Source organism: Halorubrum sp. ASP1 (genome assembly GCF_005435135.1).
GTDB lineage: Archaea > Halobacteriota > Halobacteria > Halobacteriales > Haloferacaceae > Halorubrum > Halorubrum tropicale.
In genome coordinates this window covers 57,672-173,014 of the sequence record NZ_SGUA01000008.1, presented here as the reverse complement: position 1 = coordinate 173,014, position 115,343 = coordinate 57,672, and the positions used below count along the sequence as shown (strand labels likewise).

Annotated in this window: 103 protein-coding genes and 2 pseudogenes (2 of these 105 cut by a window edge); 62 read left to right on the top strand and 43 right to left on the bottom strand. The window is 58.6% G+C overall.

Features of this window, described 5'->3' with window-relative positions:
* Nucleotides 1–532: the 5' portion of a TMEM165/GDT1 family protein gene (locus EXE48_RS13195; RefSeq protein WP_094530882.1), read on the bottom strand. It extends 209 nt beyond the left edge of the window; 532 of the gene's 741 nt are visible here — the first part of the coding sequence; it begins with the start codon at nt 530–532; its stop codon lies off the left edge, out of view.
* Nucleotides 529–1,233: a metal-dependent transcriptional regulator gene (locus tag EXE48_RS13190; RefSeq protein ID WP_094530880.1), complete on the bottom strand. Its 705-nt coding sequence runs from the start codon at nt 1,231–1,233 to the stop codon at nt 529–531. Before EXE48_RS13190 ends, EXE48_RS13195 begins: the two co-directional genes overlap by 4 nt.
* Before the next feature lie 291 nt (nt 1,234–1,524).
* Between EXE48_RS13190 and EXE48_RS13185 the strand changes: the two genes are divergently transcribed.
* Nucleotides 1,525–2,727 carry a hypothetical protein gene (locus EXE48_RS13185; RefSeq protein ID WP_094530878.1) on the top strand — a complete coding sequence of 401 codons (1,203 nt, stop codon included), beginning with the start codon at nt 1,525–1,527 and terminating at the stop codon, nt 2,725–2,727.
* Between the two features lie 146 nt (nt 2,728–2,873).
* On the opposite strand, the gene EXE48_RS13180 is transcribed toward EXE48_RS13185, so the two are convergent.
* From EXE48_RS13180 to EXE48_RS13170, 3 genes are all read right to left on the bottom strand, one after another.
* Nucleotides 2,874–3,059, bottom strand: a complete 186-nt coding sequence (locus EXE48_RS13180; RefSeq protein ID WP_137711751.1) for a DUF7333 family protein — start codon at nt 3,057–3,059, stop codon at nt 2,874–2,876.
* Nucleotides 3,060–3,223: 164 nt separating this feature from the next.
* Complete coding sequence (locus tag EXE48_RS13175; RefSeq protein WP_137711750.1) at nt 3,224–5,722, bottom strand: heavy metal translocating P-type ATPase; 2,499 nt, start codon at nt 5,720–5,722, stop codon at nt 3,224–3,226.
* Nucleotides 5,723–6,275: 553 nt separating this feature from the next.
* Nucleotides 6,276–6,620 carry a winged helix-turn-helix transcriptional regulator gene (locus tag EXE48_RS13170; RefSeq protein ID WP_094530872.1) on the bottom strand — a complete coding sequence of 115 codons (345 nt, stop codon included), beginning with the start codon at nt 6,618–6,620 and terminating at the stop codon, nt 6,276–6,278.
* A 78-nt stretch (nt 6,621–6,698) separates the two neighbouring features.
* Here EXE48_RS13170 and merA point away from each other — a divergent pair, with 78 nt between their 5' ends.
* On the top strand, nt 6,699–8,153 hold the full coding sequence (gene merA, locus EXE48_RS13165) for a mercury(II) reductase (protein WP_137711749.1): 1,455 nt from the start codon (nt 6,699–6,701) through the stop codon (nt 8,151–8,153).
* A 3-nt stretch (nt 8,154–8,156) separates the two neighbouring features.
* Here the strand turns inward: merA and EXE48_RS13160 are convergent, their stop codons facing one another.
* A complete protein-coding gene (locus tag EXE48_RS13160) occupies nt 8,157–8,711 on the bottom strand; it encodes an ArsR/SmtB family transcription factor (protein ID WP_137711748.1) in 555 nt (184 codons plus the stop codon).
* Nucleotides 8,712–8,842: 131 nt separating this feature from the next.
* Between EXE48_RS13160 and EXE48_RS13155 the strand changes: the two genes are divergently transcribed.
* Complete coding sequence (locus EXE48_RS13155) at nt 8,843–11,119, top strand: heavy metal translocating P-type ATPase (protein WP_137711747.1); 2,277 nt, start codon at nt 8,843–8,845, stop codon at nt 11,117–11,119.
* Here EXE48_RS13155 and EXE48_RS13150 read toward each other — a convergent pair.
* The gene (locus EXE48_RS13150; RefSeq protein WP_137711746.1) at nt 11,116–11,322 is read right to left on the bottom strand and encodes a heavy-metal-associated domain-containing protein; all 207 of its coding nucleotides are present in this window, start codon (nt 11,320–11,322) and stop codon (nt 11,116–11,118) included. The two genes, EXE48_RS13155 and EXE48_RS13150, sit on opposite strands and share 4 nt — an antisense overlap.
* Nucleotides 11,323–11,454: 132 nt before the next feature.
* Between EXE48_RS13150 and EXE48_RS13145 the strand changes: the two genes are divergently transcribed.
* The 5 genes from EXE48_RS13145 to EXE48_RS13125 all read left to right on the top strand — a co-directional run bounded on the left by EXE48_RS13145 (nt 11,455) and on the right by EXE48_RS13125 (nt 15,152).
* A complete protein-coding gene (locus EXE48_RS13145) occupies nt 11,455–11,676 on the top strand; it encodes a DUF8129 domain-containing protein (RefSeq protein WP_137711745.1) in 222 nt (73 codons plus the stop codon).
* Between the two features lie 105 nt (nt 11,677–11,781).
* Nucleotides 11,782–12,783: a DUF6610 family protein gene (locus EXE48_RS13140; RefSeq protein ID WP_137711744.1), complete on the top strand. Its 1,002-nt coding sequence runs from the start codon at nt 11,782–11,784 to the stop codon at nt 12,781–12,783.
* A gap of 72 nt (nt 12,784–12,855) precedes the next feature.
* Nucleotides 12,856–13,203: a DUF8013 domain-containing protein gene (locus tag EXE48_RS13135; RefSeq protein ID WP_137711743.1), complete on the top strand. Its 348-nt coding sequence runs from the start codon at nt 12,856–12,858 to the stop codon at nt 13,201–13,203.
* A gap of 86 nt (nt 13,204–13,289) precedes the next feature.
* Nucleotides 13,290–14,237, top strand: coding sequence for an ArdC-like ssDNA-binding domain-containing protein (locus EXE48_RS13130; protein WP_137711742.1), 948 nt, complete (start codon nt 13,290–13,292; stop codon nt 14,235–14,237).
* A gap of 90 nt (nt 14,238–14,327) precedes the next feature.
* On the top strand, nt 14,328–15,152 hold the full coding sequence (locus EXE48_RS13125; protein ID WP_137711781.1) for a hypothetical protein: 825 nt from the start codon (nt 14,328–14,330) through the stop codon (nt 15,150–15,152).
* A 53-nt stretch (nt 15,153–15,205) separates the two neighbouring features.
* On the opposite strand, the gene EXE48_RS13120 is transcribed toward EXE48_RS13125, so the two are convergent.
* The 4 genes from EXE48_RS13120 to EXE48_RS13105 all read right to left on the bottom strand — a co-directional run bounded on the left by EXE48_RS13120 (nt 15,206) and on the right by EXE48_RS13105 (nt 18,646).
* Complete coding sequence (locus EXE48_RS13120) at nt 15,206–15,964, bottom strand: MBL fold metallo-hydrolase (RefSeq protein ID WP_137711741.1); 759 nt, start codon at nt 15,962–15,964, stop codon at nt 15,206–15,208.
* Nucleotides 15,965–16,039: 75 nt separating this feature from the next.
* Nucleotides 16,040–16,807 carry a helix-turn-helix domain-containing protein gene (locus tag EXE48_RS13115; protein ID WP_137711740.1) on the bottom strand — a complete coding sequence of 256 codons (768 nt, stop codon included), beginning with the start codon at nt 16,805–16,807 and terminating at the stop codon, nt 16,040–16,042.
* A gap of 112 nt (nt 16,808–16,919) precedes the next feature.
* A complete protein-coding gene (locus EXE48_RS13110) occupies nt 16,920–17,723 on the bottom strand; it encodes a DUF6036 family nucleotidyltransferase (RefSeq protein ID WP_137711739.1) in 804 nt (267 codons plus the stop codon).
* On the bottom strand, nt 17,720–18,646 hold the full coding sequence (locus EXE48_RS13105; RefSeq protein ID WP_137711738.1) for a helix-turn-helix transcriptional regulator: 927 nt from the start codon (nt 18,644–18,646) through the stop codon (nt 17,720–17,722). The genes EXE48_RS13110 and EXE48_RS13105 overlap by 4 nt, the downstream gene beginning before the upstream one ends.
* A 138-nt stretch (nt 18,647–18,784) precedes the next feature.
* Between EXE48_RS13105 and EXE48_RS13100 the strand changes: the two genes are divergently transcribed.
* Nucleotides 18,785–19,108: a DUF6788 family protein gene (locus EXE48_RS13100; RefSeq protein ID WP_121598787.1), complete on the top strand. Its 324-nt coding sequence runs from the start codon at nt 18,785–18,787 to the stop codon at nt 19,106–19,108.
* A gap of 560 nt (nt 19,109–19,668) precedes the next feature.
* Here EXE48_RS13100 and EXE48_RS13095 read toward each other — a convergent pair.
* The 4 genes from EXE48_RS13095 to EXE48_RS13080 all read right to left on the bottom strand — a co-directional run bounded on the left by EXE48_RS13095 (nt 19,669) and on the right by EXE48_RS13080 (nt 24,427).
* The gene (locus tag EXE48_RS13095; protein ID WP_137711737.1) at nt 19,669–20,937 is read right to left on the bottom strand and encodes an orc1/cdc6 family replication initiation protein; all 1,269 of its coding nucleotides are present in this window, start codon (nt 20,935–20,937) and stop codon (nt 19,669–19,671) included.
* A 174-nt stretch (nt 20,938–21,111) separates the two neighbouring features.
* On the bottom strand, nt 21,112–23,277 hold the full coding sequence (locus EXE48_RS13090; RefSeq protein WP_199236390.1) for a type B DNA-directed DNA polymerase: 2,166 nt from the start codon (nt 23,275–23,277) through the stop codon (nt 21,112–21,114).
* Between the two features lie 2 nt (nt 23,278–23,279).
* A complete protein-coding gene (locus tag EXE48_RS13085) occupies nt 23,280–23,585 on the bottom strand; it encodes a DUF8156 family protein (RefSeq protein ID WP_137711735.1) in 306 nt (101 codons plus the stop codon).
* A gap of 2 nt (nt 23,586–23,587) precedes the next feature.
* Nucleotides 23,588–24,427 carry a hypothetical protein gene (locus EXE48_RS13080; protein ID WP_137711780.1) on the bottom strand — a complete coding sequence of 280 codons (840 nt, stop codon included), beginning with the start codon at nt 24,425–24,427 and terminating at the stop codon, nt 23,588–23,590.
* Between the two features lie 377 nt (nt 24,428–24,804).
* Here EXE48_RS13080 and EXE48_RS18790 point away from each other — a divergent pair, with 377 nt between their 5' ends.
* A complete protein-coding gene (locus EXE48_RS18790; protein WP_199236389.1) occupies nt 24,805–25,395 on the top strand; it encodes a hypothetical protein in 591 nt (196 codons plus the stop codon).
* A 66-nt stretch (nt 25,396–25,461) separates the two neighbouring features.
* Nucleotides 25,462–26,148 carry an SOS response-associated peptidase gene (locus EXE48_RS13070; protein ID WP_137711734.1) on the top strand — a complete coding sequence of 229 codons (687 nt, stop codon included), beginning with the start codon at nt 25,462–25,464 and terminating at the stop codon, nt 26,146–26,148.
* A gap of 18 nt (nt 26,149–26,166) precedes the next feature.
* Here the strand turns inward: EXE48_RS13070 and EXE48_RS13065 are convergent, their stop codons facing one another.
* The 11 genes from EXE48_RS13065 to EXE48_RS13020 all read right to left on the bottom strand — a co-directional run bounded on the left by EXE48_RS13065 (nt 26,167) and on the right by EXE48_RS13020 (nt 39,663).
* Entirely contained in the window at nt 26,167–27,195 is a 1,029-nt protein-coding gene (locus tag EXE48_RS13065; RefSeq protein ID WP_137711733.1) for a Cdc6/Cdc18 family protein, read from the bottom strand.
* A gap of 545 nt (nt 27,196–27,740) precedes the next feature.
* The gene (locus EXE48_RS13060) at nt 27,741–28,982 is read right to left on the bottom strand and encodes an ATP-binding protein (RefSeq protein ID WP_137711732.1); all 1,242 of its coding nucleotides are present in this window, start codon (nt 28,980–28,982) and stop codon (nt 27,741–27,743) included.
* Entirely contained in the window at nt 28,979–32,824 is a 3,846-nt protein-coding gene (locus EXE48_RS13055) for a hypothetical protein (RefSeq protein WP_137711731.1), read from the bottom strand. The genes EXE48_RS13060 and EXE48_RS13055 overlap by 4 nt, the downstream gene beginning before the upstream one ends.
* A complete protein-coding gene (locus EXE48_RS13050) occupies nt 32,821–33,141 on the bottom strand; it encodes a hypothetical protein (protein ID WP_135830608.1) in 321 nt (106 codons plus the stop codon). The genes EXE48_RS13055 and EXE48_RS13050 overlap by 4 nt, the downstream gene beginning before the upstream one ends.
* Nucleotides 33,142–33,143: 2 nt before the next feature.
* Entirely contained in the window at nt 33,144–33,896 is a 753-nt protein-coding gene (locus EXE48_RS13045; RefSeq protein ID WP_135830609.1) for a hypothetical protein, read from the bottom strand.
* A gap of 9 nt (nt 33,897–33,905) precedes the next feature.
* Nucleotides 33,906–36,671 carry an alkaline phosphatase family protein gene (locus EXE48_RS13040; protein WP_137711730.1) on the bottom strand — a complete coding sequence of 922 codons (2,766 nt, stop codon included), beginning with the start codon at nt 36,669–36,671 and terminating at the stop codon, nt 33,906–33,908.
* 28 nt (nt 36,672–36,699) lie between these two features.
* Nucleotides 36,700–36,957 (bottom strand): HalOD1 output domain-containing protein, encoded by a 258-nt coding sequence (locus EXE48_RS19365; RefSeq protein ID WP_394348057.1) that lies wholly within the window; start codon nt 36,955–36,957, stop codon nt 36,700–36,702.
* A 21-nt stretch (nt 36,958–36,978) separates the two neighbouring features.
* Nucleotides 36,979–37,467 carry a hypothetical protein gene (locus tag EXE48_RS13035; protein ID WP_135830611.1) on the bottom strand — a complete coding sequence of 163 codons (489 nt, stop codon included), beginning with the start codon at nt 37,465–37,467 and terminating at the stop codon, nt 36,979–36,981.
* Nucleotides 37,468–37,689: 222 nt separating this feature from the next.
* On the bottom strand, nt 37,690–38,400 hold the full coding sequence (gene queC / locus EXE48_RS13030) for a 7-cyano-7-deazaguanine synthase QueC (RefSeq protein ID WP_135830612.1): 711 nt from the start codon (nt 38,398–38,400) through the stop codon (nt 37,690–37,692).
* An 8-nt stretch (nt 38,401–38,408) separates the two neighbouring features.
* Entirely contained in the window at nt 38,409–39,191 is a 783-nt protein-coding gene (locus tag EXE48_RS13025; protein ID WP_137711779.1) for a 7-carboxy-7-deazaguanine synthase QueE, read from the bottom strand.
* Nucleotides 39,192–39,195: 4 nt separating this feature from the next.
* On the bottom strand, nt 39,196–39,663 hold the full coding sequence (locus EXE48_RS13020) for a 6-pyruvoyl trahydropterin synthase family protein (RefSeq protein WP_135830613.1): 468 nt from the start codon (nt 39,661–39,663) through the stop codon (nt 39,196–39,198).
* 145 nt (nt 39,664–39,808) lie between these two features.
* Between EXE48_RS13020 and EXE48_RS13015 the strand changes: the two genes are divergently transcribed.
* The 5 genes from EXE48_RS13015 to EXE48_RS12995 all read left to right on the top strand — a co-directional run bounded on the left by EXE48_RS13015 (nt 39,809) and on the right by EXE48_RS12995 (nt 45,555).
* Entirely contained in the window at nt 39,809–41,722 is a 1,914-nt protein-coding gene (locus tag EXE48_RS13015) for a tRNA-guanine transglycosylase (RefSeq protein WP_158295130.1), read from the top strand.
* Between the two features lie 104 nt (nt 41,723–41,826).
* Entirely contained in the window at nt 41,827–42,288 is a 462-nt protein-coding gene (locus tag EXE48_RS13010) for a DUF6884 domain-containing protein (protein ID WP_342764971.1), read from the top strand.
* 4 nt (nt 42,289–42,292) lie between these two features.
* Entirely contained in the window at nt 42,293–43,540 is a 1,248-nt protein-coding gene (locus EXE48_RS13005) for a tRNA-guanine transglycosylase (protein WP_137711728.1), read from the top strand.
* Nucleotides 43,533–45,065, top strand: a complete 1,533-nt coding sequence (locus EXE48_RS13000; RefSeq protein ID WP_135830616.1) for an ATP-binding protein — start codon at nt 43,533–43,535, stop codon at nt 45,063–45,065. Before EXE48_RS13005 ends, EXE48_RS13000 begins: the two co-directional genes overlap by 8 nt.
* Nucleotides 45,066–45,243: 178 nt before the next feature.
* Nucleotides 45,244–45,555, top strand: a complete 312-nt coding sequence (locus tag EXE48_RS12995) for a hypothetical protein (protein WP_135830617.1) — start codon at nt 45,244–45,246, stop codon at nt 45,553–45,555.
* Between the two features lie 10 nt (nt 45,556–45,565).
* Here the strand turns inward: EXE48_RS12995 and EXE48_RS12990 are convergent, their stop codons facing one another.
* Complete coding sequence (locus tag EXE48_RS12990) at nt 45,566–46,204, bottom strand: helix-turn-helix domain-containing protein (protein ID WP_137711727.1); 639 nt, start codon at nt 46,202–46,204, stop codon at nt 45,566–45,568.
* A 408-nt stretch (nt 46,205–46,612) separates the two neighbouring features.
* On the opposite strand from EXE48_RS12990, the gene EXE48_RS12985 reads away from it, so the two are divergent.
* Together EXE48_RS12985 and EXE48_RS12980 are read left to right on the top strand one after the other, a co-directional pair.
* On the top strand, nt 46,613–47,431 hold the full coding sequence (locus EXE48_RS12985) for a ParA family protein (RefSeq protein ID WP_137711726.1): 819 nt from the start codon (nt 46,613–46,615) through the stop codon (nt 47,429–47,431).
* Nucleotides 47,428–47,835, top strand: a complete 408-nt coding sequence (locus EXE48_RS12980; RefSeq protein WP_094533710.1) for a DUF8160 family protein — start codon at nt 47,428–47,430, stop codon at nt 47,833–47,835. The genes EXE48_RS12985 and EXE48_RS12980 overlap by 4 nt, the downstream gene beginning before the upstream one ends.
* Before the next feature lie 88 nt (nt 47,836–47,923).
* Here the strand turns inward: EXE48_RS12980 and EXE48_RS12975 are convergent, their stop codons facing one another.
* A complete protein-coding gene (locus EXE48_RS12975; RefSeq protein ID WP_137711725.1) occupies nt 47,924–51,829 on the bottom strand; it encodes a PAS domain-containing protein in 3,906 nt (1,301 codons plus the stop codon).
* Between the two features lie 109 nt (nt 51,830–51,938).
* On the opposite strand from EXE48_RS12975, the gene EXE48_RS12970 reads away from it, so the two are divergent.
* The 7 genes from EXE48_RS12970 (at nt 51,939) to EXE48_RS12940 (ending at nt 61,414) form a co-directional block, all read left to right on the top strand.
* A complete protein-coding gene (locus EXE48_RS12970; RefSeq protein WP_137711724.1) occupies nt 51,939–52,352 on the top strand; it encodes a response regulator transcription factor in 414 nt (137 codons plus the stop codon).
* 53 nt (nt 52,353–52,405) lie between these two features.
* A complete protein-coding gene (locus tag EXE48_RS12965) occupies nt 52,406–53,572 on the top strand; it encodes a poly-gamma-glutamate biosynthesis protein PgsC/CapC (RefSeq protein WP_137711723.1) in 1,167 nt (388 codons plus the stop codon).
* A complete protein-coding gene (locus tag EXE48_RS12960) occupies nt 53,569–55,209 on the top strand; it encodes a Mur ligase family protein (protein WP_241991997.1) in 1,641 nt (546 codons plus the stop codon). The genes EXE48_RS12965 and EXE48_RS12960 overlap by 4 nt, the downstream gene beginning before the upstream one ends.
* 79 nt (nt 55,210–55,288) lie before the next feature.
* Nucleotides 55,289–56,965 (top strand): transposase, encoded by a 1,677-nt coding sequence (locus tag EXE48_RS12955; protein ID WP_394348055.1) that lies wholly within the window; start codon nt 55,289–55,291, stop codon nt 56,963–56,965.
* A 451-nt stretch (nt 56,966–57,416) separates the two neighbouring features.
* Nucleotides 57,417–58,643 (top strand): site-specific integrase, encoded by a 1,227-nt coding sequence (locus EXE48_RS12950; protein WP_137711722.1) that lies wholly within the window; start codon nt 57,417–57,419, stop codon nt 58,641–58,643.
* 68 nt (nt 58,644–58,711) lie between these two features.
* Nucleotides 58,712–59,140, top strand: a complete 429-nt coding sequence (locus EXE48_RS12945) for a universal stress protein (RefSeq protein ID WP_137711721.1) — start codon at nt 58,712–58,714, stop codon at nt 59,138–59,140.
* 93 nt (nt 59,141–59,233) lie between these two features.
* On the top strand, nt 59,234–61,414 hold the full coding sequence (locus EXE48_RS12940; RefSeq protein ID WP_137711775.1) for a heavy metal translocating P-type ATPase: 2,181 nt from the start codon (nt 59,234–59,236) through the stop codon (nt 61,412–61,414).
* Between the two features lie 28 nt (nt 61,415–61,442).
* Here EXE48_RS12940 and EXE48_RS12935 read toward each other — a convergent pair whose 3' ends face one another.
* From EXE48_RS12935 to EXE48_RS12925, 3 genes are all read right to left on the bottom strand, one after another.
* Nucleotides 61,443–61,664 (bottom strand): hypothetical protein, encoded by a 222-nt coding sequence (locus EXE48_RS12935; RefSeq protein WP_137711720.1) that lies wholly within the window; start codon nt 61,662–61,664, stop codon nt 61,443–61,445.
* A gap of 126 nt (nt 61,665–61,790) precedes the next feature.
* Nucleotides 61,791–62,432, bottom strand: coding sequence for a hypothetical protein (locus tag EXE48_RS12930; protein ID WP_137711719.1), 642 nt, complete (start codon nt 62,430–62,432; stop codon nt 61,791–61,793).
* Nucleotides 62,433–62,455: 23 nt separating this feature from the next.
* The gene (locus tag EXE48_RS12925) at nt 62,456–62,827 is read right to left on the bottom strand and encodes an SHOCT domain-containing protein (protein ID WP_137711718.1); all 372 of its coding nucleotides are present in this window, start codon (nt 62,825–62,827) and stop codon (nt 62,456–62,458) included.
* 181 nt (nt 62,828–63,008) lie between these two features.
* Here EXE48_RS12925 and EXE48_RS12920 point away from each other — a divergent pair, with 181 nt between their 5' ends.
* From EXE48_RS12920 to EXE48_RS12875, 10 genes are all read left to right on the top strand, one after another.
* Nucleotides 63,009–64,403 (top strand): permease, encoded by a 1,395-nt coding sequence (locus EXE48_RS12920; protein ID WP_137711717.1) that lies wholly within the window; start codon nt 63,009–63,011, stop codon nt 64,401–64,403.
* A gap of 131 nt (nt 64,404–64,534) precedes the next feature.
* Nucleotides 64,535–65,128 (top strand): helix-turn-helix transcriptional regulator, encoded by a 594-nt coding sequence (locus EXE48_RS12915; protein WP_115803979.1) that lies wholly within the window; start codon nt 64,535–64,537, stop codon nt 65,126–65,128.
* Between the two features lie 123 nt (nt 65,129–65,251).
* On the top strand, nt 65,252–66,667 hold the full coding sequence (locus EXE48_RS12910; RefSeq protein ID WP_115803913.1) for a multicopper oxidase family protein: 1,416 nt from the start codon (nt 65,252–65,254) through the stop codon (nt 66,665–66,667).
* A gap of 229 nt (nt 66,668–66,896) precedes the next feature.
* A complete protein-coding gene (locus tag EXE48_RS12905; protein WP_115803914.1) occupies nt 66,897–67,193 on the top strand; it encodes a hypothetical protein in 297 nt (98 codons plus the stop codon).
* A gap of 58 nt (nt 67,194–67,251) precedes the next feature.
* The gene (locus EXE48_RS12900; protein WP_094529615.1) at nt 67,252–67,608 is read left to right on the top strand and encodes an SHOCT domain-containing protein; all 357 of its coding nucleotides are present in this window, start codon (nt 67,252–67,254) and stop codon (nt 67,606–67,608) included.
* A 95-nt stretch (nt 67,609–67,703) separates the two neighbouring features.
* Nucleotides 67,704–68,120, top strand: a complete 417-nt coding sequence (locus EXE48_RS12895; RefSeq protein WP_115803915.1) for a DUF302 domain-containing protein — start codon at nt 67,704–67,706, stop codon at nt 68,118–68,120.
* Nucleotides 68,121–68,126: 6 nt separating this feature from the next.
* Nucleotides 68,127–68,480 (top strand): SHOCT domain-containing protein, encoded by a 354-nt coding sequence (locus EXE48_RS12890; RefSeq protein ID WP_092565384.1) that lies wholly within the window; start codon nt 68,127–68,129, stop codon nt 68,478–68,480.
* A gap of 140 nt (nt 68,481–68,620) precedes the next feature.
* A complete protein-coding gene (locus tag EXE48_RS12885) occupies nt 68,621–69,016 on the top strand; it encodes a hypothetical protein (protein ID WP_092565386.1) in 396 nt (131 codons plus the stop codon).
* Nucleotides 69,017–69,162: 146 nt separating this feature from the next.
* On the top strand, nt 69,163–69,360 hold the full coding sequence (locus EXE48_RS12880; RefSeq protein ID WP_092565388.1) for a heavy-metal-associated domain-containing protein: 198 nt from the start codon (nt 69,163–69,165) through the stop codon (nt 69,358–69,360).
* 147 nt (nt 69,361–69,507) lie between these two features.
* Nucleotides 69,508–71,670 carry a heavy metal translocating P-type ATPase gene (locus tag EXE48_RS12875; RefSeq protein WP_137711716.1) on the top strand — a complete coding sequence of 721 codons (2,163 nt, stop codon included), beginning with the start codon at nt 69,508–69,510 and terminating at the stop codon, nt 71,668–71,670.
* 320 nt (nt 71,671–71,990) lie between these two features.
* Here EXE48_RS12875 and EXE48_RS12870 read toward each other — a convergent pair whose 3' ends face one another.
* Nucleotides 71,991–72,878 (bottom strand): DUF8172 family protein, encoded by an 888-nt coding sequence (locus EXE48_RS12870; RefSeq protein WP_137711715.1) that lies wholly within the window; start codon nt 72,876–72,878, stop codon nt 71,991–71,993.
* Between the two features lie 52 nt (nt 72,879–72,930).
* Nucleotides 72,931–73,227, bottom strand: a complete 297-nt coding sequence (locus EXE48_RS12865) for a PadR family transcriptional regulator (RefSeq protein WP_137711714.1) — start codon at nt 73,225–73,227, stop codon at nt 72,931–72,933.
* A gap of 134 nt (nt 73,228–73,361) precedes the next feature.
* On the opposite strand from EXE48_RS12865, the gene EXE48_RS12860 reads away from it, so the two are divergent.
* The 16 genes from EXE48_RS12860 to EXE48_RS12785 all read left to right on the top strand — a co-directional run bounded on the left by EXE48_RS12860 (nt 73,362) and on the right by EXE48_RS12785 (nt 91,014).
* Nucleotides 73,362–73,529 (top strand): DNA-binding protein, encoded by a 168-nt coding sequence (locus tag EXE48_RS12860; protein WP_004048632.1) that lies wholly within the window; start codon nt 73,362–73,364, stop codon nt 73,527–73,529.
* A gap of 74 nt (nt 73,530–73,603) precedes the next feature.
* Complete coding sequence (xseA, locus tag EXE48_RS12855) at nt 73,604–74,656, top strand: exodeoxyribonuclease VII large subunit (RefSeq protein WP_137711713.1); 1,053 nt, start codon at nt 73,604–73,606, stop codon at nt 74,654–74,656.
* A 2-nt stretch (nt 74,657–74,658) separates the two neighbouring features.
* On the top strand, nt 74,659–74,841 hold the full coding sequence (gene xseB, locus EXE48_RS12850; protein ID WP_137711712.1) for an exodeoxyribonuclease VII small subunit: 183 nt from the start codon (nt 74,659–74,661) through the stop codon (nt 74,839–74,841).
* Between the two features lie 207 nt (nt 74,842–75,048).
* The gene (locus EXE48_RS12845; RefSeq protein WP_137711711.1) at nt 75,049–75,327 is read left to right on the top strand and encodes a hypothetical protein; all 279 of its coding nucleotides are present in this window, start codon (nt 75,049–75,051) and stop codon (nt 75,325–75,327) included.
* A gap of 6 nt (nt 75,328–75,333) precedes the next feature.
* Nucleotides 75,334–75,753: a DUF7985 family protein gene (locus EXE48_RS12840; RefSeq protein WP_008364408.1), complete on the top strand. Its 420-nt coding sequence runs from the start codon at nt 75,334–75,336 to the stop codon at nt 75,751–75,753.
* A 27-nt stretch (nt 75,754–75,780) separates the two neighbouring features.
* The gene (locus EXE48_RS12835; protein WP_199236387.1) at nt 75,781–77,514 is read left to right on the top strand and encodes a DUF8186 domain-containing protein; all 1,734 of its coding nucleotides are present in this window, start codon (nt 75,781–75,783) and stop codon (nt 77,512–77,514) included.
* On the top strand, nt 77,511–78,368 hold the full coding sequence (locus EXE48_RS12830; protein ID WP_193365823.1) for a hypothetical protein: 858 nt from the start codon (nt 77,511–77,513) through the stop codon (nt 78,366–78,368). The genes EXE48_RS12835 and EXE48_RS12830 overlap by 4 nt, the downstream gene beginning before the upstream one ends.
* A gap of 2 nt (nt 78,369–78,370) precedes the next feature.
* Nucleotides 78,371–79,432 carry a TrbL/VirB6 family protein gene (locus EXE48_RS12825; protein ID WP_008364412.1) on the top strand — a complete coding sequence of 354 codons (1,062 nt, stop codon included), beginning with the start codon at nt 78,371–78,373 and terminating at the stop codon, nt 79,430–79,432.
* 6 nt (nt 79,433–79,438) lie between these two features.
* A complete protein-coding gene (locus EXE48_RS12820; RefSeq protein ID WP_137711710.1) occupies nt 79,439–80,560 on the top strand; it encodes a TraC-like domain-containing protein in 1,122 nt (373 codons plus the stop codon).
* Nucleotides 80,544–82,778, top strand: a complete 2,235-nt coding sequence (locus EXE48_RS12815; protein ID WP_199236386.1) for a VirB4 family type IV secretion system protein — start codon at nt 80,544–80,546, stop codon at nt 82,776–82,778. The genes EXE48_RS12820 and EXE48_RS12815 overlap by 17 nt, the downstream gene beginning before the upstream one ends.
* A complete protein-coding gene (locus EXE48_RS12810; protein WP_137711708.1) occupies nt 82,771–86,595 on the top strand; it encodes an ATP-binding protein in 3,825 nt (1,274 codons plus the stop codon). Before EXE48_RS12815 ends, EXE48_RS12810 begins: the two co-directional genes overlap by 8 nt.
* A complete protein-coding gene (locus EXE48_RS12805) occupies nt 86,592–87,476 on the top strand; it encodes a bifunctional DNA primase/polymerase (RefSeq protein WP_137711707.1) in 885 nt (294 codons plus the stop codon). Before EXE48_RS12810 ends, EXE48_RS12805 begins: the two co-directional genes overlap by 4 nt.
* Nucleotides 87,473–88,999: a primase-associated protein gene (locus EXE48_RS12800; RefSeq protein WP_137711706.1), complete on the top strand. Its 1,527-nt coding sequence runs from the start codon at nt 87,473–87,475 to the stop codon at nt 88,997–88,999. Before EXE48_RS12805 ends, EXE48_RS12800 begins: the two co-directional genes overlap by 4 nt.
* 541 nt (nt 89,000–89,540) lie before the next feature.
* Nucleotides 89,541–89,981: a DUF8030 family protein gene (locus tag EXE48_RS12795; protein WP_137711705.1), complete on the top strand. Its 441-nt coding sequence runs from the start codon at nt 89,541–89,543 to the stop codon at nt 89,979–89,981.
* Between the two features lie 182 nt (nt 89,982–90,163).
* A complete protein-coding gene (locus EXE48_RS12790; RefSeq protein ID WP_137711704.1) occupies nt 90,164–90,709 on the top strand; it encodes a hypothetical protein in 546 nt (181 codons plus the stop codon).
* 71 nt (nt 90,710–90,780) lie between these two features.
* Complete coding sequence (locus EXE48_RS12785) at nt 90,781–91,014, top strand: DUF8069 family protein (RefSeq protein ID WP_137711703.1); 234 nt, start codon at nt 90,781–90,783, stop codon at nt 91,012–91,014.
* Nucleotides 91,015–91,779: 765 nt separating this feature from the next.
* On the opposite strand, the gene EXE48_RS12780 is transcribed toward EXE48_RS12785, so the two are convergent.
* The 3 genes from EXE48_RS12780 to EXE48_RS12770 are packed head-to-tail and all read right to left on the bottom strand — an operon-like array spanning nt 91,780 to nt 97,500.
* Nucleotides 91,780–92,226 (bottom strand): hypothetical protein, encoded by a 447-nt coding sequence (locus EXE48_RS12780; protein WP_137711702.1) that lies wholly within the window; start codon nt 92,224–92,226, stop codon nt 91,780–91,782.
* Nucleotides 92,220–96,617 carry a DEAD/DEAH box helicase gene (locus EXE48_RS12775; RefSeq protein ID WP_137711701.1) on the bottom strand — a complete coding sequence of 1,466 codons (4,398 nt, stop codon included), beginning with the start codon at nt 96,615–96,617 and terminating at the stop codon, nt 92,220–92,222. Before EXE48_RS12775 ends, EXE48_RS12780 begins: the two co-directional genes overlap by 7 nt.
* Nucleotides 96,618–96,666: 49 nt before the next feature.
* On the bottom strand, nt 96,667–97,500 hold the full coding sequence (locus EXE48_RS12770) for a hypothetical protein (RefSeq protein ID WP_137711700.1): 834 nt from the start codon (nt 97,498–97,500) through the stop codon (nt 96,667–96,669).
* Nucleotides 97,501–97,760: 260 nt separating this feature from the next.
* On the opposite strand from EXE48_RS12770, the pseudogene EXE48_RS19080 reads away from it, so the two are divergent.
* The 3 genes and pseudogenes from EXE48_RS19080 to EXE48_RS12745 all read left to right on the top strand — a co-directional run.
* A pseudogene (locus EXE48_RS19080) lies at nt 97,761–97,963 on the top strand (MarR family transcriptional regulator); the annotation flags it as partial.
* Nucleotides 97,960–98,301 (top strand): annotated as a pseudogene (locus EXE48_RS12760) (PemK-like protein). The pseudogenes EXE48_RS19080 and EXE48_RS12760, both read left to right, overlap by 4 nt.
* A gap of 712 nt (nt 98,302–99,013) precedes the next feature.
* Nucleotides 99,014–99,880: a DNA-binding protein gene (locus EXE48_RS12745; RefSeq protein ID WP_137711699.1), complete on the top strand. Its 867-nt coding sequence runs from the start codon at nt 99,014–99,016 to the stop codon at nt 99,878–99,880.
* Nucleotides 99,881–100,061: 181 nt separating this feature from the next.
* Here EXE48_RS12745 and EXE48_RS12740 read toward each other — a convergent pair whose 3' ends face one another.
* The 5 genes from EXE48_RS12740 to EXE48_RS12720 form a co-directional block, all read right to left on the bottom strand.
* The gene (locus EXE48_RS12740; RefSeq protein ID WP_137711698.1) at nt 100,062–100,385 is read right to left on the bottom strand and encodes a hypothetical protein; all 324 of its coding nucleotides are present in this window, start codon (nt 100,383–100,385) and stop codon (nt 100,062–100,064) included.
* A gap of 57 nt (nt 100,386–100,442) precedes the next feature.
* On the bottom strand, nt 100,443–101,081 hold the full coding sequence (locus EXE48_RS12735; RefSeq protein ID WP_241991994.1) for a hypothetical protein: 639 nt from the start codon (nt 101,079–101,081) through the stop codon (nt 100,443–100,445).
* 84 nt (nt 101,082–101,165) lie between these two features.
* Nucleotides 101,166–102,869, bottom strand: coding sequence for a hypothetical protein (locus EXE48_RS12730; protein ID WP_137711697.1), 1,704 nt, complete (start codon nt 102,867–102,869; stop codon nt 101,166–101,168).
* 132 nt (nt 102,870–103,001) lie between these two features.
* Nucleotides 103,002–103,820, bottom strand: a complete 819-nt coding sequence (locus EXE48_RS12725; RefSeq protein ID WP_137711696.1) for a hypothetical protein — start codon at nt 103,818–103,820, stop codon at nt 103,002–103,004.
* Between the two features lie 102 nt (nt 103,821–103,922).
* Nucleotides 103,923–104,372 (bottom strand): hypothetical protein, encoded by a 450-nt coding sequence (locus tag EXE48_RS12720; protein ID WP_137711695.1) that lies wholly within the window; start codon nt 104,370–104,372, stop codon nt 103,923–103,925.
* 197 nt (nt 104,373–104,569) lie between these two features.
* Between EXE48_RS12720 and EXE48_RS12715 the strand changes: the two genes are divergently transcribed.
* The 4 genes from EXE48_RS12715 (at nt 104,570) to EXE48_RS12700 (ending at nt 108,223) form a co-directional block, all read left to right on the top strand.
* On the top strand, nt 104,570–105,496 hold the full coding sequence (locus tag EXE48_RS12715; RefSeq protein WP_137711772.1) for a transcription initiation factor IIB: 927 nt from the start codon (nt 104,570–104,572) through the stop codon (nt 105,494–105,496).
* Nucleotides 105,497–105,590: 94 nt separating this feature from the next.
* Nucleotides 105,591–106,472: a biosurfactant protein 1 gene (locus tag EXE48_RS12710; RefSeq protein WP_137711771.1), complete on the top strand. Its 882-nt coding sequence runs from the start codon at nt 105,591–105,593 to the stop codon at nt 106,470–106,472.
* Between the two features lie 137 nt (nt 106,473–106,609).
* On the top strand, nt 106,610–106,798 hold the full coding sequence (locus EXE48_RS12705) for a DUF8012 family protein (protein ID WP_137711694.1): 189 nt from the start codon (nt 106,610–106,612) through the stop codon (nt 106,796–106,798).
* Between the two features lie 96 nt (nt 106,799–106,894).
* The gene (locus EXE48_RS12700) at nt 106,895–108,223 is read left to right on the top strand and encodes a hypothetical protein (RefSeq protein WP_137711693.1); all 1,329 of its coding nucleotides are present in this window, start codon (nt 106,895–106,897) and stop codon (nt 108,221–108,223) included.
* A gap of 251 nt (nt 108,224–108,474) precedes the next feature.
* Here the strand turns inward: EXE48_RS12700 and EXE48_RS12695 are convergent, their stop codons facing one another.
* Together EXE48_RS12695 and EXE48_RS12690 are read right to left on the bottom strand one after the other, a co-directional pair.
* Nucleotides 108,475–109,779: a GTPase gene (locus EXE48_RS12695; RefSeq protein WP_137711692.1), complete on the bottom strand. Its 1,305-nt coding sequence runs from the start codon at nt 109,777–109,779 to the stop codon at nt 108,475–108,477.
* Between the two features lie 80 nt (nt 109,780–109,859).
* Nucleotides 109,860–111,104 carry a GTPase family protein gene (locus EXE48_RS12690; protein WP_137711691.1) on the bottom strand — a complete coding sequence of 415 codons (1,245 nt, stop codon included), beginning with the start codon at nt 111,102–111,104 and terminating at the stop codon, nt 109,860–109,862.
* 170 nt (nt 111,105–111,274) lie between these two features.
* On the opposite strand from EXE48_RS12690, the gene EXE48_RS12685 reads away from it, so the two are divergent.
* The 4 genes from EXE48_RS12685 to EXE48_RS12670 form a co-directional block, all read left to right on the top strand.
* Nucleotides 111,275–111,937, top strand: coding sequence for a DUF6735 family protein (locus EXE48_RS12685; protein ID WP_137711690.1), 663 nt, complete (start codon nt 111,275–111,277; stop codon nt 111,935–111,937).
* Nucleotides 111,938–111,974: 37 nt separating this feature from the next.
* On the top strand, nt 111,975–112,259 hold the full coding sequence (locus EXE48_RS12680; protein WP_137711689.1) for a DUF7967 family protein: 285 nt from the start codon (nt 111,975–111,977) through the stop codon (nt 112,257–112,259).
* 61 nt (nt 112,260–112,320) lie between these two features.
* Entirely contained in the window at nt 112,321–113,067 is a 747-nt protein-coding gene (locus EXE48_RS12675) for a helix-turn-helix domain-containing protein (RefSeq protein WP_004048592.1), read from the top strand.
* A gap of 60 nt (nt 113,068–113,127) precedes the next feature.
* Nucleotides 113,128–115,343, top strand: the 5' portion of a protein-coding gene (locus EXE48_RS12670) for a heavy metal translocating P-type ATPase (protein WP_199236385.1). Its footprint extends 157 nt past the window's final position; the window shows 2,216 of its 2,373 coding nt (coding positions 1–2,216); its start codon is at nt 113,128–113,130; its stop codon lies beyond the right edge, outside the window.

The window sequence follows — 115,343 nt, the reverse complement described above, 5'->3', positions numbered from 1 at the left end:
CCGGGATGATGACCAACATTTCGCCTGCCCAGATGGCAGCACTAGCCCCGTACTGTGCCGCCAGCCCGATGGTGACAAGCTGGGTCTTATCGCCGAACTCCCCGGCAGCCATCATCGCGAAGATGGTGAGGAACTCGCCCAGTTGCCCGCCAATTGAGTAGCCGAACGCTTCGAACTCCGGGTTGATGTCCGTGATTCGTGTCCCGACGACGCCACCATCCGTTTGAGTGCCGCTCTCGACTGGGACGTTGTGCCCACCAGGGGCTGACCGGACGAGTAACACCGCGAACAGCAGGAAGAGCGCCGCCGTAATCCCGTCGAGGACGACGCCCGGGAGCGCCTGCTGGAGCGCCTGACCGAACAGGATCTCGAGGACGGTCCAGCCCGCGAACGCTGTCCCAGCCGCCGCGACGACCACCAGTGGTTTGAACCGGGTCGAGAGCCCGGCGATGATGAACTGGACCTTCTCGCCCGGCAGGACGGTGAGCTGCGCGATGGCCGCGATTACGACGATCTCCAGAAACGGCGTCATGCGTCACCCCGGTGGTCCACGCTCACCGAGTCGTCGACGTCGTTCAGGGAGGTCACGCGGATCGACGTCGCAACCTCTTCGGGAATGGCTTGCTCAGTGCCGTCGACATCCAGAGTAATCATGCCGAACGGGGCGACATCGACAATATGAACAGCTGTGCCCGGCGTGATCCCGACATCGGCCAAGTACGCAAGATCATCCTCGTTGCGATCGCTAACGCGAGTGATGACCACTCGATCGCCGACCTCACAGGCTGACAGGGGTGTCATGGGGTCCTGATTCGGTGGCTCTAGATCTTCACCTGGAATCGGATCGCCGTGGGGGTCTCGCCGGGGATTCTCGAGTGTCTCGGCGAGCCGCCGTTCGAACTCCTCGCTGATGTGGTGTTCGAGTCTGTCGGCTTCCTCGTGGACCTGCTCCCACGGGTAATCGAGGTGGTCGGCCAGATAGGTTTCGAGGAGCCGGTGATGCCGAAGTACTTCGACCGCAACAGTGCGGCCCTTGTCAGTGAGCTCGCACCCCTGGTACGGTTCGCGTGTGATCAGTTCCTGGTCTTCAAGACGGTCGAGCGTACTCGTGACCGTTGCTTGTGCCTTGTCAAGCCGGTCGGCAATGGCAGACGTCCCAACCGGTGGACCCGCTTCCTGCTGGAGATGGTAGATCGTTTTGAGGGTGTCTTCGATAACTGGACTCGGAGACATTTGGGTCATAATTTAGCCTACCCTAATTTAATACTTTGGCTGTACGCGAAAGTGCCAAATATACCAGATTTCTGAAAGGGAATAGTAGAACGTGTCCCATTACCCGCAGGTGAGATATATACACTGAGAGAAAGCTCTAAAAAATGGATTGAACAGGAAGCCTACAAACACATCCTCGTCGAGTTGGCACTTCCGAGGCGTAATCGAGAGGGCTGGCCCGGAGAGTAGGTAGCGGGGCTCGCGATGGGCACAAGAGACAGACTGTTGTGTACGGGTCACAAAACGACGATAATGGTACAGAGAGGTTATGAGAAGAACACAGACGGTGGCGAACCAAACTCTCGCAAGAGGTTGATCCGTCTGTTTGTCTTGGTTCCGGTCGGGATCGGCCTGCTTTCACTGGTCCCGACGGCTTCCGCTCACGGTGCCGCAGAGTCGTCAGCACTCTCACAATCGCACGGGTTGGCGATCGCTGGTATCGGTGCCCTCGGAGTTGGTGCGCTCGTCTTCCTCAAGCGAAGCAAGCGGATCTCGCCGAGAACCGCTCTGTACGGAATTGCGGTCGGCATCGGTGTTGCTATCGCCGGCGCGATCATCTTCGAAGGCCTGGCCCCGGATCCGACGTATCAGGCGGGATCGATGCCGTTCCCGCGGTCGTGGTATCAGCCGCTCGCGATCGGAACCGGCCTGTTGGTCGTGGTCGCGAGTTTCATCACTGGACTCGTGCGATGGACGACACGTCCCCGGTACATGGCTCTCGGCATGCTGCTCGGTGGCTGGATACTGTACCCGTATCTACTGCCCGGATTCAGCGGCTACACCAACCCGATCGGGTACGGGATCGTCCTCGCAACACCACTACTCGTCGGCTACATTCTCTGGAACGACGTTGGCACGGCACTGTCGACGATCCTTCGGGACCCGGTGGCGCGTCGGTTCGGATTCAGCGTCGGAGCCATGGTGAGCCTCTTCTTTATGGCGACGACGGGATACCTATCCTTCTTTAGTGAGGAGGGCGCTCCGCAAGAGACGACCGTGGCGGTCCTGAACGTACTGTATCAGATCGTGCGATGGCCCACCCTCGAGATCCTGCTCCCCGACGTTCCGTTTTTCATCGCGATCTCTCCCGGTGTAGTCATCGTGCTCGGACTTCTCGGCGTCCTCGTGGGGTTGAACGCGGCCGCCGTCGCTCACTCGTGGCGTCTCGATCAGCAGGCGGGAGCGACACAGAGCACGGCCGGGACGGCGACGGTCGTCGGTGCGTGTACGTGTGGGTGTTGTGGCCCCCTCGTCTCCCAAGTCGCTGTCATCGCGGCCGGCCCGACGATCGCGGCGCCGATATACTGGATCTTCGTCGATTCGGCGTCGCCGCTCAGTTCGATATTCCTGTTAGGGAGCATCGCACTGTTCACCGGAACGCTCGTGTATTCGATCGACTCCCCGACGCCCGTCCGGCAGGACGCGTCTGAGCTCAGTGCGGGAGTCACCGAGTAAACATCCCGGCCACGTCGATCCTCGGCTGCTGATCGTTCATCGAGACTTGTTGAAAACGAAGTATGGACAACCAGGGGTGGTAACCGAATGAGGACGCTTCAGACGGAGTGACACTGTGAGTTTGGGGGCGGTGCCGGACAGGGCCGCTACGGACTACCGCGGAATTCGCCGTGTTTCATCCCGAAGAAGTACGCGACCACCGAGAACGCGATCATCGAGGGGAGAACCATCATGAAGACGGTCGAAGGTGCCATCACGGCGGTTAGCGCGACCGTTGCGACGGCGACGATCACGGCGAGCGGAACCACCGAGCGCACGAAGTCGAGCTCCATGGTTGTAGTAGTGTCTAGACAAGAATAGTCCTTTAGAAACAGAAACGAGTCGGAGTCGGGTGACGACCGCACCGATTGGATCGACGACGTCCGAATAATAGATGGCCACTCTTCCACGTCAGTAGGGCGATTCGGATCCGAGGTCCGTCGGCGACCGTACCTCGCTACCCGAGGAGTTTCCGTCGAGTGTTTACGGCGAGCAACCCACCACTGGCAATGACCGCGGCCGCTGCCGTCAGCGGATTGAAGAACCCGACGGCCAACGCCGCGAGCGCGATACCGTTGTAGGAGAACGCGAGAAGATTGTTCTGTTTCACGCGACGGCGAGCCGCTCCCGCGAGGTCGAACGCGGTTTCGACGGAGCGGATGTCGTTATCGACAATCGCAATGTCGGCGGCGTCGGCGGCCAACGCCGTCCCGCCGCCCAGCGAGATGCCAAGATCGGCGGCGGCGAGCGCTGGGGCGTCGTTGGTGCCGTCACCGACCATCGCAACCTGCCCGTCGGATTTGAGTCGCCGGATCGTCACCGTCTTCCCCTCCGGCGGAACCGTCGCAAAGACGTGCGTCACGGCGTCGTGTCGCTTGAAGAAGTCCGTCGCCTCCTCGTCGTCGCCGGTCAGGACGACGACCTCCGTGCCTCGTTCCCCGAGCCGAGAGACGGTGTCGTCCCAGCCGTCCCGCGGCTCGTCGCCGACGACTATCAGCCCCTCTGCCGCCCCATCACGACCGATCACGACCGGCAACTGACCGAATCCCCGAGCGTCGGCGATCCGCGACCGGATGTCGTCGTCGACCGTCCACCCCTGTTCCGCGAACAGATCGAGGTTCCCAACGAGATACGACGTGTCGCCGATCACGCCTTCGATACCGGACCGGTGGTTCGTGAACTCCCGTATCTGACCGACGCCTTCCGTTCCGACCGCGTCGTCTGCCGAGTCCAACTGATCCTCCGTGTCGTCGCCCCCGTCCTTGTCGGCGAAGGCCGTCACAATTGCGTTCGCGGCGGGGTGTGACGCCCATTGTTCGAGTTCGGCGACGGCGTCGAGCAACTCGGGGGGCGCGTCCGCTTCGATCACCTCCATCTCTCCGGTCGTGAGCGTTCCCGTCTTATCGAAAACGACGATGTCGACGTCGCGGAGCCGTTCAAAGACCGTTTCGTCGAAGATGATGATCCCGCGCCGGAGCGCACTGGAGAGGCTCTTCGCGACCGACAACGGCGTCGCGAGTCCGAGCGCCCACGGCGAGCCGGCGAGGAGGACCAACAGCGCGAGCAGGGCAGCGTCGGGCGGGGCCATCCCGAATGCGAGCGCCCCGACGCTGCCGACCGTGACGGCGGCTCCGACGACGAGGAACACGGCGTACGACGCGAGTTGATCGGCGTGCCGCTGGACCCCATGCGTCGCGCTCTGTAAGTCCCAGACGGCGGTCGTTATCCGGTCGATACTACTCGTCACGTCCGGGCCGACGCGGACCAACGCAGCGCCGTCCGTGACGATCGACCCCCCGATCACGTCGTCGCCGGCGCGTTTCACCACCGGAAGCGACTCACCGGTCACGATCGCTTCGTCGACGGTACAGCTGTCTTCGACGAGTTCACCGTCGACCGGCACGCGTTCCCCCTGTCGAACGAGGACGACGTCACCCGCCTCGAGGTCCTCGACGCGAACGTCCTGAGTGGTTCCGTCTGAGTCGTACGTCCGCGCCTGCTCGACCTGCGATATCGTGAGCTCGGTGAGCCGGTCGAGTGCGCGCTGTTTGATCGACGACTCGTAGAACACCATCGCGGTGACCGCAGCCGTCACGACGATCGCGAGGTCGTAGAAGATATCATTCTGTCCGAGGATGACGGCGGCCGTACTGTACAAATACGCGCTCACCGCGGTGATCGCGACCAATAGGTCGGTGTTCGGCCGACGCATTTTCAGACTGATGTACGCACCCCGCAACACCGGAAGCCCGGTGAAGACGAGGATGATCCCGGTCATCACGAAGTAGAGTCGGAGGAACACGAACGCGCCCTGACTGTCCAGCCGGAACGCGCCCTCGAATATCGCGAGCGCTTGCCAGTCGAATATTGACGCGAGTTGCGCGGGATACAGAATCGCGACGTACGGGACCAACAGGAACGCGCCGAAAAGGAAGCCAACGGAGTACCGCATGCCCAGAAGTTGATCGTCTCGCCGCTTTCGAATGCCACCCATCTCCCGCGACCGGCGCGTCGTTCCGCCGGCTGTATCCGCCTCTGTCGAGGCGTCGTCACGGAGGTATGCTGTGTACCCGAGTGTACTCAACGCGTCACGCAGTGTCTCCTTCGAAACGGTAGCCGGATCGTGGTCGATTCGGATCGTCTCGGTAACATAACTTGCCTCGGCGGAGATGACTCCCGATTGGGTTTCGGCGAGCGACTCGAGATACGCTTCACACGTCGCGGAGTACATCCCGTCGATCCGGAGAAACGTCTGCGAACTGTCCGAATCGGGCAGCACATCCTCTTCCTGTATCCTCTCGCTCTCAGATGCGGCTTGGGTGTCGTCATGGGAACCGGTCGCTCCGAGTGTCGTGTACACGTCGTGACACCCGCTCGAACAGAACGCCTGCTCACCAGGAGCCTCAAAAGCGGATGACTGAATCGATCGACCACACAAGGAACACTTATCGCTCATTTTGCGACGGACGTGACCCGTTTCCCCAGTCGGATAGCACGCAGACTCAAGCGGACATCACAGTACATAGTTTATAAATATAGGAACAGTGGAATTGTAAAGAGACAGTTAGTCATAGTAACGTATGAATGTCGCGTTTATGTGGCTATCGCTATCTATCGAACAGAATATCGTCCGAAGGTCGATGTGAAATTTGTTAGTCACATCTATAATCAGACGGTGTATCCGGTAGTATCCGACCACCACCCTTCCTCAGGCTCGTCCTGTATGATTTGTTTATCGTATCACCCGCAGACATCGGTGGTTCGTATTCGTTGACGGATCGCCAACGTGGCTCGGCGGTTGCGCTCGGACAGGTAGACCTCTCTCGCAGGGGGCTGGGTTCCATGTCGACGACGGGTCGCAGGCGTCGCTGGCCGGCGAGCGGGCGCTCGCGAGCATCGAGCGCGTCAGCGACGATCTACAGGAGAAGGTCGACCAGTTCGAGGAACGTGAGGACGCGCTCCGTGAGCGGTTCCAGGACGCGATGAGCTGAACCGCGAATTGTCTTAGCTCAGCTGTTTTCAGTTGCCCACTCGAGTAACGGCTCCAGTCGCGTTCGAACCTCGTCGCCATCGTCGGTCAACGCATATTCGACACGCGGCGGGATTTCATTATACTGCGTCCGTGAGACGATCCCTGCCTCCTCAAATTCGTCGAGGCGTTTCGAGATTGTCGAGGTACTCGCCGTTGGGAGGTGCTCCTCGATCTCCGCGAACCGCAGTGAGTCGTGTGCGCCGATGATGCTGACGAGTTGCATCGCGTATTTCCGGCTCAACGTGTCGATAACTCCTGTGAGCGGACAGTAGCACGTCCCCTCGACATCGCACGCGGGCGCTGATGAAGTAGTATCTGCCATAGCTTCGTAGCCTCCAACCTACTCTATAGCTTTGGACTCTGGAGTATAAGAACTTCCCGTCGTAAAGTATAGACACAGATGGCCCAGACGTCCGACTATGGTCTCGTGATTCTCGGCGGTGGCGCCGCAGCCTTCGCCGCGATCACTGAAGCGAGCCGCCGAGATCTTTCAACGGCGATGGTGAACACCGGCCTTCCCATCGGCGGGACGTGCGTGAACGTCGGCTGTGTCCCGAGTAAGCATCTACTCGCCGTCGCCGAGAGCGGCGCTGCAGCGTCGGAGAATCCCTTCGACGCCGTTCGATACCCTGAGGAACCGACTGTCGACTGGGCCGACGCACTCAACGGCACCGACGAACTTGTCGACCGGTTCCGGCAGGAGAACTACGTCGATGTTGGCGAGCACTTCGAGACCGACATTTACGAGGGCTACGGCCAGCTGGTCGACGACACGACTATCGAGGTCGTCAACGGCGCCGACGAGGGCGCGCGCATCACTGGAGAGAAAGCGCTCGTCGCGACGGGCAGTTCACCGTGGGCGCCGCCCATTGACGGCCTCGACGACGTTGACTACTACACCAGCGAGACCATCCTCGAGGAGCGCGACCTCCCCGAGAGCATGGTGATGCTCGGTGGCGGGTACATCGCGCTGGAGTGGGGCCAGATCCTCCACCGCGTCGGCGTCGACGTGACGGTTCTCCAGCGCTCCGATCACGTGCTCTCAGATATGGAAGGTCAGCTTGGCCGGGAGATGCAACGAGCCTTCAACGAGGAAGGAATCGACGTCGTGACCAGTAACGACTTCCAGCAGGTTCAGGATGTGGCTACCGACAGTGGTGCTGACCCTGGTCAGAAGGGCGTCGCGGTGGAGACTGTCATCGAGGGCGAGGAGCAAGCGTTCACCGCCGAGGCGTTATTCGTCGCGACCGGCGTCCAGCCCAACAACGAGGACATCGGCTTGGAAGCAGTCGGCGTCGAGACCGAATCCGATGGGGCGATTCGCGTCGACGGGCATTTCCAGACGACCAATCCCGACATCTACGCGGCGGGCGACGTGATCGGCGAGCCCGAACTGGAGACGGTCGCCGCCAAGGAGGGCAATCACGCCGTCAAGAACGCCTTCGGGGACGAGGGCGTCAGCATCGACTACGACGCAGTGCCAGCAGTCGTGTTCACCAGCCCGGAAGTCGCCGCGGTCGGGACGACCGAACTGGAGTACATGGACGAGCACGGCACCTGTTCGTGCCGAACCGTCCAGATGGTGGATGTACCACGGGCGAAAGCCGTCAAGAACACGGATGGACTGGTCCAAGTCGTCAAACACCACGAAACCGACGAGATCGTCGGCGTCCACATGGTCGGGCCGCGTGCCGCCGACATGATCATGGAAGCCACGCTGGCTGTGAGGTTCGGCCTCACTGTCGACGACATCATCGACACCGTCCACCCGTTCCCGACGTTCTCCGAGGCGTTCAAACAAGCCTGTCAGGCGTTCCGCCGGGATACGTCCAAAATGAGCTGCTGTATCGAGTGAGCGTCAGTCCTCGGTCGAGAACACATCGTCGAGCGTGCCGCTCTCGCCTAATTCGATGAGGGCACGGTTCAGGAGTTCGCGAACGATGAACTCCTCGTAATGCTGGGTTTCGCAGTACTCGCAAGGCTTCATTTCGCGGGCAACCGCCTCAATCTCGGTCCCGTGGTCCGCATACAACGTCTCGATGAGGGCAGTCAATTCTTCGGATGCGGTAGACTGCGCCTGCGCGAGGTTATTGTCGGCACCATCCGGAAGATCGTAGGAGAAGACCCGCGTGTTCGACTTGTAGTACTTCCGCGTCCCACCGCCAGCCTCTTCCAGACGGGCGATTTCCACCATCCCCGCATCTTTCAGGACGTTCACGTGGTGACGCACCGTCGTCTCGGCCTTCTCCTCCCCGCGACGGTGTAACTCGTCGTGAATCTCCTCGATCGTCATTTCCTCGGTCGCAAGCATATCGAGGATCTTCGCCCGGACATCGTTTTCCAGTGCCTTCGCTTTCTCCGGGTCCGTCGTCACGACTTCTCGGATTGGCACGTCAGATTCGAGGAGCGCCATTCGTGTGAAGGGGTAAGCCGACGACAACAGTAAGAGTAACGCCACTCTCCCGACAGCAGTATTAGTATCTCGAAACCGCTATTACGTTCGTCGTAATGGTTATCCGCGTCGCACGATAACCAACAGGTACGATGGGAACGACACACGAACAATTCAACGTCGGGGGGATGTCCTGCTCGTTCTGTGCGGAGAGCATCAAGAAGGCCTACAGCCGGACAGACGGGGTCGAAGATGTCGACGTGAGTCTCGCCCACGAGGAAGTTCTCGTCGAATACGACGACGACCTGCTGAGTGAGGTCAAGGTGAAGGACACGCTTCGGGACCTCGGGTACACCATCCGCGACCCGGACAAAGCGAAGCGGTACGAGCAACAGCAGGCCGAACTCGCCGACGGCAAGCGCCGCCTCCTCATCGCCGGTGGCGCATCCATCGTTGTCGCTGCCCTGATGGGATGGATGATTGTCGTGATGGGGCGCTTCGAGTCAGCATCTCCCGCGATGGATCTAGTGAGCGTAGGACTGGCGCTCGGGACGATGTTCGGACCCGGCCGCTACATCAAAGAGAAAGCCTTCCAGAGCGTACGCCGGGGGATCTTCAACCAGCACGTCCTCCTGGAAGCGGGCGCGTTCGCCGGGCTCGTCGGTGGACTGCTTGGCCTGTTCGTGTTCCCGAGCTTCCCGACCGTCCACTTCTTCGCCGTCTCCGTGTTCATCACCACCTACCACATCCTCTCGGAGTACACCAGCCTTATCGTCCGCACTCGGGCCTCCCAAGCCGTCCAGAGCCTCCTCGATCTCCAACCCGACACAGCACGCCGCGTCAGTGATGACGGTGATGTCGAGGAAGTCCCGGTCAACGACCTCGACGTTGGCAATCGCGTCCGCGTCAAGCCCGGCGAAAACATTCCCGTCGACGGCACGGTCGTCAAAGGTGAATCGACGGTCGACGAGTCGGTCGCGACCGGCGAGTCCATCCCCGAGGAGAAGGCCGCTGGCGGCGAAGTGATTGGTGGCAGCGTCAACGAAACCGGGACGCTCCTCGTCGAGGTGACCGCCATCGGCGATGACGCGTTCCTCAACCAAGTTGCCCGCGAGATCGAGGAAGCGCGGGCGATGAAGCCCGGCATCATCCAGCTCACGGACCGCGTGCTCAAGTACTTCGTTCCTGCCGTGCTGACGATCGCTGCGCTCTCGTTCCTCTTCTGGGTGATCGCGCCGCTCGCGTGGGGCGGGGATCCGACCGTCCAGCGCGGGGCCTTCGCGGCGCTGGCCGTCCTCGTCCTCGGCTACCCGTGTGCGCTCGGGATGGCGACACCGCTGGCCCTGATTCGGGGCGGCGGGAAGGCCGCGAACCGTGGCATCCTGATGCGGTCGGGCGACGCCTTCCAGATCTTCCCCGACATCGACCACATCGTGTTGGACAAGACCGGCACCATCACCGTCGGCGAACCCGCCGTCAGTAAGGTCGTCGCGTTCGGTGCCGACGAGGTGGATGTACTCACGACTGCGGCCAGCGCGGAGGCGTTCTCCGAGCATCCCATCGCCGACGCCATCCTCGAGGCTGCCGACGAGCAGGGCGTCGAGTACGCGGATCCTGACACCTTCGACTCCGTGACCGGCAAGGGCGTCCGGGCAACCGTGGCCAGCGACGACGTGCTGGTCGGGAAACCGGGATGGCTTAGCGACGAGGGGATCGACCTGTCGAAGGGGGGCGACGACATCAAGCAGCTCCAGCACCGCGGCCTCACCGTCGCCGGCGTCGTCCGTAGCGGCGAACTGGTCGGCCTGATCGGCATCGGCGACGAGGTCAAAAGCGATGCCGTTTCGACCGTCCGGCGGATGAAAGACGTCGGAATCACGCCCCTGATAATCACCGGCGACAACGAGCGCACCGCGAACGCGGTCGCCGAGGAGGTCGGTATCGACCGCGTTATGGCTGATGTCCTGCCCGACGAGAAACGCGAAGAGATCGGTCGCCTGCAGGAAGCCGGCCACCGTGTGGCGATGGTCGGCGACGGCATCAACGACGCGCCGGCACTCACGCAGGCGGACATCGGCATCGCCATCGGCGCCGGTACCGACATTGCCATCGAATCGGCGGATATCGTCCTGATGGGCGACCGGCTCGGTGGCGTGATGGACGCCTACGAGATCGGGAACGAGAGCTACCGGAAGACCCGCCAGAACCTCGCGACGGCCTTCGCGTTCAACGGAATCGGTGTCGCCGCCGCGACGACGGGACTTGTTCATCCCGTGTTCGCGATGCTCGCGATGGTGCTCTCTGTCTCGGCGGTGCTGGCCAACAGCTTCGCTGGTCAGCTCCTCTCGGGCGATGGTGTCAACACCGAATTCTCCCTCGACGAACGGACGGACGGTGACGTCAGCGACGGCCGAGCGGCGGCCGATTAGGCCACGACGTCGTACCCGGCCTGTTCGATTGCCGCGTTCACCTCATCATCGGAGACCTCATCCTCGAGAACCACGTCGACCGTGTCAGCGTCGTGGTCGGCCTCGACCCGGTTCACACCATCGAGGTTTCGCAGGGCGGTCTCCACGTTCTGTTCGCACCCGTTGCACGACATCCCGGTGACTGAGATCGTCTTTCGCTCCATACGGAACTGTAAACACTCGCGGGGGATGACCATTACGGTAACTGTTGTATCGGTTTCAACCCTATTAGAGGACGGGCGTCATCGTCCGGAGAGTTGTTTGTGTCGACCCCAAAGGGGTGGAGGCTCTTTGAGATGGGAACCACTGACGACGAAGAGAGTAACGAATTCCCGCCTGAGAAACGCCTCGAAGCCCCCAATCATCGCCTGATCAAGGCCGGGATCGCGACGATTCCTGATCTGGAGACGCTCCGAGAGTGCGTCGCGTACGAGAACGCTCACCAGAATCGAACGCCGATCCTGAAGCGACTCGAGCGCAAGGCAGCTGAACTCCGGGAGACAGAGGACGAGGAGTAACTTCGTTAACCAACAGCACCTCGCCGGTTCCCAGTGTGTTGGTTAATCAGAGGTTTGTCAGCCCCCTTGAAGGGAGCGGGGTGCCGAGCCCGCGGGCTCGAATTCATGTCCATTCTCAAGAGCCACAGCAGTCCCACGGCCAGCCAAATTGCCGCCGCCCGTCAGGTAGAGTTCGTGGCCTTCCTTCATCGACTCCCGTTCACGCTCGACGCTTTCAGACTCGGGTATGTCCCTGGTTTCCGGGAGGACTGTGGGTATCAGGCAGACCAGTATCAGGACCTCACCCTCTCGGTCGGGATGTTGGACAACGACTTCCGGAACCCCGATCTCGAACGGTTCGTCGATCGCTTCTTCGAGTACGAGCCCCAGGTCGGTGTCATCGGTGACGTCTACGGTCCCGCCGACGTCGACGCCCACGTCACTGCTGCTCGTGAGATTCAGGGCAGCTTTCCCGATGCCGAGCTCATCATCGTCCCGAAATCCCAGGTAGTGATCGATGCGATTCCAGATGATATCGTCCTCGGCTATTCACGCGGGTACGCCGACCGCCTGGCCCACGAGTTCTCCGACCCAGCCGATTGGAGAGGGCGACGCGTCCACATCCTCGGCGGGAGTCCGCCCAAGCAGCTCAACGCCATTCGACAGCTGACCAGACCGACACTCACGGACGAGCCACCGGCCGACATCGTCGGCGTCGACTGGAACGGGCTGCATCGTGGCGCACAGTTCGGCGAGTTCTGGACGGCCGACGGCTGGGACGACAGCGGTCGCGACGCCGACCACGTCACCGTCCGAAAGACAGTGCGTCACAGCCTCGCCCGCGTCCGCGAGTTCTGGCAGCAACACGGGGTCTGGCCTGAATCGACACCAGAAGACGAGGGGCTCAACGTTGAGTACGAGGGTCCGAGTCCTGCCGATCTCGAGGACGCCGCCTGTACCGAGTGCGGGACGAACGTCTGGCGGACTCGGCGCGGCCCGTACGTCGCCGAATACGATACCGGCGCAATCTGTGGATACTGCAGTTACGAGTGCTACTTCAGCCACCGTCACCGGAACAACCTAGAAGAGATCGCCGGTGAGCAGAGCGTCTACCTCCCGCCGGCGTGACTTCGCGACCTGTTTTTCGTGCCCCCCAGAGAGGGCGAGGGCTCCTTCGAAAGCTCTCAGAGGTGACTTCCAGTGAGTCAACAACAGAGTCCCGACAATGTCTCGGTCGACGAGATCCCGGTCGACATCGACAACACGCAATCAGCGGAGGTCGATTCCGCCGATGTCCCCGACGAAATTGAGTCCATCACCCGTGGGCTCGCCGGTGAGCAGCCGCCGACGAATCCGCTGGTCGTGCTGAAAGCGGCCCGGTGGTGGTACATTCACGGCAAGGGCGGCACGGATCCCGCCTTCCAGTGGGCCATCGAGTGGGCCCGTCATCTTGCGACCGACACGCCCAGTGACGTCGAGCGATTCGACGAGTTCCTCGAGTACCTCGTCTCGGTTGGCTTTACGGACGAACGCCACGAGCTCCGCTGACCGACAGAGCGGTTTTTGAACGCCCCTGAGGGGTGCGGCGCGGTCTGAGCAGACGCAGTCGCCGTGAACTTGGTTCGGTGAACACAATGGCTACGACCAGTGATTCGTCGGTCTCCTTCGACCAGACCGACACGCGATCCGACGAGATGAACAGTACAATCGAACAGTGGATCGACGACCTCGTCGTCGGCGTCGACGACGCGCAGGCCAGCGAAGAGTTCCAGGAGTGGCTTGACGTCCAGAGTCGCTTCCACGACTACTCGTATCGGAACACACTCCTCATCAAGCGGCAGTGTCCCGAGGCGAGCCGGGTGGCGGGCTACCGGACGTGGCAGGAAGAGTTCGACCGCCACGTCACGGAAGGCGAGTCGGCCATCTGGATCTGGGCGCCGATCATCACCACGCAGTGCCCGGAGTGCGAGAACTCGCCGAGCTACCACGAGGACAGTGACTGTGAGTACGACGAGACGGCACCCGAGGAGTGGTCCGAGGGCCTGGTCGGGTTCAAGCCCGCGCCGGTGTTCGATGTCTCCCAGACCGAGGGCGAACCGCTTCCCGACCTCGACACGGAAGCGACCGGGGACGCCGGCGACCTCGTCGAACAGTTGACTGCCGTCGCTGATGAGCTCGGCGTGACGGTACGAATCGTTCCCGAAGAGGAGTGGACCCACGGCGAGTCGAAGGGCATCTGCGAACAGCTGAGTCTCGTCGACGTCCAGCCGCTCGTCGAGGTGCGTGATCGGGAGAACGAGGCCGACCTTGCGCGAACGCTGATTCACGAGTACGCGCACGCTCTGCTCCACTTCGACGTCGACGACGACACCGAGCGGTCGAAACGCGAAGTCGAGGCCGAAGCCGTCGCGTACGTCGTTGGGCGGTACTGCGGGCTCGACACGAGCGGATCGGCGTTCTACCTCGCTGCGTGGGAGTCGGACGATTCCGAGGTCGTTCGCGAGCGGCTCGGACGGATCAGTTCCACAGCAGAAGAGCTCATCGACGTGCTCGAAAGCGAATCCTCATCCCAATCTAGTTAACCAACAGAGTGATGGATTCCTTCCGCTCTGTTGGTTAAGTTTTTCTGCGCCCGCCGAGGGGCGGAGGCGCATTCAGACCTCCGTCGAATGATGACTGAACCCTATCTCACGACGGTCCTCGAGGAAGCCGAGCACGTTGCCGAGCAGCACGATCAGGTCGCCCGAACGACAGACAACCAAGCCCACGAATACCTCCGATACGCCGTTCTTCGGGTGCTCGAAGGCGAGGCGGACTACCTCCCAGCAGACTGGACGCCGATCGACGGCGTGACCGTCGGCTACGGGAGGGACGACGCGATGTACGACAGCTGGGGCTCCAGCGAAGACTGGTGGGAGACCGTCCCGCCGCAGGAGGCGTGTACCCGCTTCCGGGTGTTCTTCCCGGACGACCACCAGACAGTTCCCCGTGACATCGTCGACGTGATGGCTGCGCTGGGTGCCTGGCGCGTCTGGACTGGGTGCGCAGCCGCGTACGGCTCCTACGACCATCGCGAGCGCCGTGAAGTCCACTACCTGTGGCCGGAAGGCCATCCGGTGGAGGAAGTGCTCCACGAGCGGCTCAGGGGGCCTGCGGAAGCCGTCGCTCCCGACGGTGGCCGAACGTGCGACGTTCGCGACCGACTGGTCGTCGACGAGAACGCACAGTCGGAGGACGATCTCGAGCCCCGCAAGAAGCGTGCTGTCGCCGAAGCGATGGACGTCTCACTCCTCTCGAAAGGTGGCCGCTACGAGGTGCAGTCCGCGTCCGGCAACAGGTACGAAGTCGACGTCATCGACGAATCGTGTACCTGTCCCGACTGGCAGCAGCGTTCACCCGAAGGCGGCTGCAAGCACCTGCGTCGCGTCGATCACGAGATCAAACGGGGCCGCGTTCCGCGTCCGGATGGCCGACTCCGAGCTGAGCTAGCGAGGTAACCACCCGGAACCAGTGGTTACGACACGGGACAGTTGCAGATGGGCGTCCCACGTTATAGACTGAACCGCCCGCCGTCCTCGGGAACGTGTACATCCGCTGTCTCTGCCCGCAGTTCCTCGCGCGACAGCAAGCAATGGTTGATCGCCTCCATATGGACGACCACTATCTCGGCATCAGTGGCTTCGCGGACCGCGGTGACGTCCTCGACACCCATCGTTATGGGTTCGCCTTGATCGAACTGCGCTTCGCCGCCGTTGAGAACGACCAGATCGGGTTCGTACTGGTCGAGTGTCTCTTCGACCGGCTCGTACCAGATCGTGTCCCCGGCGACATACACTGTCTCGTCGGCCTCGAAGACGAAGCCCGAGACCGGGCCCATTCCCTCGGCGAGTTCGCCGTGCCCGTGCTGGCCCGGCGTCCGGTGGATAGTGATGCTTTCAAAGGAGGTTTCGTCGTCGACGGGGCGAACATCAGTAAAGCCCTCATCAGTGAAGGCGTCGGCCCCCTGGGGCTGACAGAACAGCGGCACGTCGGCATCGAGTTCCTCTCTGGCCGCCTCGTCCCAGTGGTCGGGGTGGCGGTGCGTAACGACCACAGCGTCGTAGGTGAGGTCAACGTCAGGCAGCGGAACAAGCGGATTCCGGTCCTGATTCGCCGTGGTGAGGAACTCCGGAACTGCCGGGTTGTCTGTCACCGTCGGATTCTCGCCCTGCGGTGTGAACATCGGATCCACGAGGAACGTCGTGTCACCGACGTCCAGGAGGACAGTCGCGTTTCGAATCAGCTGAACACTCGCACCAGTCGTTGCCATACCCGGGCCTACGAGAGCCGTCGGGGTGGGATTTACTTCGACATATTCCAACCGTCGAGGAGTTCGACGTGCTTTCTACTGGATGAACTCGATGTCCTCGGGATCGAGATCCACGTCGAGGTCGATGTCAAGCGAATCGGCGGCGAACTGTTGTGCCAGCCACGCCTCCGCTCGGTTGAGACGGTACTGGAACGTCGACCGTGACACACCGACGTCTTCGGCGATTTCCGCGACCGATTGCTGCCGTGGCTCTTCGTAGTACCCACGTTCGATTGCAGCCTCGAGTGCTGCCTTCTGTTCGGGCGTAAGCGTTTGCTGGACACGACCGTCTTCGAGCAAGCACGGCGGCGTGCCGAGTCGTTCAACAGTAAGCGACAGCCCCTCTCGGAGGTTCGCTCGGATGTCCTCGTGAATCCCTGATACTGTCCCGTCGATAAGCATCCGCCACCGGTATTGGTCGCCACGCCGTTCCGTGCGCATTATCAATCCCTCGCCGATGTGCTTCGCCGCGACCAAGGGAATCGACCGTGCACCATCACCTTCCCGGCGAAGCCAGTGAATCTTCCGTGATTCCGCATTCGACGAGAGGATTGTGTATTCGTATTCAGTCACGGGTGCCCCACACATTCCGGTTGGGCCCGGAGAATCAGCGACGCGTTCCAGTGCGTCCTCGACCTCGTCGAGGACAGCAGCGGGGCCGACGATCTTCTCAATACCCCACACCGCCTCGTTGGTCGCACTGATCTCCATCGACCGGGCATACAGATCCGGATTGTCGATGAAGAGATCCATCACCCCGTCAGCCCCCTTCTCGTATTCGACTGTGAAGACGAACTCCCGCATGATACCGGCCGTTCGGGCTTGCTGGATAAAACCTGCTTGACGCAACCCGTGAATCAACTGGTGACGACAGCCGCCATCAGGTGCCGTTTTAAGTAACGATATTGGGAGTAACCTACTCCACGGGACGGACTGTGTCGCCATCTCGTTGGACCCGGTCGAACGTTGAGAGATACGCGATCCGGTCCCGAACCTCCTCGTCATCCAGCTCCAGTTCCGCGGCCAGTTCGTCGACGGCCATCAGCTCGTCGAGTGCCTGGAGGACTTCGAGCCCCCGGTAGTACCTATTCGTGAGCTCCTGGACGCGGTCCTCGATCGGCGTGGTCACCCCGTACCGCTCCTCGAGTTCGACCAGGGCCTCGTTCGCGAACGTGGCGAACTGATCGTCCCCCAGGCGTTCGATCTGGGCTTCGAGTTCAGCCCGGACGACGTCGTAATCGAGGCCGGCCTGCACGAGCATATTCATGTCCTCGATGTCGTCGTCGCGGCCTGCGATCGCCTTGAACAGGAAGATATCCTCGTTGCTGACCAGCCGGACCGTCAGTCGATCCGTGTCGAGGAACGGCTCGCTGCGCTCTTGCATCCCGTCGGTGAGCACGAGCTTGTTCGCGACCTGTTGGTTGAAGATGTCGAGGCGACACCCATCGTCGTTCTCAACGCAGCTCGTCGCCCCCAGCGCCCGGTAATCTGGATCCAGCGATTGGACCTCCGCATACCCGAGGTCCATCAGGACGGCCCACAGCTGACCGTACGCGTCGCCATCTGGGACGACCAGGTCGATATCTTTCGTCGCCCCCTTGAGGTCGCGCAGCGACATCGCGCCACCACCGATCAGGTAGACCGTGAGCGGTTCAGATAGCCCGTCCCCGATTCGCTGGAATTCGTTCTCGATGTACTCGCGGCCGAATGTTGGTCTCATTGTGGTAGTGGCACCTCGTAGTCAGCCGCCAGCTCCTGGAACTCGTCCCACTCCGGGAGCCGGTCGTCGTCGACCTCGCCGTGCGTCTCGAGGTAGCGCAGCAAGGCGTCGATTTCGTCTTCGAGGCCATACTTCGCCCCCTGCTCTCGGAGATCCGCCTCGTCGACGTCGACGTGGCTGAGTAGAAGGAGACAGTACGAGCGGTGGCGGCTGCCGTCGTCGATTAACAGTGTGTGACAGCAGAGCTCCGCCGGCGAGACTGCGTCGAGGTCCTCGGAGTAGACGTAGTAGCGGTGGCCGGTGAGCAGGAACTGGAGGTCGAAGGCCGCGAACCGATTGAGGCCGGTTTCGTGGAACCCCTCTGCCTCGATCTCCGTCTCAGCCTGGGCGAGGAATTCGTCGTAGTCCTCCCAGAGAATCGTGCCCTTCGGGGTGACGGCTTCGAGGCGCTGGCGATGTAGATGATGTGCGAGTTCACGCGCGAACTCGTGGAGGCGGTCGAAGTCGGCGTTGAACTCGTAGTGGCCGTCGACGGTCCCGACGAGCCCACGGTCGCGAAACCGCTTGAGGACGCGGTTGACCGTGTTGCGGTAATTGCCGCTTCGGTCGGCGATCTCGGAGACGGTTCGCGGCTGGTCGAGGTAGTACAGCACCTCGAGTGCCTTGCCGGTCAGCAGCTCGGGGAACTCGATGTGGGAGTGCTGACGAACGAGGTCCTGATAGAGTTCGACGGCGCGAGCATCCGACGGGACGACTCGTTTTCGCCGGCCATCGCGTTCCGTGTAGACGAGCCCTTTCTCAACGAGGTCGGCGACGGCACGAGAGAGGTAGCTCTCGCTGTGGTCGAGTTTCGTCGCGAGTTCGGAGATCGTGTCGCCGCGGTCGACCGTGGCGAGGACCTCGAGTTCGATGCGCCGGAGCACGGTGTAACATAGTACGAAACTTATATATAAAGAAGTTTCGAGTAGTGTTACAGCCAACAATCGCGAGAACCGCCCCCATCGTCTTAACCAACAAAACTATGGGTTCATGGGCCGTGTTGGTTAACACGAGAGTAGCCGATGTCCTACGAACCCCCGACCCCACCGGCGAACCTCCCGACGGAGATCGTCAACACGCTCAATGAAGCCACACCGGAGCATCTTCGGGATGTTGCCAGCTACGCCGAGGCGTTGGCCGAACACAAAGAGCGGGAAGCCCGTCTCGAGGAGGAAGCGGACGACGCCGACGTCGAGGAGCGCCCCGATGACCTCCCAGACGACGTGCCGGCGAAGGCGACGATCACGATCAAGGAGATCAACGACAACCGCTACTACTACTGGCAGTGGCGGGAAGGCGATTCGGTGACGTCGAAGTACAAAGGGCCGGTGAATCCCGACGAGTAGACGAGATGGAACTGTAGCCTGATGTTCGTTTCAACGTGATTCGTAGCGTAGCAGATGACACCCCCCAGAGTGTGAATGGGATCGGTTTACCCGACACCCCTCGGTGTGAATGGGCTACCAACCGCCGATCTCTAACGAGACTTCACGCCGAGAGAAGACAGAGTAACACGCGGATAGATTACGCCTCGTTTACCCCCACACCCCTCAGTGTGAATGGTCCACCACCCAGGGTACCGCGATTAAGAAGGCATTAACAGCTGAAGTCCTCACGCCGTAGGGAAGGTTCTCGCCTCAGTGGCGAACCTTCGGCTTCGGCACAAGGCCTCGCCTTTCAGAATACGTCTATTCGGAGAACTGTTTAGACTGTAGTATAATAAAGATAACTACAGCTGCGGTGCGGTGCAGTAGCGGGTCGGGTCAGCTACCGTGACAGAACGTGTAAGCCGCTCTCCGTGCCGTACTAGGTTCTTCAGACGAACGAGCCTGCTTCCTCGACTCGCACTCTATCTCTACAACCGTCGTATCCTATGGGGGACCATTCACACCGAGGGGTGGGGGTGTCACCATCCCATCAACATCTGGAGTTCCGGCGTCGAGTTGATCAGTCCAGTTCGTGTACTCTCGACGTCTCCTTGGAGCGAATACGACCTGAACTTCCCCTGATCTCCGCCTTCCTTCTTTTTCGATTCGAGAACTCCTGTCGTCACGTGCTTGTTCAGAAGCTCAAGCGCACGATTGTACCCCTTGGGCTCTACTTCGACGTCCCGTGCTACTGTTTGGTAAACCTCGTGAATCTCTGACGTCCGGAACCATTCTTTTTCCGGGTTATTCCGGTCAAGACGCGTGAGAGCAAACAGGAGTAATTTCCCGGACAACGGAGTCCCTTTCACCATCTCCATAAAGAGTTCAACTTCGACGAGTTCGTCAGCTTCGAGAACGTGATTCGCGGTCACGATATCGTCGCCTTCTTCGTCGGCGATCTCACCCGCATTCCGGAACAATCGGACTGCCCGTCGAGCGTCACCGTGTTCTTCAGCTGCGAGTTCAGCTGTGGTTGGAATCACCTCGTCATCGAGGACACCGTCGTAAAATGCGTCCCGTCGATTTTCGAGGATTGCAATGAGCTGGTCTTCTTCGTACGGCGTGAACGTTCGGTGTTCTGGCTGGAGAGTCGATTGAACCCGTGACTCAATTTCTCCTTTGAATTCGATGTCGTTCGAAATCCCGATTGTAACGACTGGGAAGTCAACGTCGTCTTTTGATTGTGTCCGTGATAGCGTGTAGAGGACCTCGTTGACTTCTCCGTGCTTGTCGATTTCATCAATGATGACGACGAGGCCGCCAGAGAACTCCCTCTGAACAACGGGCCACAATTTCTGATCCCGATAATGCTCGGCTGAGAGGCCCTGATAGGGGACATCAAGTGGGTTCTCTGCTTTCGCGTTCACCTGCTCTGCAATCTTTCGGAAGGTGGAGGTATACGTAGAGATGGGGTCTGGGTTAATGTAGGCAGTAACGATGGGAGAATCCGTTCCTGCAGTTGCTGCTTCAAGCCGCTCGCAGACGTGTCTTGCAACTAGTGTCTTCCCCGTCCCGGTTTCTCCCCACTCCAGGACGTTATCCGGGACGCTGTTTGTCCGCATCTTTCGGAGATTCTTGGCCAAGAACGTGATATGGTCATCTCGTCCGACAATTCGATTGGCGTCAGGAACGTTATCGATCTCGAGCAACCACGGTTTCTCAAAAATATCCGATTCATCTTCGCTATCCCCCTCGTCGACATTTAGTATCTCGTCGACGGTTGTTTGCGTGGAATCGTTGTTTGGCATGACCGGACCAATTCGCCCCATTCACATATAGGTTGTCCACCCTCGGTGTGATTGATTTATCTCCATTCACACTCCGGGGGGTGTTCCAGAGAGCAGGACCCCCCAGAGTGTGAATGGGATCGACCTCGTCGCCCACTTGTGATTTTGCTCACCTCAGAAGAGATTTGAGACTACTCATCCGTTCCGGGCTGCTGTAAACTCCGTCAGCTCCACCTCCCGTGTCTCCGCGAGTCTCCGTCGAATATCTGTACAATCCCACCCCAGCGGCAACAGCACGCTCTCGACCGCTCTGACCAGCTGCGTCTCGTAGTACGAGGCGTCGTAGGTCTCGGTCTCCTCGTGGGCGAGGGCGACCCGGTCTCGCGAGGATTTCTCGTCGTCGACGACCACGTACTCGATATCCTGACCCGGGTGGACTGCCAGTTCCTGCTCGCGGGCTCGCTTCAAGGCGGCCACATTCTGGGTATTCTGTGAGTAGCCTTCCAGGGGCTTGGAGACACGATTCCGTTCGACGAGCCGCTCCACTGCAACGTTGCCCGCCTGCAGTTCGGCGATTGCGCGTTCGAGCCGTCCGAGCACCGCGTCCGGTGACCGCGTGGCATCGAGCTGGTCAAGACAGTCCCGCTGGACGTCCTCAATGAACGGTGGGGTCGAACGCTGCCGGGCTTCGATACCTCTGATCTTGAAGTCGTCGTCGCCGGCGACCTTTCCGAAGTACTTCGTCAGCGCGCCGGCATCGCTCTCGCGCTGCGAAACGAACGCCACCCAGTCGTACTGAGCTTCGTGTTCGAGCCGAATCTCGACGCGGTCCGTAATCTCCGTCGCAAGCGTCCCGAGGTCCTCGCGGTCCTCGTCGTCGACATCAGGGTCCGGCGTCACCCAGATGGAGTCGACGATGCCGTGGACGACCCGCCAGCCGCCAGCTTCCAGCCGCTGTTTCGCCGTCAGCAGGATCTCGCGAGCGAACGCGTTGATTGCTTCGTGGCACTCGATGCGGCCGAACTTCGCGTTGCTGAACCCCTGATAGCCGAAGCAGGCGACGAGGATCCACTTCAGCGCTCCCGACCGTCCCTCGAGTTCCGCCAGCCGGTCCTCGTCGGGGTCGTCTCGTTCCTTCTCGTGACGGATGGCCGCCTTGATCTCGTCGCGCGCGTCGATGATCGGCTGTAGCACGTCGACGAGGTAGCCCCGGTCGTCGCAGATCGAGTATCCGAGGCCGGGGACGTCGTCGCGGTCGCTGTGACAGTCACACCGGATAACGTCCGGCGAGACGTTCCGGGTACAGATGATGTTCGGGTACAACGAGGAGAAGTCGAGTTCGTGGACGTTCTCGTGGAGGCCGACCTCGGGCGCGAAGATGAAGCCGCCGCGGTCGGCATCGTGGAGCGTCCCCATCGGCTTGTAGAACTCGTGGCGCCAGGAGTTTCGTGGCACGAGAACGCCGCGGTCGTTGGCCTCACAGATTTGGATCGCCGTGAGCACGTTCCCGATTGACGCCCACGCGAGCTCCTGGACGGGTTTTTTCGAGCGCGATACGAGGTCGAGGACGCCGTCGAGGTTCGTCTCTCCGTAGAAGAACGTGTTCGACTCGTCGATAATCGCCCGGCCGGGCACGTTGTACCGCGCCGGCGAGTGGCCGACGCGGCCGTAGCTCGAGTACGTCGACCGGCTCGCGAGCTGCTGGTAGTCGACGTCCGGCCACCGGCTCAGCGAGAAGTCGTCGATGCCGGCATCCGTCGCCATCTCGTACAGGGTCGGGACGATCTCGCTGGTTGAGCAGACCAGGACGTCCGGATCGTGCGCTTCGAGTGCCCCTTGGACGGCGGTCAGGATATCCGTCGGCGAGCCGGTGACGGTGTCGCCGGCGACGGACAACTCCCCATAGACGTCGTTGCTCGTTTCGGTCACTGGAACGCTGAGCCGGAGGGTCGACAGCTCGCTCGCCGGCGTCGGATCGGCGCCGGTCTCCAGACAGTATCGGAACTCTCGCGAGAAGTCGACGTTGAAGCAGGCGAGATCCCCGACTGGATACTCCGACAACTGGCGTGCCTGCCGGGCGAGTGGGGTGACGCTGTCGATGTGGGCGACGTCGACCGCGAGAACAGTCTCCTCGTCTCGTCGAAAGCCGGGGCGTCGCGTAACCATCCCGGTCGCGACGACGTCCGGGTGCTGGTCGTACACCGACTGGAGTGTCGTGAGGTCGATGTCGGACGCTGGGTCGCGAGCGGCGACGTAGAAGCGTGGGGTGTAGTCATCGTGCTCGGTCGCGACGGCGCCGTCGGCGGTTGCCTCCCACTCCAGGACGCGGCCGTCGTCCAGAAAGTCGATACTGAACGGCATCGTCACGGGTTCGAGTCCGGTGGGGCACTCTCTTGATCATCGCGTGCTGCGACCGCGGCTTCGAGCTCTTCGAGGCGTTCCTCGTGGTCGTCGAGGCGGGCCTCCTGTTCGATATCGATGCTGAGCAGCGCCGGCAGCAGCGGATTTTGGTGGTTCAACAGCCCGCTCGCGTCGGCGTGCTCGCGGGCGTACTCGAACAGCCGGTCGAAGCGCGGCTGGTCGCGACGCCGCAGTGCTCGGCGGAACTCCGCCCACCGCTCTTCGATGGCCCGGAGCGCATCCCGGTACGTCGGGTTCGTCCGCCCCATCGCTACCGGCCTCCTGTACCGCTCGCCGTCCATGCATCGAGCAAGGGGTCTGCGGTGGCCGCCACCGTCTCACCGTCAGCTGTGACGCCTGTCCCGACACCCTCCGGGGTCGGCGTCGACGGCGTCGACGTTGTCGGTTCCACGCCGACCTGCGTGGCGCGTGCCGCGAGCAGCTGCCGCCAGTACGCGAACGTCGTCTGGTAGTACGCGCCGTCGTCGACGGGATAGACGAGCGTCTCGAAGTCTTTGCCGACGACCCGTGGCCCCATCCGAGTCTGCTCGCACTCTAGGTGGTGGTCGGCGACCGTCGCGACTGACTCGGTGAATTCGTTTCGTTCGTTTCGCGTAACGAGCACCGGGATGTCGTACCCCTCGGCGTAGGTCGATAACCGGGCGAGAGTTCGAGCCTGAAGGGTTCCCGCGTGGGTTTCGCCGAGGGTATCGTCGGCGCGGTACTGGGCGTCGACGGCCGGCGCGACGATGAGGGCGGGCGTATGGGGCGACGTGTCCTCGTCACGACTTGGTTCCCCTCGACCGGCCGCCCCGGCGTCAGTGGTAGACATCTGGATCGACTTGTTCACTGCCGTCGGGAGATCACAGACGGCGCCGTAGTGCTGGTAGGCGGTGAATCCGCGGGCGACGTGAATTCGGTTGAGCAACCGTTGACTGGGCGCGATCTGGGCAAGTGTCGTCGTCGTCGCGTGACCATTTGCGTCGACCCAGAAGGCGGGCCCGTCGTGCAGGAGGAGATGGTCGAGTACGAGCGACTGCAGGATCGGGACGCCGCGGCCTCCCTCGACGTCGAGCAGCGTGATGCCGTCGCCGAGTGACGGCAACAACATCTCGTCCGTAGTCGGATCGGCCTGGTCAGCAAGGGACCGATTGCGGTCAGCGCCCCGTGTCGGCTGGTCCACCGCCAATCGGTTCGACGTTGAGTGTTTTCCCATACTCGATTAGTTGTCTACGTTCCCGATAAGCCGCGGCGTGTCGCTTCCGCGTTTCAGGAAACTCGATGTGATCCCCTCCAATCCCGGTACAGTCCCGAGTAGTCTCCGTTTGGATCCTGTTTCCGAGAATAGTTCCTGAATCGATCGTACTTCGTGTTAACCAACACCCGGCCGTATTGACAGCGGTGTGTTGGTTAAACCTACCCAGCTGCAGTCTCGAGCCTGACTGCTCGGAATGTTAATGCTCAACGCCACGTTGGAAGAGGTGCTCTATGAGCTATCCACGAACCCACGTCGACCACCGAAACCCCGACCACCACGAGTCGATGCACCCAACTCGAAATATCGTGAACGCCCACGTTGTTGCCGGGGAATTCCTCACTTCGCGGTACCACGAGGCGCTTCAAACTGTTCTCCATCCCCTCGGCGAGTCTTTGGACACCAAAGACCAACATGCGCTCAACGACCTTGGCATCGTCCATGCTACTGGTTCCTTGAACGAGCTATCCCCGATCGTTCGCACATACGTCAAACTCGATGAGTATTGGACACGCACCCATCGTACTGCGCTCAACGAACTATTCGCTGATCGACGTGCTCACGTCCTGAGTTGCTGTACGCGGTTCCTTTCTGAGTTCCCTCGACACACTCTTGAAGCCGAATCCGGCCGTTCCGGAACTGCGCTGGATACTACCCTTGCTCCGCTTCTTGAGTGCGGATTTCTCTCACACACAGATGATGAGAAAACCCCATACTCTGTTGATGAACACCACGCGCTATATCGACCGACTGAACGGCTCTTCGACGCACTTCTTGACCAAGCAGCTGTTCTCTGTGAGCTACTGTCCCCGACCGAGCTCTAACAGCACGATTCAGAGCCGTTCACATTTCCAGATACGTTGAAGACTCTCCCGGTCGGACCCGGATGTATGTGTGGCCGAAACTCGCTCTTCATCAACCAAGCAGACCTCGAGGCCCGCTTCGATGCCGAGGTCGTCGCGGACGGCGGGTACACACCCCGATACAACATCGCACCTGGCGACGACCTCCACATCATCACGAACGAGGCTTCCGACGAGATCGACGCCTACCACTGGGGGCTGATTCCGTTCTGGGCGGACGAACCCGAAGAGGGCATCATTAACGCTCGATCCGAGACTGCCGACGAGAAACGCGTCTTCGAGCGGGCGTGGAAATCACGTCCCTGCCTCGTCCCCTCGTCAGGGTTCTACGAATGGAAATCGCCGAACGGCGGGTCGAAGCAGCCCTACCGGATTTACCGGGAGGACGACCCCGCATTCGCGATGGCCGGGCTCTGGGACGTCTGGGAGGGCGACGACGAGACGATCTCGTGCGTCACGATTCTCACGACGGAGCCGAACGACCTGATGAACTCAATCCACGACCGGATGCCGGTCGTCCTCCCGCAGGACGCGGAATCTGACTGGCTCGCCGCAGACCCGGACACCCGCAAGGAACTGTGCCAGCCGTACCCGAAGGACGATCTGGACGCCTACGAGATTTCGACGCGGGTCAACAACCCCGGCAACGACGATCCCCAGGTCATCGAGCCACTGGACCACGAGCAATCGGGCCTCGGCGAGTTCAGTTCCTGAAAGCTGATGGGGTCACCGTTACTGCATCGGTGACGCCGCCGCTGAATCGACGAGCGAGTACTCTCGGTCCCGACTCGTCCCTTCCGCCTCGAGGAGGTTGTACTGCTCCATTTTCGAGAGGTACGTGCGGATAGTCCGCTTCGTCCGCGGATCATCGACGTCCTCGGAATAGCGCTCGTGAATCTCGCTCGGCCCGACCGGGCCGTGCTCGCGAACGATGTCGTAGACGACGCGCTGGTGTGGCGTGAGCGAGTCGAGGCTCTTTTGCTTGATCTGGGCCCGAGCATCCTCGGCGGCGTCCAGGAGAATGTCGTCGGTGATGCGCTCGTGGTTCTCGCGATCGGCCTTGCCGGCGGCCGTTCGAAGGATGCCGATTGCGAGGCGGGCGTCGCCGGCGGCCGCGTCGGCGATCCGGTAGAGCTGGTCGTCGGTGATGACGTCCTCATCGAGTCCCCACTTCGCCCGCGCACTCAGGATGTCGTACAGCTGCTCGTCGTGGTACTTGTCCATCCGGACGTGCTCGCTGGAGCGCAGCCGGCTCACGAGGCGGTCGTCGACGCGGCTGAACAGCTCCTCTTCCTTGTTCGCGATGCAGATAATCGCGAACTGCGGGAGGCTGTGGAGGTCGTAAATGACGCTGGGGTCTTCGAGCTGGTCGACCTCATCGAGGATGACGACGGTTCGCGGGCCGTCATGCTGCTGGAGGCGATCAACGAGTTCGTCGTGGGGCGTCGACTGCCGGTGGATGTCGATGGTCGCGCCGAGGTCGTCGAGGATCTGGTAGAGGGTCCGAAATCGGGTGTAGTTACGCCAGCAGTTGACGTAGGTGGCCTCGACGTCGAGCACCTCCTCACGTAGGCGTTCGGTGACGAATTGCGAGATGCACGTCTTGCCGGCGCCGCTGGGTCCAGTGACGATGGCCGTGTCGGCGGGTTCACCGTTCGTAATGGGCTCGAGAACGCTGGAGAGGTGGTTGACCTCGGCATCGCGATGCTCAACTTCCCGAGGGACGAACCCGGCGCGGAGCACGCGAGCATCGCGGATCATTTAGTTTCTGTATAGCTGATTTGGGGTTGAGTATTAAAAGTATAACCGGGTGATTTCCGGAAAGCGGCTGATTGCTTCTCTTTATTTACTTGAACCACCTGCAGTAGTGCGTTTCTTCTATGAGAGTAGCTATTTCCGGAAAGCCACTTGTTCGATATAGAGCGTTCAATGCCACTCTCAAGACGACGAGTCGAATAATCCCAATCTGGATTCAATTTGTGTTAATGATGGCAACCACGATCGAACACCTCTGTGAATGGATCCCTCTGCTCCGTCTAGGATTCACAAACAAAGTCAATAGTACAGTGATAACTTCGACGACATTACAGACAATACCCAAAACTACGGTACTGGACTATACAGCTTCCAGACAGAAGTTTTTGACATCATTAAGACAGCAGCAGAATCTGAAAAAATATTTTAGACGGATTCGGACTTCGTTCACGCTATGAAAAAACTACCTCCTGACAGGATATCGTCGTGGCCATCCACCAAGTAATCTGGTTTTAGGTCCGTGATATCTAACAGACTACCGGAAGCCCAGATTATGTTTCCGGAAGGAATTCTTCGAGTTTGGCGGATTCGCCGGCGTGCCAGCTTTTCCGGGGGCGGACTTTGACCGGGACGATGGTTTCGGCGTCGTCATTCATGGCGTAGGCGTAGCCCGGCTCTTTCGGAATTTGTTGCATATAGTGGCTTATGGTTTGGGCGTCGTGGAGTTCAGAGATCTTGTCTCCGACAGCATCTGAGTCTTGGCCAGCAGTGAGACGGTGGATGATGAGGGTGTCACACTGGGAGAGGATCCTGTTGTCGAGTGCCCCGGGTTGCTGAGTGGCCATGACCAGGGAGAGCCCGGGTCGACGGCCCTGCCGCACCCATTCAACGAGTGGATCTGTGCTGGGCTCGCTATGCCCCGACGGCGCGAACAGGTGTGCTTCGTCGAGGAACAGCCAGACGAGGGGGAAGTTGACCTCAGTGTGTTCGCCTTTGATTTTCTTGACTTCTTCCCGGCTGCGGTCGAAGCTCCGCTTGTTGTACATTTTCTTGACAAGGATGCCGGTGAGCATAGTGCGGACGTTCCACGGCAGGGCACCGGCACCGGAGAGGTCAAGGACAACGAATTCGCCGCCTTCGACGATCTCCTCGATCTTGGAGCCCGAGGAGCTGAAAATCCCCCAGTTCTTTGCTTTCTCAAGGCGGCGGTGAAGCGCATCCTTGATGTTGGCTGATTCAGGAGATGCTTCGACCTTGTCGAGCAGGTCCATGATGCTGTAGTACTGGCCGAAGTCCTCCTCTGCCTCTTCGATGACTTGGGAGAGCAAGCCGGCCTGTGCCTGGGTTTCGTCGATATCGAGCAGGTACAGCCAGTCCTCGACGGAGAGTTCGGACGGGTAGAGTTCGAAGCCTTCGTGGAAGTACTGCTGGATCTCTTCGTACTGTTCTTCGAGCCCGGCAGGATAGTAGACCTTGACCGGGTACTCAGAAGGTGACAGATCCCAGTCCTCGAGCAGGTCCGTATCTGGGGTCTGGACCTGGAGACTCCAGTAGATGCCCATCGCGTCGATAACCAAGCCGTTCAGGTTCGACTTGACCTGTGTGGGCAGGGTCATCAGTTCCTCCATCATCACCCCGAGCGTGTGGGATTTCCCGGAGCCGCGTTTGCCGCAGACGGTGACCATGTGCGGCTCGTTGAGGTCCAAGCGAACTGGTTCACCCAGCTCGTTGTCGCTGTCGAACTTGCGGCCGAGATAGGCGGACAGTTCCTCCTTGTCGCCGCCGATGATCATGATTGACTCCCCATAAGTTCAGCTTTCACACGAATCTTCAGCAGCGACTGCTTTAGTTCCTCGGCAGTCTCCGAGTCGCTGTCCAATCTAGCGATCACCTGTTCAAAGGCGTCATCGTCGAGTTCGGTGAACTTGGAGTCGATACCGTCCTCGGCAGCGTTTTCGACCACTTCGATATCGATGTCGCTGTCGTACTTCCTGACGGTGTCTTCGAACTCGTCTTCGCCGAACGCCTCTTCCTCAAGGTTGTCCCGTGCTCGCTCCCACTGACGCCAGTATTCACCGTACTGTTCATGGTCGAACTGTTCCGGCGAGCTTTCCAGCTCCGATTTGCAGTCGTCGAGGGCGTTGTCCCCGTGGCGGAGCCAGCTGGACTCGCCGGGAATCCGGTCACGGAACTCCTCCAGTTCGTCCTGCGCGTCGTCGACCTTGTCCTGTTCCTCTTCGATCGCGTCCTCCAATTCTCCCCTGACTAGGTCAAGGTCAGTGTTGAGGTCGTCCAAGTCGTCATCAGCATCGTAGGTGTCGACCTGGGGAACGATGCTCTTCCGGCTACGCTGCAGCATGTTGAAGAGCCGGTTCAGCTGGATATTGTCCTCAAGGTAGCCGTCCAGGTCATCGGCGATGTCCGCGTCTTCGATGTTGCGTTCAACCTGGCGGGATTCCCAGAACTCCTCGACGGTGGTGATACAATCGATTTCGAGTCCCTCTGATTGGAGGTCGGGGTCGAGGTCGAACCATTCGACCTTCGTCACCAAGTCATCCAACTGCTCCTGTTTCTCAAGGACGGTGGCCGCCTGTTTGACCTGGGTGACGAGGTGGTCGAGGTCGTCGAGGATGAGGTAGCGGAGTTCGGCATCGATCGATCCAAGCGGTCGGATCGTGGTCGCGTACGTCGCCACAGCCGTGTCAGCAAACACATCGTTGGCACCGATCTCACGGAGTGATTCGTTCACACCCTGGTAGTCGAACTCCCAGTCAGCATCGACCTCGTCCTGAAGCTCATCGAGCCGGGTTGCATCGGCATCGTCGACACTGTCGTACTTTGATTTCAGATCCTCGACCGGTTCACTGTCCGGGTCATCCTGCTTGGCCTGGTCTAGGATCGCGATCTCGATGGCCCGGCCAATCTGCTGGCGGGTCTGTTCGCGCTGGGTTTCGATCCGGACGTTGGCAGGAATGATGGTGGTCTCGGCGTCGTCCTCGAAGACCCAGCTATAGTTGTCCCAGTACTGGCCGAGGACCAGCAAGAGGTAGACCATCGCCTTGGTGACGTTTTCGACCTCGGCCGTGCCGAAGATGAGTTCGAGGATCTCATCGAAGTCGAGGCCGTCCTCGTCGAGCTGTGATTCGATTTTGTCTAAGATCGGGCTGTAACTGCTGAACTGGGGGACAAGGCGGAACTCGCCATCGTCCTGTTCCTGGATGAAGGATTCGTTGTCGGCGAAGGAGCTGACGATGGAACGGAATTCGTCGCCGGATTCCCGTGTGCGGCTGACTCGTCCGAAGGAACGGACGTCGATGCGTGGGTGGTTGGCGTTGCTGTGGATGAGTTCGCCTTCCTGTTCGAGGTGTTTGATTCCGTAGACGAGGTTGAGGTAGTTCTTCCCGGCGTAGGCCCCGTTGAACCCGAGCTTGGTTCGTGGATAGTCGTCGGCGATGTTGGTAACGTTGCTGTCGACCGTCGTGATGATGGAGAAACTGATCCGTTCCGCTGTCCGGGCAGTGATATCGTTGTGGATGTCCTCCCCTGCCAGTTCCGCCAGGGACAGTTTGAGGAACATCACGTAGGCCTGGTACAGATCGAACCGGGGGAATTTGTCCTGGATCGCCTCGATCAGGTCGTAGTAGTCGCTGTCCTCGTCGAAGTGGGCCTCGATTTCTTGGTTGAGGCTTGCTTGGATCTCGTCGGTGATGTTCGAAGCACGGCCGTTCCGTTCAGTGACGTAGAATCGCGCCGGGAGATCGCCGTCCGGATCTCGGCCGAGCCGGATAACGATGTGGAGTGCCTCGTCATCAACTTCCACCTGGAGCTGTTCCGGCAGCGAGTCAGGTGCAAGTGTGAGATAGACGTTCGACGTGTAGTTGAGGTCGTCGGTCTCGAACTCCAGGTACTGGTCGTTCTGGTTCTCGAACGACGTGTCTGGGAAGCACTGCTCCTGCATCGTCTCCCAGAGCTGGATCAAGTTCTTCTCCTCTAAACCGAGGTCGTTGACCGTTTCGCCGACCTGGTCGGCGAGGGAAAGTTCATCCTCACCGGCTGCGGTACCTGTCAGTTCGTTCGGGTTGAATTCGAGACGGTCGCCTTCCTGTTCGAAGTAGTCAGGACCGTTGGCAGCTTGCGTAATCAGATCAGCCGCTTCACTTTCCTCGATCTGTAGCTCGATGCCGTCCGCAATAACGGTGATCTCGTCGGCGGTGAAGTAGACCGGACGTTCTTCGCGTTGGAGGATCCCGACTTTGGCGATTTGGCGGAGAACACGGCGTTGGATCCCGGTAGCATCGTTGTAGTCTGCTTCGATGGTGGTCTCGATGCTGCCCTCCCCGGGGAGTTCGTCGAGGTTTACGCGTTCGACCTGGCCACGTAGCTGTTCGCGGACCTGGTCGCCGTGTTGATAGAGGAAGTCGAGGTCGATGCGTCCGTCGCCGTCCCAGTGGTCGAGGAAGGCGATGAGGATGCGTTTGTAGTCGCGGAAGGCACGGACGACGGTCTCGCCCTGTGTCTCGTCCTCGAACTTCTGGACGATGCTGAGTGCGAAGTTGAGGGTGTCATCGGTGAACGGGTAGACGTAGCCGTCGTCACCGATGTCGGTCGCAGCGAGTGTGTCGTGCCAGTCCTGGGTCTCCCCGTCGCGGTCGGCGAGGAGAGGGATGACGTAGAGCCGGTAGAGTTTGGCGAAGAGCTCCTTCGTTTCGTCTTCGGAGAGGTCGATGTTGTAGCTGACACTCTCAGTGATCCGGTCGATGAGGTCGCGCTCCGCACTGAACCGGTCCTTAAGCTCGTCGAGGGAGAGTGTATTGGCGAAGAGGATGTAGGGCGGTGTATCGAGATCCTCGAACCCGGAGACGGCGTTCCGGATCATCTTCTGGATGATCGCTTTAAGCCGGTAGGTTCCCCCGGGGTCGACGCCCTGGCGGAACAGTTGCTCGAACTCGTCGATGTAGAGTGCAGGGTAGCGGCCTTCGCGGTCGTGGTAGTAGGTCGTGAACCAGGTGATCGGCTTGTGGGCGTCACCAGCAGTCAGTGATTTGGTGACGCGGGCGATGTCCTCCAGGGAGTCCGGGTCTTCGAAGAGGTCGATAAGGTGTTCACGTTGGCTGGGCGGGAGTGACTCATCCAAGTCCTCCATCGTGAGATCGTCCAGCTTCCGGTCATTGAATATCGCCTTCAGGTCATCCCTGCCGACGTTCTCACTCTGGGTGACCAGGGCTTCGAAGAGGGCGTGCAGGAAGTCGGTTGGAGTATCGTTTTGCTCTAGGCTGACTGTGATACAGTCGAGCGGTGTCTCGCCGTAGTGGAGCTGGCTGAATTCGTGGCCGCCGAGCTCTTGGTCTGCCTGGCACAGCGCGGCGATGTTCTCCATCATCACGGTTTTGCCGGACCCGTACGCTCCGTGCAGGATGACGCCGGGGCTATCCTTGTTGTCGAGTCCGTCGTGGACACCGTGCAGGATATCTGCGCGTTTCTCGGTGAGGATGAAGTGGGTTCCTTCTTCGAGGAACGCCTCGAAGGCAGGGAGGTCTTTTTCCGCGGCTAGTCGTTCGCATTCACGTCGGACGCGTTTGATGGTTTGCCGGTCGAGGATGTTGACGACATCCTCTTTGGCTTCCTCGACTGTCATGTGTTGATCCGGTATTTGATGAGGTTGTGTTTTAGGTCGTTTGTCTGTTCAACGATGTAGATTCTGGTATCGAGCACGTTGTGCTCTGTAATCCGGGCAGGGTTCGACATCAGGATGATTTTGTCGCCGCTGCCGTCATCACGGTCTCGCGGGCGGAGAAATTCGGTGCTGTAGGCTGTGTCAGGTGTACGGCGCTGGCATTCATTGATAAATTCGAAGACGGTGTCGAATTCGCTATGGACATCACTGACCGCGACGATGGCGATATCGTTGCCTGGACGGTCGAGATGATCCAATACGTTGCGGACGATGCTCATTTTCAGGTAGTGACCAGTTCAATGACGGTCTTGCCTTCGTAGCGGTCAGTTGCCACCCGATTCTGGTCCTGAAGTTCTTGTATGATGTCATCGACTTGTTCGTCGCCCCACTTGAAATCCAATGTCAGGAGTTGTTCCAGTTCGGCGAGATCCATCCGGTTACCATGTTCCGCGATGATATCTTCGACAATATCCTCGTCGTCACCCTGGAGATAGGTGTACTGCGCTGGATTTATCTCCCACCGGCCGTCGTCCTTGACGACGATCTCGAAGTCCTTGAGGAAGCAGGCAATCGCTCCTGCTGTGACTTTGTTCTGGATCCACGTGTAGATCGTTTCCTCTAGATCGCTGCCCATATCGTAATTGCCTGCCTGTACTTTCTGCTCGATTTGCTGTAGGACATCGTAGAAATGGGTGAAGTTGGTCCGTGACTTTCGTTCCAAGAGCTGGAAGGCGGCGACACGGAAGTCGGGTGCAGTGAGGAGTTCTTTCCCATCCTCGGTCAGTTCTACGTGTCCGTCGGCTTCTTTGATGATCTCGATCGAGCAGTTTTGATCTTGGAACGTGAACTTGAACCACTCATCGATCGATTTGAACAGTTTGGAGTCTCTGTCGCGGTTGATTGCTTCCATTTCATCGCGTAGTTCGTCCTTCGTTAACTGGCCGCGGAACTGGACGATCTGTGCGAGCTTTTCGATTCCTTTGAGCAGATCCTGGTTTCCAACTCGGGGGATGGATTCGTATGTTCTAGGCATGGTGTGAGATCACGCTCCTTGGAAGGTGAGGCGCAGGGCAGCCATTTCGCTAAGCGAGGTGCCGCCGTGATAGCCGTGGTCGTGGCCGCTCCGGTTCTTGATGTCGTACCGGGAGACGAGGCCGACGTCTGGTAGTGTGAAGATGCCGTCCCCGCGTGGCTGGTAGCTGTCGATACTGTCGAACTGGTTGAGGTCCGTTACCGGGTCCTCGTCGTTGGTGCTGCCGAAGGCGAACTTTGAGCCGGACTGCAGGTAGTCGACCTTGTCGATGATCGCCCGTAGTTCCTCGTCGCTGACATCGGCGGCGTCCTCTTCGGTTAGCATGTCACGGACCTGGTCGACCGGTGGGTCGGTGTCGTCGGTGGCGACTGTCAGGTAGTGGTTGTCGCTGCGATTCGTGAACTCTGCGTTTCGAAAGTTCACTTCGTAGGCTTGGTCAAGCGTGATGGAGTCCGTGAGCATCTGTTGGGTGAATTCATATTCAGGGTGTTCGTCTAGGATCATCTCCATTTCGTACCGGGTGAGTTTCCCGTGGTCGGAGGTGATGTTGATCTCGGCAGTCTCGTCGATTGCCGTGTCAACCGTGTCCTGAATGTCTGCGAGGAGGTCCGTAAGGAAGGTGCCGAGTGTCCGGTAGTAGTTCTCGAACTCGGCGAAGGCGAGTGTTTCATGCAGGTATTGGTCGAAGTCTTCGAGGTAGAGCACGATATTTGATTTCTGTGCCTCTCGGGCTTCCGGTGAGGGATCGAACTCATCGCCTTCGAGGACACGACGGCGTTCGTCCAACGTTGCTTCGAGTTCGTCAACGAACCCTTCACGGACTGCGTCAAGATGGTCGGTTTCGATCGTGGTGTCTGAACTGAGTCTGATGTCAGCGATTTCGTCGGCTACACGGGTGATGCCGGACTCGTTGAGCTGTGGTCGCTGGATGAGGTGGAAGCTGTTCTCCGTCTGCTGGTCGATGAATCCGTAGTCGGTGTCCGGGTTGCGGTGTTTGAGATTGTAGATGCGGTTGTCGTGGCGGGGTTCCCAGCTGTAGATCCCTGTTTCTTCCGCGGGTAGTCCGGTGAAGATGGTTGAAATAGCAGATGGAGTGTAGGAGGGGATGTTTGAGAAGACGAGATCGATCTCGTCGGGTTCGGGGTCGAAGAAACCGAACTGGTTGAGCAAGAGGTAGTCGGTGTAGCCAAAGCTGTCGATGATGACGGTGATCGTAACGCCGTCGTCGTGTTGCGGTGAGAGCAGGTCGGAGAGATGGAGCCAGTCGTCGTCGGTGACAATGTCTCGGTACTGGGTGACGACTTCGGAGCAGAACTCGTCGTATTTGTCGATCAGTTCCTGCCGCAGCAGGGGTGAGACATCGTTGTCTTCCCGTGTGTCCACAAGGTAGGAGGTCCACTGCTCCAGGAAGGTGGGCAGGGTGGCGAGGTTGACGTCAAGTTCTCTGACGGTCTCCGCTTGGTCTTCGAATTCACGTTCACGCCGTTCCTGCTTCCGAGCCTGATTGAGGACGGTCAGGTAACGGGAGGTGAGGAGGTCGTCGCGGTCGTTGTCGAAGGCGACCCGGACGAACTGTTGGAGGATCGATGACCAGCGTTCTTCGGGAAATGCGGCGTTGACGAAGCGAGGATGCTTGATGAGGGCGACTTCGGCAAGGTGATCAAGCAGGGTATCGACTTTGTCGACGGTTTGGACTGCTTGGTCCGAGCTGTAGTCCTCGATCTGCTGACTGTCGCTGGAGAGCTGATCACGAGCTGTGTTGACAAGGTCAGCAAAGTCGGTTTCGTCGATGTTGTCGAACAGAATACCGAAGTGCTTTGTCAGGGTTTCGGCAGCTACTGCCGGCTCCTGAATATTGAGCGTACTGCCATCTTCCGTGATGCGCTGGTAGGCGTCCTGGATGGTGTCGATGGTGGGTCGGTCCAGTTCCATGTCAGCGAGCTCGGGCAGTGTTGCGGTGAACAGGCGTCGCTGGGCAAGCCATTTCACGACGAGACGGCGAAACAGATGCTGGATATCGGGGTCGAGTTGTTGGATCTCTGCTGCGACCCCGTATTTCGGCTCGTTTTTGGCGAAGCGGTCACCGTAGGCTGCGAGCAGCTGTGTGATATAGACGTTCTGTTGTGCTGTTGTGTCGAGCCTGTCGAAGAGGTCTGTGTTTGGTATGCCGATGCCGTTGAGGAAGAACTCGCGGATGGGTGTTGGGACTGCTGTCAGGTTATCGTAGGGAATGTAGAAGTCGTCGAGTTGCTCATCAGTACTTGTCTGGATCTGTGTCGGTGCCAGCTCTGTTCCGGTCGCGGCAGCAGTGAAGACACGGAGCGTGTATTCGGCAAGGTCGTCGATGGTGCTTGGGCGTGGTTCTGCGCCCGCGCCACGTTCGAAGGCATCATGGATCGTCCGGGTCGGGTCTTCGAGCTCGACGCGTTCGAAGTTGACGAACTCGGTGCCGGGAATATCCAGGTAGTTGTCGACAAGTGACCGGGGACAGAAGAAGACGACTGTCGCCTCTCCGTCCTGCTCGACGAGGTACTCGATCCCGGTATAGACCGTTTCCCGGAACTCCCACTCGTCAACCGGCATGGGGAGGACCCGGACCTCGTCGCTGTCCACGATCGCGTTGAGGACTCGTTTGTCGAACGGGACAGGGATATCGGTCGGCACGTAGAGAAGCTTTCCTTTCTTGCTTGTAATTGCCTCGCTGGTGGCGGTAAGCCGCTCGAACGAGGTAAAATCGAAGGAATCCTCGAGATTTTGTTCCAGCTCCGTTTTCATCTATCTGGGACGTTCGCAACCACCCCACTTAATGCTTCCAACGTGACTCGTTCGAAGCTGGCAACCCGCTGGCTTCACTGAAAAGAGCGAGAACCTTTTTTGACGGGGACATCCACGCCGCTGTGACATAGATCGGTTTCTGGTTAGTGTCGACGGCTATTTCAACGGTGTCTGATCCATCACTCTCAACAGTAACGAGACACCTAGAGAATTCGAATTGGATGTATCCTTCCGTTTCCTTGCCTGCGATCAGCTCGTCAAGTGCATCTGAATCCACAACATCGATCAGTTGGTCTGGCTAATTTTGTCAGAATTCCCAAAGGGCATACCAATAGTCTTCAATTCGAGCGCGCCAAGGGTGTTCCCAGTATCGGGGGTCATCAGGCTTGTCTGAGTCCTCCAATTTCCGGAGCTCTTTAAAGCTATCCGGTGCCTGTTCTTTGATCTCATCCCATGCCTCCGCGAAGTCAGGACGACTAAGATTCGTTTCGATGCCTGCTCGCCAGTTTTCCCACGTTGACTTACTGACGCGTCCTTCCTGCCGTAGGAACACTTGCTCGTTCGAGAGATCGATATATCGGTAATAATCCTTGAGTTCGCCCTCGTAGCCGTCAGGATCGGATTCACTGAGTAAGGCATCAACCGGGATCTCGTAGATGACGTCCCGGTATTGGTCAGTGAGGTGATCTTCAAATTCCGTACTGAACTGTTTCTTGCGTTGCCACAGCTGATAGGCTAACACCAGAACGGAGAGCGGTGTTGCGATAGAAACAAGCAGATCAACTGGAAGAGGCATGAGTGCTTGGACCCTCTATAGCATGAGCTAGACAGACCATATTTAATAGTCTCATGACTTGCCAAAGTCAGCTCAACATCCCTTAGATCCGTTGGGGCTCCTCTGCGCACACCTTTAGGCACCATCGTTTGCAAGGATTGCGACGAAGTCCTGTACAAGAACCCGGGCTACGGCGTGCTCGAAGCCGTCTAAACCGGCAAGTTCACCAAAACTAACCGACAGTTACGACTCGCTGTAGACCGGTCGCTCGGCATACTTGATTGGGTCCTCGACACCAGCTTCCTGGAATGCTTTGAGCCGGTAAGCACAGGCGTCACAGGTACCGCAAGCCGGAGCTTCCTCCCGGTAACAGCTCCACGTCAACTCGTATGGCACATCCAGATCGAGGCCACGCTCCGCAATCTTGGTCTTGCTCCAGTCGACGAACGGCGCGACCAACTCAATCGTGGTCGCCGGTTTCGTTCCAACTTCAATGACCTGGTGGAATGCGTCGAAGAACTCCGGTCGACAGTCCGGGTAGCCGGAATAGTCCTCACTGTGCGCACCGATGAAGATCGCCTCGCAGTCGTTGGCCTCAGCGTACGACGTTGCCATCGACAGCAGGTTCGCATTGCGAAACGGAACGTAGCTGGACGGTATCTCGTCGCTGTCGAGATCCACCTCCTCGACGTCAATGCTATCGTCGGTGAGACTGGAGGCTCCAATCCGGGCAAGGTGGTCGGTCTCGATATGGAGGAAGTCCGTTACATCCATGCAGTCGGCCAGCTGCTGGGCGCACTCCGACTCTTTGTCCGCTGTCTCTTGGCCGTAGGTAGTGTGGAGGAAGTACAGGTCGTACCCTCTGTTTTTCGCCTCGAACGCTGCGGTCGCACTATCCATACCGCCCGATACAAGCACAACAGCACTGCCTTCGTCGTCTGTATGGTCAGTCATCGTTCTGGTTAGGTCTCTGGTGCGTCGTTCCAGAGGTCGACGTGGAGCCGCGGCGTATACTGATATCCGTGCTCCATCGCCACTTTAGCAGTCAGTTCACGCGTCTCCGCCAACCGCTCCCGCGTCGCTCCTTCCGGCATCAACAACACGTCCGAATCCCTAATCGTCGTCGCAGCAGCGTCCCGCAGTCGCTTGACCAGTTGGTTGATTTCCGCCATGTCGTCACGGCCAGTGACAACGAACTTCAGCTGGAACTCGTAAGTTTCGACGAGCTGGCACAGCACGTCGATGTCAATCCGGCGGTTCTCATGTCGGTCAGCCCACTCACCGTCGCCCTGTGGATCCTTCCCTGCGGTTGGGGTACTGTTCGCCAGCTTCGGACTGATACTTGCAAGGTCAATCGCGGTATCGCGGTAGATTGTGCCGTTCGTCTCGACGGTCGTGTGGAGGCCGGCAGCACTGAGCCGGTCCAGTAACTCGGCCGTCTCCTGATGGAGCAACGGTTCGCCACCGGTGACGACGACGTGCTCAGCTTCGTCGTAGTCGGTGACACGGTCGATGATAGTGCCGATGTCGAGCCAAGCATGGGTCGGTTCCCAGCTAGTATGGTACGAGTCACAGAACCAACACCGGAGGTTACACCCGCTGGTTCGGACGAAAACGCTCGGCATCCCGGCGAGTTTGCCCTCTCCCTGTAGCGAGTAGAACAACTCGTTTACCGGCAATCCCTCTTCGGCTTCCGTCTCTTCTGCTTCGTCATTGACCGTTGCGGTGTCCGAGCTAACTGGCATCGGTCTATAACCGCTCTCCAGCAGCAAGCTCACCGGTCTCCCGGACCTCAACTACGATGTCACTGACCGATTCCGGTAACGCATCCTCCAATCGCCGTTCGAGGACGAGTCCCATGACTTCAGCTGTCGGTGGCTGGTCAAGGACGACGACGGCGTCGCCGTCGCGGCTGCCCTCGAATGCCTCGATCAATGGGTCGCCCCGTTCAACGAGGAACCGGTGATCCCAGTTAGATAATACTTCAGTAATATCTCCTTTGTCGACGACCCATCCTTCCTCGGTCAGGGTACCGGTCACCGCGACACTGATCGCGTAGTTATGGCCGTGGGGACGGCTACACTTGCCGTCGTGGTGCAGAATTCGGTGGCCTGCGCTGATCCGTATTGGCCGATCACGTCCGACATGGAGGGTCCGTTCTGTCTCTGTAAGATCCTGTGAGGAGATAGTTGGTTCGTCTAGTGCGCGTTGAGGCATATCGAGGTATTACTTGGGGCATACTTAAGCTTGGGTCACTCACCGAAAGGACCGAAGGCCATCTTCGATTTGGTTGTATTTTTGATGGTCTCTGGAGCGAGAGGTTAATTGAGGTGTCGCATAGAGGTACTACACAGGTTATTTGATGTCTGCATTCAGTACTCTTACAAAGGCCAGGTACGGTCGGCGAGGCGAGATAGAGACGCCCGTCGGCCAAATTCAGACACCTGCGCTTCTCCCTGTTGCGAACCTTATCGGAGGGACCACACCAGAATCAGGCGGCATCTGGCGGTACACGCGTCGCCACCTCTTCCAGAGTGACACCGTCCAGGGACTCATGTTCCAGACGATGACCTTCTTGGATTACAACCTTACCCCGGACAACCTGGCGGAGTGGCGGAAGAAGCCGTTGAAGCAGCACTTTGAGGAGAGTGATGCCGAGCCAGGGTTCACGCAGCCATTGTTTGTCGACTCCGGCGGGTTCAAGCTGATGAACTCAACGACGTTCGGACAGCCGCCGGAAGAGGGTGGGAGCGAGAACGACTGGGGTATCTACACGAACCCAGAGAGCATCCTGAAGCTACAGCTGGATTATGGCGCGGACATCGTCGCCACATTAGACTTCCCGATTCCCCAGAACCTAAACAAGGAGGAAGCCACCGAGCGAATGGAGCGGAGCATCGACAACGCAGTCGAATGTCTACAGCTGCTCAATGACGACGAGAAGCTTGAGGAGTGGGGTGTCGAAAAAACACCGTCCGTTTACGTAGCGATTCACGGCCACAGCTACGAGGACGTCAATTGGTACGTAAGCAAATTTCTGGACCGGGCTGAGGAACTTGATGAAGCGTTCGAGGGCTTTGCGCTTGGATCACTAGTCCCGCTCAGCAACTCGCCGGATGTCCTCGTTGACATCGTCCAAGGTGCAAGGGATGCGATACCTGAGGAACGGTACGACGATATTGCGCTCCACGTCTTCGGAATCAGCGGCCGGCTCTGTCCCCTGCTCTCCCTTCTCGGTGTCGATACGTTCGACTCCTCGAACTACCTGAAAGCAGCTCGCAACAAGAGCTTCATCCATCCGGAGACGTGGCAGCGGACCAAGTTGAGCGACTGGGACGAGGAGGACTGTGATTGTCAGGCGTGTCAGGACATCTACTTCGACGATATGCGCCACGCTTTATTGGAGTCCGATGTCAGCTACAAACGTATCGAAGGCGAACACGGGAAGCACTACAAGAGCGAGTATTACGCACAGATAGCGCACCACAACTTCGAGTTGTACAGCCGCCAGATGCAGGAGGTACGGGCTGCCATCGAAGACGACGAACTGCTTGAACTCGTGGCGGAGTTCGCTCAGGGAAAGAACATCGTCGAGAAGGGGTTGAAGCGAGCGCAGCTTCACAACCCGGAGCTCCGCGAACAGTTGGCCGATAATGGCTACGAGGAACTCGTTGCGGGCCCGGACGCCGAAACGTTCCAGACCAAGCTCTCTGGCTTCGTCGAAGGTGTTGAAGACACGACACGGGAGAAACGGACCATCTCGTTGAAGCACGGTCCCAACGATTTCAACATCCTCCAGCAAAACGGTTACCAGCCGCCAAGCAAGGCAGATGTCCTGCTGATTCTGCCGTGCAGCCAGGAGAAACCCTACTCCGATTCTCGGACACAGCAGGCGGTACTCTCTCCGCTTGAGGAACACCGGGACCGGTTCCACAAGATATCCGTCTCAGGGCTGTACGGCCCTGTGCCAGAGGAGTTCGAGGAGGCGGACCCGGTGATGAGTTACGAGTATGTTCTCACAACTGCGGACGACGACCAAGTCGAACTCGTTGCGAACCGGCTCGCCCATTACCTGGACCGATTCGGTGAACAGTTCGACCACATCTTGGCCTATACGACGAGCAAAGCATATCGCCGTGCTATCAACGAGGCATTCACCCGGTATGGTCGCGGTGAGATATACCCGTCTGACCCGCGAGCCCTCCAACTGACCGAGCATTTCCGCGGCGAAAACATCAACGAACTCGTCGGGTATTTTGACAGTATCGACGGGTAGCGTGTGTCGGGAACGCGTTGAACCGCTGGAGACCGCCGGGGCGAATCTCTACTCAGTCGATAGTTTGATTAGGTCTCGGTCTGCTCCCTTGATCAAGGACAAGTATGTCGTCTCTACTCATTCAGTCATGCTCAGCAACCAAGCAAGACGTCGAAAAGCCGGTGCAGGCACTCGATTTGTACGATGGATACTTCTTCAGGATCATCAAGAAAGCAGTGCGCGCGGGCCGGTTCCAACCCGGACTTGACATCATAATTATATCAGCAAAACATGGTGTCGTCGAACCTGACGACGAAATTAGGTATTATGATCAACGGATGGACACAGAACGAGCCAAGGAACTGAACGATGCCGTCATCGAGGCTATCGCGGACAAGGTGGCCAAGGAAGGCTACGAGAAGGTATGGGTCAACCTGGGGAAGGACTATCTCCCGGCTGTCGACGGACTTGAGTCTGCTGTCGATGTTCCGGTCGGTTATATCGAGGGTTGTGGTATCGGGATGAAAGGCAAGCGGCTGAAACACCTAGTATCCAGCAGCCGATCCATTCCGGTGCACGGTGACTGATAATATGGTGTCGTTTGATATCGTTGCTGAGGCTGGCGAGGCACGACGTGGCCAGCTCCAGATCAACGACCGCACTCTGGAGACGCCACACCTGTTCCCCGTCATCAACTTCTACGGCGGCGGCAACGAAGGCGCTCTATTCGGTGGCGGCGTCCACCGTACAGTCAAGGAATTCCTCGCTCATGACAACGAAGTCACCGGTGGTGAAGACTACAGCGACCTCTTCCGGGGTGTGATGACGTCGATATCCTCCCTCGCCGATTACGGTATTCGAGAAAAGAAACTGAACTGGTATCTGGATAACGAGATCCGCGAGTGGGACTGTTTCAGCGACTATGACGGGATGATCTTCGCTGACTCCGGCGGCTACAAAATCCTGAAGCAGGGTGGCCTAGAAGGCCAGGACTTTGAGAAGGACATTGACCAGGACAAGGCGCTGGATATACAGCTGGCTCTAGGACCAGACATCGTGGTCAACCTTGATCACCCGATCCATCCTGATGACGAATTCGAAGAGCGGATCGAAAAGATGGAGCAGACAGCTGCCAACGCTGCCCGGTTCGCAGAACGCCGTGATGAGGTTGACGGGGCCTGCTATCTCACGGTACACGGCTATTATGAAGCGATGCTCGAACGATCCTTCGACCTCATCGAAGACGAACTCGCAGAACCAATCCCCGAAGTGTTCGATGGGATTGCTTTGGGTAGCCTCGTCCCGCGGAAAGACAACGTTGAGGTTCTCGTCGAAGCAGTATCCGACTGTAAGAGGGAGATGCAACAGCGAGGGTATGACAATCTTCCTCTACACGTATTAGGAATCTCAGGAAACGCAATGCCGCTACTCGTTGCTGTAGGGGCCGATACCTTCGATTCTGCCTCCTACCTACACCAAGCGATCAACGGGAAGTACTGCGTCAACCTGTTCGAGACGGTCCCGGTTGACGAGGCAGACTTCGATGCCTGTGATTGCCGCATCTGTAACGACGATTTCCACCGGGCACGGATGCGGAACGAGATGGACGACCTGTACCAGAAGGACATTCTCGGTTCAGTGGCGGCGCACAACTTGGCAGTTCAGCAACGGGAGCTCCGGGAGTTCCGCCAGTTAATCGCTGAAGGAGACGAAGAAAAGGTCGCTGAATACCTTGAAGAGGCTGTGAAGGACCAGAAGGGTTTCCGCAAGTTCGTCTACCAGCTGATCAACGAACGGATGAACCCGTACTTCGAGAATACAGACACAACCTATGCATAAGACACCACAAGTCAACGAGGTCAACGAGTTCATCGAAATAGCAAGCGACTTCGAAGACCCGTTGGAGGTCATCAGAGAAGCACTATCGAATTCCTATGACGCAGACGCGACGCAGGTCGACATCAAGATCGAGCAGGATGACGAGGGACGGAATACATTGGTCATCAAAGACGACGGCCACGGGATGGACGAAGACGACCTGTCGTCGTTCTTCGACCTGGGGAACTCGAACAAGGACGACGCCATCGGGTACAAGGGTCACGGCACCAAGATCTACTACAAGAGCGACAAGATACGCGTCGAGACCGTCAAGGACGGGACGCGGATCGAATCGGTGATGGACCAGCCGTGGGCGAAACTGAACAACCGCGAACTCCCCACGTACTCGGTCGACACGACGGACGTCGAGGAGCCGTCACGCACACGGATCGAGGTCCACGGCTTCCGGGCTGGCCAGGGCTTTGACCCACAGCAGCTCACATACAACAAGATTGAGCATTACATCAAGTGGAAGACAATCGGTGGGTCGACGGCCTGGTACTTCAACGACGACTTCCACGAGATGGAGATTACCGTCGAGCTCTCACCCTCGATCGACGATACCCGGGACCCGATCAAGACCGATAACCGGTTGAAATTCCCTGCCGAAAATCTGGATCCGGACGGCGAGTTCGTCGCGGAAGAGATGTGCAAGCACTACCCGCCACGGGAGCTGACCGTCACACTCGATGACGGCTGTGAATTGACAATCGAGGTTGTCGGGATGGTCGGTGGGAAGGAAGCCCGGAATAAGCTGCCGACCTACGGGAAGCACTCCGCCCAGTTCGGTATTTGGCTGGCGAAAGACCACATCAAGGTTGAACGGTATAATGACGCTATCGGTGCGGACAACGAGTTCTTCCACTTCTTCTTTATTGCCAACTGTCAGGATCTGGAGCTCTCCGCCAATCGGGAGAAGATCCGGAACAAATCCGGGGACGTCTACCAAGCCATCACGGATGAGTTGGACCGGTACATGACCAAGGTGTGCCAGGAGTCGTGGTACCGTAACTACATCGAACGCCGCAAGGTCGAGGACAAGAAACGCAGTATCCGGTCACAGGAAAGTTCGCTCCAAGAACGGTTAGAACGCACAGAGGAGCAGGAAGGGCTATCGCCGTCAAACCCGGCTGAGGTCATCGCCGCATTAGAACGGTACAGCGCCAATGGTGCGCCTGAAAACATCCAAATCGCGGACTTCCAGATGGACGATGAGGTCAATGCGATCCTCGCTACCGACGACGGGTTCGACAATGCATCATTACAAGTGAAACTTAGCGACTTCTTTGAAGACGAGACACCGCTAACTAACATCGACCGATTCGTCTGCTGGAAGCTTGGGGACCTCGACGCGCTCACCAGAATTGAACGTTCCTCATATATGGGCGAATCAATCCGCTTTGACTTTCAGAATAACGAGATCAAGTACGGTGATGGAGACTCGGAGTCCATTTCTATTCTCGAATTAAACGGCAAGGTTACGTAGTCCGATCATATCGTTATTTTAAGAGATGGTCAATCCACGGAAGCTAATTACCTCTTAATTCGATTATACGATTGTCCTTGAAACATTTGGAGAGACATCTTCTCTCCACCAAAATAATTCCAGAGTGGCTTGAAACGGTCATTTTATTTCGCCTCGCTATGGGCGGAGGCGAGTTCTAATGAGACTCTCGATACAAGTTATCGATCAGGATGGGAACGAACAGACAATTTCCGGCGTCAAGCGGGATGACTGGGAAAATATGAATGATCCCTGTCCGGAGTGTGGAGGGCTTGAGTTCAACCATTTTTCAGCATCTGGCGGACATTACGGCTCACGTGATACTGCTGTCGTGATGCGTTCTGATTTTTGGGATGCTGACCGATCCCTATACACACGTTGCCGTGACTGCCGCGAGATACTCTACAAGCATCCTGCATTCGATCTTCTCTTTCTTTCGGATGATAGTGAGGAAATCCCTTTAGACTTCTAACCTCTCCTCACTAGAGCTTGAGGTCCTCGTACATCCGGTCAAGGATCGCCAGCGCCGACTGAAACTGGGCGTAGTTTTCGCGCATATACTCGACCGTCTCTGCTCTCGGGATAACCGGGTACCCCTCGACGTGCTCGATGTCGAGAGACGGCCCTGGCTCGAGGACGATCTGTAGCGGTCCGTCCAGCTCGTGTCGGGGCTGTCGTTCGAATGCGGTCGGGAGGTCGAACGATTCGAAAAATGTCTCCCAGGCGTCGACGTCCTGCTCACGAACAGTGAGGAACAGTGGATAGTCGTCGGGCTCGCGACCGACCTGGTAGCCGCCCTGAGTCCACACATAGACGGCGTCGATCCGTGTGAACGCGAACGGCCAGTCACTAAACTGTGGGATGACGTATGTTTCCTCGATGGAGGGTGGACTGACGCCGGCGCTGGCAGCGACGAGCTCGAGCGCTGCGTCGCGTACGCGCTCGTCGACGACAGTGAGGCCGTCGTCATAGGAAACGTAGCCTGCGTCTTCCAGCCGATTGACGGCCTGTCTCACTGTCTCGTAGGGCGTGTGGAGGTGTTGGGCGACACGGCGGATGGAGTCACCACTCTCGATGGTGAGGATGATCTGCGCCGCGGTGTCGTCGAGAACCTCGTACATCTGGTGTTTACCAATAATCCGGTAACAGTAAAAAGTCTCACTCGAATACCCATGAAGCCACTATCTCTCTCCATACTCTCGAAGGTAGTCCTGATTCCCGCTGAAAACACGTGGGACGATTATAACGAATTCAACGAACAAAACGAACTGAACGAGAAAAACGAATGTATTGAACGCATTCTGAGGAACGAACTGGCACCATCTACTCGATGAACAAAACGAGGGAAATGAACATAACGAACAGAACGAATGGGTTGATGGCAACGAGTGCGTTTGCTTCAACGAGTGGAACGAACAGTTGGTTTTAACATCGTAGTAATCCTTTCACCGAGTGAAACACCCTCACCGAACGCACCGAACTAAACGAGCAAAACGAACGAAACGAACACAACGAGAGAAACGAAGATAATGACCGACACCAATACTGCACGAATCACGGTGGCGAATCAGAAGGGCGGCGCAGGGAAGACTACCGACGTCATTCATACTGGCGGCGCACTGGCCGCCCGAGGCCACGACGTTCTCCTGGTCGATATCGACTATCACGGAGGACTCACCTGCTCGCTGGGCTACAACGATCTGTACTACGACACCGACCGCACAACGCTGTTCGACGTCCTCGACTTCGATCAGATGGAGTCGGTGAACGACATCATCGTCGAGCACGAGGAATTCGACATCCTTCCCGCCAGCGAGAAACTCGCGAACAACAAGAACATCCAGACGCTGCTTGAGGCGCCGAAGAGTCGCGAGCGGTTGGAGATGACTCTCGACGAACTCGAGAAGGACTACGACTACATCATTGTCGACACGCCGCCATCCCTGAACGTCCTCACCGACAACGCCCTCGTCGCAACCGGCAACGTCGTTATCCCCGTCATTCCCGAGAAGCTCAACGCCAACAGCCTCCAGATTTTCGCAAAGCAACTGAGTTCCCTCGAACAGGCGTACGGAGACATCAACCGGCTCGCCATCGTCTGTAACCGTGTCGAGCAGAACGCCGAGCACCGTGACACTATCGAGGAGATCAAGTCGGCGTACTCCCTCCCGGTGTTCGAGATCCCGAAGCGGACCGACCTCTCTCAGTCGATTGGCGAGGGTGTGTCCGTCTTCGGCTTCGGCAAGGAGAACCAGCGCGTCGAGGATGCACGCGACCTGTTCAACGAGATCGCCGACCTGTTCGATGAGACGTTTGAGAAGACCGCACCTGAGGAGGTGGAAGCATGACCGACGGTTGGGGCGATGCATCCGGCATCGAGGGCAACTACGAAGAGGAGGACGACGAGGCTGATTCCAGCGAAACGAGTGAGGTGAGTGAAACGGTGGAAACCAGTTCATCGACCGAAACGACCGAATCGACTTCAACGAAGGAAACGAACGAAACGAGCAAAACGAAGACGAACATCAAGGACGAGTGGAACGGGCGAACGATCTACATTCCCGACGATGTCCTCGACGAGATGGAGGACACCTACCTCGAGTCCCAGCTGAAGCTCCGCAAGGCGGGCCGGAACGAGTTCAAGAAGAACCGCCACTTCTACCCGCTACTCGTCCAGTTCGGTATTAAGGCGCTCTCTGAGGCGGATGCCGAAGAAATCCAGACTCGGCTTTCGGAACTCGGCGACGAATGACCTCACGCAGAATGAGGTCCGGTAATAGTTGAGACTGGTTCTCTCAATGCATAGACTGCAGGCACGGTTTGCTCACTGACAACGGGTACTATTTCGACCGCTTGAACTCGAACCGTGCCCCGCCATTGCTTCCGTCTGTCACCGAAACTGTCCAACCGTGCGCCTTCGCGATGTCGGCCACAATCGAGAGCCCGAACCCGGTTCCCCCCTCGCTGGACGTGACGCCGTGTTTGAACACGTCGTCTTGCTTCTCCTGGGGAATCCCGCTGCCGGTATCCTCAACGTAGAATCCATCGTCTCCGTCTAGTCCACCCACGGTCACCGTGACGTCGGCACCACCGTGCTCGATTGCATTTCGGAAGAGATTCTCGAAGAGTTGGGTCAGCCGCCCTGCATCCCCGGTGACTGTCGGAATTCCATCTGCGACTGTAAGCGTTGCCTCCTCAGTATCGACGTATCCCCACGCCTCCGTCGTAATACTCTCGAGGTCGATCTCTTCTGCATCCTCAATCGTCGTCTCCCCACGTGCCAGCGTCAGGAGGTCCTCGATGAGTCGTTCAATTCGGTCGTGTGCGGATTCTACTTTCTCAAAGTGCTCCGCCTTCCCGGTCTCCTCCGCGATTTCGAGGAACCCCATTGCGACAGAGAGCGGGTTTCGAAGGTCGTGGGCAACGACGCTCGCGAACTGGTCGAGTCGTTCGTTCTGTCGGTGTAGTTCTTCCTCCCTGCTCGCTCGTGCGAGTGCTGCCTCGACAGTCGCACCAAGAATCCGGAACAGGTCGACGTCCGTCTCAGAAAAGACCTGCGTGGAAACTGACCCCGTCGACATAAGCCCATACTCACCCAGTGGGACGAGAATCTCACTCCGTATCTCTGTGTTCGGATTGTGGGGTTGACCCTCAGCTTGGATATCATCATATACCTTGGTTTCTCCGGACTCAAACACGTCCCAAGCGAGACTGTCTCCAGGAGTGAACCGGGGAGACTCGCCAAACAGGTCTCGTGCTTCAGACGTTTCCGTAATTGGGGCGAGCACGTTCTCTCGGTCGTCGTACTCCCAAATTCCGGTGATATCGAGGTCCAGTATCTCGGCCGCGGCATCGACGGCAATCGCTCCGATCTCCTCGCTTGATTCAGCGCCGCTCAGCTGCTGTGCGGTGTCCTGAAGCGAGCGGAGGCGAGCTTCCAACCGTTTCTGTTCGGTGATGTCCTCCAAGACGGCGAGGATGCTCGTAGTCTCTCCGTCGGGGCCTGTAACCGGCGCGACCGACAAGAGCAGGTCCAGTTCGTCTCCGTCTTTCGTCTCTCGCCGTATCTCTTTTGCTCGGATTCGCTCGCCGTTCAGGACGCGCTGCCGGTGTGAGTCAAACTCTTCCTGCTGCTCGTCCGGGACCATCGGATTGAACTCGCCAAGCACTTCGTCCTGCGACCAGCCGAACATGGTTTCAGCCTCGTCGTTCCAGCGGATGACGGTCCCATCCGTGTCGATCTCCATAACTGTGAGTGGCGTGGCCTCGATGAGCGATTCCAGTCGCTGGTTCGTCGCTTCGAGTTCACGCTCTCGTTCGACTTGCTCGGTAACGTTTCGAGCGATACCCACAATTCGAACAGTCTCGCCATCGACGACGACCGGTGCGAGGCTGGTCTCCCAGAACTGAGCACCGTCACCGATGTCGAGTTCTTCGCGATACGAGATTGGGGCCCCCTGATCGACGCAGCGAGTGTAATTAGCCTCGAGTTCAGCACCCTCTTGGTCGCCAAACACGTCTCGTGGCGTCTTGCCGCGAACTTCCTCGGTCGTAATTCCGGTCTGTGACTCGTATCCGGGACTGAGTCTGGCGAACTCGAATGAAGGGTCCTCACCAGCGGTATCGACGTCAAGCAAGAATATCGCGTCCCCGGACGTTTCGAGCAACGCCTCGTATTCCTCCGCGAGCTCTCGATGCTCACGGCGTTCCGCTTCTCGCTCCGTGATGTCCTGAAAAACACCCCGAAGTACTGCGTCGCCGCGCTGTGTGTCGTCGACGTATTCTCCCCACGCCCGGACGTCACGCACCGCTCCGTCGGGTCGAACGATTCGGAGGTCGAGGTCGTACGGTTCCCCGTCTTCGATTGCTCGGTCGACTGCTGCGGTAATCGTCTCTCTGTCGTCGGGGTGGTAGAACTCGATCGCGTCGTCGAGGGAGGGCTCGTAGTCCTCGTCGACACCGTGGATCTGGCGGACCCCGTCAGACCAGGCGAGTTCGCCGCTCGATGGGATGAATTCCCATATACCGATATCTGCGATGTCCTGAACGCGGTCGAAGAGGAACTCCTGACGTTCGAGTTCGGCACGGTCACGACGACGCGAGATTTCGGTACTCACGAGTTGTGCGACCAGCTCGACGAACGTTCGTTCGAGCGCTCCGAACGGCGCGAGTCGCGTTGTCGGACTCGAGAAATTGACGGTTCCGTAACGCGTGTCGTCGACGACGAGTGGCACGCCGATGTACGATTCTAACTCGAACTCACGGTAGGCAGGATGCGTCTCTTTCCCGTCGCTAACGGCGTCGACGAACGAACAGACCGAATCCGTGCCGACGACTTCCGCACAGTACGTCGATTCGAGATCGAACTGATCGCCAACTTCGATATCGGCTTCCGGTGCGTGAACTGCTTCGACCGTGTAGTCGCTGTCCTGAATCCGCGAGACGATGCCGATTTCGAGCCCGAGCGTCTGGCAACCGACTTCCAAGAGATTCTGGAGGCGTGACTCGGCCGAGACATCGCTTTCTCCCATGACCGCCTGGAGGTCTTGGAGTGCGTCCCGCTCTCGTTCCAATTGACGCTTTACCTCGCTTTGTTCGGTCACGTCTCGAGCGACAACGAGCACCTGCTTGCTTTTGCGACTCTGGAACGGGGTTACCCGGACGTCGAATGTCCGCTCGCTGGTCCCGACCACGACGTCGAGTTGGAGGTCTGCATCGTACAACCCGGTGGACCCACCATCGCTCTCGATCTCGTCGAGCGTCGATTCGACTGCCTGGGAGAATCGCGTTATATCGGAATTGCTAACGCGGTCACCGACGACCGTTTCGAGCTGTTGTCCTGTGAGCTGGGCCGACTGATCCCCTGCGAGCAACCGCTTTGCAGCCGTATTCGCGAACTCGATATCACCTTGCTCGTCGAGGACGAACACGACGTCGTGGATGTTCTCCAGAATCGCATCACTGCGCTCTAGCTTCAGTTCCCGCTCTCGCTCGGTAGTAATTTCACGTGAAAAGACGGTCAGCCCGTCGTCATCTGGAAACGCTCGCACTTCGACCCAGTAGTTGAATGGCTCTTCCAGATGCTGTTCGAACGATACTGGTTCACCAGTCTCCATCGCCGTTCGATACTTGTCTTCGAGTTCCGTCCCGACGATCGACGGGAACTCTTCCCAGATGGCTTCTCCGACGAGCGCGTCCGAGTCACGGCCGATTCGTTCGGCCATTTTCTCGTTCATATACTCGATGCGCCAGTCGCTATCGACGGCGTAAATCGCGTCAGTTGCGCGCTCGAGCGTTCGTCGGAAGCGCCGTTTGGTCTGCTCGGCCTCCGTTTGTTTACGAGCAGCCTTCGTGAGCGTTCGAATACGGGCCGCGAGTAGTGTGAAGTTATCACGCTCCGATCGGACTGGGATGTAGTCCGAGACGCCGGCACGAGTCGCTTTGCTCGCGATTTCTTCACTCCCTTGTCCAGTAAAGAGGAGTATCGGGATATCGTCGTTCTGCTGGCGAATCGACTCCGTAAGCCCGATACCGTCGGAATCTTCGAGCGAGTACGCCGTTACGATACAGTCGATTCGTTCCGTAGCAAGATGGTGCAGTGCTTCGTCGATACCGTCGGCAGGTATACAGTCGATCTCGGTACTCGTCTGTTGGAGTTTGGTTTGAACCAACTCCGCGAATGCGGGATCGGAGTTCACGTAGAGGACGCGGATTGGATCGTCCAGTTCGTCAGTAGTACCGAGCACAGTTACAGAGATTTGACTGTCTAACTGGTTAAATATTTCTTGCGAGACACTCTCGTGGGCTATCGAGGTCGCTGACACTGAAAAGCGCAATAATCGAGGGAGTTGTGGTATGTCGGTCAATATAAGGAAACGGGACGGATACGCTGCTAGTATGCCTGCGGAAATTCTGGCTGCCGACGACGACGAAGACATCAGAGAGATGATCGATGTTAGTCTCAGTGAGGAGTTCTATGTGGAGACTGTAAAAGATGGTCTGGAGGCATGGGAGTACTTAGAAGAGTCCCCGGATTCATTACCGAAAGCGGTCATTCTCGACGTCATGATGCCAGAGATGGACGGGTTTTCGGTTCTGGACCATATCCGAGAGAACGACGGGATGCAGGACATTCAGGTTATTATTCTGACATCTCGGAGCCGGGAGGAGGACATCGTTCGAGCGCTCGAGGCAGGCGCGGACGATTTCCTGGCGAAGCCCTTCAATAAATCCGAACTGTACGGACGTGTACAGCAAACTCTCCAGTAAGCGACCGTACAGAATTGAAACAGTAAAGGTGCATTAGCTGGTAGATAGTCACAATGTGGGTGGCCACACTAGTCGCCGTTATCGGTCTCTTGAGCGTCGGGGCCATCACTCAGTTCACCGGGTATCGTATGGGAGGGTCAATCACCATTCCCGTTCTTGCCGTGTACTCTTTGAAGAACTTCGTCATGCTCCCCGTTTTTGTGTTGAGCGCGGCAGCCGCGTACGTCGGCCTGTGGGTCCTCCGTCGTCGAACATTGATATTTGGTCGTGACGAGCTCATCGCAGCGATGGTCATCGGCACAGCCGTTCCAGTAGTCACGCTCTTTTTCATCCTGCAATTAGGACTTGAGGTGGGAGTGGTTGCGTTTCTGGGAAGTATTCTCCCTGGACTCGCAGCGTACAATTACCATCGAATCAAGCCGGAGTATCGCCGAAACGACCTCTTGGCGAGTATCGGGTTGTTCGTTACCCTCACTGCGCTCGGTTGGGTACTGGTTTCCAATGGATATGCGCGTGAATTTGGTGCGCTGACGCCCCCAGTCCTCTTCTCTTCGACGGCAGACGTCGCTATCTACAAAGGTGTTGCAGTGCCCATCGACCCCGAATCTGTCATCCTCCCTCGAAAGATTGTGGCCGGACTGTTCGCTGGTGGGCTGGTTCTATCTGAACGGCTCCGGGGCCGGTTCGGTGTTCGGGTCGGAATCATTGGTGCGGTCCTCCTCGCGATTTACGCGCTAGCGAGCTATTGGCTCGTAATCCTGTACGTCCTTTTGCTTGCGCTATCGTTCGGTTTCATCCAGTTGTCGAACTACCTCACACTCCGGTACGGACGAGTGCTTCTCGGAGTGACTGTCGCAGTCGCGATCTTCGCCGCAGTATCGCTGACGTTTGTCGTACCAATTGAGCGAGGGCTGTCGGCGTTCTTTACTGCGATTTTGGCAGGTGTTGGGGCGTACAACGCGCATGCGTCGGCACCATTCGAGCGCCGCCTCGTCGTCCCGCTTCAGATCGTGGTCTTTGTCCCCGCTTTGATCGTCGCTCGACTGTTCAGTGCTCCCCAACCTCGTGGGTTTCCACAAGAGCTGACGTTGCCTGTCCTGGGGATTGCAGCGGTTCTCTGGGTGGCTGCCCTGGGTGTCGCGTACTGGTATACTGTGTCACCCCCGGGTGAAGATGAGGTTCTCTCTGCGTCGGTTCTCTCTGAAGGGGGTGAAACATGAGTCGGACTGCCTTCGAGATCTACGGCCGTGGGTTCGGCTGGTCGTGGCGTCTTAGGGGCCCAGCGGAGGTACTAGCAACCGGCAGCCGCCACTACGACACATCCCGAGCAGCACGCGATGCAATTGACATTGTTCGCGCCGCTGTTGCAGAACTATCGGGGAACGAAGAGTCCTTCCCAGACACCGATGTCGACGCGCCCGACATAATCGTCGAACAAGAGGCCACACCGTCAGGAGAGCTTCCGGAGGAACGAAACAACTGGGTCTGGCGGCTCCAAACTACAAACGGGGTACTGGGACATAGTGCCGATCGCTTCCCGACGGAAATGGCAGCACAGTCCGCGGCGGACCAGTTCCTCGACTATGCGGCGGGGGCGCTGCCGATGTTCTTGGTTGGGGCAGAGTACGAGTGGAAGACTGGCCCGAAGCCAATCGAAGTCGGCTCGTCGAGTTTAACAGGGCTGGTTAGTGAAGCAACGAGAGGTATTCGACATCGTAAGGTCCTCGATCAGATCGATACCCAGATTGTCGTCTCGGGGACTCGCGGTAAATCCTCAACCACCCAACGGCTCGACGACGTCTTCAACCGCCGAGGGTACGACACGCTCACGAAGATCACCGGCAACCATCCACTACTGATCCACAACGGCGAGGTCCATCCTATCGAACGACGGGGGCCTCGAACGACGCTCTACGAGAATATCAGTCTCATCGCTGAGTTCGTCCCCGAACTCGATGCGTACGAGCCGGACGACGTCGCTATCTTCGAGAATCAGGGTATCACAGAATACACGACCCGGCTGTTCAACCAGCGTCTGACCGATCCGGACATCATCGTGTTAACAAACGTCCGTCAGGACCACACAGATACCCTTGGAAAGACCAGGACAGACCTTGCACGTTCGTTTGCGCGGTCGGTCCCAGCGGGAACACACGTTGTGAGCGGCGAGCAACACCCGGTGTTGCACGAATATATGCAAAAAGAGATCGAACGCCGCGGAGGGACTATCGAGCAGGTTGATATTCCCGACGAACACGAAGGGCTAATCGGTTCTGAAACGATCCACGCAGTCAATGCGGTGTTAGATGTTGTTGGCGAACCGCCACTTCCAGCCGAGGAGATCGAATCGTTCCTCAGTGCGATCCAACCAACGTGGATAGAACTTGAAGACGGACTCATCTTCAACGCTGCCGAGGTGAACGATGTCGAAAGTACTGAGATGGTTCGACGGGTGCTCGTCGATGACGAATGTATCACCCCGTTCGTGTACCTCCGAAGAGACCGGCGGGGGCGTACAGCGTCATTTGCTCAATATATCGAGTTGCTATTCGAGCGAGAGTTAATCGATGAAGCTCACATCGGTGGGGCTAACACACGCGCATTCGCCGAAAACGTCGATGTTCCAACCAAGTGCCACAGTCAAAATGCGGACCCGGAGCAGGTTCTAACTGAACTGTTCACCGATGGCCGACCGGTCATCCTCATGGGTAACACGGTGGACGAGTTTATGCGTGAGATGCAGGCGTCGATTGAACAACGAGTGAAAGAGAAAAGACAGGCTGCCTCGGCAAGCGAAGCTGTTGACATTTCTGAACAGGGGAGCGCGGAAGCGACTAAACCAAAAGATCACGAATAAAACGTCAGCTTCTGTAAGAAGCGGGCCTTTTCGTTAGATGTAGACGTGTTCTTGAGGGGGCCAGAACGATTGTCCGGTAGTGCCCATTACTATTGAATCTCGGAGAACCGTCTTTCGACAAATTGCACGACTGTCGTACGCTGAGTGGCCAGCGTACGATTCGACACCGTTGTACGACCGCACCTCACTTACCGGATTAGAGTCGGATGTCCGGATCGTCTCAGGAGCTTGGTTCACGCACCATGAGCACATCTCTGTTGAGCAGTTCGTCTCCGAACTTCCGCTGGCCTACTTCCAATTCGAGGCCCACGACTGCTACGAGGATCCGACACACTACGAGATGGACACCCTGTTTCGCGTGTTCGTTCTGAAAGAACTTCACGGATGGGAGCACGAAACAGCACTCTACGAGTACCTCGAAAGTCATCCGGAACTTTGCGAGCGGCTTGGGCTGGAGACAGTGCCTGACCAATCGACACTCTGGCGCAGTTGGCACACACGCTTCACTGATGAGTTTCGCGAGACGGTCCAGAAAGCGGCTCGAACGATCCTCATCAAAGCGCAGAACGCCGACGTCACCGTCCCCCGCGAACCGGAGCAGATCCTCCCGGCTCGTGGCGATGACGTGGACGAATCGGTTCCAGACGATCGAGCCATTCTAGACAACGCCGATAGAGTCACCAAGCACGTCAGCCGTGTCGTCTTTCCCGCGTTCTCTCTGGACCGTGGAGAGGGCTGTGAGATCCACGAGAACGCCTACTGGGGCCTGCAGACATATCTCGGCCTTCGCGAGCGGCTGGCTGCAAACGAAGGTGCTCGTAGTTTCCTCTACGAGTCGACTCGGGATCGGACACCGCTGGGGCACGCTCATCGGGAGCAGATTCGAGACCTCTCGATTGAAGAGATCCGAGCGATGTACCAGCAGGCCACCACTCGGCTCCTAAACGAAGTTGCGGAGACAGAGCAGTTCTTTCGAGCCGGAGTCGTCGCCATCGACATTACCGAAGCCGACCCTTTCACCGGTGACAGGACGGGCTACGAAGACGAAATCATCGGAACGAAAGAGAAGAGTGACCAATACGCCTACCAGTGGGCGACAGTACAGCTGGTCGGCAATGCCGTCCCAATCGTGCTGGACGCGCGCCCCGTCCGAAAGGGGGAGACACGACTGGAAATCGTCGAAGACTTGCTCGATTCGGCTGAGGACCTCGTTCACGTCGATAACGTGCTGATGGATCGGGAGTTCGATAGCCAGCACGTCCTGGAGATGATCAGCCAGCGAGGCCTCTCCTACGTCGTTCCGAAGCGGATGCAGACTAGCGAGAAAGCCCAGGCCAAGCGATTGCTCCAGCGTGACCGGGACCGATACGAGACCGACCGGAAGCTCCACCTCGGGAAGAACGAGTGGCACGAGACGACGCTCATCTATCGTCGAAAAGAAGACTCAGAGCACGACGACCATCGACAATATTCGGTGTTTATGACGAATTGCGGGAGTGGTCACCTCACGGAGTACGGGTATCGGTGGGAGATCGAGAGCGGCTATAGATCTATAAAGCGGTTCATGGCGGCGACGACGTCGAAGGATTTCGGGCTACGGTTCTTCTACTTCGCATTCGCCTGCCTGTTGTACTCGATCTGGCGGGCTGTCGATCTGCTCGTGCAGGTTGAGTTGACTGGTGAGTACGAACATTCACCGATCGTAACAGCCGACAACACGCTGACGCTGCTGAAGAAGGAGACTGGAATCGGATAGAGAGACACTCAGTCTAGGTTAGCGCGCCGTCTGAGTGGCTACACTGTTGGAAGTCGCGAAAATTCGCCCATACAATTGGAAGTGTGATAGGAATGACCGCTTGGGGAGTGATTTGAGGTGGTCTGCGTTGACAGAACCGGCCAAATTCACGCATCACAGCCCCGCTAAACCAGGTATAGTCTCAACTTCCAAAGGTCCGGAATTTTGTATAGCGATATACGATATACATTTTTCTGTAGTGCGGGATTCCGGCGCTAAGAGACTCCAGACCCTCGAATTCTTCCGATTGGTCGAATACAGCAAGTGGTCCTGATTATGCTCGTAATCACGACCACTTTGAAGTACCCCGCCGCCGTCGGTGAAGCACGAATGCTGCAACCGCCTCACGACGGCGCTTCCCCCGGGGTAGAGGCACCGAGACCGGGCCCGCAGGACGGTGGAGGGCCGGTGGATGCCTGAGCGAGCGCTTTCGACGCCGCTCGACGACAGCTTCGAGCGCTACCTCCAGGACAAGGGGAAAGGCCGCGGTGGCGAGGGCGGGAACTACCGACGGAACGCAGCCCGCGAACTCGAGCGGTTCGCCGAGTGGGCCGCCGGCGACCGCGGCGCCGACGACTGGACCGGGATCGTCCCCGACGACGTCGACCGCGAGCCGACCTTCAACGATCTCGACGAACGCGTGTTCCGGGAGTACGCCCGACATCTCGGTGGAGATCGGGGACTCAAGCAGAACACAGTACAAACCTATTACCGCTATATCTCTGCGTGGTGTGGCTGGTGCGTCAACGAGGGATATCTCGGAGCGCATTACGCGCAGCGGGCGAGTGCGATGGCGCCGCTGCCGGAGGACGACGGCCGCAAGCCCGGCGACCAGCAGGCCTGGACGTCGGAACAGCGCCACGCCCTCACCCGCCACGTCGACGAACGGGCCCGCGACGCCGTCGAGGCGTACACGACACTCCCGGAGGGGACTGACCCCCTCGACAAGCAGCGAGCGCACTATGCGGCGCTGAAGGCGGCTCGTGACCGGGCTCTGGTGTTCGTCCTCGCGTACACCGCCGTCCGTGTTGGGGAACTTCTCCGGGATCCGAACGACCCGCGGCGACGTGGCGTCCGCTGGGAGGACCTCTCGCTTGACGAGGGGAGTATGGACGTCTACCGGAAGAAACAGCAATGGGACGCCGCGAGTCTCCCCGACCCGGTGATCTCGCCGCTGCGGAGCTACCGCCAGCTGATGGACCCACCGACGGGGCGCTGGCCGGTGTTTCCCACGTTCGACCAGCGGACGCTCGCAGGGCTTGTCCAGGATGAGCTCGCCAACCGAGGGGAACATACGGAGGCAATCGCCGAACGCCGTGAGGAGTACGCTCGCGACCTCCTCCTGGCGCTCGATGAGGATATTCGGCCGCCCTCGATTACGACGGACGGCACACGATCGATTCTCCAACGGCTCTCAGAAGCTGCAGAGATAGACATCGACCATCCGAAACACGATTACCTCGCTCCGCACGGCGGTCGCCGAGGGATGGGAGAGGTGCTTGTCCGGGCGTTCGGGTACACGGTGGCGGCCCGGTATCTCGATAACTCAGAGGAGATGGTTCGGGAGCGATATTCGCACATCGAGGCCGGAGAACTCGGTGACGTTGCAACAGAGGCGCTCTCAGAAATTGATGGGTAATTGACGGTACTCCCAGGTGCCGAGTTTTCGGCACTACACTCTTCTCAACATCTCTCGAACTCTATCGTATGCCTGACAACGTTCTCGTCGCCTTGGACGGCTCCCCGCTTGCCGAGCGTGCACTCATGTACGCACTCGAGACCTTTCCGAACGCCACGATTACCACCATTTACGTCATCAACCCGATCGATTCGGTAATCGATATAGAGGCCGGTGGCTTGCCAGTCGCAGAGGACTGGTACGATACCGCCCAAGAGCGGGCGACCGCGATTCACACGACTGCGACGGATCTCGCGGCGGACCACGATATTGTGCTCGATACTGTCACTGAAGTCGGGAAACCAGCGCGTGAGATTCTCGACTACGCTGCCGACAACGGCATCGACCAGATCGTTATGGGGAGCCACGGTCGGTCAGGCCTAGACCGGACGTTCCTCGGAAGTGTTGCCGAGACAGTCACTCGCCGAGCACAGATCCCGGTAACCATCATTGGATGAAACCCTCGACTCGTGTGCCGGGATTAGGACCGGATGAATGCTCGTGGGCCCACCTCAAACGTGAAATCAAACCAACTCATAGGTACCGAGAACGTGGCTGTTACTGAATCTCCATCTCTCTCGACGTGTACGATCCATATTGAACGACGAGGTGGTCGTGGCGACGCGGGAGCACGGGCACTTGAACGACATCTCAGGCGTCTCTCCGGCGTCCACGATGTTGACGTCTCGTTTCGAACAGGGGACGCCCGTATCACCTACGACGGGGGCGTCATCTCAGAAGAAACGATTCGAGACGCTGTCCGCGACCGCCACGTGTCGATTCAGGACGAATCTGAGACAGCAACGGATGACGTGAGTACCCGCTCGGAACTCAGGCAGGAGGTCGTGTTCGTCGGCTTGACCCTCCTCGGGATGGCGGTCGGCCTCGTGACGGGGTGGCTCGACGGACCACCGCTTCTCATGTGGGCCGGGTACAGCGTCGCATACGTCTTCGGTGGGTGGTATGGGCTCAAAGGCGCGATCGAGACGCTCCGCCACCGTGCGGTCGACATCGACCTCCTGATGATCGTTGCTGCCCTCGGTGCCCTCTCGATTGGCGCCCCGTTCGAGGGCGCGATGCTCCTCTTCCTGTTTTCGCTCTCGAATACGCTCCAGCACTACGCGATCGGCCGCTCACGCCGAGCGATCAAGTCCCTCGTCGAGATGCGACCGGACGAAGCGCAGGTGCTACACGACGGGGAGGAGGTCACCGTGCCCATCGACGAAGTCGCCGTGGGCGACGTGTTCGTCGTCCGCCCGGGTGACCGCATCCCGCTCGACGGCGTCGTCACGTCCGGCGAGGGGACGGTCGATCAGGCGTCGCTCACCGGTGAGTCCGTCCCCGTGCCGAAGGAACCCGGTGACGAGGTGTTCGGGGGGACGATCAACGAGAGCGGCAGCCTCGAAATCGAGGTCACGCGGCAGGCCCACGAGTCGGCGATCAGCCGTCTCATCCATATGGTCGAGCGTGCTCAGAGCGAGAAGGCGCCTACACAGCGGCTCATCGACCGCCTCGAGCAGCCGTACGTCCTCGGCGTGTTCGGACTCACAATCGCGGCGATCGCCATCCCGCTCGCGCTCGGAAGCGAGTTCACCAGCACGTTCTACCGCGCGATGACGCTCATGGTCGCTGCGTCGCCGTGTGCGGTCATCATTTCCACGCCGGCGGCGGTGCTGTCGGCGATCGCCTCCGGCGGCCGGCAGGGCGTCTTGTTCAAGGGCGGCGAACACGTCGAGGCGGCGGCGAACATCGACGCGGTCGCATTCGACAAAACGGGCACCCTCACGCGGGGCGAGACACAGCTGACGGACGTGTTCGTCCGGGATGGCCTCGCGGACGAGTCACTGACGCCCGACGAGCTGCTCTCGCTCGTAGCCTCCGTCCAGGCCCGCTCGGAGCACCACCTCGCTCGTGCGACCGTCTCGGAAGCCGAAGCCCGCGCCCTCGACGTCCCCGACGCGCGACGGTTTCAGTCGGAGGCCGGGAAAGGCGTGCGCGCCGACGTCGACGACGGAACCATCCACATCGGGAATCGGAGTTACGTCGAGACGGTTCTCGAAGACGCTGCGATCGAGGGACTCGAACCCGGTCTCGACAGGCTTCGGACCCTGGAGGCGGAGGGGAAGACCAGTGTCCTTGTCGCCCGCGAGCACGCTGGCAACGCCACGGTACTGGGATGGCTTGCGTTCACCGACACGGTCCGGTCGGGGGCTGCAGAGATGATCGAGGATCTCCGGTCGCTCGGTGTGGAGCACATCGTTATGCTGACCGGCGACAACGAACGTGTCGCCCAGCAGATCGCCGACGAAGTCGGTATCGACGAGGTACAGGCGGAACTGCTGCCGGAAGAGAAGGTGGCTACCATCGAGGATCTGGTTGAGCGATACGAGAACGTCGCGATGGTGGGTGACGGGGTGAACGACGCACCGGCACTGGCGACGGCGACGCTCGGGATCGCGATGGGTGGCGCCGGGACCGACGTTGCCCTCGAAACGGCTGACGTCGTCTTGATGGGCGACGACATTGGGAAGATCCCCTACGTGCTCGGACTCGGTCGCAGGACGCGCCGGACGTTGACGGTCAATCTCACAATCGCCTTCGGTGCGATCGCCCTGATGGTTGGGACGATTCTGTTGCGAGGCATCCCCCTGCCGCTGGCCGTGGTCGGCCACGAGGGGTCCACCGTCCTCGTTTCACTGAACGGGCTTCGGTTACTCGGATTCCGTGAATAACGGTCGCTGAAGGCTTCGAACGGACCGATCAGCAACAGCTGGTGTCGTCGGGAGTCCACTCACACGCATTGCCGGTAGTAAGATTGTGTTCGTCGATATATGCGGAGAGACAGGCGTAGTTACAGAAGTACTTGGGCGAGCCACAGTCATCATCGCAGTCGCGGACGCAGATGGGGTCGTGGTCGAAGATTTGGGATTCACAGTACGCACACGTCTCGTCTGTTTCGGGTGTTGAGACGGTCGTCGACATACTCGTGTCGAGGTGGCTCTCACGGATAACGTTTCCTCGGGCTGTACTGAGTGATGCCAATCACCAGTCCGCATTATCACCCACAGATGTCCCACGCAGAGCTGTAAAGCCACCCGTCACAGTTCCTCAACTCCTAGTTCGCGTCACCCGTCGATACCCTTCGTACAGGGCCGGTAATCCGAGCGGAAGTGCGAGGAACCCGAACCCGAGAAGGGCATATCGGTCTGTATCCTGGTGTCGCACGACGAGGAGCGTTGCGACGATGCCGAATAGCGCAATTGTGTATGCCGTGTTGCTCCAGAGCACGTCGTAGGTCGAACAGTACAGCCAGCAAACGAACGTGTAGGCTGGGGCGTTCCAAGTCGGAGGATGGAGTTTCGGCCAGAAGAACCGGCAGTACGTGGTCCAGCCCAGCATCGCCAGGGTCGGCAACCCGACGAGCCACACCGCTGCTCCACGGCTCCTGTCGCCGTATCGCCGGTATCCGGCGAGGAAGAGTGCGGGGAAGCAGAAAACCCACAGCCAGATGCCGATAGTGTAGGTCACTGGCCAGTGCTCGATGCGGGGCTGTGTAATCGGTAATCGTAGAGACTCGGGCAGCGTCGCCCACGGGAACGAGGGGTCGGGAACGGGATTCGTGAGGAACGCGACCAGACAGAGTCCCGTCCCGACGAGGAGTCCATACAGTCCCAGCGTCGTGTATCGGTCAAGCCACGCTGGAAGATGCGGACGCGTCGAATGCTGACGACTGTCGACGATTCCGGTCATCGTTCAAGTTTCGCGGGTGGAAATCAGGTATCTCGTTCGAGTGCTTCGCGTCGCTGTTCGTATTCCTCGTCGGTCAGCTTTCCGCGGGCGTAGGCGACCCGGAGCTCCTCGAGGGCTTGGTCTGAGCTACTCTCACTTCCCGTAATCGCACGGTAGATGAGGTAGCCACCGCCGAGGAGGGCAGCGAGGAACAGTAACTGCATCACGATGCCGACGATGAACATCCAGCCAGGCATCGTCCCGTCACCCCACATGTGACCGCCCCACATCCCGCCCATCATTGGGCCGAACCCCATCATCCCGAAGCCCATGAAGAACAGTGGGACGATGAATACGGCGCCGATGATAACGAGGAGGAGCGTAACAAGTCGCGTGTCGTCTGAATTTGTCGGCATATTGTAATCCCTCCGTGAGTTTGGGTCTCAAGTAATACTACGTCCTAACTATTCAATGCGGTTGTGCCTTCGACCTGCGTGTTCTACCCACCGCTAATCTTTTGAATTCATACTTACCGCGGCTCTAACCCGAACTATCTGAAGGAAAACTGCAAAAGATGATCCGCACGATGATACATCTATGCAGGTGACGATGGTCGAGGGCATCTTCGAAGCCCTCCGAATCGGTGTCGGGTTCCTCTGGACGGCGGCGTGGGCGATCATTATGGGTCTCACGATCACGAGTCTCGTCCAGGTCTACGTCTCCAAGGAGCGAATGGCACAGGTGCTGGGCGACGGTGATCTGAGTGGGCTCACCAAGGCGACCGCGTTCGGCGCGGCGAGCAGCGGCTGCAGTTTCGGCGCTGTCGCTATCGGGAAGGGCCTGTTCAAGAAGGGAGCGCACGCGGTCAACTTTCTCGCGTTCATGTTCGCGTCGACGAATCTCATCGTCGAACTCGGGCTGATGATTCTGATTCTGCTCGGCTGGGAGTTCCTCCTGGCGGAACTGCTGGGCGGCCTCATCCTCATCGCCGTGATGGCGGTGATCGTCCACCTCACGCTCCCCGAGAATCTCTTCGACCAGGTCCGGGAGACGCTCAACGAGCGCGACCGTGAGGCGGGCGTCACCGAAGACCCCACCTGCGGGATGGAAGGCAAAGACGAGTACACGCTCACGACCGACGGTGGGGAGACGCTCAAATTCTGCTCGGAGGGCTGTATGGAGACCTACCGCCAGGAGACGTCGAGTCGCGGCGGGTGGCGTGACGAGTTGCTGTCGTGGGGTGGCTGGTACAAAATCGGGAATCAGTACCGCAAGGAGTGGTCGATGATCTGGAAGGACATCGTCGCTGGCTTCCTCATCTCGGGGTTCGTCATCGTCTTCGTCCCCCAGTGGGTGTGGAACACGCTGTTCATTCAGGGCGACGGCCTGCTCGTGACCGCCGAGAACGCAATTATGGGTGTCACCATAGCCGTCCTCAGTTTCGTTGGCAGTATGGGCAACGTCCCGTTCGCCGTCGCGCTGTGGGGCGGTGGCGTCAGCTTCGCCGGGATCATCGCGTTCGTCTACGCCGACCTCATCACGATCCCCGTGCTGAACGTCTACCGGAAGTACTACGGCTGGAAGATCATGCTGTACATCCTCGGCGTCTTTTTCGTGACGATGGCGTTCACCGGCTTCCTCATGGAGCTGCTGTTCGACGCGCTGGGAATCGTTCCGGATCTGGCGGGCGGCGAGACGGCGACCGAGCAGACGTACTTCAAACTCAACTACACGTTCTATCTCAACCTCATCGCGTTCGCGCTCTCCGGGTTCCTGCTGTATGTTTATCGTCGCGGTCTCGGTGCGCCCGGCCAGTACCGCGACCCTGTCTGTGGGATGCGGACTGACGATAGCGAGCCATCGGCGACGCACGACGGCGAGACGTACTACTTCTGCTCGCAGACCTGTAAGGAGACATTCGAAAAGGACCCAGATGAATTCGTCCATCAACACCCAGAGGCGGGAACGTCTCAGGATCATGACCACCATTGAACATCGATTGGGGATATCGAATTTGCGGGGCTGCCAGCCCCGTGATTGCGTTGGCCAATCAAAACTGGTACAGCAATGTCTCACGAACTCACACATATGAGCAAGTGTCTCGGAGGATCGAGGTGGAGAAGATGAATCGACGGCGAGCCGATACCGTAGCCGGTGCGTTGGTCGCTGCCGTCCTCATCGTCGGTGGTGTGCTCACCTGGCAAGCGTACCAGCAACAGCAGGCCTTCGAGCAGATGGGCTCGATGATGGGTACGTCGATGGGCGCGGTTCACGGAACGAACCCACTCTTGTACGTTCTCGGAACGCTTCTTGTCTCGGCTGTCGTTGGTGGGGGCTATCTCGTGGTTCGAGACGAGTTCACTAGCACAGAGGGAACCGATCGATCACAGACTGGCATGGCGAATCAAACCGATTCGGAGAGTATCGAATCGCAGGATGGGCCCGTTCAATCAGAGGGAAAGATCAATCCGGAGTCCCAGCCACAGGCGCGCGTATTGGACCTCTTGCCGGATGATGAACGCCGAATTCTCGAACCGGTCCTCTCGTCGCCCGGTATCACACAGATCGAACTCCGGGATCGCTCGAACTTCTCGAAAAGCAAGGTCAGTCAGACGGTGAGTGCCCTCGAGAAGCGCGGCTTACTGTACCGCGAGCGACAAGGGCGAACGTATCGCATCTATCCGAGCGACGACTTACAACAGAAACAGGCGAACTAGCGGGGGATTCTCGGGAATCCGTGACTGTTCACCGTATCGCCGCGACTAAACTCGGAACGAGGATGTTCGTATGAATGTCTCTCATCGCGAGGCCTTTACTCGCTGACCGCGAAAACAAAGGCAATGACCTCCTCGGGACTTTCTCGCCGTAAAATCCTCCAGTTATCGGGGATCTCGACTCTCGGAGCGCTTGCGGGGTGTGCCAGTCCGCTACCGGGCACCGACGATGGTGGCGGTCGTGCGGTGACTCCCCGTCCGACTGTCACGGCTGACCCAGATACATCGGTCAGCCTCACTGCGACATCTGGGACCATTCGACCAGCTTCGGATACGTCGACGACTACGTGGCTATACGATGGACAGTATCCGGGCCCAGAGTTGCGCGTGCAGGAAGGTGACGTGCTCAGCGTAGAACTGGCTAATGACCTGCAGGAGGAGACGACGATTCACTGGCACGGGATTCCTGTTGCGAATCCGGTCGACGGTGTCCCGAACGTGACGCAAGAGCCGGTTGCCTCCGGTGATACATTCACATACAAGTTCCGTGCCGAACCCGCTGGAACGTATTTTTACCACAGCCACGTCGGACTCCAACTCGATCGTGGCTTACTCGGCCCCCTGATCGTTGAAGAACGAGACCCACACGTTGAGTACGACCGCGAGTATGTCGTCGTGCTTGACGATTACCTCTCTAGAGAACCCCGTCTTCCGTCGGACGGTGGGATGGGTGGCGGTGGAATGGGTGGAATGATGGGAGACGTTCGACCACCATACGAAGGGCTTTTGATCAACGGTAAACTGCCCGAGAACCCCCCGACGTTCGACGTAACGGAGGGCGATCGGGTTCGCTTTCGGTTCGTGAATGCCTCCAGCGCGACAGTCTTTGGTGTGCGAATCGCTGGACACGAAATGTCGGTGACCCACGCCGATGGCCAGCCCGTCGAACCAGTCGGGGCCGACTCGTTCGTCTTTGGTGCTGGTGAACGGTACGATGTCGTCGTGGAAGCGACGAATCCGGGGCGATGGTTCGTTCAGGCGAACGCGCTCGACGGGAACGAACCACCGGCCAGAGCCGTCGTCGAGTACGAATCCACAGACGGTTCGATCACTCCACAGCCTCCATCATCTTCGAGTAACAGATTGCAATACGGTGACCTGCGAGCACGCTCCTCGCTCGAAGGTGTGAGTGGAGATCCAGACCGGACGTTCGACCTGACGCTCTCACGCGGTAGAAACCAGTCCTACACGTGGACGATAGACGGACAAGCCTATCCGGATGCCGACCCGCTTCAGATTCGGCCTGGGGAACACGTCCGAATTCGGATGACCAATCAGAGCCCGGTCGTCCATCCGATGCACCTTCACGGCCACTTCTTCCAGGTCGGCAACGCGATCAAAGATACGGTTATCGTCCCGGGACATCGAGGACAGGTGACGCTGGACTTCCACGCGGATAACCCCGGTCGGTGGTTGTTCCACTGTCACAATCTGTACCACCTCGATGCGGGGATGGCGCGTGTTGTGGAATACGTCGAATGAGTGGGTTGAGACTCGATTTCTGGTTGATCAATCTGTCGTGCGAATGGTCTTGGTCCTGTCCCGGACGAAGCGTTGAGTGCCATCCTTGCGAATTCGAGCCGGATGAACGCTCTTGTTCCTGAAACACGATTAAAACGCTGTATACACGTTCTCGAACGTTCTCCTGCGTGAGTTCACGTCCATTGTCATAACCCTTGAGCGGTCCTACGAGTAACCGAGGAGAAAGACAATGACCAACTTCAAACTCGGTCGGTGGCTGATCGTGGCGCTCGCGCTCGTCGGACTCGTGTTCGCCTCCCCCGTGGTCAGCGCACACGGTACCGACACGACAGCTGACGACGCGCCCACGGACAACGCTACCGCTGATGACTGGGCTGCTTGGATGGAGGCACAGATGACCGAGCACATGGGCCCTGGTAGCGTCGAGTGGATGGAGACGCACATGGGTGTGACCGTCGACGAGATGGGCCAAGACATGGCTGACAACGACTACAACGGCGGGATGTACGGGCAGGGCCACTGCTGACGGCCTCTGACCGTTTCGATTGCTTCAAACGACAACCACGGTTCACCAACTCAGGATAATGACGCAACTTACCACTCATCTCGGACGCACTGCTCGCCGCCTCGCGATCCTCGCCATCCCGCTGCTGGTCGCGGCGACTGGAACGGCTGCCGCCCACGGCGGCGGGAGCTATGGCGGCGGGATGATGGGCGGAAGCGGCTGGGGCCTCTTCGGCGGAGCGATGGGGCTCTGGGGACTCCTCTGGATGGGACTCCTCATCGCCGTTCCGCTCTACCTCGTCTATGCGCTCCTCAACCGAGGATCCGGTGGGAACGATGAGCAGTCGTTGTCGGTTCTCCGCGAGCGGTACGCCCGTGGCGAGATCGACGACGATGAATTCGAACGGCGGCGAAAACAGCTCGAACGTACCGGATGATCGGAACGGCTGCTGTTCCAGCCGAAACACTGCCCTCCCCAACGATTGCTGTTGGGCACCCAACGGTTAACCCCGCGGACGGGGTATGATATTCCATGGAATACACAATACAGACCACAGTCACTGGCGAATTCGACGACGTCGTTGATGCAACGAACGCTGCACTCACGGACGAGGGATTCGGTGTCCTCTGTGATATCGACATTCAGGCGACACTCAAGGAGAAGCTTGGCGAAGAGTTCCGTCAGTATCGCATCCTCGGTGCGTGTAACCCTCCGCTAGCATACGAAGGGTTAACCGAGGAAATCGAGCTTGGTGCGCTCTTGCCCTGTAACGTCATCGTCTATGAGACTGATGACGGCGACATCGTGGTGAGTGCGGTCGATCCGGAGCAGTTGGTCGGGATTGCTGATAACGACGCGCTTGATTCCATCGCAACCGAGGTCACCGAGCGATTTGATCGTGTACTGGCAGCTGTTAGAGACGAGTTCGACCCCGCGTCGGAGGCCTGATCGTCGATGGCTTCATCGAATCAACTGGACACAACGACGATACTGCTACTGATCCTCGGAGCGTTCATCCTCCTTCCGTTGCTCATGATGGGGATGGGCTTCGGCGGGATGATGGGATACGGGGGAATGATGGGCCAGTACGGTAGTACCGGCGGCTGGTGGCCCGTTATCGGAATGCTTGTTCCACTCGTCTTCCTCGTTGCGCTTCTTGGCGGGGGCTATCTCCTCTTCAGACGGGTAAGCAAAACACAAACCTCTGACAACCCCGCGATGGAAGAATTACGTCTGGCGTACGCCCGTGGCGATCTCACGGACGAAGAGTTCGAATCCCGCCGAAACAAACTCGAACAATCAGAGTGACCGTCCGCTAAGGTACACACGCAGTTACTCCTTTCTGCATCTCGTTCTCGGTTCGAAGCTGGTACTGTTCGGACTTCCCTCGTTCTCGATAGTGTCGGACCACAGCGAGAATTATATCCGTATCGATCGTACCATACCGTATGATTCGAACACTCGTGGGTGTCCTCGGCGCTATCTCAGCACTGTTCCCGGACAAGATCGTCGGGATCTTCGAGAAACTCGCGATTGCGAACCCAAGTGAGGGAACTGTGAGAGAGTGGGTCCGTCCAGCTATCCGGTCGGAGGGCGTTCTGATAGCTGCGATTTCCCTCCGTAACGGGCGAGCATACGCGTGGCTGATGAATCTTACCGGCCTGTTCGGCGCGATCGTCCTCCTGTTTCCCGATCTGTATCGGAGATTTGCCACCGCGTTCCTGTACGAGCGTCCGGAGTCGATAGAATGGAATGAGCGATTCAATTCGGCCGTTCGGGCTATCGGCACACTATATGTCTTTTTAGCAGCGAAGACGTACAGGGAGCGCCACAACGAGACCTGAATCTTCCCGCCATCGACGGCTGGCGAATCTGTGGTTTGGTTCGTTGCGCCCGCAGGTGTTACTTGGATTCTAAAGTTTGACTCCCAAGAGACCAGTATGATCGAAGGGGAAATCCGCTAAAGAGAGGGGACCGTATATATCCCTGTATGACGACGACCATCACCGTGGAAGGAATGTCGTGCGGTCACTGTGAGGAGACGATCGAAGAGGCCCTTGAAGAAGTCTCTGGCGTGACTTCCGTGACCGTCGACAGGGAAAGCGAACAGGCAAGTGTCGAGGGTGAGGCAGAGGTCACGGCCCTTGTGGAGGCTGTCGAAGGCGCAGGGTACACCGCTCACGCCTGAGTATAGGAATTAGCGGATAGCACGGACCGCTTCGAGACGACGGTCTATAGTTGTCTTTGGAGTTTGCCTACGATGGTCCTGCTGTACGGTTTCAGGGGGCGAAGATTCAGGAAGCCAGCGAATCCACCTCTAAAGAGCATATGACCTATGGACGACCACAAAGATACAACTGAGAATTCCCCGGGAGGAGAAGACCAGCAGGACACCAGCAGTCACCAGCACGAACACGCCGGCCACGAAGGCGAAGGACACGGCCACAGTTCCCACGAGGGACACGGTGAGGGACATGGCGGGATGCACGAAGGCCACGAGCAAATGTTCCGGCGGCGCTTCTTCGTTTCGACACTCCTGTCGATTCCCGTCCTCCTGTACAGCGAAATGCTCCAAGAGTGGCTCGGGTTCTCCGTCCCCACGTTCCCGGGGAGCGAGTGGATCAACCCCATCTTCGCGGTCATTGTCTTCGCCTACGGTGGGATTCCGTTCCTCCAGATGGCGGTCCCGGAACTGAAAGACCGGGCACCGGGGATGATGACGCTCATCTCGATGGCCATCTCGGTCGCGTTCATCTACAGTCTCGCGAGCGTGGTCTTCCCCACGCAGTCGGCGTTCTTCTGGGAGCTCGTCACGCTGATCGACATCATGCTGCTGGGGCACTGGATCGAGATGCGGTCGGTGCGGCGGGCTTCGAGCGCCGTCGACGAGTTGGCGAAACTGATGCCGGACACGGCGGAACGACTCACCGATGACGGCGAGACCGAAGAGGTCCCTGTCAGTGAACTCTCCGAGGGCGACCTCGTGCTCGTCCGGCCGGGCGCGAGCGTGCCCGCCGACGGCGTCGTCGAGGAGGGCGATTCGGACGTCAACGAGTCGATGATCACGGGTGAGTCCAAGCCCGTCTCGAAGGATCCCGGCGACGAGGTCATCGGTGGGACGATCAACGGTGACGGCAGTCTCCGTGTCCGTGTCGGTGCGACGGGCGAGGAGACGACCCTTGCTGGCATCATGCGGCTCGTCGAGGAAGCTCAGCAGAGCAAGTCCAAGACGCAGGTGCTGGCCGACCGCGCGGCGGGCTGGCTGTTCTACGTCGCGCTCGGGGCGGCAGTCGTGACCGCAATCGCGTGGACGGTAGCGGTGTCGTTCGATGCGACCGTCATCGAGCGCGTCGTCACGGTGCTCGTCATCGCCTGCCCACACGCCCTTGGACTCGCCATCCCCCTCGTCGTCGCAATCAACACCTCCCTGGCGGCGCGCAACGGGATGCTCGTCCGCGACCGCATCGCGATGGAGGACGCACGGAAGCTGGACGCCATCATCTTCGACAAGACGGGGACGCTCACCGAAGGCGAGCACGGCGTCGTGGATATGGTGACCGTCGAGGGCGTCGACGAGGACGACGCCCTCGCACTGGCGGCCGCCGTCGAGAGCGACTCCGAACACATGATCGCGCGAGCCATCCGCGAGGCAGCTGACGAGCGTGATCTCAGTGCCCCTGATGCTTCCAGCTTCGAGGCAATCAAAGGCCGAGGGGTTCGCGCGAACGTCGACGGCAACGAGGTGTACGTCGGCGGTCCGAATCTGCTCTCACAGCTCGATAGCGAGGTTCCGGGCCACCTCCAGCGGTTTGCTGACGATGCGGGAGAGAACGCCCAGACGGTGGTGTATCTCGTTCGTGACGGAGAGCTGATCGCCGCCTTTGCGATGGCCGACGTGATCCGCGAGGAGAGTTTCCGCGTCGTCGACGCGCTCCACGATCTAGGCATCGAGGTGGCGATGTTGACTGGGGACTCTCAGGATGTCGCCAAAGCTGTCGCCGACGAACTGGGCATCGACACGGTGTTCGCGGAGGTCCTCCCCGAGGACAAGGACGAGAAAGTCCAGGAACTCCAAGACCAGGGGAAGCTCGTGGGGATGGTCGGCGACGGTGTGAACGACGCGCCGGCGCTGACGCGGGCCGACGTCGGTATCGCGATCGGGAGCGGCACCGACGTCGCCGTCCAGTCGGCCGATGTCATCCTCGTCCAGAACAACCCGATGGACGTCGTTCGGCTCGTGAAACTCAGTAAGGCGAGCTACCGGAAGATGCAGGAGAACATCGTCTGGGCGGCCGGCTACAACGTGTTCGCAATTCCGCTCGCAGCAGGCGTCTTGGCACCGATCGGGATTCTGCTCTCCCCCGCTGTGGGTGCGCTCCTGATGTCGTTGAGCACGGTCATCGTCGCCATCAACGCACAGCTGCTCCGCCGCGTGGACCTGTCCATCCCCGAGCTTCCAAGCGGGACACCAGCGACTGACGCACAACCTGCAGACTGAAACGCTCCCGATCGCTTCGGAGCTTCTTTCAATTGAATTCGGTTGCTGGACAGCAGATGGCGACCTGCGTAATTTCGGTGGGTATCGCAATGCGGTCACCGGTTCCACAGTTTTCCCGAAGGGTGTATAGTTCGGTATACACAAACGCTTCCTCTGATGGGCGACACTGCTGCGTCAGCACTAGGTTTATACCGTTAGACGGACTTTATTCCGATATGAGCCTCGAAGAGACGGTTGACTACCTCGCCGAGGAACTCGACCTCGAGCGAAGTGAACACGTCCGTGAGGTTGGTCAGTCGGTCGCCGAGCTTCGCGACTGATCAAAACATTTCTCTGAAGTCTCGTTCGACCAGTCCGTTCTCCAGATACGTGATGAACTCTTGTTTCGTTGGTCCTTGACGGTCAAGTAGATCGTCCCGTCCTGCTCGTTCGAGAACTGCCTGCGCGAAGTCCGTACAGTGAGATTCGTGCTGCCCAGCATACTCTGTGAGGGCTTCTCGCCAGTGCATATCCAGCTCGAACTCGGCTAATCGGATTTGGATCCCGTCTTTCCGTTCGACGAGGTCGACGTCCAGCTCTTCGAGTTGCTTGAAACGGAGGTTGTTCCGGCGGACCGTGATGAGCCGCTTGGAATCGACGATATAGGGATCGACCCACTCTCGCCAGGAATCGTCGTCGACGTGCGTTCGTGGCATCTCAAAATCTGGGTCCACACTCTCAATACAGAACTGCAGCATCGCGATGCCAGTTCGATGATTCGCATTCGGGAGGGAATGTCGGAGGATCAAATTCGACATCACCTCTCCAGCGACGGTCGGAAGCGGTGCTCCCCAGGAGACGTGATCGAGTGCCTGCTGGATCTTTTGCGGTTCGAACTCCTTGTAGAGCCGGAACTCATCCTCATCTCGAACATCGACCGCGGCTTCGAGCAACTCTACTAATCGGAATGCGACAACCTGCCCAGCACGGGGGAGGTCACGAATACGGTCGCTCAGCCATTCCTGATCGAAGTCGATGTCTTGGGCAGATTCGATCTCTGAATCGCCTTCGTAGAGCACATAGACCGGTGTTTCAAAGGGGTACCCGATGAGCTTTGTCGACTCGTCGGATTGCTCTCGCTGAGACAGTATTTCTGCCACCGATGCCGAGCTAAATTTGAGGGAGAAATTCTCGGCCTGTGGGTGGTGATAGAAGACGAGCCGAGCCATCTTACTGTGGATTCGTGGGAGTGGGTAAAGCAGTCCCGCTTTTATAATGATTCTACGACGTAGTGGGTGCGTTCACGTCTTCTAAATACTGACTTTCCCACTCACGTCGCGCCTCGATTTCCCGCAATCCGCGCTGCGTGACCGTGTACACGTTCGTCCGCTTGTCGAGTTCGCCCTTCTCCAGCAGTCCTTTGTTGACGAAATCGTCGAGATTCGGATAGAGGCGGCCATGATTGATCTCCTGCCCGTAATAGTCGTCGAGTTCGTCCTTTACTGCGAGCCCGTGTGGTTCCTCGAGCCCGGTGGTTACGTACAAGATATCCCGCTGGAACCCAGTTAGATCGTGCATCTGCCTGTTCCCTATTTTTGAGGGGTGGCATATGTTCTCTCTGGTACTCAGAGGCGAATTCGGCGGGACTGGTCAGGAAGACCACGTGAGAACTTCGAACCTTTATATGGTGGACAAGAGAAGTCCGCGATGGAATGTCTGACCTAATCGTCAAAGCAGCCGTGAAGGACGCACTTTCGGACCACAACGTCTCGGCAGATTTCTACGACGCCCTCAACGAAGAGGTCGCCGAACTGCTCGACGACGCCGCAGAGCGTGCCGAGGCCAACGACCGGAAGACGGTCCAGCCCCGCGACCTGTAGGCCTGCGTAACGCAGCCCACCCGGCACTCGAACGTAGCTTTTTGAGGTTCCTGTTCAGAAGTTAGGAAACGGAGATGGCGGACGCACCGGATACCGAACGGCAGGCGGTCGAACCCGATGCGAGAGAGGTCCTTAGCGTGTCCCAGCTGAACGACCGGATCGCGTCGGTCGTCCAGGACGCGCCTGCCCTCAACGGCGTCCGCTGTATCGGGGAGGTCACTGACCTCCACAAGAACAGTACGGCACTCTACTTTACGCTCACCGACGGCGACGCCGAGCTCCCCTGTATGATCTGGGCGAACCGTTACCGGGAGATGAATGTCGACCTCGAGGACGGCACCGAGGTAATCCTCGAAGGAGATATCGACTACTGGGTCGAGGGTGGGAAAATCGACCTCAAACCGTGGGAGGTGATCGTCGTCGGCGACGGCGACCAGGCGGCTGCCGTCGAGCGACTGCGAAGCGAACTCGAAGAGCGTGGCTGGTTCGACGACGAGCAGAAACAGCAACCGCCGGCGTTCCCGGAGCGGGTCGGCGTCGTCACGTCCCTTCGAGGAGACGCCCGGTACGACATCCAGAACGCGATTCACGGACAGGACCCCACCGTCGACATCCTGGTGAAGGACGCAACCGTCCAGGGGTCGAACGCGCCGACGTCCATCGCGAACGGCATTCACCATCTCGACCGCTCGGAGGACGTCGACGCCATCATCGTCGGCCGCGGCGGTGGGAGTGATTCGAACCTCCAAGCCTTCAACACTGAACGGGTCGCGGAGGCGATCTTTACCGCCAATACCTCGGTGGTCACCGCGATTGGACACACCGATGACCGACTCATCGCGGATCAGGTGGCGGACGTTGCGACGATCACGCCGACCGCCGCCGGCGAGTATATCGTGAACTCCCGTCAAGAGTTCCTTGCGAGTGAGATCGAGCCGCTGGAGCAACAGCTCGACGCCGCGTACGAGACCTTCCAGCAGGACCACGAACACGAACAGGAGCTCGCCGAAGCAGTCGATGAAGCGACCGCACCCGAGGGCCTCCCACCGATTTACTACAAGGTCGCGATCGCTGTGCTGCTGTTGCTGTTGCTGGTCATCACCGGGCTTTGGCTGGGGGTGATCTAACCGTGGCAAATGACTCCGAAATCCACGATCGACTGAGTCGCGTCGAGGAGATCATTGACCAGCTCGACGCGGACGAATGCGACCTCGATGAAGGTACAGCCCTCCACGAGGAGGGCCAGGAACTTCTGGCCGAGGTTCGAGAGCTCCTCGACGAGGGAAGCGGGGAGGTTGTAGAGCTCGAGTAAGCGAGATAATCCACATTCTTAACCAACAGGCTCTCACCATCCTCAACAAGTGTTGGTTAAGTTTTTCCTACGAGGTCAACAAGTGATTTGGTTATAATTTACTCGGCAAATTTACAGCAGTTGATAGCCAGAAAGCATTTAGGTATCATCCAACTACCGCGCCAATATGTACCGTGACTCAACCGGTGCATACCCATACCCGCATGTATGATTACGAGGTCAGTCACCATCGAGGAGATCGATGACCTGTACCTGATGTGGAACGACCACATCAACGCTTCCGCCCTCTATCGTCGCGCCCTCCGCGAGGAAATGGAAGTCCGCGGTGTTGATCCCGATGAACTCCGCGACCTCCTCGAACGGGCCCGCGAGCAGGGCTACACGCTCGAAGAGATCGCAGAGGACACCAACCGCTTCGACGACCTCCAGTCGCTCGTCGAAGAGCAGCAGAACCAGCCGACGGCTGGAGACGCCACAGATGATTGACTCGCTATGTCACAGGATCAGACTCCCTCCGACCCTGAGCGTAGCGTCGAAAACCAGTCACCGCTGACCGGGAAGATCCCTCGGCAGGCAGCGCTCACCGTCGTCCTTCTGAGCCTGTTCGCTGTCCAGCCGGTCGCCGCCCAGAGTAACGCGGTCTGTAGCGCAGACAACCTCCCGAGTATGATTGAGGGGTTCTTCCAGCTGACCACCGCGCTGGGGATCGTCGGCCTCGCCATCGTCTGGCAGGCGGACTCCCTCATCGAGATGTTCACCCTCAATCCCGAGCAGAAGAAGGGCCTCAAGCGCCACAAACGGTCGGCGATGAAGTCCGCGGTCGTCCTCGTCGTCCTCGGCCCGCTGTACACCGTCGCCGGGTCGATGATGGGCCTCCCGCTGGCGCAGTGTGTCGACCTCGTCCCCTGGTAACCACCCCGCAGTCCCCGTGCGAGCCCTATGAACCATCGAGAGCTCTCCGTGCTCATGGCCGGCTTGCTCGTGACGAGTCTAGTCACGGGTATCGTCGCAGCCGACCCGCCACGACCGGGGACGGAGGGGAACGGGCTCACGGAAAACGAGTCGGCAACGCTGTGGTCACGTGATGCGGACAACTACATCAGCCAAGAAGAGTACCGCCAGCGCTACGGCGAGGACCGCTCCGCTGTCCATCAGGTCGCGAACGGGACGGACGTTACGTTCAAACGGCCGCCCGCGACAGCGGCGACGTGGACGCGGAACGACTTTGAGGACCTCAACGCCGGCGGCCCAGATACGTCCGTCCATCCACCGCACGCAGACCTCGAGGACGGCGTCTTCATCGAGGATGCTCACGCGACGATCTTCGCGGTCCAGCCCTCTACTCGTGGCCACCTCGAGTCCGGTGAGACCCCACTCTACATCGCACCGAATGGGACGATGCGCGGGTTCGTTGATTACCGCGTTCGCGTCCCCAACGGGAGTTCCTCCGGCAACACGACGATCTCGTGGTCGCTCACGGAGCACGAGATCGAAGAAGTCCGGTTGAAGAAGGACGGCGAGACCATCGCCGAGCGAGACGGGGCCCATACGCCTGCCATCGACTACCAGATCGAGGACGACTGGAGTGCGAATCTCACGTTAGAAGCGGAGATAAGCGTCCGGCTGAAGAAAACCGTCAGGACCGACCTGGGTGACCGGACGGACGTCGACGTTACCTATCGGACGGAATCACGCAACGTCTCCGATTCAATCGCCGTCGAGATCTACGACCTCTCGGCGTACCCCTACTACGCCGAGTATCCGAACGGCGACGCCGGCGTGGCCATCTTCCAGTCGCGGCCGTGGCAGGGGTACACGCTTACGGATGACGGTGAGGCACGGGTCCGTGGCATCTGGCGGTTCTACACCGCTCGGAACACCAACTGGGACACGCTCGTTCGGTCGAATCGCACAGATAGCGCCACCGTCGAGTCAGACGCGATTCCGGTGTACGTCCATGCCTATCCTTCGCGGATCGGGCCGCGTGCCGAGCCGGTTCGAGACGGGCCGGAACTCATCGAGACCTGGGGGACTGACCGCCCGTCACCAGTCGGCACCATCGGTGAGAACATCAATATCGACATCGTCAACCAGTCGTACACGACGACGTACGGCGTCGCCGTTCGAGCCGAGAACGTCGATCCAGAGTCGCTGCACGTTGCGGGCATCGTCCGGGGCGTGAATGCGTCAATCGTCGAGCCGGATGCCGGGTCCGAGCGACAGCTCCGCCGCAGTAATCTCACAGTCGAGGTCATCCAACAGAATCAGTCGCAAGCCACGCTCAGGGTCGAACTGCGGGACAATCAAACTGGTGCGCCGATTGCGCTCGACGATAGCCGTCAGTATCCAATCGGCGGCACCACTCGGAACGGGTACATCACGGTCGCGGATCAGCGCGTCGAGACCAACGCCTCGGGAGTGGCCATCGTGACCATCGACGAACCGGGCATCTACACGGTTCGGTACCATCCGGGCTCGTGGCTCGGTCACGACCCGGCGTACGTGAGCGATACCGCGACGGCCCGCTGGCACCCACTCGGGACGATCGACGGCTGGTTTGCACTGGTGTTCGAGGTCGGCTGGCAGCTCCTGCCGTTCTTCGTGATGTTCTACGCTGGCAAGCGCCTCCTGCGGATGCTCGGCCCAGAAGACATCTTCGGACAAAACCCATGACTCAGGACAATCCCCACCTCAGTAGACGGACCGCCCTCCGAACAGTTGCCGGCGCCGCTCTCGCGAGCGTGGCCGGCTGTCTGGATGGCAACGGAAGCACCGGTCCTAATGGTAGTTCAAGTCCAGGAGGCGGATCTGGTGTGTTCCGGCAGGTGACTGTCGAAGGAACAGAACTCATCGTCCAGTTCGATTCGGACTCGGAGTTCGACCAAATCAACCTCATCCAACCGGACGGCGAACTGTTCGGACAGCGGGAGGTCGCTGCAGGTTCCCAGCAAGTCTCATTTGACCTCGGCACAGCGTACGCTCCTGGCGAGTACGAAATAGTAGCCCTCAGCGGTGAGGAAACAGTCGGTGAAAGCTCGCATTCTGTCCAGCCAAACCTCGGGATCATCGAGATGGGCATCGGTAGAAACCAGCCTGAAGAGATGTGGGATGGACCAGAAAGCGAAATCGAAGAGGAGGCCTTCGTCACCCTCGAAAACCAGGGGACTGGCCCTGATGCAGTTACAAAATTGCTCTTCATTGGTGATGTCCCCTATCCGTCCGACGAAGAGGGGACGAACTATGTCGATGATGAAGACGTAAGCGGGATTTACGACCCGGAGTCCGACTCTGAGATTGAGCAGGTCATTATCGGCCCGGGGGAGCAAATTACGCTCTATAGTTCACGCTCGCCGTTCGCTTTCGTTCCTGGAGCAGGCACGTCTTGTTCGGAGGAGTCGAAGACTGGCGAGTTTGAACTAATACTCGAGACACGAGTTGGCGGGGACCGAGTCACCAAAACGTACAGTATCCAGTATTCAGGCTCTCAAGAAACCGATAACTGCGAAATTTCCATCAGTGAGGCTTAACCATGGTTGATCTAATCGACGTCGTCCTTGAGGGATTCAAAGAGGTCGTCGATTGGATTGTCGGCCTCTTCATGGACGGCCTGCGTTCCGGCTATGAGACCCTCACCGAGGAGATGTTCGGGACACCAACGCCGGAGACGGATGGTGCATTCGTCTTCGGAGAGCCCAGTAATGCTCCTTGGCCGTCAATTCAGGAGGCGCTTGTCGGTGGAGAGATCATGTTGATCTCGCTGCTGCTCCTCGTGATGTGCGTTCAGGGCCGTCACACAATCCGTATATTCAATATTGGAAGTGCATACGAGGCCAGGCGCACCAAGAAAACAGCTTGGGTCGGCGCGTTTCTGATTATCAGCTGGTACTGGGTCAGTATTCTTGGACTCTACATCGTGGACGGGTTCACTATCGCCCTGATGCCAAGTCTGGGTTCGCTGGGCGATGCGATGCTCAACTTGCTCGAAGTCTCAATCACAAACCCTGGGCTTTCACTCGTATTCGCACTGATTGGAGGACTCTCAATGTGGGCTTTGGAGGCACTCTACTACATTCGCGAAGTCTTGCTCTACGTCTACGTGTATGGGATGCCGATTGCGTTCGCGCTGGCCTACGGAAACGTCCCCGTGCTCTCGGATATCGCGATGGGGTTCAGTAAGAAATTCGTCCCGTTAGCGGTCCTGCCTCTACCTGCAGCGGTGGTGTTCAAAGGATACGACTTGCTGTACTCTCAGAACGCCATCGCTCCGAGTAGTCCGTTTTTGCGGTATCTAGTCGCGGCATCGCTCCCGCTGATCGCACTCTACCTAACCTGGAAGACGTTCAAATACGCAACCCCACTGACGGCGAAGGTTCTCGGTGGTGCGACGAAAGGAGCGGCCCTCGTCGGCGGTGTCGCCGCTGGGGCCTACATCGGCGGCGCCGGCGTCGCGACGACGGCGGCCCGATGGGGACCGAAGGCTGCAGCGGGACATGCTGTGGCGCAGAAAGCTGCAGCCCGTGGCGCGAACAGCGACGAAGACGGCGGGACGCCGTCCTACCGGCGGACCGAGAACGACCCTGGAGGTTACTAACAATCCATGTCCATCGACGAAGACGCAGCCGCACGGCGCATCATGGACCAGTTCGGTGAGGAGAGTCGCATCCCATACCTCAACATCGAGGAAGGCGACGTCGGCGTCCTGATCGCCTTCCCGATAGTCGGCCTGTTCATCGCCGGCCTCACCGGCATCGAATCACTCGCCCTGCCGTTCGTCGCAGGTGGCTTCGGGTTCGGCGTCGCGATCGTCTACGTCTCGCCCGACCACCTCAACGCGTGGACGTGGACGAAAGACGTCTATCGCTACGTCAAGCGCCCCCAGATCACGTTCAGTGCCCCGGAGGAGGCCGACAGTAGTACCAACGAGACAGAGCGCAACGAGGGCGGGCTCGCGAACTACACGCCGTTCAAGCCCGACGAGCGGACGCAGGACCTCACGAACATCGAACGGGCGTGGCCGGGCGCTGGCGCGATCCAGCGCGCGGACGGCACGATGGAGGCGTTCATCGAGATCGACCCCGGCAACATGGACTTCGCGATGTCCGACGACTGGGCACAGCTCCAGGACGCCGGCGAGGAGTTTGCCAACAAGGAACTGGACTCGAAGCTCAAACTCCACGCCACGACCCGCTCGTTCCCAGTCGAACAGATCACGGAGAACATCGAAGACCGCCTGAACGACGAGGACGTCAAAGAGAACCCCATCTTCCGGGAACTCCTCGAGGAGTATCGGGAGACGCGGCCGAAGGAGATGCGCGAACGGGGCATCCAGCAGATGCGGTACTACATCGGCGTCCAAGTCACCCCGCTGGAGGTCTATGACCGCTTCCGAGACGAGGGGACGCCGGCCGAGAAGCTGACGCAGTTCCCCGTCATCGGGTTCCTGTTCAACCCGTTCGTAACCCGCCGCGAGGATCTCACCGACGTCGAGCGCCGCGCACAGATGTTCGAGAAACTGGATAGCCGAGTCAACGACGTGCGGTCGGAGTTCATCCAGCAGGCGTCTGGCTGGTCCGCACGCCGGCTCAGCACGGTCGAGCTCTTCGTGTTGAATATGGACTTCTGGAACGGCCGCGAACACGAGTACGACGACGCAGAGAGCGTCGTTCGCGACCAACCCATCATCGGCCATTCGCGCCGGGAGGATGCCCACGATGCGTAACCTCGTCCTCCAGACGGGCAGCGGAGCCGTTGGCCAGCTCACTGAGTGGCTCACGAATCCGACCTCCGCTGAAGGGGCGGCCCTCTACATCCTGCTCGCGGTACTGGTCGGAATCGGCGGGAAACTCCTCTGGGACTGGTACACCGAAGACGACGAGGAAGAGGTCGAGTTCTCGGACCTCCTCGACGAGGAGACCATCGAACAGGGCGCGGCCGAACGCCAGCTCCTCGACGACATCGCCGAGTCACACAAGACGGTGACGGCGCCGGCGGCGATCGAGTGGGAGACGCGCGCGGCACGGGTCGGCGAGCAGTGGACGACGACGCTATACATCGCTGACTACCCGGACTACCCCAACGACGGCTACCTCTCCGAGCTCTTCGAGATGACTGACGTGCAGTTCGACCTGACGGCCCACATTACGCCGAAGAACCAGGAACGGGCGCGGAACGAACTGCAGGATATCGCTGACGACCTCCAGGTGGACGCTGACCTCGAACAGAGCGTGCGGAGTGCCTACCTACAGGAACGCGCCAACGAGGCCGCAGCGACGTACAAGGCCGTCGAGAACGGCGCGAACGTCTTCGACCAGGGGATGTTCATCACGGTCAGAGCCCACGAGAAGGAGGACCTCCGCGACGCCGTCCAGAAGGTCAAGAGCGCACTCCGCGACGATCCGGCGAACCTCACGCCGAAGACGGCGATCTGTCGCCAGGATCTCGCCCTCCAGTCCGCCGCGCCCATCGGCGACAACGAGTTCGGGCGGACATCGATTGCGCTCGGCGGCGCCGTCGGCGCCTTGCTGTCCTCGCCGCACAACGCGACGATTCTCGAGGAGGGTGGCGTCGAGTTTGGGATTCACAAGGACAACCAGAGCCCGGTCGTCATCGACCCGTTCGCGCGGGATAACGGGTACGCGATGTTCACCGTCGGCGACACGGGGTCGGGGAAGTCGTTCAGCTCGAAACAGAACTTCATCCGCTCCATCGAGCAGAGCAAGGACCGGATCGGCATCATCCTCGAGCCGTTGAACAACTGGGCGGGGGTCGCCGAAGCGCTCGATGCCAAACGCATCACGGTCGGCGGGACACTCGGGCTGAACCCCTTGGAGATTCGGGAGACGCCCGAGCACGTCCAGCGGGCGATGGGCGAGGACGCCAGCCCGTTCAACGAGAAGCTCGACGACGCGATGAGCTTCCTCACCAACTTCTTCGCCCTCCGCGGCATCTCGCTGGGCGACCGCCGGACGACACTCGAACTCGGGCTCAAGCGGGCGTACAAGCGAAACGGGATTACCGACGACATCTCGACGCACGGCAACCCGAGCCCGACGATTCAGGATATGATGGACGTCTTCGAGGACATGGTTGACGACCCCGAGGAGTTCGTCGTCCGGTCCGACGAGGAGGCGGGGAAGATCAAGGAAGACGCGACGTGGCTACTCGACCAGCTCCGCCCCTTCGAGGACGACGGTCGGCACGCCAACCTCGGCCAAGAGTCCGACTTCGACATTCGGGACGAGAAGGTTATCTACCTCGATCTCGCCCAGCAGGAGGGCAGCGTCGACAGCAGCACGGCGCTGACGATGCAGCTCCTGATCTCGCTGGTGTATGAGCGGGCGAAAGTCTCGGAGAAGGAGGTCGTGTTCTACATCGACGAGGCGCGCTACATCATGCAGGACGCCGCGAGCCTGGCGTTCCTCGAGACGGTGTTCCGCCACCACCGGCATCACGACCTCTCGATCCGGCTGGTCACGCAGACCGTCGACGAGTTCTTCGAGCACGCCGAGAGCGAGGCCATCCTGGACCAGTGTGCGGTCAAGCAGTTCCACCGCCTCGACGGGATGGACGAGGAGTGGGCCGACGAGTTCGGCCTGAATTACGCACAGATGCGGTTCGTCCAAGATGCCGTGCCGGGCAACGAGGACGCCGGCTTCTCCGAGGCGCTGGTGGGCGTCGACGGCGAGTGGCGCGGCATCCAGGTCAAAGCGATGCCCAAGGAGAAGCAGGTCATCGACTTCGACCCGACCTCCCAAGTTCGGGCCTCACTCCCCGGCGCCGGCGACGAAGCCGTCGATACCGAGATGGAGGAGTTCCAGGAAGAGCTCGAGCATCGAGCAACGAACGGAACGAACGAAACGAGCGAACTGAACGAGGAATCAGACGCCGTCGAAGCTGAGCCAGACGGCGGGTCAACGGAGGAGACCAACGATGGCTGAGTACTTGCGCGTCACGCCGACATCCGAGCGACTTGACCCGGAGAGCATCTCCCGCGTCCTCGACAGTCTCCACAAGCTGCCCACGCCCGGCTCGTCGGGCCTCGGGGCGAAGCTGAACCCGCTCCACAGTGAGACACCACCCCGATTCGAGTTCCTCGCGATCAGTGATGGCCCGGACGACCCGGTAGAGTTCTTCTACGGGGCCGATGCGCACCTCGATACGCTCGAGAAGCGCCTCCGTTCCATCTATCCAGCCACGTTCGACATCGAGCGCGTCGACGTCGACGTCGCTGCCCGGCTCATTCAGCCAGTCGAGTTCACACCGCAGGAATTCGTCGACCACTACGAGGCCGGGCGGCTGCAGTACGAGTTTGGCCCGGCAGAACAGTACGACATCGTCGACGAGGAATCAAGGGACTCCGAGTCAGCCGAAGCAGACCCCGTTGTCGACGGCGGTACGGCAGCCACGAGAGTCCCCGATCATCACGTGACTGTCGGGGACTCAGCCCTTGAACTAGCACCGCCCGATGCACTTCCAGACGACGAGGAAGAGCAACGGGCCATCGAGAAGCCGACGATGACACCAGCGGGAACGATTCTAGCTCGCCCGGCACAAAACGCTGTCTCGCCGCTCGGTGTCCGGTGGTGTGGCGCCGCGTCGCGGAAGCAGGACTGGATGACCTCGCTGACGCCGTTCACGACAGAGGAAACGAGCGGCGATCTCTCGTCCGTCGACGAGCCCGGCGCGGCGCTGGCGTCGCTGATCGACCATCTGATGGAGGCGAGGGCGCCGACCGCCTTCCAGGTGGTTTTCCAACGGCGTGCCAGCTGGCAGTCCGATGCGGAGGTGCGGAAAGAGGACCTCGTCGACGGCCGGGATACGTTCTTCCAGGAAGTCGTCGGTTCGTTGCTCGAGGTCGAGGAGCAGCGGAGCGACCAGGACGACCGGCAGCTCAGCGAGGCCGTCGAGAAGCGGATCGAGTACATCGACGCGAAGAACGCCAAACGGTCGTTCACGGTCAACATCCGGGCCGTCGGCGTCCCCACCGACGACACCCGCGACGACCTCGATGGCCGAATGGACTCGCTCCTCCCCGTGTTCGACCCGCTTGATGGGCCGTTCTACGAGGTCGAAGGGCAACGCCTCCGGGACAGCGGCTTCCGTGAGAAAACGAAGGAGAAGAAGGCACGGGCCGCTCTCCAGCGCCTCCTCAATCGCGAGTTGACGACGGGACGAGGGAAGACCCGCCCCGAGCTGGTCCTCTGTGGAACGGAACTCGCGAACTTCGTTCTCGTCCCCTCCTCCGAACAGCTGACCGTCGAAGGGACGCGGGGGACCAGAGCCGAACAGCAGAGTCGGAACCCGCTCCCGTGGCCCAATCCGGATCTGATCCAGCAGTTCCAGGACGGGATGGCCATCGGCTACGCGCTCGACGAAAACGGTGAGCCACGACCAGACCCCATCCGGATCCCGCCGGACTTGTTGCCAACGCATTACGGGCGGTTCGCGTCGACTGGTGGCGGGAAGTCGAAGGCCATCATCAACGACGCGCTCTCGCTCCGCGAGACGACGGGTGGCCCCGTCGTCCTCGTCGACCCGAAGGGGGACGGAATGTGTGAGAACTACCTGCGCTGCCACTACGAACGATTCGGTGGTTTGGACGACGTCTACCACTTCCGCGTCCCGGAGACGATTCCCGCGTTCTCGTTCTTCGACATCCGGCCCGCGCTCGAGGCTGGTCGTAACCGTGAGGACGCGATTCAGGACAAGGTCGACCATTTCCACGACATCCTCCGGATGATTATGGGCCGCGAGCAGTACGGGCAGGCGTTCGTCGCGAACGAGATCCTCAGCTACCTGATCAAGGCGCTGTTCGACGAGGAGTACGGGAGCGACGTGTTCGGCTTGGACGACCTCTTCGCCGCCGCGCTCCGGATGCAGCGCGACCAGACGATTCCCCCGGTCTCGGCGGACAACCAGAACATCGAGGAATCGCTGACGCGTCACTTCGCGAAGGACAACCACCAGTTCCAGGTGTCGATGGACGCCGTCGGGAACCGCCTCGACAAGCTCAAAGAGGACGCGCATCTCCGGCGGATCTTCAGCCACGTCCCCGAGCAGAACGACGCCGGCGAGTACGTCGACAACCGCTTCGACTTCCGCGAATTCCTCGATGAAGACGCGACCATCATCTTCGACCTCGGTGACCTCCGACCGGAGGCACAGCGAGCGATCACACTCCTGCTGTTGAGCAACCTCTGGGACGCCGTGCAGGTGCGCCGACGCGACGGCCAGACCGACTACGAGAAGCTCACGAACCTCATCATCGAGGAGGCGGCGCCGGTCGCGTCGACGAAGCTCGTCTCCGAGCAGCTACTGCCGCAGGGCCGATCGTTCGGGCTGAGTATGGGGCTCGTGATGCAGTTCCCTGAACAGGTGCGGAACCGGAACGAGCGGGCCTACGACGAGGTGCTGAACAACATCAAGACGAAGCTCATCGGGAACATCTCGATCGAACGCGACCTCGCGGAGTCGCTTGCCCACGAGGACCTCAGCCCGACCGAACTCCGCAACCGAATCAACACGCTCCCAAGTGGCGAGTGGATCGCCCAACTCCCTAGTCCATCGTTCGGCGAGACTGGTCCGCCGCCGTTTTCGCTGAAACCGCTCCCGATTGCGCCGGGGCATCCAGAAAGCGACCAGCCGCTCACAGAGCCCCAGGAAGACCATTTCGAGGCCGTGTCCCGGCCACGGATGGTCGAGCGAACACAAGCCCAGTACGGGCTGACAGAGCCGACTGAGTCGAGCACTTCCCCAGAGGAGACTGGCTGGGGGAGTTCGGGTGCCGAAACGACAGGCTCGACTGCCGACGGCGATGCAGCGACCGACCCGACGCAATCCGCGTTCATCAGCGAATCAACGACCGAGGACGCATCGACGTCGACCACCCAGCCCGCAACGGACAGCGACCCAGATGGAGACGAGGCAGCGATGAGCCCCCTGTTCGGACAGGTCACCGAAACGGACGAGGAGTCAGAAGATAACCAAGGAGCGCAACCGGAGAACGGGGCAACGCCCGTCCAAGAAAGCAGCGTACCCGTCCCCGATGACGAACTCCGACAACGCGGGCTCAGCCGTGACGACGTCCGGTTCCTGAATCGGGTACTCGACGTGATGAACCGGGAGGACGACGAGTACACGCTACTGGACAGGATGAGCCAGCTTCGGGACGAATACGACGACCTCCATGTGGAGCGGCTCACGGAGCAGGACCTCCTGGAAGCGGACTCCGCTGCCGGGCGCAAGTACTACACCGTCCTCCCCGACGGTCGAGACCTCCTGGGGAGAGAATTGAAGGCGGGACCAGGAGCGGGCGATCTCGGCGAGAAAACGCCACACAAGGTTGGTGTTCGGCTCCTCGAGCTGTGGCTCCAGCAGCGGGATGACATCGATCGCGTGGAACCGTACTACGAATCCGACGACGGCACGGTACTGGACGTGGCCGGCTTCGACGCGGACGGCGATCTCGTCTGGGTCGGCGAAGCAGAGCTCACGAGTAACAACCGGCACGCCCCGGTCGAGGATTACGACAAACTCAGCGCGGTGGACGCCGACGCGATCTGGGCCTTCAACAATCGCGAGACGGCGCTCGACGTCCTGGAGAGCCTTGCCGACGCCGATCGGATCGACGAGCGGATCAGCGGGCGGGCGGCACGGTCGTTCGCGACCATCAGAGACGCCGTCGACGAGTTCGATGCTGCGGGCCTGACCACCGTTCGGGGCTTCAAAAATCTCGATCAAGACCTCAACCAATGACCTGGCGACAGGCGACCCGCGAGGAGATTTACGCCTACTACGCCGAGGAGTTCCCCCGCTATCTGGACGACCTGCCGGAATTCATCACGGCGACCGGCCCGAAACAGTACGCCGTCGCCTTCCGCGAGCCCCACCCAGTTCGCAAAGACGAGGTGCCGGCCAAGGACTTCATCCGGCGGGATACGTGGCAAACAGATGCGTCGGGGGACCGAACGACACCCGAGTTCGACGACTTCGAGGATGTCGTCGAGTTCATTCGACACCCCGCTCGCAACGACCCGCTGGGCCGGAGCAAATTCGCGCTTGCTGATCCGGAGGTGCTGGAACAACCGGACCCACGGCCCGACGCCGTCTACTACGCGCTGGATCACTGGGAACGGCCGTGGGTCCTCCTCGTCGACATCGACGCCAAAGAGATCGCCCGAGACCGAGCGGACGAGATGGGTTCGGCGGACCTCGACGATCGGGACGACGATGCGCTCCTCGACGCTGCAGGTATCCTCGATGCCGCTCCCGAGGGGTATCCGTACGCCTTCGAAGACGTCGACCGCGCCATCGAGTACGGGTTCGAGGTGCGCGACATCTTTGAGGACGATTTCGACGCCGAGGAAACGATGGTCGTCTACAGCGGGCAGGGTGTCCACGTCTACCTACTGGATACCGATCCGGCGCACCGATACGACGAGCAGAGTCGCGAGGTGTTGAACGACCTTCTCCTCGAGACGTACGACATCCCGATCGACCCCGTCGTGACGGCCGACCGCCGGCGTGTCGCTCGTCTGCCCTACTCGCTGCACGCCGATGTCTGTAGCATCGTTCAACCCATCGAGAGCCCGATGTTCGACGTTCGGTCGGCGACACCCGAGGTGATCGACGAATGAGTCCGAGTACGCCCACCGACGACGAAGACATGGCGTATCGAGTTGCGGCACTCCCCCTGGAGTACGGTGAGACCCGTATCAACCAGCTGTTTACGCGTGGCTACAATCGATACGTCGTCGACGGCGAGGACCAACCCGAGGACCTCGTGAACGACGTCGAGCGGTTCGGGACGGCGGCGTTCAAAGAGCAGGTTCGTGCCGACGCCGCCGAGGAGCCGTTCGTCGACGAGCCGGGGACGCTCGCCGTGCTCGCGACGCTGAGTGCGATCTGTGTGAAAGAGCACCCGAAGTTCGAGCACGCGTCACCACGGAACATCCAGGTACTCTACGACATCCGAGAGCTGTACGTCAACAATCTCGCCTCCCTCATTCGGGCCCACGGCGATGGGTCGCTCCAACAGGACATCGCCGACGTACTGTACAGCAAGGAGCCCGGTGAAGATGGCCCACATCCGGGTCGGGTCTGTACGGGCATCACGGAGATGCCGGAGTTCGGGGATGGCCTGTACCTCGAAATCCCGATGGCGGCGGCGTCGCGCAAATGTCTCGTTCGAGCGGAGGGCGAGTCATCGACGGGGAGTGACGATGGCGGGGAGATACTGACGCGAGTGAAGGACAACAACCTGTACGTCCCGGTCGGTGATTTCGACAGCAAGTATCGGGACTACGCTGAGCGGGCGTTCAAGAAGCTCCTGCGGGTGCAAGAAGACGGACTCTCCGACGACCAGCTATCGTGGCTGACCACGAACGATTCGGCGATTACGGAGCGGATCGACCGCTTCCTCGAGACCGGCCATCACGAGCGAATCTGGCGGAACTGGGACCGTGGAGAACGGACGATTCGCGTCCTCCGGCGGGCCCTTAGTGACGCGCCCGATGACGTGGCGCAAAAGGGCGAGTTCCACACGGCGAAGGAGCTCTACCGAGCGGTCAAAGCGTACGACGCCGAGGACGAGTGGGAATCCTCTGTAACGGACTGGATATCGAGCCCGAGCAGTCTCGCGAAGACGCTGGCCGACCACGAGTCCCACTCGGCCGTCACCATCGACCGCGACGGGCGCGTCAATACGTACCGAATCGGACGAGCCGGAACCGGCGCCGAACAGATCGAGGTCCGGGAGATCGAGGACCTCTTCGAACTTCCCTGTATGGCGAATATGGAGGAGCGACTACACGAGAAGAAGCCCGTCCGAAAGGACCTCTACAACTTCGCGCGGATGGTGATGTGGCTCCCGCAGTACCAAGACAGCAGCCTCGACGAGATCGTCGCGGACCTCAAGGACGTCTTCTCCCGGTGGCCGTGGTACGACGAGCAGGAGACTGAGTACCAGGTCCGCTACGAGTTCTCGAACACCATCGACGGCGACACCCCGTTGCCGATGAACTGCGATAACGACGATCTACAGCGCTACTGTATCGGCCAGGACCAGTGTCCCTACTCGATCTGGGGCAGCCTCCCGTTCCCGGATGAGATGTACGAGCAAGTGGACGAGCAGTCCGTCGGTCCCGCTGAGCAATTCTAAATCATAGTCTTCCCTCAGATTGTCGAGAATTGTTTGCAGACCAAGGACACCCCCTTCTGAATCCTCGTCGAGCAATTTTCAGCGTCTAACACGGCCAGAGTCGAGAGAATCGGGGGTGATCCACAATTCGAAGTACCGAGACGGATAACCTCGAGGAGCTCAGAATAGGTGAAGCAGTAACCCCAAAGAAGTCGGATATCGCCGATATCACCTTTGTTACCCCGCCGTCGAGCAATTTTTGTAACCACAGGGTTATTCCGGAACTCGTCGAGGTACTTTCTACGCCTTCAAATCGGCCCGACGAGGTTCTCCTTCGGTTTGAGGGCGTTATAGTGTCTTGTATATCGCGGTTTTCGTCCAAAGAAAGAGGCGATATGCAATGTGCGAAGGCCGCCGGCTCTCTCAGGCCGAGGGGCCATCACAGGGGTAGCGGACCTACGGAAGTATCAGATTTAGCGCATAGATTGAACGGGTGCGTTTTGGTGGGGTCTGTTGCCCCCGCGAGGGGGTGGCGGGGCGCATCACGTGCCCCCGATAGACGATGGCTTCGGACCAACGCAGCAAGACACGAGCAGCGGATCACGCAGGAACTACCCCCGACGATGAGGGGCCGTGGGCGGACCTCGAGATGGCGGTTCCGACCGACCGGGATCACGCGTCGGTCGTCGCCCTCGTGGAGTGTGCTCTCGTCGAGCTCACGCACGAGACCGTGGGCGCCGTCTTCACCGCCCACCAGGTCGGGCGGTCGACGCGGACGCAGTACGTCGCCGCCGACGACGTCGGCGAGCAGTTCCAGAAACGGCACTTCGACGACCGACTGGGCTGGCACGAGACCACCATCCCCCGACGAACCGTTCGCGACGAGCTCATCACTCAGCTCACGCGGTCGCCCCCGACGTCAACGGAGCGGTCAGGTGAGAGAGCAACCAGCGAGCCAGACACCTTCGTCGTGAAGCCAGTTCGAGAGCTCCGAACGCCGTAGCAGCTAGACTTAACCAACATTCTCGGTCGATACCGACACGGTGTTGGTTAACGCTGGGGGTGGATCCACTCCCTCGCCCCCACCCACCGCCCTGTACCTCGAGTGAATGTATCCTGGCGACCGGTCGACTCGAATGGTCGTCGCGACGGGTTTTATCGGGGCACTGTTCGTCGAGTGCGAGTATGGTCGTCGTCGAGGAGGTCACCAAACTGAGCGAGCGCCGTACCCAAACCTCGTCCGAGGTATTTCCGGACGATGCGCTGGCGTCGATTCGGTCGGCCGTCGAGGCCGTCCCAGCAAGCGTCTTCGACGGCTCGACGAAGCACACAGAGGTCGGCGGCTTCGATGCCGCGATCGCCGACAAGCTCTCGCAGTACGAGTACGAAGGGGACGCCGCCGGCGGTTACAACCCGAACTGCAAGCTCTGGTCGCATCAGGGGTTTAACTACAGCGTCGACCTCTACGACGCCGACACCCGCATCGCCATCGAGATCGAGAAGAGCGAGCGGAAGAACGTCAGCGACGACCTCCTCAAGTTCCAGAAGGGGTACCGCACCAAGAAGGACGGCCGGCCAAAGATCGAGTTCGGCTGTCTAGTGGTGCCGGTGAACTATCTCGGGCGGCATAACCTCTACCAGCACAGTCTGACCAAGCTCGACTTCATGAAGGGCGTCCTGTTCATCGACGATGTCGCCGTCATCGGCTATCGCGACCCGCGACCGGAGTGACGCTGTCACTCCTGACTGCTTATCGGCGCCATGAGGCGTGCAGCGCACAGGAGTGTGTGGCGTGATTCGCCATGACTGATTCCGAACTTTTCGACAACACACGTGTCGCTGCCGACCACGTTGAAACCCCGCAGCCCGGGCAGGACTACGATGCCTCTAACGTCTCGACGGCAGATGTCAACGATGCGATGGCTCGTAGCTTTGTCAGTGATCTCATTGACAATGGCATTGTCGTGCCTATTTCCGGTACCAGAGCGCTACTCCACAAACCGAGTCACACCGCCTTCGATTCAATCACCCAGTAGCTGTGGTTCCACCAGGAGTGGACGGCCGCTCACAACACCGACGAGGCAGCCGAGTAAACCCTACAGACCCCCCGTGGCTATGTCTTCTGTGACGCTCTTCCCCGGCACTGGAACGAGGAAACGCATACCTGTGGATTGGATGGGCGACACACTCAATACCGTCTGCACATACCCTCGCGGCAGTGACCGACTGCTACTTGCAGTTTCGATTTAACCAACGTATGCCCGGAGTTCCACGAATTGTTGGTTAAGGACAGATTCTTTCAGTGACTGCCTGTATCTGCAGATTGCTCGTCGTGTGAACAGCAGTGGATCAACGGCGATTGGATTTAGATAACCATTGTACTAGGGGGTTTTTGCTTCTATTAGGATAGATCTTGTACCCACGAAACTCGACGTCTCGTGTGTATATTCCAAAAATCGACAAGCATAACGTGGAACCCCAATGGCGTACCTGGAATCCAGATCCCACGGCAAACTCCCGGAGCCCCCTATCGTTGGATTCGACTGATTCTGTCCCGAAGATGCTCTTGGAGCTCGTCGTCACAGCAGTAGATGTAGCACCCCTACATACTTCGAGTAAGAAGCGTTCGATAGGTATACTTGATCAACTCGTCAGGAGGTCCCCTGCCTCATCGGGGTATTCTCGAGACATCTTCTTCATTGCGTGTACAGAAGAGTCCTGACTCGTATGCACTTTAGAGAATCAGTAAAGATTCCAGGCGTTACAATCAGATAATGCTGCGTTCTTCTTCCGCGCCTGACCTACAAAACGTCTTTTGGCATTCCAACGTACTCTTCAACACAATTTCTGATATCTCCGTCGTAGTCACATCGATTCGGGCTACCCTGATGTACCTCCTTGACAGAGACAGAACCAGACGCGAAAAAGACCTCGTCGTTCGTAACGACCATTTCTTCCGGAATAGGGTCGATTACCTCGATAATCTGGATACTGGCCGCTGTTCTATAGTCATAGAGACTTCCAGCGGTATTTGGCCCAACACAGATGGCGAAGTCAACGCTGGAATGGCTTTGAGGCAGATCACGAAAGAGCTCTGATGACCCCTGGGTGCGATCCAGTTTTGGGATGTCAACTTGCCGAATCTGAGGGAGAGCCAAAATCATCATAGTAAGCCCTTGCGCCCTGAGCTTCCGACTTACGTATGTTTCGAGCTTCCCTGGTATCGTATCGCACTCGATCGCTACCATTGGAGGAATAGCACCTCATCACCGCTCTCATCTAACCAAGCCCAGTACTGCCCACGGTTTTTGACTTCTTCCCAATGGTCCTCACGTGGGACTGCATCAACAATATATTGTTCTAACTGTTCCAGTATGCAGTAGCTCAATGCTTCCTCCTGAGGAACGCTGGAGAGGGTGCGATTCAGTTGTAAGTTGGCCGCACAACTGTCGATATCCGGCGATACAAACATCGACTTCAGCGACTGCTCCCCGAACTTCTCGAATAGCTCAGGGAACTCTTCCTGGATGTCTTCAGGAATTCGTATATCGCCGTTTGAGTCAGTACACTTACCCTGAACACGGGCAGATGCGATACTTTGCTTGAATTTCATTAACTCGCTAACAGGAGTTGAGTCGGTACTATTCGTGCTAATTCGCTTGACTGTAGACCAGACCTCCTCTGCAATCCGATTGATAGAGGTTGGATAGGAGATTCCAAGAGATTCAGAGACGATCTGCTGGATGATCTGCAGTTGATTGCCCTCTGTATCCCGTATTGGGAGTTCGTCGAAGTCAACTTCTTCGTAAATCCGCTCAACAACCAACTTATCCGCCCACAGCCGTTCGTTCAGTATCTGTGGGTTGTGGACTAGGCGGTAGAACGAATCAAGCACCAGCTCCGGTTTGTCCTCGACGTGATTAACGAATATATCAACGATTCCCTGCCCTCCCTCAGTTTGCTCGAAGACTTGAATTTCTTGGTTTTCAGAATCGTAGCCATACAACAAGAGACCGGGATCAACCCCGGCCACGTCTGAAACAAGGAGTTTCAGTAGGTGGGCAGCTGTGATGTGTGCAGCCTCAGTCCTAGAGACATCTGAGAATTCCTTGTAGGTCTCCGAGTTAATTTCCCCATCTTCCACCATGCGCACTGCTTCTGTCAATGCGTCCTCGGATTCCACTGCATCAAAGAAGGATCCGAGATCCCACCTCAGTGCCCGCGTATCCAACCGATACCCAAGTTTGGGATCCGAGCTCTCTATTACCCGAGAATACTGTTCGCGGTTCGGATGACTGCCGTATACCTCATTTCCTTCGATTTCATGTCTGATTTGAGGGGTTATGTCGAGTTCAATTCCCTCAATCCACGCTCTCGCGGATGTATCCTCTAGCCGGAGGCCATCGCCGTCATAAATCGGCTCTCCATCATCTGGTTCAACAGCAGTCTGGATATGAGGATCAGAATATATTTTACAGGGTGTGTATCTGTCCGATGGCAGTTCTTCCTCAGTGAGGATTTGCAGAGAGTCCTCATCAAACGGGTAGACTCCCTGTGCTTGCTCCATAGAGAGGTCTCGTACCCGGTCTAGCTTGATCCGATTTGGCATCCGGACATGTTCAATAGTTTCCCCGGGAATACTGGAGAATTTAAACTGAGGTCTGCCGTTTGCTTCGTCTAATGGCGGTTGGAATACATGGGCTTCCCCAATTTTTGCTTGATGCTCTGTTTTATACGGTATGTATTGGGAGAGGGCGGATGTCACCGCTTTTTCGGTGTGGTCCGGGTCTTCTCCGGGAGCATCTGGGGGCCGTTCAAGCGTGTAGTACTTCCCGGCATCGTCGAAGTAATTCGGTGGGACGTACCAAATCTGGGTGTGTTCCGGATTGAAATTCTCCTCAGGCAGGTCGCCGTCCGCTTCGGCGTACTCTGAATTCAACTGGAAGAGTGTCGATTCCTCCCGGACTTTCAAACATCGGTCAAAGTAGTATGCCGCCCGGAAGAGGTCCTTTACCGCCGTCAATTGTCCATGGGCATACCAGATGGCGCGGTAGGAATCGATATTCTCGAGTGCCCTGCGGAAATAGTAGATTTCTTTCCTTTTCTGAGCAAGTGTATCGAGCGTGTCTCCTTCAGTGACTGTGCTTAGTGTCTCAATCGAGTCGCGAAGTTGACTAATCTTGCCTCCCGGGTACTGCGTTTCACCGATCTCGCCACGTTTCATTTCGATGGCCCCCGTCACCTGGGCAAATACGGATATCGAATCTTCCACCCTTTCCTCACTAGGTGGGTCGAGTTGGACTTCTTTGATCGTAGATCGTAGTTCCCCTGACTCGTCTACGACGTCGGCAGGTAATTGATCGAGGAGGGAGAGTGCCTGCTCGGACATTCGATCGAGGAGGTCTTCGAGTGGATCCTGATTGAGCAGTATTTCACCGACATCTTCTTGGATATAATTCTCAATATCGCTAAGTCCACCTTCTATGTCTGCACGTTTCTCTCTTAGTTCGTCATCAATTTGGTCAAGATCTGCGCCATCGGTTAGTAGCGTTTCCGCATAAACTTGGATGCCGAATAATTCGTCGAGCGTAGTCCCCGGTCTGAGAAGCAGGTCCACGAAGCGATTCCAGCCCAAGACAGTAGCGAAATAGTCCTGGATGAGGTAATGTTCGTTACTAGGGTGGTTCCAGTTGTCCCCCTCCTCGTATCTATGGCCTCTAGACTCGTAGTAATCCGAGCTTTGGAAGTCTGAGAGCGTTTGATAGTATTCATAGAACCTATCGTGGATCCAGGAGATGATGTCGTTCTCCGGTCGAATTGGCGTAGTGACTTCGCCTTCAACAAACCGGTCGGCACGGTAATGGAAATTCGAATCCCCTCTGTCTGAGAGATGTACGAATACGTGGCCAGAACTCCCACTTTCCCTCGCCGCGCGGCCAGCCCGCTGCTTAAAAGTCGTTACATTTTCTGGGGGCCGATACTGTGAGATGAAGTGGAGGTTTGAGATATCAATACCCACCTCGAGGAAATTCGTCCCGTGGATGATATCCGCATTATCAATATCAGACACCGTAGCGTCCGAACCGGAATAAACTGGAAGCGGATTATCGAGGGCATCGGGTGTATCCAGGAATTCATGACCAGTCCGGTTTGCAAGGGTTCGCCAATTGCCACTCTCCTTTTGTGCATGGTATCGCCAGAGCTGGCGGTTTTTATCGGCGTTTTCGAATTGCTGGGTGAGACGGTGGATCTGACTCTTACTTTGAATGAAGGAGAGGAGTTTTCGACGCTCACCTTCATCAGGATCTAACCGTTTGAGATCTCGTGATCTACTGGTATCCCCACTTCCTGGTGCTGGTTCGATTAACGAGCGACCCAGCATCATTGCATGCTGAAGATACTGGGATGCCACTCCTGGATCAGCTTCAGAATCCGATAAGAGAAAGTAATAATGAAGGGCATCATCATTAGCATCAGCAATATCTTCGTGATACGGTTCAAGTCCTGAAACAGCGGACGGGCCGGCAGAGAATTCGGAATTTGTGTCTATCGCATTCTCAGTAAATCCGAAAAGCTTTGCTGCGAAAGCCTCTGGATTATCAACAGTGGCGCTGGCGCCAACGTAAACCGCATTTTTATCCCGTATTCTTCGAAGGTTTCGGATGATTTGTGCCGCATGGCTGCCACGAAGTCCCTGGTATTGGTGGATTTCGTCAAAAACAAAATACTCAGCCTCAGTTACAATATCGTAATGGGGTTTAGCAGCTAAGATTTCCAGCGATTCCAGAGTAGTGAGCAGAATATCTGGCCGGTCATGATCACCACCCTTGATATCGTCACGATTGAGCACGAGCTCCTTGTCGAGAAATCGTACCCCTTGTCCTGTCTGCCGATATTCCTCGTCATAAATCTCATATCCAGGATCCGTCCTGGGAAGTGTCCGTCGAGAAACATAGAACGTTGATTCTTGGTCCTTCCAGTGGCTTGCCGCCAAGAGCTCTGGAGGGTCGGTGTCTGAGTTTACGAAGCTCTTACCACTTTCGACGACATCCTCTCTTGAGTATGGTTGGCTCCCCATCCAAGCGCCTACAGAAATATTGTCTGCGTCGTCGAGGTCGTTATTGATTCGGTGAACAGATTTGAGAATACGACCCAACTGGTCTTTCAGAAGTGCTCTACTAGGATATACAACAATAGTTCGAGAGCCGTCCTGGTAGGCGGCATTAAGCAGGGTGGGGCCTAAGAATGATGCAGTTTTCCCGAACCCAGTCGGGGCGGAGATAACCGCAGCTCGATCCTCGCTTCTGTTCTCATCGACGATAGTGTCTCGATAGTCAGTCAGCGTCCGCCAGCTTTCCAATTGAAATCGTGAAAGGGAGTCACCGTGACCAAGGATATCCAGAATTCGTTCTGCGTCCGCAAACAAAAGTTCGTCTGGGAAATCATTTAGCTCTCTGAATTGCGGCCTTGGTCGGTCCTCTTTGTCGTAGGCTATCGAGGAGGCGGTGTAATTTCCAGGGTCATCAGCCCCCTCGAGGTCGAAGATTTGGTTGTTGTGTATCGTTGCCCGGAGGATTTCTTTGACATCGTCTGAGACGTCAAGAGAGGAGAGATTTGAGTTCCGGTCGACGTGTCTCACGCTATAATTTCCCTGAAGTAGCCATCTGTGTTATATGTACTGGGTTCAGTCAGGAATTGATTAATTCATTCGCACTTTGATGGTATGTCTCTCGGCTTTGAATGAACTCTTCATAGGGGCGACCCGTCTCAAAGGCGTTCTCCAGGTTGGTCTGATCTACTGCTGGAAACACATAATCAAAGACTCGTTCAGAATGCGTGCTTCCAGTTGGATCACTGTAGTATAGATTGGCTCTCATACGGTAGTGTGAAATGCCGTGGACAATCTTCTCGGTCGGGTCAGTGGAGTCCGATTCATCGTCACCCCCATCTCGTGGTGGAGCACTTCCACTCCTACTCAGAATTCCGACAGCAGAGTTGAACACGTATGTGTCATCACCGTGGCCACTCGCACATAATGGAAGCCACCCCAGAAACCGACGCCAACGTTTGTATATCCCATTCGGGATTATGTTGGGGTTCGTATTCAGGGACAATTCGAGAACGTACTTCTTGTCCTCACCCGGCCCCAACTTTGTACCGTAGATCTCTTTCCACTGGTGATCTGCTTCATCCTCATTATTTTGCTGGATCTGCTGGCTAGTAAGCCGGGTTTCGGTTAAAGAAGACTGCTTCGGCAACCGTTTTTTCGCCCACAGAACGAACCGTGAACGGATTGAACCAGGCTTTCGCACGTCGATTGGCTGAAGAGTCGTCCGTACATGCATTCCAGTCGCACTGCCACGTCCATAGTTTTCCGTGTCAATCAGCAGCTCATTTCCTTGTTTGACGCGAAAACCTTCGGCATGTATAATCGGTCGCTGTTCGAGCTTTTTCAGTTGATTTTGATTTCGATAAACCTGCAAAAGAAGACCTGAAATCACCACAGAAATGACGGCAGCCACGGCTTGGACCTCCGTGGAAGACATCGAAGTGAATGCTTGTCTTAAGAGTGCCCAAATCTCGGCAAACCAAGCAATAACTGAAGATATGCTCGGGAACAATGCATTCAGAGGCAGCAAGAGCGCACTAGGAGCCATCAAATTGACAGTGATCCACTTCTCCAGACATGTAAATAAACACTGTGGAAGAAGCCACCAACCGCTGAGGTAAAAGCCAGTTCCAGAAGTTAGAACAAAAATTCGCCACCTCGAGTAGACTGTAGACCGACGCTATCAGCGCGATCCTCTCGCGCCTGAAGGAACGTGGGGTCGTGCGACACAAACGCCCGCACTGGGTGATCACTGACGACGAAGACCGGCTCCAATCCGCGTATCCTCTCCACCGCCACCAGGAACAGCCGACGAACAGTACGGCGAAGAGCACCTCAAAGACCTCCGTACTGATGAGATGGAGGGCGTGCAGTGACGGCGTTCAAAGACCTAGAACATGGGGACCTCGTCTGGGCGAGCAAGCCGATCTCGGAAAACGGTCGCCCGATGCTCGTGCTAGAGACTCCCCAATTCCCGGCCCACGACGTGCAACTCATCACGGTCCTCATCTCCACGAAGACCGATCACGAGGCGTCACACACATTCCGAGACGACGACTACGCGGGCGACCCAGTCGGGGAACGAAGTCACGTCCTTCCATAGTCGCTTGCGACGCTCACCAGTCCTGCAGACGTCGACCGCTATCTCACCTCACTCGTCGACAACCGCATCGAGCACGTGGCGAGCCGGTTTATTGACTACATCTCCGCCTGAGAGCCGCCGCTTATCGTAGCAACCATCACCCCGTCAGTACGTCCTGTGTCAGTTGATTCTCTACTGGTAACGGCACGTGACGCCAGCAAGGCATCGAGAACCTAATCGCCGGCGACAGCTGACTGATTGCTAGTCTGATTAGGGTGGAGAGAACACTCCAAAAGCCCTCGGCCGCTCGACGTCCCGCGACCACCGCTGCGCGCTTCGTCCCTGCGATGCTTGCGGGGTCAGGGGACAGCCGAGGCGGCCTCGCCCTTTCTGAGTCCGCCAGACCGGTAGATGGCACTCCGGCCGACGAGGTTGGCTGAACAGGAGCGTACGTGACGGCCCGCCCCGCTCGCCGCTGCCGCCCTCCGCGTCGCTCGCGACCGACCATTCCGGGCATGCGGGCGCTCTCCGCACCACCCGCGCCCGTTCCGGGCTAAAGTGCATGTGCCCTCGGCGCCAGCGGGTAAGCGCGAGGGGTTGCGCGGTGTAGCTGCTCACCCCCCACGCTTACTCCGCTGGCCGCTCGCTCCGGGCGGGTCGGCGCGCGGTGCTGGTTGGGGCCACCTCATACAGGCGCGCTCTCGCTCGCGCCCGGTAGGGCGCTCGCGAAGGCGCGAGCGAGAGCGCGCAGATGGTTCTGTCGGTCGTTGTCGTCGGAAAACCGCGATGTAGGAGCATCGCGGTGTCGGCGCGTGAGCGCCTTCACAGGTACGGTGAGTACCCAATGTCTAGTACCAACTCGAGTCGCAAGGTCGTTACGGTCGATGAACAGGCATTCGAAAAAGCGGACGGTCAGGCGGTCGATGAAGACGGCTTCCCGGTCGTCGACGAGACGCCGGAGTTCCAGGCCGCGGTCGAGCAGGAAACGCAGGCGAAAGTGGATGCGAACCACCCGGACGGGATCGCGGACACGAGCGAGGACCGAATTGACGGAGTCACCCTCGAACAGGAAGAGCGCATTCGGGCGCGGGAAGCCGAACTGGAGCGCATCAGTGCCCAAGCCGAGCTGGGAACCCAGGACGGTCGCGAACAGCGCACGCGAGAGGTCGTCAGCGAGCAGTGTGGTCGTGACGAGCCGGCGCCGACGGAGCGCACGGATCCCCGAGAGAAGCTGACGCAAGAGGAACTCGCGGAGGTCAACGAGCAAGCAATGCGGATCAGCGACGAGGTGAAGGGCGGCTGGTCGAGAGCGGTCGTCGCGAAGCAGCTGGCCGATAAGGTGCAGCGCGGTCGGGACGTCACAAAGGCGGTGCTGGAGACCCTCGAGGAGTTGAAGGCGGCGCCGGGGGCGATCGTGCCCATCGCGGACGTGCCGGACGTCCCGGTCGGTGAGGTGACGGTCGAAGGAACCATCGAGACGCTCTGGGAGCCTTCATCGACGAGCATCCAACAAGTGGGCCTGATAGCGGATGACAGCGGGAAAATCAAGTTCACCGTTTGGAACAAGAGTAACCAGACGGTCGTGCAGGAAGGCGAAACGGTCCGGTTCCGGGCGGCAGCCAAGAACTGGTATGAAGGCCGGTGCTCAATCGCGCTGACCGGGTGGTCCCGGATCGAGTTCCCGGAGCGCGGTCGGTGGTGGGAAGCATAGCCAGTCGAGGCAGCCCTCTTTTTTGCTGTGTGCCGGACCGGCCCAGACCCCACCGCCCCACCCACCGCTCCGTGCTCGCTTCGCTGCGCGCGCAGCCACGACCTTCGTAACCAGCCAATCACGTCAAAACTCGTCCATGCTCCGACAGTCAAGGAGATGAATTCGGAGGGATTGTTGTGGTTCAGTCCGTGTTTTGGTACAGCCGGAGGCCGCTGACAGCGCACCCGAGGAAGGCAATTCCTTCCCAGACTAGAATCTCGATTAGGCCAGTGGTGACAGCTCGCCGCACAGAGGTAATTCCCCAGAGAGCGGTGGTTCGGCGTAGACTTATCGCTCCCACTGTTTTGATGGCTTCTACCGGTGAGACACCGAGGAGTGCTGATCCGGCGAGGGCGAGTACTACGAGAAGAGCTAATTGCTGGCGACCGAACTGGAAGAAGTTACCGACGGCACTACTAAGATAGGTGTTGATGACGTATCGAATTGTCCCGAGGACACCCACCATTCCTTACCTGTTCCCTTTCAGACGGAGTCGCATAAATTCTCTCACGGATGTAGGGTTCTATTGGCCGCCGATCCCTCGCTTACGTGCGATCCAGAGAATCAGTGGTTCGGGCGGGTACTGAATTCGGAGGCGGATATTGTGAAGGAGTCCAGCATCGGATTCTTCCTTGATCTCGTCGAGTACGGATCGATACTGTGATCGTCCGATCTTGGAGATAGCAAAGAGTTCGGCCAGTGTCTCATCGATCCAGCAAACGGCTACGAACGGAAGTATGGCGGCGATAGTGATCCCGATCCCTATGATCAGGTAGGCAGGCAGCATCACCGTGGAGGGTGCGAACTGGAAAGCTACAACGAGTGTGCGTGGTAAGGCCATTATCCCAGCGAGGAAGAGCAGGCCGAACGTTAGGTAGAATGTCCAGAATAGGGCCCTCCCAATGAATCCCATCTGGTCGTGGCCAACCTCATGGAGGAAAACGTAGTCGACGACATCTTCTGAGAAGTCCTCCTTGGCTTGCTCGTTCATCAGGAGGGTGCCGAGCGGAGAGTAGTCTCCCATCCGTTTGCTCTCGTCGTGGAACCAGTACACGGTCCGTGAGATCCCGCTGGCAGAGTATTCTCCGGTGTCGGTAACTCCACCCCGGTTCTTTGCGTAGAGTCGAGTCAGCCCGGACTGTATTTTCCCGAACACGGCCACGTAGCACCGTCTTGGCAAATATATATGAGAAGCTTGTATTTAAGCGAACTGACGGTGATGGTCACCGGATTCCTGAGCCTTTGGTTACGGGAGCGGACCACCGTTGACGTAGAGATATTTACATGGATGGCCGAATTTCGCTACGAAGGGGGTAGGTCTGAGCTGGTAGCCGATCCGGAGGATGTCTACTATTGGCATGACGGCGTTGATGTGGTGGTCCTGTCCTATTCGGAGGTGACCGTGCGCTGTCCGGTTTCTCATGTTGCCGTCGGCGGTTTCTCCGGTTTTCTCGTTGTACGCGTACTCGATGTATTCCTGAAATTCTTCTCCTGCGTGGGTGTCGATCTGGGAGATGAGTGGTGTGAGTGTTCTTGTGCCGGTGCCGCCGTCCATTTGCCGGACGACGTCGTCTCCGAGATCGTTCAGGAGTTCGTAGAGGGTTGATTCGAGTCGGGGGATGCTAATGTGGATGGAGGCGGCATATTCTTTGTCGAAAAGGTGGTTGACGGCATCCGTAAGGTACCAGATGGTGTGGTTTGAAAGCCCGGAGATCATGTTCAGTAGACGGAAGAAGTCCCGTTCTCGAAGCCATCCTTCTTCGATCAGTCTAATGACCGCTCCGGAGATCACTACATGGGATTGGAGTAGGTCTTGAGCGTAGTCCTGAGTGATGTCGTCGTCAGGACCGACCTGAGTGAGGTGGCCTGACAGCTGCGGGTGAAGGTTATCTACGTGATCGATTAGCGAGAAGTGCTCCGGGTCCTGTTCTCCGAACGGTGGGAGCAGCTCGAACTCGTTTACAAGCCAGTAGAGTGCCTTCGTAGGGTCGTCGTGGACTGCGATATTTTTGAAGATATCCTGAAGAGTTTCTGACTGTGCTTTCAGCGTTCCTGGGGCTGCTTTCTGGATTTTCTTCCCGGAGTTCTTCAGCTCTCGTCCGCCTTCCCTGATCGAGTCCTGCATCTCGTTCTTCCACTCCACCTTCTCATCGTCGTCCAGCGTTTCAGATACGATCGGGTCACGAAGAGCCTCGTCGATTATATTGCCTTTCAGCAAGGCGTCTCGCTCGCCTTGTGTTTCGACGTATCGCCAGTATTCTTCCGTGTATCTCCGTTTGAGGCCGGCGTCGTCGATATCGAGTGCTCTTCCGATCTCGATGGCTTTTCCCAGGAAATCGCGGCAGGCGTTCTGGTCGGTGACATTCTCCCCCAGTTCGTGGTCTTCCTGTCTATACCGGTTCGCACGGACGATACAAATCACAAAGAGCCGTTGGAGTAGACCTCGGTCGAAGGATTTGTCAGGGTCCGTGTGTTCGAGTACGAGGTCTATCGTTTCCTCGAATCCGGTTCTCGTGCCTTTCTCCTCTTCGTAGTATCTGTCGTCTAAGAAGTCGACGGCGGTGGAGAGTTCAGACGAGTTGTCGTGAGATAGTTTGGCTTGGAGGGCGACCAGTTCCTGAAGAGATCTGACGATGACCGAATCGTGCTCCTCCCTTAGTCCCTGCTGAAGAGATTTGCTGAGGAGATGTTTCGCGGCTCGTGCGTGGTCGTAAGATCCATTGTTGATCTTCCACTGGCGCAGGGCTTCGATTGCTGCTATCAGAGGGTGGAAATGGGATATCGGCCCTAAGTTTTCTGAGATCTTCTCGTTCGCTGTCTCTGGGTTATCATCGATGAACCTGATAAAGATCTCTAAGTCGGAGGTGAAGCTAAAGGCTTCTCTGGGTTCTTCTTCAGCCTTCTCCCAATGTTCCTGTATAGTCTCTGTAGAAGGCACGTAGACGTACATCAGTGCTTGATTTTCATTATATCTTCCGTAGGTGTTAACCACCTGACTCCGGGTTCGCGTTTTCCTTGGGAATGATATGATTCCTCAGGAAATTAGATTTTCCTTATTGGTTCAACCAGCAAGTGGACCCGCTTATGCAGTTCCGTTCAGCGACATAAATAACACACTCCAGAAGTACAGAGCGTATGTTACTACTGTCATAAATATTATCAGCCCGACAGAATAGGACGAGAGGCTGACGGTATTGAGGAGGCGTAGATCCATCGCTCGAACTGTGTTGAATGTCGTCAAGTATCCTCGGAGCTCTGGAACGGTATTCTCTAGCCGACCGATTCTGTCCCAGAGTGCATCCCTTGAGTCTTTGTAGGAGTTTGCGGCGATTGCGAAGGCAAGCATCACTATTGACGCCAGCATCACTATTGCTGGTATCGCTTTGGAAGATGTCTCTGTTGTGAGGATTCCAGCGAATAATGCTATTGCACCGAGTGCGAAGTACGTTGTCCGGAGCAGCAGTTTGTCACGGTACTGTGCCTCAGATACTAGTGACTGGTATTCTACTCGGAGTGTGTCCAAGTCAGGATCCTGATTGTATTCGATCTTTGTCGGCGGTTCCACAGGATTATAATCTGGAGCCCACTTCCCTGACTGTGGAAGGCCGATAATAGTATCCAGTTCAGTTTCCCCGATCTCCCACTGGTAGAATCCGATATCGTCGCGTGTCTCAGAGTGATGGATAACGCCGATCACTAGCCAGACAAGGGGAAGTAGTAGACAAATCAAGGCCCCTATGATTTGTAGCGTAGAGTCTGGAAATGTCCAGTTCACAGCTTTGAGGATGGCAGGGATGGCGTAGATTCCCAACACAACAGGTATCTTGAGTATCTGAAGCCCGCTGTGCTTCGGGTCTCGCGGGCGTATAGGATACTGATCTGGATTGTCTTCTGTCCCCATATATCCGATATGCTGCTTAGTTCTTAGGCTAATGTCGTAAAACGTGGGAATATGGTATGGGCAAGGAATCAGCTGATGAATATAGGCGTCTTGAGACCGCTGTTACAACTCTTCATAGTATACTTTCCCAGATTCTCTGATCTGCTCCACTTCGTCGTCCTCGATCGAACTCTGTGGGATATAGCTCCACACTTCGACATCGTCCATCAGGCCACCGTAGTGGTCGACGTAGTATTCGGCGAGACTTTTGTCGTCGCTGTCTCTGAAGTCGTCTTGTATCACTATCATTTTCCGTTCTGCTTCCACGCGACTCAGAAACAGGAGGGTCTCGTTCAGAGTGGATATCTTGGCAGGAGGGATATCTTCGCCATTTACCCAAGTGTAGCTCTTACATTCGATGACGATCTCTCCATCTTTCGAGACGGAATCAAATTTATGGACTTGTTCTTGACCGACTCGCCATTCTTTCTCCCGGATGAAACTCCGTCCGAAATACTGCTCAAAGTAGCGTTTTACCCGGTCTTCGAATGTTCTCCAGTCGACCCGCTCCATAGAGCTATCTCAAATACCCTGAAACAATAAAGTGGCATATATCTTGAGTAGCAGACTGCTTGCTGTATACAGTGTCTCGGGTGGAAGGAGCTCTTCTGCGCCTGATATAGGCACTTCAGTCCCGCGTAGAGTCTATTGTCCCCTCAATGGGTGAGGGGCACGCCGAACTGGCGGGTTCCCGAAACACGGTGAGAACGATGGCAACTAGAGACATCTACGAAACTGGCTTCGACGAAGACGTCCGAACGGAATCGAGTGCGAACCAGTGTCCCGAGTGCGACGGCCGAGTCACCACGAACGCGGTCGAAACAGTCTGCGAGGACTGTGGCCTGGTCATCGACGAACAGCGTATCGATCACGGGCCGGAGTGGCAGGCGTACGACGACGAGGAGTGTGAACGAACGGGCGCTCCACTCACTGCCGCCCGGCACGATCGCGGCCTGTCGACAGAGATCGGTCGAGGCACCGACGCGAAGGGGAACGAACTCTCTGAGCAGAAGCGACGGCGACTCGCGCGGATGCGCCGTGAGCAGACTCGGGGTCGCTGGCGGTCGAAAGCGGAACGGAATCTCGCCCACGGGCTGGGCGAGGTGCGTCGGTTGGCGAGTGCCCTCGAGCTCTCCGATTCGGTCCGCGACCAAGCGTGCCAGCTCTTCCGGAGCGCCCAGAACGAGGATCTGCTTCGTGGCAGATCCATCGAGGCCATCGCCGCGGCCAGCGTCTACGGGGCCTGCCGGTGCAACGGCCTCTCGCGGTTAGTGGACGACGTCAGCGAGATGGCCCGCGTCGCGGAGTCACGGGTCACGAACGCGTACAAAACGGTGAACGAAGAGCTGGGCCTCCCCGCTGAGCCCGTCTCACCTAGCATGTTCGTGCCGCGCCTCGCCTCGGACCTCGAGTGTCCGGACGAGATCCGACAGCGGGCCCGAACCCTCGCGGAGGAGGCCGAGGAGCGCGGCGTAACGACGGGCGTCCATCCGGCTGGGTTCGCAGCGGCCTGTCTCTACAAGGCCGGTCGCGAGGAGGGGCGATGGCTGACGCAATCCGAGGCCGCGGACGTGGCGAACGCCTCGAAGGCGACTGTTCGGGCACACCGGAATACGTTGGAGGAACAGGTCACCTGAGGCAGTCCACTGTCTCTCTGTCTGTACTTCACATCGTTCTATCCACGCTACGATTTAAACACGAAGACGAGCCATGTTCTCTGTAGACTGCTCTATGAACGGTCGTTACTCCGACTTTGAGGAACTGCGGCCGACCGGCGAGGCGTCCCACATTCCGGACACGAGGCTGGACGACGGCTGTGAGGGTGCCTCCCGGCGGCAACGCGTCGCGACGAGCTCTGGTGGCTACCCTGATGCGCGGACGGCAACCGACGGCGAGTGCCGGTCCTGTGGGGCGTCAGTCCCAGACGGCCAGATGAAATGCCGGTTCTGTCTCACCAACCATCTCGGGAGTGACGCCACTAGCACGAACGAGGCAGCGTCGACAACGTTCCTCGGCATCGTCCACCTGATCGTCGAGTCGACCACGTTCTACGGCGCCGTCGCGAAGGGAGGTGCCGCGGCGAACCTCCTCTCTGCCAACGAGGCGGAGCCGGCCATCGACGACTACACGCTCATCTACGATCTCGACGAGGCGCCAGCGCGCCAGCTGGCCGAGCAATGGTCCTCACTCCCCGACGCGGTACAGGTGGCGTCAGGGGAGGGAGAGCGGCTTCTCAGTGCCGCCCGTGACCGGACTGGGTGGCACGGGCAGGGAGCGTCGGAACGTCAGGAACAGGCCCCGACGCGGCTCTACGACCAGCGTGGGGACGGCATCCGCGACGCGTCGCGTCTCGACGCGGTCCTCGACGACGCCGAGGACGCGGTGTGGCTGGTTCCAGCGATGGCGCTGACCGAATCCGCTGGCGAAGCTGCGGCTGCTCGCCAAGCGTCGTCGGTACCGACGACGCAGGAACTCGACTGTCAAACCTGTGGACGGGCGACCGACCATCGGTTCAAGACCCACGAGTCGGTCCCGGATGAGACGTGGACGGGGCAACCGATCTGGGAGTGCCGGGTGTGTGGCTCGGCTCGCTACGGACCCAGCCTCGAGTAGCCCTAGTGCTTGGCGTCGATTAACCAACAGCCTGCGAGAATCTTCGAGGTTCGTTGGTTAAGGCCGTAATCTCCTGCAAGTCCGACGCCAGTCTTGATGGGGGTCTTTCCGCGCCGGCGAGCGGTGAGGCGCTTCCGATGGAGCAAGAGTTCAAACAAGGGTACCGGATGCATCGTATACTCAGCAATCTCAACCGACTCGACGTCGACCGATTGGACGATGCGGATCGTGAGCGAGTCGAGACCGCGAGAAACCTCCTGGAAGAGGTGAGCCTTCTCACGCGGCCGGGCGACGGAGCCGGGGCGGACGCCCACGCAGACTCCTAACTGGAGTCGTCGGCCACGTCACTATGGGGCCAAACAGTAGTGTTCTCGGCTTCTCTGTTGACCGGGAATTAAGAGAGCACGCCGTGGAGCCGACATATGAACAACGTTCCTGATATCCAGAAATTTCTCCGTCGCTATCACGAGAGACAGAGCTACGTAGCATCCCAGAACGTTCCCAGTGAGGGTGATCGTCCGGTTGCTACTGTGAGAGACACCCAACGTGCAACTGGACAGGACCCCGATGAGCACGTTATTCCAGCACCAGCTTACGAATACCGGCTTAATACGGACGCCAGCCCGTCTGCTAACGAGATTAGAATCGATAAGAACATTCATCTTATCGAACGATACTGGGATGCCTTAGTTAACCAGTACGGCCTCGACGGCCTGGTCACCTATGTACCATTCCATGAGGATCCAGGAGCGTACGGCATATACATCAGCCAGCGCGGGATCCGATACCTCGGCCATCTTCTGTACAACTGGAGCAAGGTCTTCGGACCAGCCAGCGGTACACTCCCGACAACTTCCCCGGAAACGCCGGTACAGGACAGTTACCTGATCGCTGGCTCGCGTCTCCGTAACAAGTCAGCTGCATTTGACTCGCTTGAGGATGCGTTCGATTTCGCATACGAAATCCTTCGGCGATACGCATGGTTTCACCATCAGACGGAACTGCTCGCATCTTACCTCGAAGATGCACAGAGTGAGCTTTGCTACCCGTCCTATCAGCAGCACTATCGGGAAACCGCTGCGCCCGAAGCAGACCTCAGTCAAGCCGTCGGGCACCTGTATGTGGCGAGTAGTCGTGCCTGTCAGAATGCGGCACCGACCGAGCTGTTTCAGCCACTACTCGAACGGGCACTACGAGCGTTTGAGCCACCGACAGATGAACTCTCACTGACAGCGTCAGACGGATTCGAGCAGGGTCGACGAGAACTGTCCCAGAGACTCCGCGACGAGTTCAGGTCGACTACCGTTTCAGCCCCAATTGAGCTGAGTAATCGACTCCCATTCTCGACGAATATTGACCGCGCAATTCCCGACCAAATCGCCATATACATCACGAGGCGTGAATCGGACCCGGATGATGGCTCCTTTGCGAACCGGCCTGGAGTCATCTCTCTTAGTAACCAAACAACGTACGCTATTGAGGAGTCATCCACATATGAGAAAAAATACAATAACAGCCCGGAACTCCAAGATCGGCTTGACAACCGTGTTGAGCAAATCCGCGAATCGTTCGAGACACAAGACTGGAAGGGCGTGGCTGATGGACCGGACGAGAAACGCTATATCGATGTGACTGGATCCGTCCGGCTCGTTGTGTCCGTTGACGAGGACGAGCAGTCTATTGAGCTACTTGACTTCGGAGATCGAATGAAAATCCCACCGAAATATGGACTTCATAAGTCACAGAACTAACCGGTGAACCTGCCGTTACAGACACCTGCTGATATAGTGGCTTCAAAGCCTGGACGTCAGCCGACGAGGAGCGGAGACACTACGAGAGCGCCAGCCAGCGATACAAAGTTGGCAACTTAGGATAGTAGCCCTCTCGGAGGTACCACCGACCAACCGTCCATCAATCATACATCGTTGCCAGCCGATTCTCGCGGCATAGTGAACCAGTACGTCGAATTAATCGAGAGCCGAACTACAAGACTGACAATCGTCTACGACATTACGTCTTTGATGATTTCTTTGCCGTCAGAGGTAAACTTCGACGGAGCAACAGACTCTCCATCGAAGAAATAAGCCTCCGCCGAACGGCCGATTGCATACGTCCCTCCTCCGGCAATCACTGCGTTGAGAGCCTGTCCAGGACCCGGGAATACCCCTGATGCTGCCCCAGCAAACTTCCGAAGCGTGAACCCGGCGCCACCTACCACTCCGAGCTCAGCGAAGTACTCCATAGCGGTATCCTTGCTGAATTCTTGGCAAGATAACGATCCGATCAGCATAACGAGATACACCTGTAGTGGAGTGAGAATCGCAATATCGGAAATACCAGACATATCCGCCGCAGCAATCGTGCCACCAAGTGCCGATAATTTCCTCGTCCGTTCGCGGGCGATCTTTCGCATAAGTCTGTCACGACGCTGCGCCTGTGCGAACTGTAACACTGCTTCTTCAGGCATACAGTCTCCAATCAGTTCAGAAAGTGTGTCAACGTTCCAGTATGGCTCCTCTTTTAGGTAAGTAGGAAAGACGCCAATATCGTCCAAGTCTTCAATTTCTTCTGGCCCTTGCTGTTGTATTTCGTCTCTTGAGTAGAACAAGTAACCGCGAACCGGCGCATTTTGATCAAAGGGTTCTCGAGTCGCTCCGTTCCGCATCCTAGCGATGAAATCAAGATTGTCGGTAATCGTACTCGTCAGTGCTGGGTTCTCCTCTGGTGGCCAGGAATCTCCCGGAGACAAGTGACTGTCGACCTTGTTCAAGCAATATACGATAGGGGGGAACCCAGGGATGTTTTTTCGTAAATCCTCGTCTATCGTATTGAAGTCCTGTTCCCCAGCTCGTGCCTGATCCGGTGTCATAACATGGATGATGATATCCGGATCGTACTGTTCAAGATCCTGTTTTACTTTCTCAACTGTCCCATCTGGCAGTTCTTCGCCAGCGGGTGTACTTTCAAAGAGTCCACGAGAGTCGACGACATCCCAGTTGGCGTGCCGATCTGGGAATTGAATATGGTATTTTTCCGAGTCGACAGTTTCTGGCTCCACAGCACCCACATCGGCCTCTTTTTTATTTGCGAGAGCATTAATGAGGGATGACTTGCCCGCCCCAGACCGTCCAAGAATGAATAACCGAGGCGGGCGTGAATCACTGATCAGGGTGTCAAAATCTCCGACGAGATGCTCAAAGAGCTCATCTTGGACCTGCTGTTTCTTTTTATCATCGACAGGAGCAAGATCGATAGCCATCTCAAGCCGCTTTCGTAAGTTGGCGTATTTCTCCGTATCAACAGCCATGAGACAAATACCCGCGGGCGGCGTTATGAATGTATCCCGAAAATTCAGACTCGCTGTATCCGCAAAAACACTGCGGGTGGTTACTCCCCTGTGAAATACGCCTTTGCTTCGGACATGAATTCTTCCGGCTCAACGACTTCATCGTCAAAGAAGTACACTTCGGCTGCCCGTCCAACGCAGTACATATTGTTCCGGATATAACTCACATCCTCTTTAAAAACCCCAGTGAGAGTGTCAACTGCGACTCTGGAAGTCGTCGAAAGCATATTTCGAACCGACATACTCCCGGTGTCAATAAATTCGTCAACAGCGTCAGCACTGAGTTCACGTCCCGAGAATGACGCAATGAGTGCGATGAGATAGGATTCAAACCCAGTTACGATCGGTACATTCGGGTTGACAATGAGTTTCCGAGGAATATGGTTCACTGCGTTCGCAACGGCTATCGTTTGCTTTCGAGCGAGACGTCGCATAATTCGCTCACGGCGTTGTGCCTGAGCGAACTGGAGTACCGCCTCGTCTGGTAGGTACTCACAAAAGATCTCTGCGAGTGTTGTAATATTCCAATACGGTTCTTCTTTAAGATACGTTGGGAACGCACCAATAATTTCATCCGAATCGTATATCCGCCCTCGGGCTGGTTCATCCTCATCATATTCACAGTAATCAGATACCGACAGAATATTTGTTACCAACGCGAGCATCTCGGTGATCTGCTGTTGAAGAGTCGTATTCCGCCCGGGTGGCCAGTCTCCACCTGGCGTAAGGAAGGTATCTACCTTATTGAGACACATAACGCGTGGAGGCAACCCGCCTATGATTGAGTTGTCCAATTTCTCTACGACGTGGAAATCGTCTTTGCCAGCCCTCACCTGCTCGGGCGTCATAACGTGCAAAAGGATGTCCGGATTGTGTTCTACCAGGTCCGCTTCAAGTTTCTCGACTGTTTCCACAGGGATCTCTCCATCTGCTGGAACACTTTCGAAAAGCCCTCGCGAGTCAACGACTTCCCACGTTGCATTTCGATCCGGAAAGGGAATTTCATAGGCCGACGACGAAACTGTGGTTGGCTCAAATGCTCCAACGTCTGCAACCTGCCTATTGGCGAGTGCGTTGATTAAGGAGGATTTGCCAGCCCCAGAGCGGCCAAATACGTACAGTTTCGGAGAGCGCGACTCAAGAATGATTTCGGAGACATCATCAATCAACAAATCCTCGCAGTATTCTACGACCGTCTCAGCATCCTCCTTCGAGCCAATGCTGGGATCTATGAGATCCTTAAATAGATCAGAGAGATCCTCATATTGGTCCGGGTTGACCGCCATACACAATCGGCGAAAGCGTGGGATGAAGAATGTATGCCTAATCGTTCTTGAGACGTTCGACCCTCCAAGCAGACCTCGGTTCCCCGACCCGATCGACGAGTAGAGTTGTTCGTCCCCCGGGAGGGGTGCGGGGCGATCCAGTCGCGGTCGCCCCGTGAGGTGATTGCTCGATGGGACACCGCGCACTCGTTGCGTACGAACGCACCGACGGACAGTACACGCTCCACTACAGCCATTGGGGCGCAGCGAACCTGAAGCTCAAGCAACGAATCTCGGCTGAGTCGCCGTTCGGTGGCGAAGACACCGACTCCAAGTGGGCGAAACAGCTGCTGGCGGAACTGGCCGATGGCCTCGAGGCAGATGCGGTCGACGGCTACCTCGCTGGCGAGGATCGACCGTCGACGGTCGTCGAGCCGAAACCCCGCGCCACCGGGCTCACCCTCGACGAGATCGTCGCGGACCATCTCGACTACCTCCACCACGAGGCGTTCTTCGTGGTGTCGACGACGTTCGAGGTGACCGCCTATCGGACGCTGTGGTTCGGGCTCCAGTACGACTCGGAGACGGTCGAACAGGGAGAGACAGTCGGGAACGGCGCGCTCGCGACGGTGCGCTGGTACGACGGCGAGCCGGTCGGCGACGGCCACCTGCAGGGCCAGTTCGCGGCCCTCAAAGACGTCGTCGGCAATATGCTCGACAAGGGCGTCTTCACGCCGTCGACGGCGAGACAGTACCTGAAACGGAAGCTGGCCGAGCGAGTCGGAGACCGACAAGACCTGCTCATTCCGACCGGAGAATCACCCTTCGAGACAGCGAGTCTCGGCAAGTCGTAACACCAATCCCTTAGTGGATATCGGGGGATGTCTAAGTATGTCAAATCAGTCTGAAGATGACGTTCGTGTTTGGCTTGTCGAACGGACGTACTCCGATGACGAACAGAACCTGATCATCCTCACCTACGCAACACCCGATGGAGAACAGTACTATCGGAAGGAACGCGCACTCACGTCCTTCACCGACGTCCGAGATACGACAGCAGCAGTCGATGCTGAACCCGGCAATCTTGGCATGGTCGATGACCCCGACCTCCAGGAGCAATACGCGGCCGAAGCACAGCGAATACAGGAAGTTCACGACCCTGACGACGTAATCTGAGGTCTACTGGTCGACAACGCTGCAGGCCATGGGTTATGTCGTAGCAGGCCTTAGACGGGGTATGCGCGAACTCGTCTTCGCTCTCGAATACGAGCCCGGCTGTAACAGGGTGGCTGACGCTCTCGCCGACCACTCCGACGCCCGCGTCCGCTCGCTCTCGCTGCACGCCACTGCCGAACGTCTCTGGCGGGTCGACCATGCTACCGGAACTCCTGAGGCGCTCGACGCTATCGAGGACGCCTTTCTCACCGGCGACTACTACGCCGACTGTCTGGCGACTGAGGATTGCGGCGCCACACAGACCACCCGCGTCCTCGACCGCACGGACGACGCGCTCATCCTCTACTCAGATTGGGAGCGCACTCCGACCTGCGCCTCAGTCCCCCACATCGCTCGCGACCACCTCGGCGACGGCGTGCTGTTCGAGACTCGTCACGAGGGCCGCCACTACACGTGGCGACTCATCCACTCCGGTGAGGGCGACATGGCGGCGTTCTTCGACGCTCTCAAAGTCGCCGTCGGGGAGTGCGCCCAGATGGAGATGCTCCGCACAGCGGACACAACATCAGCTAGGGGACGCGACGGGACACCGAGCGGCCTCCCGCCAGCCCAGGAGGCCGCGCTTCAGGCCGCGGTCGAACACGGCTACTACGAATCACCCCGTGAGGTCGACGTCGGCGAGCTCGCCGAGCATCTCGACGTGCCACGGTCAACACTCACCTACCGACTCCGTCGGGCGGAAGAACATTTGGCGAAGCAACATGTCGCCGGCGAGCGGGTAGCGGAAGAACGGCTGGCATCCCACTGAATGGCGTAGTTGGAATATTCCAATAAAGACATATCGAACTCCCGCTCCTACCGTGACGTGATGACAGAGAATCCGGACGCAGCAGGAGGAACGAGCGGCGGCGGGCAGCGACGTGAGCTGACCGCCCGCCTCGCCGTTCCCGAGATGGACTGTCCCTCTTGCGCCCAAAAGGTGGACAAGAGCCTCCAGCGTGTCGACGGCATTACTGACGCCACGCTCCAGCCGACCACCGGCACGGCCAACGTCACGTACGACCCTGATCGGACCAGCGAAGCCGACGTAGTCAAGGCGATTGAAGGCGCCGGCTACGAGGTCGTCGGGGGCTCGGACGCCGAGAGCGATGATGAGGACAACCAGGCGACCGATGGCGTCGACATCGCGCCCCCATCGGAGGTCTGGACGAGTCCTCGCGCGAAGAAGACGTGGCTCGGTGCGGCGTTCGTCACGCTCGGCCTCCTCTTCGAGTTCCTCCTCACCGGGCAGAACATCACGGTGGCAAGCGTCCTCGAGTACCCGCTCCACATCGCGGATGTCCTGTTCCTCGGCGCCGTCGCGGCCAGTGGCATCCCGGTCGTCCGTAGCGGATACTACTCCGCGAAGAACCGAAGCCTGGACATCGACCTCCTGATGGGGACGGCGATCATCGCGGCGACCGGTATCGGCTACTTCGTCGAGGCCGCCACGCTGGCCGTCCTGTTCAGCATCGCCGAGCTGCTCGAGGACTACGCGATGGACAGGGCACGGGACTCCCTGCGCGAGCTGATGGAACTCTCGCCCGACGAGGCGACCGTCCTTCGCGACGGTGAGGAAGTGACCGTTCCCGCCGAGGAGGTCGACGTTGGCGAGACCGTCGTCGTCCGCCCCGGCGACAAGATTCCGCTCGACGGAACGGTTATCGAAGGCGGGAGTGCAGTCGACCAGTCGCCGATCACGGGCGAGAGCGTCCCCGTCGACAAGACCGCAGGCGACGAGGTCTACGCCGGCGCGATCAACGAAGAGGGGTACCTCGAGGTAGAGGTCACCTCGACCGCTGGCGATTCGACGCTCTCGCGCATCATCGAGATGGTCCAGGGCGCACAGGCGAAGAAGACCGAGTCTGAGCAGTTCGTCGACCGCTTCTCCGGCTACTACACACCCCTCGTCGTCGTGCTGGCAATCCTGACCGCCGCAATCCCGCCGCTGGTCATCGCCGACCCCATCTCGGTCGACCTGGCCGGGTACGGGTTCACCTTCGCGAGCGACTGGCAGACGTGGTTCATCCGGGGGCTCACCCTGCTGGTGATCGCCTGTCCCTGTGCGTTCGTCATCTCGACGCCCGTCTCGGTGGTGTCGGGAATTACGAGCGCCGCGAAGAACGGCGTCCTGATCAAGGGCGGCAACTACCTCGAGGCGATGGGCGAAGTCGATGCCGTCGCGCTCGACAAGACGGGGACGCTCACGAAGGGCGAACTCGCCGTCACCGATGTCGTCCCGGTCGGTAACACCACGGCGGACGATCTGCTCCGTCGCGCCGCCGGACTGGAGCGTCGCAGTGAGCACCCCATCGCTGCGGCCATTCTCGCCCGTGCTGAGGAGACGGGCGTGGGTAATCTGCCCGATGCGACGAGTTTCGAGAGCCTCACGGGGAAGGGCATCCGGGGCGAGATCGACGGCAAGACGTACTATGCGGGCAAGCCCGCGCTCTTCGAGGAGCTGGGCTTCGACCTCGCTCGAGCACGCCGCGAGACGGACGGCGGCGTCGTAGCGGAAGAGTCGTCAGAGTCCGACGACGGGGCGTTTGCCGAGAATGCACTCTCCGCGCTCGAGCGGGAGGGCAAGACGGTCGTCATCGTCGGGACGGAGTCGGAACTGCTGGGTGCGATCGCCATCGCCGACGAGGTTCGCCCGGCCTCGAAGCGGGCTGTCGAACGCCTGCACGAGCTGGGCGTCGAGCGCGTGGTGATGCTGACCGGCGACAACGAGGGCACCGCCCGCGCCATCGCCGAGCAGGTCGGTGTCGATGAGTATCGCGCCGAACTCCTGCCCGACGAGAAGGTCGACGCAGTCGAAGAGTTACAGGCGGAGTACGGGGAGGTTGCGATGGTCGGCGACGGCATCAATGACGCCCCCGCGCTCGCCACTGCGGAGGTCGGCATCGCGATGGGCGCGGCGGGCACCGACACCGCCCTCGAAACGGCTGATATTGCGTTGATGGGCGACGACATCGGGAAACTCCCGTACCTGTACGATCTGTCGCATACGGCCAACGGTGTGATCCGGCAAAACATCTGGGCCAG

Coding starts and splice junctions, on each gene's coding strand:
- EXE48_RS12715 (WP_137711772.1), top strand. CDS start 104,570: ATGGCAACTAGAGACATCTACGAAACTGGCTTCGACGAAGACGTCCGA.
- EXE48_RS12710 (WP_137711771.1), top strand. CDS start 105,591: ATGAACGGTCGTTACTCCGACTTTGAGGAACTGCGGCCGACCGGCGAG.
- EXE48_RS12830 (WP_193365823.1), top strand. CDS start 77,511: ATGACTCAGGACAATCCCCACCTCAGTAGACGGACCGCCCTCCGAACA.
- EXE48_RS12780 (WP_137711702.1), bottom strand. CDS start 92,226: ATGGTAGCGATCGAGTGCGATACGATACCAGGGAAGCTCGAAACATAC.
- EXE48_RS12695 (WP_137711692.1), bottom strand. CDS start 109,779: ATGGCTGTTGATACGGAGAAATACGCCAACTTACGAAAGCGGCTTGAG.
- EXE48_RS13025 (WP_137711779.1), bottom strand. CDS start 39,191: ATGCCAGTTAGCTCGGACACCGCAACGGTCAATGACGAAGCAGAAGAG.
- EXE48_RS12675 (WP_004048592.1), top strand. CDS start 112,321: ATGCGCGAACTCGTCTTCGCTCTCGAATACGAGCCCGGCTGTAACAGG.
- EXE48_RS13035 (WP_135830611.1), bottom strand. CDS start 37,467: ATGCCTCTTCCAGTTGATCTGCTTGTTTCTATCGCAACACCGCTCTCC.
- EXE48_RS13065 (WP_137711733.1), bottom strand. CDS start 27,195: ATGATCCGCGATGCTCGCGTGCTCCGCGCCGGGTTCGTCCCTCGGGAA.
- queC (WP_135830612.1), bottom strand. CDS start 38,400: ATGACTGACCATACAGACGACGAAGGCAGTGCTGTTGTGCTTGTATCG.
- EXE48_RS12845 (WP_137711711.1), top strand. CDS start 75,049: ATGATTACGAGGTCAGTCACCATCGAGGAGATCGATGACCTGTACCTG.
- EXE48_RS13145 (WP_137711745.1), top strand. CDS start 11,455: ATGGGAACCACTGACGACGAAGAGAGTAACGAATTCCCGCCTGAGAAA.
- EXE48_RS13055 (WP_137711731.1), bottom strand. CDS start 32,824: ATGACAGTCGAGGAAGCCAAAGAGGATGTCGTCAACATCCTCGACCGG.
- EXE48_RS12870 (WP_137711715.1), bottom strand. CDS start 72,878: ATGGCTCGGCTCGTCTTCTATCACCACCCACAGGCCGAGAATTTCTCC.
- EXE48_RS12800 (WP_137711706.1), top strand. CDS start 87,473: ATGAGTCCGAGTACGCCCACCGACGACGAAGACATGGCGTATCGAGTT.
- EXE48_RS12915 (WP_115803979.1), top strand. CDS start 64,535: ATGAATCGACGGCGAGCCGATACCGTAGCCGGTGCGTTGGTCGCTGCC.
- EXE48_RS12680 (WP_137711689.1), top strand. CDS start 111,975: ATGTCAAATCAGTCTGAAGATGACGTTCGTGTTTGGCTTGTCGAACGG.
- EXE48_RS12935 (WP_137711720.1), bottom strand. CDS start 61,664: ATGTCGACGACCGTCTCAACACCCGAAACAGACGAGACGTGTGCGTAC.
- EXE48_RS13045 (WP_135830609.1), bottom strand. CDS start 33,896: ATGCCTAGAACATACGAATCCATCCCCCGAGTTGGAAACCAGGATCTG.
- EXE48_RS12925 (WP_137711718.1), bottom strand. CDS start 62,827: ATGCCGACAAATTCAGACGACACGCGACTTGTTACGCTCCTCCTCGTT.
- EXE48_RS12965 (WP_137711723.1), top strand. CDS start 52,406: ATGTGGGTGGCCACACTAGTCGCCGTTATCGGTCTCTTGAGCGTCGGG.
- EXE48_RS12865 (WP_137711714.1), bottom strand. CDS start 73,227: ATGCACGATCTAACTGGGTTCCAGCGGGATATCTTGTACGTAACCACC.
- EXE48_RS12895 (WP_115803915.1), top strand. CDS start 67,704: ATGGAATACACAATACAGACCACAGTCACTGGCGAATTCGACGACGTC.
- EXE48_RS12805 (WP_137711707.1), top strand. CDS start 86,592: ATGACCTGGCGACAGGCGACCCGCGAGGAGATTTACGCCTACTACGCC.
- EXE48_RS13040 (WP_137711730.1), bottom strand. CDS start 36,671: ATGAAAACGGAGCTGGAACAAAATCTCGAGGATTCCTTCGATTTTACC.
- EXE48_RS12745 (WP_137711699.1), top strand. CDS start 99,014: ATGTCTAGTACCAACTCGAGTCGCAAGGTCGTTACGGTCGATGAACAG.
- EXE48_RS13095 (WP_137711737.1), bottom strand. CDS start 20,937: ATGCCAAACAACGATTCCACGCAAACAACCGTCGACGAGATACTAAAT.
- EXE48_RS12835 (WP_199236387.1), top strand. CDS start 75,781: ATGAACCATCGAGAGCTCTCCGTGCTCATGGCCGGCTTGCTCGTGACG.
- EXE48_RS12860 (WP_004048632.1), top strand. CDS start 73,362: ATGTCTGACCTAATCGTCAAAGCAGCCGTGAAGGACGCACTTTCGGAC.
- EXE48_RS13085 (WP_137711735.1), bottom strand. CDS start 23,585: ATGGGGCGGACGAACCCGACGTACCGGGATGCGCTCCGGGCCATCGAA.
- EXE48_RS13155 (WP_137711747.1), top strand. CDS start 8,843: ATGGGAACGACACACGAACAATTCAACGTCGGGGGGATGTCCTGCTCG.
- EXE48_RS13000 (WP_135830616.1), top strand. CDS start 43,533: ATGCATAAGACACCACAAGTCAACGAGGTCAACGAGTTCATCGAAATA.
- EXE48_RS12785 (WP_137711703.1), top strand. CDS start 90,781: ATGACTGATTCCGAACTTTTCGACAACACACGTGTCGCTGCCGACCAC.
- merA (WP_137711749.1), top strand. CDS start 6,699: ATGGCCCAGACGTCCGACTATGGTCTCGTGATTCTCGGCGGTGGCGCC.
- EXE48_RS13110 (WP_137711739.1), bottom strand. CDS start 17,723: ATGAGACCAACATTCGGCCGCGAGTACATCGAGAACGAATTCCAGCGA.
- EXE48_RS12790 (WP_137711704.1), top strand. CDS start 90,164: ATGGTCGTCGTCGAGGAGGTCACCAAACTGAGCGAGCGCCGTACCCAA.
- EXE48_RS13180 (WP_137711751.1), bottom strand. CDS start 3,059: ATGGAGCTCGACTTCGTGCGCTCGGTGGTTCCGCTCGCCGTGATCGTC.
- EXE48_RS13100 (WP_121598787.1), top strand. CDS start 18,785: ATGTCCTACGAACCCCCGACCCCACCGGCGAACCTCCCGACGGAGATC.
- EXE48_RS12840 (WP_008364408.1), top strand. CDS start 75,334: ATGTCACAGGATCAGACTCCCTCCGACCCTGAGCGTAGCGTCGAAAAC.
- EXE48_RS12995 (WP_135830617.1), top strand. CDS start 45,244: ATGAGACTCTCGATACAAGTTATCGATCAGGATGGGAACGAACAGACA.
- EXE48_RS12700 (WP_137711693.1), top strand. CDS start 106,895: ATGAACAACGTTCCTGATATCCAGAAATTTCTCCGTCGCTATCACGAG.
- EXE48_RS13005 (WP_137711728.1), top strand. CDS start 42,293: ATGGTGTCGTTTGATATCGTTGCTGAGGCTGGCGAGGCACGACGTGGC.
- EXE48_RS13120 (WP_137711741.1), bottom strand. CDS start 15,964: ATGGCAACGACTGGTGCGAGTGTTCAGCTGATTCGAAACGCGACTGTC.
- EXE48_RS12685 (WP_137711690.1), top strand. CDS start 111,275: ATGGGACACCGCGCACTCGTTGCGTACGAACGCACCGACGGACAGTAC.
- EXE48_RS12900 (WP_094529615.1), top strand. CDS start 67,252: ATGACGCAACTTACCACTCATCTCGGACGCACTGCTCGCCGCCTCGCG.
- EXE48_RS13170 (WP_094530872.1), bottom strand. CDS start 6,620: ATGGCAGATACTACTTCATCAGCGCCCGCGTGCGATGTCGAGGGGACG.
- EXE48_RS12910 (WP_115803913.1), top strand. CDS start 65,252: ATGACCTCCTCGGGACTTTCTCGCCGTAAAATCCTCCAGTTATCGGGG.
- EXE48_RS13125 (WP_137711781.1), top strand. CDS start 14,328: ATGACTGAACCCTATCTCACGACGGTCCTCGAGGAAGCCGAGCACGTT.
- EXE48_RS13050 (WP_135830608.1), bottom strand. CDS start 33,141: ATGAGCATCGTCCGCAACGTATTGGATCATCTCGACCGTCCAGGCAAC.
- EXE48_RS12980 (WP_094533710.1), top strand. CDS start 47,428: ATGACCGACGGTTGGGGCGATGCATCCGGCATCGAGGGCAACTACGAA.
- EXE48_RS13130 (WP_137711742.1), top strand. CDS start 13,290: ATGGCTACGACCAGTGATTCGTCGGTCTCCTTCGACCAGACCGACACG.
- EXE48_RS12930 (WP_137711719.1), bottom strand. CDS start 62,432: ATGACCGGAATCGTCGACAGTCGTCAGCATTCGACGCGTCCGCATCTT.
- EXE48_RS12985 (WP_137711726.1), top strand. CDS start 46,613: ATGACCGACACCAATACTGCACGAATCACGGTGGCGAATCAGAAGGGC.
- EXE48_RS12815 (WP_199236386.1), top strand. CDS start 80,544: ATGCCCACGATGCGTAACCTCGTCCTCCAGACGGGCAGCGGAGCCGTT.
- EXE48_RS12705 (WP_137711694.1), top strand. CDS start 106,610: ATGGAGCAAGAGTTCAAACAAGGGTACCGGATGCATCGTATACTCAGC.
- EXE48_RS13150 (WP_137711746.1), bottom strand. CDS start 11,322: ATGGAGCGAAAGACGATCTCAGTCACCGGGATGTCGTGCAACGGGTGC.
- EXE48_RS12825 (WP_008364412.1), top strand. CDS start 78,371: ATGGTTGATCTAATCGACGTCGTCCTTGAGGGATTCAAAGAGGTCGTC.
- EXE48_RS12875 (WP_137711716.1), top strand. CDS start 69,508: ATGGACGACCACAAAGATACAACTGAGAATTCCCCGGGAGGAGAAGAC.
- EXE48_RS12795 (WP_137711705.1), top strand. CDS start 89,541: ATGGCTTCGGACCAACGCAGCAAGACACGAGCAGCGGATCACGCAGGA.
- EXE48_RS13090 (WP_199236390.1), bottom strand. CDS start 23,277: ATGCCGTTCAGTATCGACTTTCTGGACGACGGCCGCGTCCTGGAGTGG.
- EXE48_RS12945 (WP_137711721.1), top strand. CDS start 58,712: ATGCCTGACAACGTTCTCGTCGCCTTGGACGGCTCCCCGCTTGCCGAG.
- EXE48_RS13115 (WP_137711740.1), bottom strand. CDS start 16,807: ATGCGGGAGTTCGTCTTCACAGTCGAATACGAGAAGGGGGCTGACGGG.
- EXE48_RS12920 (WP_137711717.1), top strand. CDS start 63,009: ATGCAGGTGACGATGGTCGAGGGCATCTTCGAAGCCCTCCGAATCGGT.
- EXE48_RS13020 (WP_135830613.1), bottom strand. CDS start 39,663: ATGCCTCAACGCGCACTAGACGAACCAACTATCTCCTCACAGGATCTT.
- EXE48_RS13175 (WP_137711750.1), bottom strand. CDS start 5,722: ATGAGCGATAAGTGTTCCTTGTGTGGTCGATCGATTCAGTCATCCGCT.
- EXE48_RS12730 (WP_137711697.1), bottom strand. CDS start 102,869: ATGTACGTCTACGTGCCTTCTACAGAGACTATACAGGAACATTGGGAG.
- EXE48_RS13190 (WP_094530880.1), bottom strand. CDS start 1,233: ATGTCTCCGAGTCCAGTTATCGAAGACACCCTCAAAACGATCTACCAT.
- EXE48_RS13160 (WP_137711748.1), bottom strand. CDS start 8,711: ATGGCGCTCCTCGAATCTGACGTGCCAATCCGAGAAGTCGTGACGACG.
- EXE48_RS13010 (WP_342764971.1), top strand. CDS start 41,827: ATGTCGTCTCTACTCATTCAGTCATGCTCAGCAACCAAGCAAGACGTC.
- EXE48_RS12960 (WP_241991997.1), top strand. CDS start 53,569: ATGAGTCGGACTGCCTTCGAGATCTACGGCCGTGGGTTCGGCTGGTCG.
- EXE48_RS18790 (WP_199236389.1), top strand. CDS start 24,805: ATGAGCTATCCACGAACCCACGTCGACCACCGAAACCCCGACCACCAC.
- EXE48_RS12810 (WP_137711708.1), top strand. CDS start 82,771: ATGGCTGAGTACTTGCGCGTCACGCCGACATCCGAGCGACTTGACCCG.
- EXE48_RS13140 (WP_137711744.1), top strand. CDS start 11,782: ATGTCCATTCTCAAGAGCCACAGCAGTCCCACGGCCAGCCAAATTGCC.
- xseA (WP_137711713.1), top strand. CDS start 73,604: ATGGCGGACGCACCGGATACCGAACGGCAGGCGGTCGAACCCGATGCG.
- EXE48_RS13185 (WP_094530878.1), top strand. CDS start 1,525: ATGGTACAGAGAGGTTATGAGAAGAACACAGACGGTGGCGAACCAAAC.
- EXE48_RS13080 (WP_137711780.1), bottom strand. CDS start 24,427: ATGTTGTTGCCGTCACTCGGCGACGGCATCACGCTGCTCGACGTCGAG.
- EXE48_RS12740 (WP_137711698.1), bottom strand. CDS start 100,385: ATGGTGGGTGTCCTCGGGACAATTCGATACGTCATCAACACCTATCTT.
- EXE48_RS12820 (WP_137711710.1), top strand. CDS start 79,439: ATGTCCATCGACGAAGACGCAGCCGCACGGCGCATCATGGACCAGTTC.
- EXE48_RS13015 (WP_158295130.1), top strand. CDS start 39,809: ATGTCTGCATTCAGTACTCTTACAAAGGCCAGGTACGGTCGGCGAGGC.
- EXE48_RS12720 (WP_137711695.1), bottom strand. CDS start 104,372: ATGGAGCGGGTCGACTGGAGAACATTCGAAGACCGGGTAAAACGCTAC.
- EXE48_RS12890 (WP_092565384.1), top strand. CDS start 68,127: ATGGCTTCATCGAATCAACTGGACACAACGACGATACTGCTACTGATC.
- EXE48_RS12905 (WP_115803914.1), top strand. CDS start 66,897: ATGACCAACTTCAAACTCGGTCGGTGGCTGATCGTGGCGCTCGCGCTC.
- EXE48_RS12885 (WP_092565386.1), top strand. CDS start 68,621: ATGATTCGAACACTCGTGGGTGTCCTCGGCGCTATCTCAGCACTGTTC.
- EXE48_RS12950 (WP_137711722.1), top strand. CDS start 57,417: ATGCCTGAGCGAGCGCTTTCGACGCCGCTCGACGACAGCTTCGAGCGC.
- EXE48_RS12880 (WP_092565388.1), top strand. CDS start 69,163: ATGACGACGACCATCACCGTGGAAGGAATGTCGTGCGGTCACTGTGAG.
- EXE48_RS12690 (WP_137711691.1), bottom strand. CDS start 111,104: ATGGCGGTCAACCCGGACCAATATGAGGATCTCTCTGATCTATTTAAG.
- EXE48_RS13060 (WP_137711732.1), bottom strand. CDS start 28,982: ATGATCATCGGCGGCGACAAGGAGGAACTGTCCGCCTATCTCGGCCGC.
- EXE48_RS12725 (WP_137711696.1), bottom strand. CDS start 103,820: ATGGGGACAGAAGACAATCCAGATCAGTATCCTATACGCCCGCGAGAC.
- EXE48_RS12990 (WP_137711727.1), bottom strand. CDS start 46,204: ATGTACGAGGTTCTCGACGACACCGCGGCGCAGATCATCCTCACCATC.
- EXE48_RS13070 (WP_137711734.1), top strand. CDS start 25,462: ATGTGTGGCCGAAACTCGCTCTTCATCAACCAAGCAGACCTCGAGGCC.
- EXE48_RS12970 (WP_137711724.1), top strand. CDS start 51,939: ATGTCGGTCAATATAAGGAAACGGGACGGATACGCTGCTAGTATGCCT.